The organism is Streptomyces monomycini (genome assembly GCF_022271435.1).
Classification (GTDB): domain Bacteria; phylum Actinomycetota; class Actinomycetes; order Streptomycetales; family Streptomycetaceae; genus Streptomyces; species Streptomyces monomycini.
In genome coordinates this window covers 1-115,343 of record NZ_JAFIQY010000023.1, presented here as the reverse complement: position 1 = coordinate 115,343, position 115,343 = coordinate 1, and the positions used below count along the sequence as shown (strand labels likewise).

The following is a 115,343-nucleotide window of genomic DNA, read 5'->3' as shown; positions in this document are numbered from 1 at the left end:
CACGCCCGCCCGCGCCCCCGTTCCCATCCGCATCACCCCCACCCCCACCCCCGGCTGCCGGTACGGGTACGGCCGCCACCGTCGACCCGGAGGGCAGCGATGACCGATGACCACCCGACCGGAAGCGCCGCCGCCGGTCTCTGCGCCGGCCGCGTGGTCGCCGTCACCGGCGCGGGCCGCGGCCTCGGACGCGCCCATGCCCTGGCCTTCGCCGCCGAAGGCGCCCGGGTCGTCGTCAACGACCTGGGGGTACGGCCGGACGGCACCCCGGACGAGGAGGCGGGCGGCCCCGCCGACGCGGTGGCCGCGGAGATCCGCGCGGCGGGCGGCGAGGCGGTCGCCCACGGCGGTGACGTCGCCACGCCCACCGGAGCCGCCTCGATCGTCGCCACCGCGCTGGGTACGTACGGACGTCTGGACACCCTGGTCAACAACGCGGGCTTCGTACGTGACCGGATGCTGGTGAACCTGGCGGAGGACGAGTGGGACACCGTCCTGCGCGTCCACCTCAAGGGTCACTTCCTGCCACTCCAGCACGCGGCGGCGCACTGGCGCGCGCAGGCCAAGGCGGGCCCTCCGCCGCAGGCCCGCGTCATCAACACCAGTTCGGGAGCGGGCCTGCTGGGCAGCATCGGCCAGGCCAACTACTCGGCCGCCAAGGCGGGCATCCTCGGCCTCACCCTCGTGGCCGCCGCCGAGCTGGGCCGGTACGGCGTACAGGTCAACGCCGTCGCCCCGGCCGCCCGTACCCGGATGACCGAACGGACCTTCGCCGAGACCATGGCGGCACCGGCGGACGGCACCTTCGACGCGATGGCCCCCGAGAACGTCTCTCCACTCGTCGTCTGGCTCGGCTCCACAGCCTCCGAGGGCGTCACCGGCCGGGTCTTCGCGGCCGAAGGCGGACGCATCACGGTCATGGAGGGCTGGCGCCCGGGCCCCACCACCGACCGTCAGACCCGCTTCACCCCGACCGAGGCGGGCGACACGGTACGCAGGCTGCTCGCCGAGGCGGTGGCACCGGAACCGGTGTACGGGGCGTCGGGGTAGGTTGGCGGCCGTGTCACCCGGTGATCGCTGGGTACGGTGGGTTGCCGGGCCGGCGGATTGCCGGACTGGCGGGTCGCCGAGCTGGCGGGGAGTCAGGCCAGGTGGGGCGTTGGGTCTGCGGGGTGTCGGGCTCGGCGGGGTGTGGGGTCGGGCGGGGTGTCAGGTCTGCGGGTTGTCAGGCCGGGCGGGGTGTCAGGTCCGGCGGGCGGTCGGGCCAGGTGGGTGTAGGGGCTGCGGGTTCTCAGGTCCGCGCGCCGTCGGGCTCGGCGAGTTGCCAGGCCAGACGGATCGTCACGTACGGCGGGGTGTCAGGTCCGGCGGGGCGTCACGTACGGCGCATCGTCAGGCTCGGCGATCGTCACGCTCACCGAACGGCGGTGCCTGCCGGGCGGCGTTGCCTGCCAGACGGGGCCTGTCGAACGGGGGCGCCCGCCGGACGGGGAGGCCCGCTGAACCACCGCGCCCGGCGAACCGCGATACTCGCGGCACGGCAATGTACGCCGAACCGCCGCCCCCACCGAACCACCGCTTCCCCACCGAACCACCACCCCGCCGAGGAGCGCTCCATGCCGTCACCGTCCCGTACCTGCCTCGTCACCGGAGCGGCCTCCGGCATAGGCCGGGCCACCGCCGCCCGGCTCCGCGCGCAGGGCTGCACCGTGATCGGGGCCGACCTCGACGGTGCCGACATCCAGGCGGACCTGGCCACCCCCGAGGGCCGTACGGAACTGGTGACGCGGGCCCGCGAACTGACCGGCGGCCGGCTCGACGCGGTGATCGCCTGTGCCGGTGTTGCCACCTTCGACCCGCTGACGGTGAAGGTGAACCACTTCGGGGCGGTGGCCACCCTGGAGGGCCTGCGTCCGCTGCTCGCCGCGGGCACCGACCCGCGTGCGGTCGTCGTCTCCTCGGTGGCGTCCGTGCACCCCTGCGACACCGCTGTCGTCGACGCCGCGCTGGCCGGTGACGAGCCGGCCGCGGTCGCCGCGGCGCAGGCGGCCGTCGACCGCGGCGAGGGGTACCTCCTGTACGGCTCCTCGAAGGCCGCCGTCGCGCGCTGGGTCCGCCGTAATGCCACGACCGCCGACTGGGCGGGCGCCGGAATCCCGCTCAACGCCGTCGCGCCGGGCACCGTCGTCACCCCCATGACCGCGCCCATGCTCGCCGACCCGGAGACGCGCCGGGTCGTGGACACGAGTGTGCCGATGCCGCTGCACGGCCACGCCCGCCCGGAACAGGCCGCCCCGCTTCTCACCTGGCTGACGTCGCCCGAGAACACGCACGTCACCGGGCAGGTCGTCTTCCTCGACGGCGGCGCCGACGCCGTACTGCGCGGCGACCGCACCTGGTGACGCCGCGTTGGCCCGCCGCCGGAGCAGCCGGGCCGGGAGCCGCTACGGCTCGGGGGACTCGGCGGGCTCCCACACCGAACCGTCGTGCGCGAACATCACCCGCCGTGGCTCGAACGCGCTGAGCCGCTCCAGCCACGGCGGATGACCTGGCAGCGGGGCGGCGACCCCTTCGAGGGCGGCGTGCCGGGCCAGCTGGTCCGACGCGAAGTCCGAGGCGAAGTCACGGGCCTGACCCGCGAGGACCACCGTGCCGTCCGGCTGCTCCACCACCAGGGACTGGTGCCCCGCGGTGTGCCCCGGTGTGGGGACGATGTGCACGCCGGGCCACACCTCGGCCTCGCCCCGCAGTTCCTCGTACACGACGCCGGGGAAGTCGACCAGGGCGTCCACGGTGTACCCGCCCGCGCGGGCCTCGGCCAGCTCTGTCTCCTGCACCATGACGGGCCGTCCGCCGAGCAGCGGATTGCCGCCGCAGTGGTCGAAGTGCAGATGGCAGTTGACGACCACGGACACGTCGTCGAGCCGGTGTCCCGCCGCGGCGAGCGCGGCCTCCAGGGACCGGCGCCGGGGACGGTAGTGTGCCTCGGTCTCCGGATCGGCGGCGCCGATCCCCGTGTCGAACAGCAGTAACCCGGCATCGTGGCGCACCAGATACGCGAGCACCGGTTCCACCCGCGGTTCCGGCCCGCCGGTCTCCGACGTGGGACGGACGAAGTAGCCGAGATTGACCCGGCGCACGCTCCGCACGGGGGAGTGGCGCGCCGTACGCCTGCGTACCGTCACTTTCTGATCCAGTGAATCCATCGGGCCATCGTGGCAGTGGCCGCCGGGCGCCGCCAGGTGCCGATCAAGCCGGGACGTGCGACGGCGCGCCGGACCAGGCGACACCACAGGGCGCGGAGCACCAAGATTCCCCCGAGCACCCGGAGCGCGTTCGCCCGGTTGTCTGCCTGCCGATCAGTCGTCGGTGGCGGTGCGGGCGGCCACCACGCGCAGGCCCCGTTCGCCGAATTCCCGCCGGACGGACTCCCCCGCGCCGCTGTCCGTGATGAGGGTGTCGAAGACGTCCGCGCCGCCGACCCGGGCGAAGCAGCGGGCGCCGATCTTCGAGGAGTCCGCGACGACCACGGCGCGCCGCGCCCGTTCGGCCATCAGGCGGTTGATCCGGGCCTCCGCCTCGTCGTGCACGGTCGCGCCCATCACCGGTTCTATGCCGTTGGCGCCGATGAAGGCGATGTCCACGGAGATCTGCTGGAGAACCAGCTCACTGAACGGACCGACCAGTTCGAACGACCTGGAGTGCGCCACACCCCCGGTCAGCACGATCTTGATCTGTGGCCGTACGGCGAGTTCGTTGGCGATGTTCAGCGAGTTGGTGACGATGGTCAGGTGCGGCTGCGGTCCCGCCTCGGCGAACTCCGGGCGGGTGGCCAGTACCCGGGCGATCTCCGTGGTCGTGGTGCCGCCGCTGAGGCCGACCACGTCACCGCGCTCGACCAGCTTCGCCGCGGCCTGGGCCACCGCCCCCTTCTCCGCGGCGCGGTGCGCCCGCTTGTAACGGATGGGCAGGTCGTACGCCACCGAGCTGAGCACCGCGCCGCCCCGGGTACGGGTCAGCAGCTGCTGGTCGGCCAGGGCGTCCATGTCGCGTCGCATGGTCGCGGCCGACACCTCCAGCTGGGACGCGGCCTCCTCGACCTCCACCCGGCCGCGTTCGCCGAGCAGCTCAAGGAGGGCGTTCATCCGTTCATGGCGGTTCATGGCGCGAGCCTAAGTCCTCTCCGGCGGCCTGCGTGATATCGGGAAGCCCGTCGGCCGACCGGGGGCGCGGGGTGGGCAGGCGCCACGTTCACCCCGTGGTGGGAGGGTACGCAAGCGTTTTCGCACCATCGGCCGGAGGGGTGCCCCGCTCACCGTCGCCCGCCCACCGTCGGCCGTCATCGTCCGCCGGCCCTCGATCCGCTCGTCCACCCGCCGTCGATCCGCTCGGCCGCCCGATCATCCGCCGCTCACCGGAACGCACGCCTCCGGAGGACACGCCCCGGAGGCCCCCGGAGGGCACGCTCCCGTAGGACACGCCCCCGTAGGACACCCCCCCGGACACACCCCCGGACACACCCCCCTCACTTCTGCACGGGCGCCTCCGCTGCGGCCGACTGGCCCGGTACCGCGGCCGGGGCGCCGAGCAGGGCCAGGAGCCGGGCTGCCTCCTGGGCCACGGCCTCGCGCGCCGGTTTCACGTACTTGCGCGAGTCGACGAGAGTCAGGTCCGCGTCCAGGGTGTCCCGGATGCTGCGGGTGAAGACGGAGACCAGATGGGTGGAGATGTTGATCTTCGTCATGCCGGCCGCGACGGCCCGGCGCAGCTCGTCGTCGGGCACGCCGGACGAACCGTGCAGCACCAACGGCACCGGCAGCTTCCCGGCCAGCGCCCCGATCAGCTCCTTGTCGAGCACGGCGGTCCGTTCGTGCATCGCGTGGGAGGAGCCGACGGCGACGGCCAGGGCGTCCACCCCGGTCGACCGGACGAACGCCAGCGCCTCGTCGGGGTCGGTACGGGCACCGGGGGCGTGCACCCCGTCCTTCCCACCGACCTCGCCCAGCTCGGCCTCGACATAGGCGCCGCGCTGATGACACCAGGCGGTCAGCTCCGCCGTGGCGGCGACGTTCTCCTCGTACGGGAGGGCCGAGGCGTCCACCATCACCGACCGCACCCCGGCCTCGACCCCCGCACGCACCAGGTCCGGCTCGGTGATGTGGTCCAGGTGCACGGCGACCCGGGCGGAGGACGCCTCGGCGAGCGCGAGGGTGGCGCGGACGATGGGCAACAGGCTGCCGTGGTAGCGGATGCAGTTCTCGCTGATGCCGAGGATGACCGGGAAGCCGCTGCGTTCGGCGGCCGTGACGAGTGCCTCGGCGGTCTCCAGGTGGATGACGTTGAACGCCGCGGCGCCGGCCCGCGCCTCACGGGCGGCGGTGACGATCGACGAGGTGGGGACGAGGGGCATGGGGTCCTGACTCCCTTGCGGAACACGGCCATCCCGGCCGGTTCGTGGACAGTGCTGGCGTGGAAGGTGCGGACGTGGACAGTGCGGGCGCGAACGGTGGGGACGGGGGACGGTGGGGGCGGGGGACGGTGCGAGTGGGCAGGGCGGGGGAGCGGGCCGACCCGTCCCCTCCTTTCCTTTCTGTCCCCTCCTTTCCTGTCCTCTCCCTTCCTGCCCCCTTCCCGCTACCTGGCCGTCGGCTCCGGTGCCGTGAGCAGCACCGACCGGGTCAGGCCGCGCGGGTTGTCGGGGTCCAGGCCGCGGGCGCGGGCCCGCTCCAGGGCGACTCGCTGCACCAGCACCAGGTCGGCCAGCGGGTCGCGCCCGTGCCGTACGAACCCGGCGCCGGTCCGGGCGACATCCGCCTCCAGGCCTTCCGGCACCGGGCCGAACACCCAGGTGACGCGGCCCGGTGCCGCTATGGAGATGGGGCCGTGGCGGTACTCCATCGCGGGGTAGGACTCCGTCCAGCTCTGCGACGCCTCGCGCATCTTCAGTGCCGCCTCGTTGGCCAGGCCGTACGTCCAGCCCGTGCCGAGGAAGGAGAACTGCTCGGCGTCCAGCCACTCCTTCTCCACGGGCGCGGTCAGCGCCTCCTCCGCGTCGCGCACCGCGCCGGACAGGTCCTCGCCGAGGTGGGCCCGCAGCAGCGCGAGCGCGGTCGTCGCGAACCTCGTCTGCACCACGGACTTCTCGTCGGCGAACGGCAGGGAGACCGTCGCGTCCGACAGCGCGGTCGCCGGGGTGTCGGGGTCACCGAGCACGGTCACCGTCGGGATACGCCCCTTCACCTGCTCCAGCAGGCGCAGTACCTCGGTCGTGGTCCCGGAACGGGTGATCGCCACGACGGCGTCATAGCCCCGGCCGGCGCCGAGGAACGCCTCCGAGGCCGGGAAGGCGTCCGTCACCCCCAGCCCGGCACCTTCGCGGAGGGCGGCGTACGCCTGCGCCATGAACCACGAGGTGCCGCAGCCCACCACCGCGACCCGCGAGCCGGCGCCGGGCAGCGGGGTGCCCGCGCCACCGATCCGCGCCGCTTCCCGCCAGGTGTCCGGCTGGCTGCGCAACTCCTGCTCCATGTGCGAGGTCCCGCTCACGGCACCCTCCAGTTGTCTGCGTGAACTTGCAACATCATGCTCGATTGCAAGCAACTCTACGCACGCCCTGCGGCGTAATCCATCCCTCGGAAGGGTGGAAGCGCCCGTAAGGCGGGAAGGGATGACCAGCGAATTGGCGCTCCGTTCAGGAGGTATGCGGCAGACCGGGGCACCCGAGGTGGCTGTTGACACATGAATGAAGGGAGTCGAATACTCGCAAGATCACTCATGCAGCCGCAGTGGAGCGGCGGCCGTCGGGCAGCGCTGTCGGCGTTGGCGCCGGGCGGTACGTCCGGACACCGGCCGTCCACCGGCAGCTGCCGCGGTGATCGTCACGCAGCAAGGCCGTTCCGCCGACAGTCGTCACAAAGGACTCCCCATGTCCGTTGCAACGCGCTCCACGCAGTCACCGTCATCGCCACCGGGCCCCGAGGGCCCGCCGCCCCGGCGCACCGGCCGGCTCTTCGCCCTCACCGGAGCCGTCGTCGGTGTGATCTACGGCTACGACACCGGCAGCATCTCCGGCGCCCTGGTGTTCCTGAGCAAGGACTTCCACCTCAGCGAGACCGAGAAGGGCCTGGTCAACAGCATCCTGGTACTGGGGTCGATCCTGGGCGCGCTGATCGGCGGCAAGCTGGCCGACGCGCTGGGACGCAAGGCCGCGATGCTGATCGTCGCCGGTTCGTACACGGTCTTCGTGGCGCTCTCCGCCCTCGCCCCGAACGTCGTCGTCCTGGACGCGGTGCGGTTCCTGCTCGGCGTCGCCATCGGCATCTCGATCGTGGCCGCGCCGCTGTACATCGCCGAGGCGTCACCGGCCCGCATCCGCGGCGCTTCGGTGGCCGCGTACCAGGTCGCCACGGTCGCCGGCATCGCCCTCACGTACTTCGTGAACTGGGGACTGTCCGACGGCGGTCACTGGCGGCTGATGCTGGGGCTGTCCGCGGTCCCCGCCGCCCTCGTGCTGATTCCGCTGTTCCGGCTCCCCGACACGCCCCGCTGGTACGTCCTCAAAGGCCGGACCGACAAGGCTGTCGAGGTCATGGCGCTGACCGACCCCGACGTCGACCCGCGCGCCGAGACCGAGGCGGTCCGGGCCGCCCTGGCCGAGGAGAGCGGCGGGTCGCTGCGCTCACTGCTGCGCAAGCCGTATGCCCGCGCCACGCTCTTCGTCCTCGGGCTCGGTTTCTTCTGCCAGATCACCGGCATCAACGCGGTGACGTACTACAGCCCGCAGATCTTCGAGGAGATGGGCTTCACCGGCGACGGCCAGAACTTCCTGCTGCCGTCCTTCGTGCAGCTGGCCTCTCTGGCCGCGACGGTCCTCGCCATCCTCATCATCGACCGGCTCGGCCGCCGCGTCGTCCTGCTCTCCGGCATCGCCACGATGACGGCCATGCTCGGCGTCCTGACCGCCGTGTTCGGCTTCGGGGACCTGAAGGGCTCCGGGACGTGGATCGGCTTCGGCGCCATCCTGCTCTTCACCGCCGCCTTCAACTTCGGCTTCGGTTCGCTGATCTGGGTGTACGCCAGTGAGGCGTTCCCCGCCCAGCTGCGCTCCACCGGCGCGTCGGCGATGCTGACCGCCGATCTCGTCGCGAACCTCCTCATCGCGCAGTTCTTCCCGTCCCTGATGTCCTGGGCGGGTGCCGCGACGACCTTCGCGGGCCTCGGGGTCCTCGCGCTCGGCGCGCTGGTCTTCGCCGCGTGCACCGCCCCCGAGACCAAGGGGCGGCAGTTGGAGGAGATTCAAGGTTTCTGGCTCAACGGGGGGCGCTGGCCCACCCCGGCCCCGTAGCGGCGCGGCCGGCCGCCGGTGCGTAGCGGGCCGTCCGGCTTCCGTCCGGCCGTCCCGCGCGCGGAAAATCGCTGGTCCCGCTCCGGCCACGGCCCGTACGATCGGCCCATGGGCATTTTCATCTGAGCAGACGGGCGTGAGTCCAGAGCCACCGGCCCGGCGAAGGCAGCCGAGCCGGTGGCGTCCGTCCGTATGTCCGTACACCTGCTCAGGAGACACCACCATGCCGCGCACCCCTGTCCCGTCCTGCCCCGCCCTCGACCGCCGCGTCGCGCGTCTGCGCGAGCTGGCCGAGGCCGAACCCCGGCTGGAGGGCGTCCTGCTCTACGGCTCGTGGACCCTCGGTGAGGCCGACGCCCACTCCGACATCGAGGCGTACCTGTACGTCCGCGACGCGCACGCCGACACCTTCGACGGCCGGGACTTCGTCAGCCGTATCGCCCCGCTGAAGCTGGCCTACACCAACATGTACGGCATCCTGGCCGTCGTCTTCGACGACCTGATGCGCGGCGAGTTCCACCTCGTGGCCGCCGGGCCGGGCATCGACGAGGTGCCCACCTGGCGCGGCATGGTCCATCTGCCGGACCCCGGCGCCGCCGTCCTGCTGGACCGCGGCGGACGGCTGACCGCCGCGGCCCGCCGTCTCGCCGACCCCTGCCCGCCCGAGCCGGGCCCGACCGCGCAGCAGCTCACCGACGAGCTCACCAACTGGACGCTGATGCTCGCCCACGTCCTGAAGCGCGGCGAGACGGCCCGCGCACACGCCCTGATGCACTCGGTCGTCGCCCCGCAGCAGCTCCAGCTGTGCCGCCTGCTGCGCGGCTCCACCACACACTGGCTCACCCCCAGCCGCGCTCTGGAACAGGACCTGCCGGCCGCCGACCGCGACCGTTACACGGCGGCCACTGCTCCCGCCGTGCTCCCGGCCGTACGGACGGCGGCGCGGGCCGGCTGGCAGTGGAGCCGGGAACTGGCCGGTGAGGCGGCCGCGCGCTGGGGGACCGAGGTGCCGACCGCGCTGCACGAGGAGATCGGCGTGCTGCTCGCTCAGGAGGTCGGCAGCTGTTCCTTGTAGGGCTCCAGCTCCGGCGCCGTCGTGGTCGCCACGAACTCGGTGATCCGGTAGTCACAGACGCCAGCGATCGTGAAGGGGTCCTCCGCCACGATCCGCTCGGCCGTCGCGCGGTCCGCGACGGAGGCGAGGATGACGCCGCCGTCGCGCGGCACCTTGCGTCCGGCGGCCAGGAAGTGCCCGGCCGCGTAGTGCTTCTTCAGCCATGCCACGTGGTCGGGCAGGGCGGCGTCGACGCGCTCCAGCGGCGCGGTGTAGGTCAGCTCAAGTACGAACATGAGTGCCATGGTAGGCAGTGACGATCACCATGCGGCCCGCGGCCCGGTACGGCCGCCGGATGCTTGAGCCGCTGTGCCCTGCCGGGCCGGGAGATGGGGACCCGGCACGGGCACAGCGGCCCGAAGCGCCGTGGAAACGCCGTGGAAACGCCGTGGAAGAAGAGGGCCGGGCCCTCAGGACTGGTTGCTCTGGCGGCGGCGCAGGAAGTAGGTGCCGCCGACCGCCGCGGTGGCCAGGACCGCGGCACCCGCGACGATCTCCGTGGTGTTGGAGTCCTTGCTGGTGCTGCCGACGCCCGTGTGCACCTTGCCGTGCGGCAGCCTGGCGTCCGTCTTGAAGGTGGTCATCCACTGCTTGCCGTCCGGGCAGTCGCCGTTCACGCCCCAGGACGTGTAGCGCCCCAGGTGATTCGGGCCGCCGGTCAGCTGGGACGCCACCCGGGCGGTACCGCGGTACGTCTTGCCGTGCTTGTGGGTGCGGTGGAGCCAGATCGTTCCGCTGCGGAAGCCCTGCGAGGAGGCGGCGATGCGCTGGGCCTTGCCCGTGTCGCAGGTGACGGTGACGGTGACGGAGCCGCCGGGGCCGACGAGCTTCGGGCTGGTGGTGGCCACCGGTTTGGCGAGCGCGGCGCCGGTCGACAGACCCAGAGCGGCGATGGTCAGGCCGGAAGCCGCGATGACGCGAGTGGGACGCATGGTTGATCCTCCGGCAGCGCGGAGGCGGCACGGGTGCGCCGCGGTGCATCGGATGGATCCGCGCTGACGCATTTGAGATAAGCCTCGGCGCGCCGTCCCCGCCCGGTGAGGCTTCGTCAGGTATGGTGCCGTCCTCCGGCGTGTCGGCCCGTACCGGTCGGCGTTGCGGCAGGTCATTGCGCCGACACGCGGTCGGCGATCTGCCCGCGCCGGGCGGGGACAGACGGGTGAGGGGCGGCCGGGCCGGCGTAGGCCGTTCGGGGCCGGTGGCGAACCACCCCGCCCGCGAACCGGCCCGCCGGCCGTGCCGCCCGTCCCGTCACGGCCGCGGCCCCACCACCGTGTCCCCGTCCCGGATCAGGATCGCCATGGCCGGACAGGAGTCGGCCGCGTCCAGCGCGTCCTCGTTCTCGGCGATCTCCTCCTTGAGTGGCCGGGCGTGCGTCCCGTCCAGGACGAAGACGTCGGGGGCGATGCCGGCGCACATGCCGGACGCCATGCACTGCGACCCGTCGATCGCGACTTTCCAGGTCATCCGGCTCACCACCCCACCGGCATCTCGCGCGGGCCGCGGACCAGCATCTGGTCCTTCCACACCACGTCCCCCGCGAGGCGCAGCCCGGGGAAGCGGGTGATCAGGGCGATCAGCGCCTCCTGGAGTTCCAGCCGGGCCAGCGGCGCGCCGAGGCAGTGGTGCACCCCGTGCCCGAAGCCGAGGTGCTGGTTGCCGTCGCGGGCGATGTTGAGGGTGCCCGGCTCGTCGAACCGCAGCGCGTCACGGTTGGCCGCGCCCACGGCGACCAGGACCGGTTCACCCGCACGGACGAGCGTGCCGCCTACTTCGATGTCCTCGGTGGGGTAGCGGGGGAAGGCCGCGCCGCTGCCCAGCGGCACGAAGCGCAGCAGTTCCTCGACGGCGCTCTTGACGAGCGCGGGTTCCGCGCGAAGCCGTGCCAGTTCGCCGGGGTGGTCCAGGAGCGACAGGACGAAGTTGGGGATCTGGGTGGCCGTGGTCTCGTGTCCGGCGACCAGGATGCCGACGCACAGGTCGATCAGCTCCAGCTCGGAGAGCCGGTCGCCGACGTCCCGGGCCTCGATCAGCCGCGTCATGATGTCGTCCCGCGGCGTGACGCGGTGATCGTCGATCAACCTCGCCATGTAGGCGCGCAGTTCCTCTCGGTTGGCCTCGAACTCCTCGGCCGTCAGGGAGCTGGTGGACAGCGCCGCGTCGCTCCACGTACGGAACTTGGGCCGGTCCTCCTCGGGCACGCCGAGCATCCGGCAGATGACCGCGACCGGGATGGGCAGGGCGTAGCGGTCCACGAGGTCGACGGGCGGACCCGCGGCCTCCAGTTCGTCGATCAGCTGGTGCGTCAGCTCCCGCACCCACGGCCGCAGCTTCTCCACCTGATGCACGGTGAACGCTTTGGCGACGAGGGTGCGCAGCCGGGTGTGGTCGGGCGGGTCCATGCTCAGGATCCCGCTGTTGCGCTGGCCTTCGGCCTGCCGCGGTTCGTCGTGGTCGAGCCCTTCCGCGCGGCTGAAGCGCCGGTCGCCGAGGACCAGCCGCGCGTCGGCGTAGCGGGTGGCGAGCCAGGCCGGTTCGCCGTACGCCATCTGTACCCGCAGCAGTCCCGGCTGGTCGCGGATCTGCTCGTAGGTGTCGGACAGGGTCAGTCCGTCGGGTTCGTTGAACGGGTAGGCAAGGGGCATCGTGTCGGCTGTGGTCACCGGGGGCCTCCCTCATGTAAGCAGCTGCTTACAAAGTAGAGGGGTGTTCTTGGTACGGTCAACGGCCTTGCGTGATCTCCGGCTTGGCGGGGCGTCGGGCCCCGCGGACGCGAAAAGGGACGAGAGGAGTACGCCGATGGACGGGAACGAGCCGATGGCCGGGCCGGTGGCCGGTACGGACCGCGCGCCGGACGTATTCGGTACGGACCACGCGCCGGACGTACCCGGTACGGAACCGGCGCCGGAAACGGGCGGCGCCACCCGGCGCCGTGGGGCCCAGGGCACCCGCCTGCTGCTCCTGGAGGCGGCGGCCGCGCTGTTCGCCGAGCGGGGCTACGAGCGGGCGACCGTACGCGACATCGCGGAGCGGGCCGGAGTCAACCAGGCCCTGCTCTTCCGCTACTTCGGGTCGAAGAAGGCCCTGTTCGGCGAGGTGGTGGCGCTCGGCGGCCAGGAGCAGCTGCACAGCACACCGCCCGGCGAACTGTTCGAGGCGGCGCTGCGCGGCATGCTCGGCCACCGCGGCACGGACCCGGGGGACCGTGCCCTGGAGACCTTCCTGCGCTCCATCGGTGACAGCGACGAGATCACCACCGCCGTACGGGAGATGGGGGACGACTACGCGCGGGTGCTCGCCACGCTCAGCACCGCCGACGACCGCGGGCTGCGCGCCGACCTCGCCCTGTCGTGGATGCTCGGCATCGGCCTGATGCGGGTGGTCGTCGGCAAGCAGCCGCTGGCCGACGCCGACCCGGACGCCGTCTGCGCGCTGGTCACCGGCGCGCTCGGCACCCTCCTGGAGAGCCTGCCGAGATCGGCGCCGCCGCCGGCCGCGTGACCGGTTCCGGTACGGCATGCCCGCCGGACCCGTCCAAGGTCACCGGCCGGCCGCCCGCGGCTCGCGCCATTCCGGTCCCAGGTCACCGGCCGGCCGCCCGCAGCTTGCGCCATTCCGGGGCCAGCACCGACCAGACCTCCATGTCGTGACGCACGCCGCGGAGCGGGTAGCTCTCCCGCAGGACCCCGTCACGCACCAGCCCGAGCCGCTCGGCCAGCTTGCTGCTCGCCGTGTTGCCGGCGGCCGCCCGCCACTCCACCCGGTGGATGCCGCGTTCCTCGACCGCCCAGTCGAGGATCACCCGCATCGCCCGTGTCACCAGCCCGCGCCCGACGGCCGTCTCCTCCAGCCAGCAGCCGACCTCGCAGTTCCCGGCGGCGGCGTCGAAGGAGCTGAACAGGACGCCGCCGACGAGCGTGCCGTCCGCCCAGATCCCGTACAGCCGCCCCCGGTCGGCGGCCGCCCGGTCCGCGTACGACTGCAGGAACGCCCGGGCCGAGGGGAGGTCGGTGCTCAGGTCGGGCAGGAGGATCCAGCGGCCGATGAACTCGCGGCCGCGGTCCATGTGCGCCAGGTACTCCTCGGCGTGGTACGGCTCCAGGGGCCGCAGCTCGGCACCGTCGTCACCCAGCGATCTCGCGAACATCCCCGCTCCCACAGCACTCGTGCTTCCCCGCCCTCGCGCGCCCGTACGGACGCGTGCGGACCCGTACGGACAAGGTTCCGTGGCGCGGGACACCGGCCCCGGCCGGACGCGCGCCGCGCGCATCATCACACACGGCCGCCGCGGCCCACAGCGACTTTCCCGCCCGCTCGTTCGATACCGTGGCCCCACCATGACGAACGACGCCGCGATCTCCCTCGATGACGAACTGGCTCACTGGCCCACCGACGAGGCCGGAGCGCTCGCGACCCAGGACCGGCTGCGCGCCCGGGTACGCAGCGCGCAGTCCGGGCCCGAGCCCGGCTTCGCCGGGACGGTCGTCGGGGTGGACGTCGCCTACGACGACGCACACGACCTGGTGGCCGCGGCGGCCGTCGCCCTGGACGGTGTCACCCTCGCGGTCGTGGAGGAGGCCACGGCGGTGGGCCGGGTCTCCTTCCCCTACGTGCCGGGGCTGCTGGCCTTCCGGGAGATCCCCACGGTGGTGGACGCCCTTCGCCGCCTCGGCCGCACGCCGGACCTGGTGGTCTGCGACGGGTACGGACTCGCCCACCCGCGCCGCTTCGGCCTCGCCAGTCACCTCGGCGTGCTCACCGGCCTGCCCACCATCGGGGTCGCCAAGAACCCCTTCACCTCGCGGTACGACCTGCCGGGCGAGGAACGCGGCGCCTCCTCACCCCTGGTCGACGGCACCGCCGACGGCTGCGACGAGGTGGTCGGGCGGGCGCTGCGTACGCAGAAGGGCGTCAAGCCGGTCTTCGTGTCCGTGGGCCACCGCATCGACCTCGACCGGGCCTGCGCGCACACCCTCCATCTGACGCCCCGCTACCGCATCCCCGAGACGACCCGGGCCGCCGACGCACTGTGCCGGCGCGCCCTGTCGGAGGCGCGCTCCGGCTGACGGCCACCGGCCAGGCACCTCGGCAGACCTCCTGCAAGGCGGCCCGCCGGCCCCCTGTCGGACTGCCCGTCAGCCCCCGTCAGTCCACCCGGCCCGCTCCCGACGTGGACTCGGCGATCACCCGGAACGTGATGCCCGCCCGCCGCAGCCGCCCGGTCAGCGCGTCACCCATCGCGACCGCCGTGGTCACCTGCCCGGACGTCGCGGGCAGGTCGTCGAAGGCCAGGCTCAGCGCCGCCTCCGCGAGGATCTTCGCCGTCTCGTCGTAGCCCGGGTCGCCGCCCGAGACCTCCGTCAGGACGCGCCGGCCGCCGCCCTCGCCGACGAACCGCACGGAGAACGTACTACGCGCCCGGCGCTCCTCGTCCGGCCCCGCGCCCGTGGCCAGCCGCCCCGACAGCCAGCGGCGCGCGGGCGGCACCTGTGCGACCGCGCACGCGGCGCCCGCGCCCAGCACGCCGCCCACGGCGACCGGCAGCCACTTGACGGCGGCGAAGTGACGGTAGGTGAAGTCGGGCCCGTACCGCTCCAGTCCGGCCGCCGAGCGCGTGACCACCTGGGAGTCGAGCGTCGGCAGCGGCACGGCCCACGCCCGTACGACGCCGTTGCGGTACGGCCGTCCGAGCGGCGCCCGTACGGTGCGGTCCGCGGGCCGCCCCTCCAGACGCTGCCGGTCGCGGGCGGCACGCACCATACCGAGCGGGCGCGAGGCCGCCGTCAGCGCGGAGGCCAGCGTGCCTCCGGAGATGGAGCCGTTGCTCCGTACGAAGCCGTCGACGCGCAGCGGGACACCGGACGGCAACTGGCCGACGGTGAAGTGCACGCCGAGGTCGGGCGGTACGCAGTCGAAGCCGCAGGCGTGCGCGAGGCGGGCGCCGGACGCCCGCGCCGCCGCGTCGTAGCGCACATAGGTCCGGTCGACGAACTCCGCCTCACCGGACAGGTCGGCGTAGTCCGTACCCGCCTCCGCGCACGCGGCGACCAGCGCGTCCCCGTAACTGAGGTACGGACCGACGGTCGTGGCGAGCACGCGGGTGCTCGCGGCGAGGGCGCGCAGCGAGCCGGGGTCCTCGATGTCGGCACACAGCAGGGGCAGATCGGCGCAGGCCGGATCGGTCCGCGCCAGGTCGTCCCGCAGCCGGTCGAGCTTCCCGCGGTCGCGGCCGGCCAGCGCCCAGCGGCAGCCCTCGGGAGCGTGCCGGGCCAGGTAGGCGGCGGTCAGCCGTCCCGCGAATCCGGTGGCGCCGAACAGCACCAGGTCGTGGGGGCGTGCCGCGGTGTCCTGCCGTGCGCTCACGCATGCCTCCGCATCGGTCCCCCGGCCGTGGCGCCGGCCGGTGCGGCGCCACGCTAGGCAGCGGCCGGTCTCCCGTCAACGAGGGGCCCTGCGCAGGCGGTCTTGACACGCCAGGGCGGCTGGTCCACATTCACCCGCACGTCCGCCAACATGGGACGTCCGATGTCTGGAATGTTCCTGGCCGGGCGGCCGGGCGGCCGGCCGTGACGGTCCCGATCGGCCGTGGCGGTCCCGATCGGCCGTCACGGTCCCGACCGGCCGCGACGGTCCCGACCGGCCGCGACGGTCTGACGGGTCGCGACGTGTGCCGGCCAGGCCGCGCCGACCCCCGCACGGCACGCGGCACGAGCAGAAAGCTGGTCACCGATGCTCCCTCCCGCGCAGCCCCCCGCGCCCCGTCCCGCGCAGCTCCGCGCACCGCTCACCGGCGTCGTCCCGCCGCTGTGCACCCCGCTGACCCCGGACGGCCGGGTCGACACCCGTTCGCTGGCCGCGCTCGCCACCCGGCTGGCCGGTGCCGGGGTGAGCGGGCTGTTCGTCCTCGGTTCCAGCGGCGAGGCCGCCTTCTTGACCGACGCGCAGCGCCGCACCGTCATCGAGACGGTGGCCGAGGCGGCCGGGGGACGGCTGCCCGTACTGGCCGGGGCCATCGACATGACGACCGCCCGGGTCCTGGAACACGCCCGCGCCGCCCGGAGCCTGGGCGCCGACGCGATCGTGGCCACCGCGCCGTTCTACACCCGCACCCACCCCGCCGAGATCGCCGACCACTTCACCCGGGTACGGGACGGCGCCGACCTGCCGTTGTTCGCGTACGACATCCCGATGGCCGTGCACACCAAACTGTCTGCCGACACCGTGGTCACGCTCGCCCGGGACGGCGTGCTGGCCGGTCTGAAGGACAGCAGCGGCGAGGACGGGGCGCTGCGACGCCTCCTGGTGCGCGTCCGCACCCAGGTGCCGGACTTCTCCGTACTCACCGGGTCCGAGCTGACCGTGGACGGCGCCCTGCTGGCGGGCGCCCACGGCGTCGTCCCCGGCCTCGGCAACGTCGATCCGCACGGCTACGTACGACTCCACGAGCACGCCGCGGCGGGCCGCTGGCGCGAGGCCGCCGCCGAACAGGACCGGCTCGCCGCCCTCTTCGCCCTCACCGACGCGGGCGACCCGGCGGCGATGGGCCGCAACTCCTCCGCCCTGGGCGCCTTCAAAGCGGCCCTGCACCTCCAGGGCGTGATCGACTGTCCGGCCACCGCGCCGCCCCAGCTCCCGCTGGACGAGGCCGCCGTCGGCAGGGTCCGGCGGTGCCTGGAAGAAGCCGGACTGCTGTGAGGGCGCGCCCCGCGAAGGGCCCCCGGCGCCGGGCGCGGCGCCCGCCCTGGTACCGGCAGGTGACGCCCCGCCAGTGGAAGGCGATGCTGGCGGCCTGGGTGGGCTACCTCCTGGACGGCTTCGATTTCGTCCTGATCACCCTGGTACTGACCGAGATCGCCGACACGTTCGGACTGAGCACGGCCGGTGCGGCCTCCCTGGTCTCCGGCGCGTTCATCACCCGCTGGCTCGGCGGGGCGCTCCTCGGCGCGGCGGGCGACCGGTACGGGCGCAAGGCCGCGATGATCGCCAGCATCCTCCTGTACTCCCTCGGAACCTTCGCCTGCGGCTTCGCCTGGGACTACACCAGCCTGTTCGCCGCCCGGCTGATCATCGGCATGGGCATGGCGGGGGAGTACAGCGCCAGTGCCACGTACGTCCTGGAGAGCTGGCCCGCGCCCTTGCGCAACCGGGCCTCCGGATTCCTCATATCCGGCTACGCGGGCGGCACGGTCCTGGCCGCCCAGCTGTACCAGTGGGTCGTGCCCCACTGGGGCTGGCGCTGGATGTTCTGGATCGGGGTGCTGCCCGTACTGGTGGCGCTCTGGGTCCGCAGATCGCTCCCGGAGGCGGACGACTGGAGCGCCGAGGTCGGAGCGGCCGGAGCGCGTCCCCGCCCCTTCGGTCCGCTGTTCGCCGGACGCGCCAGACGGCGGCTCAACGTCCTGCTCGCGGCGGTCGCGTCCGCCGCCCTCTTCTGCGTGTTCACCCCGGCCGGGAGGGGACACACCCCCTGGCTCGCGGCGCTCGCCGCGCTCTGCCTGACCGCCTTCGCCGGCCAGCTCGGCGGGCGGCGCGGCTGGGTGCTGTACGTATCCCTGACGTTCACCGTGTTCTGCGCGTTCCTCTACAGCTGGCCCGTCCAGGCCCTGCTGCCCACCTACCTCAAGACCGAACTGGGGTACGCGCCCGCCCAGGTCGCGGACGTGATGTTCTACGCCGGTTTCGGGACGATGGCGGGCTGCTGGCTGGCCGGTTTCACGGGGGACCGGTTCGGCACCCGCCGGGCGTACGCCGGGACGCTGCTGCTCTCCCTCGGGTTCGTCTTCCCCGTGTTCGCCGTTCAGGACAGCCTCGTCGGCCTGGGGGTTCTGCTCTTCGGGCTGCTCGCCCTGAGCCAGGGCATCTCGGGCATCCTGCCCAAGTACCTCGCCGGGCACTTCCCGACCGCGGTCCGCGCGGCGTCGCTCGGCTTCGTCTACAACGTCGGCGCGCTCGGCGGGGCGGTCGCCCCGGTGCTCGGCGCCCGGCTCGCCGAGGGAATGTCGCTGGGCCGGGCGCTGGCCGTCCTCACCTTCGGGCTGACGCTGGTGGTCATCGTCCTGGTGGGCGGTGACGTACCGGTGCGGCTCGCGCGCCTGCTGCACCGCGGCACGGTGGGGGACCATCTGGTGCCCGCCGGGGCCGGGGCCGGGGCGGGTGCGGGTGCGGGTGCGGATGTGGATGCGGCGGGTGGGTCCGGCCGTCAGCGCCCGAAGTGACGTACATAGCGCCGCTGCCAGGGTGTCTCGACGGCGCGGTGGTCGTAGGAGCCGCGGACGAAGTCCACCGCCTGCGCGGCCGGCACCCCGTCCAGTACGGCGATGCAGGCGAGGGCCGTGCCGGTACGGCCGCGGCCGCCTCCGCAGGCGACCTCGACGCGTTCCGTCTCCGCGCGTTCCCAGACCTCGCCGAAGAGTTCACGTGCCCGGGCACGGTCGCCCGGCAGCCGGAAATCGGGCCAGCGCAGCCAGCGCGCCTCCCAGGGAACCTCGGGCGGCTCCTTGCCGAGCAGGTACACGGCGAAGTCCGGTGTCGGGCCCGGCGGTACCGAGCGGCGCAGGCCGCGGCCCCGGACCGTGCGGCCGGAGGGCAGCCGAAGCACCCCCGGGTCGGTGTCCTGCCAGACCGTGCTCACCGTGCCGCCCCCTGTTGCTTGTCCACTTGTTCCCGATTGTCACTCCGTACGGTCCGACTCCCGCCCCAGGGAGACCCCGCGCACGCCGTCCAGCTCCGTCAGCTGTTCCACGAGCGGGTGCGCCGAGCCCGGGCCCTCCAGCCGGAGCAGCACCTCGGCCGGCACCTGGTCGTCCGAGCCCGTCTCCACCTGGACGTCGGTCACCTGGAAGCCGCTGCTGGTGCACATCTCCAGCATCCGGCCCAGCAGGCCGTGCTGGGCACGGTAGCTCAGGCGCAGTTCGACGCGCTCGATGAACGGCGCACGCCGCCGCCCCGAGAACAGCTTCGGGAACCCGCGGACGACGAGGAAGTGGACCAGGGTCGCGCCCAGGGCCAGCAGGGGCAGGCCGCCGCCGCAGGCCATGCCGATGGCGCAGGTCAGCCAGATCGTCGCGGCGGTCGTCAGGCCCCGTACCGCGTCCTTCTTGACGAAGATCAGGCCGCCGCCGATGAAGCCGATGCCCGAGACGATCTGCGCGGCCACCCGGGACGGGTCCAGCGTGACGCCGTCCGTGCCCAGCAGCGCGTAGAAGCCGTGGACCGACACCTCCATGAAGAGCGCGCTGCCCACGCCGACGAGGGTGTGGGTGCGCAGCCCCGCGCTCTTCTGCTGGACCTGCCGCTCCAGCCCGATGAGGGAGGACAGGACCAGCGCCAGCGCCAGTTCGGCGAACTGGCGGAGGCCCTGACCATGGCTGACGTCGAACAACGGGGATGCGAGGTGCGTGTGAGGCATTCGGCCATTGTCCCTCCGTGATCGGCTTACGGGCCGTTGTCAGTGGTCGCCGCTAGCGTGGTTCTCATGGCGAGCGGCGAGCGGCGACCGGTGACCGGTGACCGGTGACCGGCGGACGGTCGCACGGTGTCCGGCGGACGGCGGACGGCGGACGGCCGGTCCGGCGCGGGAAGGGGTGGTGGCGATGGTGCGGCGGTCCATATCCGTGTACGGGTCCATCGCCGGTCCCAATGGGGGAGCGCGCCGCTGGTGAGGTGACGCGTGAAGGCCTGTGGGGGCGTGCGTGCACGAGGACCAGGCCGCCGACGGTGAAAGCGCCGCTGCCCGCGACCGGGTGGCTGAGGGCTAAGGGCGGCCCGCTGCGCGCCAAACCCCCGGCACACCGCCTCAGGCACGCCACTGACCTGCGCATTCGACGAGCAGGAATCTCCCGGGCTGGCGGCTCGCACGGGCGTGCCCGGATGCCGGCCGGTGGTGGTGGAGTGGAGCGTCGATTACCGGTGAGGTGCTGGACTTCGGCAGGATGCTGCCATGATCGAGATTCGTACTCCCCGCCTTCTGCTCCGTCGGTGGCACGACGACGACCTCGCGCCCATGGCGGACATCAACGCGGACCCGCGGGTCATGCGCTGGATCGATGACGGCTCGGTGCGCGATCTGGACGACACGGCTGAGGCCATCGAGCGCTGGGAGGAGGAGTGGGACGAGGAGGGCTTCGGGCTCTTCGCCGTCGAGCTGCTGGCCTCGGGTGAGCTGGCCGGCTGTACGGGTCTGTCCGTGCCCGAGTTCCTGCCGCAGGTGCTGCCCGCCGTGGCGATCAGCTGGCGGCTCGGACCGCAGTTCTGGGGCCAGGGGTACGCGTCCGAAGCCGCCCACGCCACGCTGGAGTTCGCGCTCCAGGACCGTGGCCTCGACCGTGTCATCAGCATCAGCCAGGAGGGTGACCAGGCCTCCGAGAACATCGTGCGCAAGCTCGGCATGGAGCTGGAACGCGAAACGGCGCATCCGGTCCACGGCCGTCCGCTGCGCGTTCACACCATCGATCTGACCGAGTTCGCGGCATGAACCGGTGCACGGCCCACAGCTTGTTCCGCGGTGCCTGAGCTGAGAGCACGCCCTGCCGGACCTGGAAGCGGCTCACTGACCGGCTCTACCCGGCACGTAGTGGGGGAGAGGCTGCAAGGTGCGCGCCATCGTGGAGCGATGCCGCCCGTACCCAACGACCCTGGACAGCTCCCTGCCCCGTGGTGGGTGCCCGACGGTGGCCTCCATGGTCTGGAACGGGAACCGCACCACGGGAACCGTTGCCCCCAAGGGAAGAATCCCGTGGCCGCACGATGTGTTGGGGCTCCCGATGGGGACGCTGGTGGTGATCCAGACGACAGGCTCGGTGGCGGCGCGTGGATTGAGGTCGGCGCCGCGCACTGGTTGAGTGCGCTGCCGAGCGGCAGGACGGCGTGGTTTCCGTTGGCGGCGCCGGTGCCTTGTGTGGTGGCTCCACTCGGGCGGGCTCCGGTGTGGTGCTTGGTCCAGTTGGTGGCGAAGGCCGGGGAGAGGAAGTCTCCGATGCTTCCGGCCGAGGCCGGTGCTGCGGCGGCAAGACCTCCCCCAGGGCGAGAGAGAGGCGTCCAAGAGCGGCAGTGGTCCGATTCGTGATCATGACCGTTCAACGGCAACGATGCCTGGCCCGTCACCGTCCACACGCAGCAGGGGCTGATCAGGCAGAGCCACGTCGTACTGGTCATCGTCAGTGAGCAGGCACGCGACCGCGCGACGACCACCCCGGCCATCGCGGACCACGGCAACCCTGCCCCAAGTTCGAGATCCGTTCGAGGTCTGAGACGGCAGGCCATGGGGACGTGGTCGCTCTGCGTTACGCCCGAAGACACCCGAAGATAAAAGACAAGCTCAGTCACACCGGACCGCATTGGCCCAGGGCCCGCTCGTGCATCCGCGGGGGCCGGATGTTCAGGCACGCGATGCCGTGCCCAACGACAGGGCGGCGCCCAAGGCGCCTGCTCAGCTTGCAGAGCCGGGCAGGACGCCGCGAATGACCAGCTGTCGCCCGTATGGCCCGTATGGAGTGGGCAGGGCTCCACCTGGACGCCGGTGCGCAGCGGCTTCACGGAGTAGCGGAAGCCCTTGATCGGGTTGTGGCAGATGAAGTCGGCCGGTGTGGGGGGCGAAGCCGTCGGGGGGAGAGGGTGAAGCCGAGTCCGTTGTAAAAGGCTGTCATCTCCGGCTCAAGCGTGACGTCCAGGATGGCCGCGCCGGACTTCTCCTTCGCGTCGGCGTCGGGCCGCGCGCTCCACGTCGGCGACCAGAGCGTGGGCGAGGCCCTTGCCGCGCCACGCTTCGGCCACGGCGTGGCGCGGCAAGGGCGGTTATCCGTACCGGCCCGTTGCCGTGGGGGCTTGTGGAAAGTGGAACACGTTCTTAACATCGCGAGTGTTACATCAGAAGTGTCACAGTGCTGCGGAGCTCAGGGGGCCCGATGGCAGGGACAGGGAACGGCCCGCTGAGCGGGGTGCGCGTGGTGGAGCTGGCCGGCATCGGGCCGGGCCCGTTCGCCGCGATGCTCCTGGCCGACCTCGGTGCCGACGTGGTGCGCGTCGACCGGCCCGGCGGTTCCGGCCTCGGTATCGACCCGGCGTACGACCTCACCAACCGCAACAAACGCTCCGTGCTGGTGGATCTGAAGGCCGCCGCGGGCCCCGGCCAGGTGCTGGACCTCGTGGAGCGCGCCGACGTACTGATCGAGGGGTACCGCCCCGGCGTCGCCGAGCGCCTCGGCATCGGCCCGGACGCCTGCCTGGAGCGCAACCCCCGGCTGGTGTACGGCCGGATGACCGGCTGGGGCCAGCGGGGACCGCTGGCCGGGACCGCCGGACACGACATCGGCTACATCGCCGTCACCGGCGCGCTCGGCATGATCGGCCCGCCCGGAGGCCCGCCCGCCGTCCCCGCCAACCTGCTCGGCGACTACGCGGGCGGCTCCCTCTACCTGGTCGTCGGCGTCCTGGCCGCGCTCCGGCACGCCCAGACCGACGGCGGCCGCGGCCAGGTCGTGGACGCGGCCATCGTCGACGGCACCGCCCACCTCACCGCGATGATCCACGCCATGCTCGCCGCGGGCGGCTGGCAGGACCGCCGCGGCGCCAACCTCCTCGACGGCGCGGCGCCGTTCTACGGCACGTACGAGACCGCCGACGGCGGCCACATGGCGGTCGGCGCCCTGGAACAGCGCTTCTACGGCGAGTTCGTCCGGCTGCTCGGCATCGAGGACGAGGCGCCCGCCCGCGACGACCCGGCCGCCTGGGAGGACCTGCGGGCCGCCATCGCCGCCCGCTTCAAGACCCGTACCCGTGCGGAGTGGACGGCCGTCTTCGAGGCGTCCGACGCCTGCGTGGCGCCGGTCCTCTCGCTGCGCGAGGCCCCCAGCCATCCACACCTCGCCGCCCGTGGCACCTTCGCCGACCACGGCGGCATCACCCAGCCCGCACCGGCCCCGCGCTTCTCCGCCACCCCCGGCACGATCCGCCGGCCGCCGGCCCAGCCCGGCGCCGACACCGTCGAGGTGGCCCGCGACTGGGACGTCCCGGCGCTCACCGACCGCCGCGACCCGGCGTCCGGGCCAGGCCGCGGGACGGCCTGGCCGGACGGCACCCGGGCCGCCGACGCCGGTTCCGGCCCTACAAGGGCGGACGGCTGATGGACACACCCCTGACGCACCGCCGGCCCCGAGGAGGCACCCCGCGATGACCGCGCAGCTGGAACGCCGGATCTTCACCGAGGACCACGACGCATTCCGCCGCACCGTACGGACCTTCCTCGACCGGGAGGTCCTGCCGCACTACGACCAGTGGGAGCGGGACGGCATCGTCAGCCGCGACGCCTGGCGCGCGGCGGGCAAGCAGGGCCTGCTGGGCCTGGCCGTCCCCGAGGAGTACGGAGGCGGCGGCAATCCCGACTTCCGCTACGCCGCCGTACTGGCCGAGGAGTTCACCCGGGCCGGCGTCGCCGGGCTCGCGGTCGGCCTGCACAACGACATCGTCGGCCCGTACCTGACCCAGCTCGCCACCGAGGAGCAGAAGCGCCGCTGGCTGCCCGGTTTCTGCAGCGGCGAGACGATCACCGCCATCGCCATGACCGAACCGGGCGCCGGCTCCGACCTCCAGGGCATCCGCACCACGGCCGAGGACCGCGGCGACCACTGGCTGCTGAACGGCTCCAAGACGTTCATCTCCAACGGCATCCTCGCCGACCTGGTGATCGTCGTCGCCAAGACCACCCCCGAGGGCGGCGCGCACGGCCTGAGCCTCCTGGTCGTCGAGCGGGACACGCCGGGGTTCGAGCGCGGCCGCAACCTGGACAAGATCGGCCAGAAGGCGCAGGACACCGCCGAGCTGTTCTTCACCGGCGTACGGGTGCCCAAGGAGAACCTCCTCGGCGAGCTGAACGGGGCGTTCGTCCACCTGATGACCAATCTGGCGCAGGAGCGGATGGGCATCGCGGTCGCCGGGATCGCCGCCGCCGAGCACCTGCTGGAGATCACCACGCGGTACGTGAAGGAGCGCGAGGCGTTCGGCCGGCCGCTCGCCAAGCTCCAGCACATCCGCTTCGAGGTGGCGGAAATGGCCACCGAGTGCGCCGTCACCCGCGAGTTCCTGGACCGCTGCATCGTGGACCACTCCGACGGGAAACTGTCCGCCGTGCACGCCTCGATGGCCAAGTGGTGGGCCACCGAACTCCAGAAGCGCGTCGCCGACCGCTGTCTGCAACTGCACGGCGGGTACGGCTACATGAGCGAGTACCCGGTCGCCAGGGCCTTCACCGACGGCCGTATCCAGACCATCTACGGAGGCACCACCGAGATCATGAAGGAGATCATCGGCCGCTCGATCCTCGGCTGACCGGACCGCCCCCGGCCTCCGCAGCCCGCGCCCGCGCCACGAACCCGCCGCCCCCGAACCCGCCCCGGACCCCCACACCCCCGCCGCTCCCCCCGAAACGCCAGCTGGAAAGGCTGCTCACCGTGACTTCCGAAGCGTACGTGTACGACGCGATCCGCACCCCGCGCGGCCGCGGCAAGGCCAACGGCGCGCTGCACGGCACCAAGCCGATCGACCTCGTCGTCGGCCTCATCCACGAGGTGCGCAGCCGCTTCCCCGGCCTCGACCCGGCCGCCGTCGACGACATCGTGCTCGGTGTCGTCGGGCCGGTCGGCGACCAGGGCTCGGACATCGCCCGGATCGCGGCGATCGCCGCCGGGCTGCCCGACACCGTCGCGGGCGTCCAGGAGAACCGCTTCTGTGCCTCCGGCCTCGAAGCGGTCAACATGGCCGCCGCCAAGATCCGCTCCGGCTGGGAGGACCTGGTGCTCGCGGGCGGTGTCGAGTCGATGTCGCGGGTCCCGATGGCCTCCGACGGCGGCGCCTGGTTCGCCGACCCGATGACCAACTTCGACACCGGCTTCGTCCCGCAGGGCATCGGCGCCGACCTCATCGCCACCATCGAAGGCTACTCCCGCCGCGACGTCGACGAGTACGCCGCCCTCTCCCAGGAGCGCGCCGCCGCGGCCTGGAAGGACGGCCGCTTCGCCCGCTCCGTCGTGCCCGTCACCGACCGCAACGGCCTCGTCGTCCTCGACCACGACGAGCACCTGCGGCCCGGCACCACGGCCGACTCGCTGGCCGGCCTGAAGCCGTCCTTCGCCACCATCGGCGACATGGGCGGCTTCGACGCGGTGGCCCTGCAGAAGTACCACTGGATCGAGAAGATCGACCACGTCCACCACGCGGGCAACGCCTCCGGCATCGTGGACGGCGCGGCGCTGGTCGCCATCGGCTCCCGCGAGGTCGGCGAGCGCTACGGCCTCACCCCGCGCGCCCGCATCGTCTCCGCCGCGGTCTCCGGCTCCGAGCCCACGATCATGCTCACCGGCCCCGCCCCCGCCTCCCGCAAGGCGTTGGCCAAGGCCGGACTGACCATCGACGACATCGACCTGGTCGAGATCAACGAGGCGTTCGCCGCGGTCGTGCTGCGCTTCGTCAAGGACATGGGCCTGAGCCTGGACAAGGTCAACGTCAACGGCGGCGCCATCGCCCTGGGCCACCCCCTCGGCGCCACCGGCGCGATGATCCTGGGCACCCTCGTCGACGAACTGGAGCGCCAGGACAAGCGGTACGGCCTGGCCACCCTCTGTGTCGGCGGCGGCATGGGCATCGCCACCGTCGTCGAGCGCGTCTGACCCTCGTCCGCACCCACCACGGAGTACGCACCTCATGAGTGAATCCACCACCATCCGCTGGGAACAGGACGAGACCGGCGTCGTCACCCTCGTCCTCGACGACCCGGACCAGTCGGCCAACACGATGAACGAGGCCTTCAAGACGTCGCTGACCGCCGTCGCCGACCGCCTGGAGGCCGAGCGGGACACCGTACGCGGCGTCATCTTCACCTCCGCCAAGAAGACCTTCTTCGCCGGCGGCGACCTGCGCGACCTGATCGCCGTCACCCCCGAGCACGCCGAGCGGGCGTTCGAGACGGGCCAGGGCATCAAGCGCGACCTGCGCCGCATCGAGACCCTCGGCAAGCCCGTCGTCGCCGCCATCAACGGCGCCGCCCTCGGCGGCGGTTACGAGCTGGCGCTCGCCTGCCACCACCGCGTCGCCCTCGACACCCGCGCCACCAAGATCGGCCTGCCCGAGGTGACCCTCGGCCTGCTCCCGGCGGCCGGCGGCGTGGTCCGTACGGTCCGGCTGCTGGGCATCGCCGACGCGCTGCTGAAGGTGCTGCTCCAGGGCACCCAGTACAACGCCACGCGCGCCCTGGAGAACGGCCTGGTCAACGAGATCGCGGCCACGCCCGAGGAGCTGACCGAGAAGGCGCGCGCGTTCATCGACGCCAACCCCGAGGCCCGGCAGCCCTGGGACGTCAAGGGGTACAAGATCCCCGGCGGCACCCCGGCCCACCCGAAGTTCGCCGCCAACCTCCCCGCCTTCCCGGCCAACCTGAAGAAGCAGCTGAACGGCGCCCCGTACCCGGCCCCGCGCAACATCCTCGCGGCGGCCGTCGAGGGCTCCCAGGTCGACTTCGAGACCGCGCAGACCATCGAGGCGCGGTACTTCGTCGAGCTGGTCACCGGCCAGGTCTCCAAGAACATGATCCAGGCGTTCTTCTTCGACCTCCAGGCCGTCAACTCCGGCGCCAACCGCCCCAAGGACGTCGCGCCGCGCACGGTCGAGAAGGTCGCCGTCCTCGGCGCCGGCATGATGGGCGCCGGCATCGCGTACTCCTGCGCCAGGGCCGGGATCGAGGTCGTCCTCAAGGACGTCTCCCTGGAGGCGGCCGAGAAGGGCAAGGCGTATTCGGCGGGCCTGCTCGCCAAGGCGCTGAGCCGCGGCCGGACCACCGAGGCCCAGCGGGACGAGCTCCTCGCCCGTATCACCCCCACCGCCGACCCGCAGGACCTGGCCGGCTGTGACGCCGTCATCGAGGCGGTCTTCGAGGACACCGCCCTCAAGCACAAGGTGTTCCAGGAGATCCAGCACATCGTCGCCCCCGACGCGCTGCTGTGTTCCAACACCTCCACACTGCCCATCACCGGCCTCGCCGAAGGCGTCGAGCGGGCGGCCGACTTCATCGGCCTGCACTTCTTCTCGCCGGTCGACAAGATGCCGCTGGTGGAGATCATCAAGGGCGGGCGGACCGGCGACGAGGCGCTGGCCCGCGCCTTCGACCTGGTACGCCAGATCCGCAAGACCCCCATCGTCGTCAACGACTCGCGCGGCTTCTTCACCTCCCGCGTCATCGGCCACTTCATCAACGAGGGCGTGGCGATGGTCGGCGAGGGCGTCGAGCCGGCCTCCGTGGAGCAGGCCGCGGCCCAGGCGGGCTACCCGGCCAAGGTGCTCTCCCTGATGGACGAGCTGACCCTCACCCTCCCGCGCAAGATCCGCGACGAGACCCGGCGGGCCGTCGAGGCGGCCGGCGGCACCTGGCCGGAGCACCCGGCCGACACCGTCATCGACCGCATGGTGGACGAGTTCGGGCGGCCGGGCCGCAGCGGCGGCGGGGGCTTCTACGAGTACGGCGAGGACGGGAAGCGGGGCGGCCTGTGGCCGGGCCTGCGCGAGCACTTCACCCAGGCCGGCACCGAGATCCCCTTCCGCGACATGCAGGAGCGGATGCTGTTCGCCGAGGCGCTGGACACCGTGCGGTGCTTCGAGGAAGGCGTGCTCACCTCCGTCGCGGACGCCAACATCGGCTCCATCCTGGGCATCGGCTTCCCCGGCTGGACCGGCGGCGTCATCCAGTACATCAACGGCTACGAGGGCGGGCTGCCCGGGTTCGTCGCCCGCGCCCGCGAGCTCCAGGCGGCGTACGGGGAGCGGTTCGCGCCCTCCGCGCTGCTGCTGGAGAAGGCGGAGAAGGGGGAGAAGTTCAGCGACGCGTGAGACGCGTGGGACGTGAGACGCGTGGTGGTGCGGACGGGTCGGGGCCGGGTCCGCACCACCACGGACCCGGCCGGTCGGTCCCACCCGGCCGGTCGGACCTGCCCGGCTGTCGGCCCCGCCTGGCCGATCGGACCCGCCCGCCCGGCCGCTCAGTCCCGTCAGTCCCCTCTGAGGCGCCACGCCGCACGGGAACCGGCCCGGTCCGGCACCGGCTCGATCTGCCCGGCGTCCCGCAGCCGGTGGAAGACCCGCTTCATCCGGTTCTCGGAGGCGATGCCGGTGATCCGGCGCGCGATCCGATTGGGGATCTCCGGGTTGGACCGCAGGTACTGGAGCACCAGTTCCTCGGGCCGGGCCAGCGGCGTGTGCTCCAGCACCACGACGAACGCGTTGTCCTCCACGAAGAACCGCGGCTCCCTGAGCTTGGCCGCCTTCATCGTGCTCAGTACGGTGTCCAGTCCCTCGCCGATGTCCTTGTTCGGCGGATCCGGGTACTTGTTCAGCAGCCGCACGATCGTCGGGTTGCGCGCGAAGCGGTCCGTGAACAGGGTGTCCGGCGTCATGTGACCGGGCAGCCGGCCCGGACTGCGGACCTCCACCCGGTTGTCGAACACCGAGATCAGGATGTCGTCGGAGAGGTTGTAGTCCCGGTGGATCACCGCGTTGACGATGATCTCCTTCAGCGCCTCCGGCGGATAGGCCATCGGCGACAGGGCACCGTCCGGGCCCAGCACCGGCACCGACTGGATGATCCGGGTGACCGCCGCCAGCGTCCGGTCGATCAGCAGCCGGGCCGGCCCGTCCACCGTCGTCGGCGCCGACTTCAGGTGCCGGCGGTCCGGGACCTGCTCCCCGGTCTCGTACCGGGCGATCTTCACCGAGCACTTCTTCGGTACGACGACGGGCGGCTCGGCGGCGAACAGGACGGCGCCGGCCACGGTCGCCGGCGATCCGCCGCGGTCCACCAGGCGCTGCCGGCGCAGGAACCGTTCGGCGGAGGTGCTCGGGCTGTACCGGCCGAGGAAGACGTGCAGCTCGTCCTCGTCCCGCAGCTCCTCCAGGGTGTAGTCGCGCAGCAACTGGTCCTCGTAGGAACGGGCGCCCTTGGACAGCGACAGATCGGTGATCTGCGTCCCCTTCAGGCGCCGTGACTGCGCGCCCCGGCGCTGCGGCACCTCGCCGCGCGCCGTCCGGTGCACGTCCGGGCTCTTGTGGACCGTGACCAGGCAGGCCCACCCCAGCTCCGGGTGCCCGTCCACCCGCAGGAACTCGATGTCGTACGGAACCGGCGGCTCCACCTGGTCGACCATGGCCTGCTGGACGAAGTTGGCGTCCTCCAGCGAGGCGAAGCCGCGCCACCGCGCCAGCCCGCGCCCGCTGCGCGGATCCTCGATGCCGACGATGAACTCCCCGCCCTCGGCGTTGGCCAGGGCGGCCGCGATGACCTGCACGACCGCCCCGCCGCCGCGGCCGCTCTTGAACTCCCAGAAGTGGCTCTCCTGCCGGGCGAGGATGTCCGCCGCCTCGGCCCGGGAAATGCTGCGCCCCTCCACCCACGGCCTCGTCTCGCTCGTCGGGCTGTGCCGCACCGCCGGTCACCCCCGCCGGACCGGTACCCACGTCATGCCCGCCGGGCGCGGGATCACTCCTCGGCGTAGGTCGCCCGCAGCTCCTCGCGCATCGACCGCTGGAAGGCCGTGACCAGCGCCTGCACCACCATCGGCTGCATGTGCGCGGAGAGCGACTTCATGGACTCCACCTGCTCGGGGTCCGACTCGCGTGCGCGGTAGGGGTCCCAGACCTCGTCATGGAAGAGCCGGGTCAGCTCGCGCGCCGCCGAGCGCGTGTGCTCCTGCACGACGGTACGGGCGGCGAGCAGCGTCTCCAGCGCCACCGGTACGTCCAGCAGCCGGATGCCCAGGTGCAGGACGGCCGGGTCGACCCGGAACGCGTCGGGGTCCCCGGTGCGCTCCAGGACGTCCATCGCCGCCAGCCGGTCGATGTCGTCCTCGCTCAGCGCCCGGCCCGCGCGGCGCTCCAGGTGGGCCCGGGTCGCCTCCTCGGCGGAGTCCGGCGACCAGGAGGCCACCAGCGCGCGGTGGATGGCGAGGTCGTGGGCGCTGAGGTCGTCGGGCAGCCGGGCGAGGTAGCGCTCGATGGCGGCCAGCGTCATGCCGTGGTGCTGGAGTTCCTCGATGAGCGCGAGCCGGGAGAGGTGGGCGTCACCGTACCGGCCGACGCGGCGCGGGCCGATCGCGGGCGGGGGCAGCAGCCCCCGGGTGCTGTAGAAACGGACGGTGCGCACGGTCACGCCCGCGCGGGCGGCCAACTCGTCGACGGTGAGTGTCGGTTCTTCCCCGGCCCCGGTGGCCATGCCGCGCCTCACTTCCCTCACTTGCGTCCGCGCGGCTGCCCGCGCCCCCTGCGCCCGCCGCGTCCGTGCCGCGGCCGACCGTGTTCAACAGTATTGCTGTCTCACCAGCGTTGTGAAACCTTCCGGGGCCTGGCGGGAGCGAGGTGCGCGGGTGGGTGGCCGTGCGCGGTGGACCGCGGGTCCGCACGCTCGGGGGCGGCCCCGCGGCTCCACGGACCTGGGATCATGGGTGCATGCCCCGTCTGCCCATCGAGCGCCGTCCGCTGACCGTGTCCGAGCGAGCTGTGCTGGAGCACATCCTCGCGGCCGACTTCGCCGGTGCGTACGAGCTGCGCGGCCAGCTGGACCGGACGGATGTCGTGGCCCTCTGGGGGCCCGGGTCGGTGAGCGTCGACCTGCGGGTCCGGGAGCCGGTGCGGTACGCGGCCATGCCCTCCGAGCTGGTGCCCGTCGACGCGCACGTCCATGACCAGCACGGCGAGTACATCGGTGAACTGCTGGTGTGGACCGACAAGGGCGCCAGCCTGGCAGCGCTGGAGTACGCCTGGATCACGGACGGGATGCCGGAGTCTCTGCCGCCCACGGACCAGGTGCTCGTCTCGGTGCGCTGATCCGCCTGCTTCCCGACGGCGCCCTCCCGGCGACATCACCACGGCGACTGCGCCGCGCTCTCGGCTCAGCGGCGGTTTCCGGCCAGTGCAGACCGGAAGGCGACGGTGCGCATCACTCTCCTGAGTAAGGGGTGATGACCGGAGCGTGGCGGAATGCGGAATTCATCGGCATGGCCCCGACAAGTCATTCCGGTCATAACCGGACGGATTATTGATGGCTCATACATGCTGTGATCCAGCACACAGACGAGGGGGCGGCTCTGGGGGAAGGTGTGCCGTCGGCCGGACTCGCGTGACCCGTGGGACCGGTGACGGCTCCATCGCCTGCCCGAAAGCGAGATGAACCAGCTGTGAGCACGGAAACCGTCCAGGAAGACGCCCACAGGCCACCGGACGGGGGGAAGGCCTCGACCGCCCAGGACGCGGGAGACGCCGGATACAGCAAGGGCCTCAAGGGCCGGCACATCAACATGATCGCGATCGGCGGGGCGATCGGCACCGGCCTGTTCCTGGGCGCCGGCGGCCGGCTCGCCTCCGCCGGACCCGCGCTCGCCGTCGCGTACGCGGTCTGCGGCCTGTTCGCGTTCTTCGTCGTACGGGCCCTGGGCGAACTGGTGCTGCACCGCCCGTCCTCGGGCTCCTTCGTCTCGTACGCGCGGGAGTTCCTGGGGGAGAAGGGCGCCTACGTCGCGGGCTGGATGTACGTCGTCAACTGGTCCACGACCGGTATCGCCGACATCACCGCGATCGCCCTCTACACCCACTACTGGAGTCTGTTCACCGCCATACCCCAGTGGGCCATGGCGCTGATCGCGCTCGCGGTGGTGCTGGCCATCAACCTCATCTCGGTGAAGATCTTCGGCGAGATGGAGTTCTGGTTCGCGATCATCAAGGTCGCGGCCCTGGTCGTCTTCATGTTCATCGGGATCTTCCTGCTGACCACCCAGCACCCGGTGGGCGGCGAGACGCCCGGCCTGAACCTGATCACCGACCACGGCGGCTTCTTCCCGAGCGGCCTGCTGCCCGTGGTGGTCGTGCTCCAGGGCGTGGTCTTTGCCTACTCCGCCGTCGAACTGGTCGGCGTCACCGCGGGCGAGACCAGCGAGCCGGAGAAGGTCGTGCCCAAGGCCGTGAACTCGATCATGTGGCGGGTCGGTGTCTTCTACGTCGGCTCGGTCATCCTGCTCGCGCTGCTGCTGCCGTGGAACAAGTACACCGGCTCCGAGAGCCCCTTCGTGACCGTGCTGTCCAACGTGGGCGTACCGGCCGCGGGCGACGTGATGAACCTCGTGGTGCTCACCGCCGCGATGTCCAGTCTGAACTCCGGCCTGTACTCGACCGGCCGCATCCTGCGCTCGATGTCGATGGCGGGCTCGGCGCCGAAGTTCGCCGCCCTGATGAACCGCAACCAGGTGCCGTACGGCGGCATCATGCTCACCTCGGCGGTGTGCGTGCTGGGCGTCGGCCTCAACTACCTGGTGCCGGGCAAGGCGTTCGAGATCGTGCTGAACATCGCGGCGCTGGGCATCATCAGCACCTGGTGCACGATCATGCTCTGTCACATGGTCTTCGTCCGGCGCTCCCGCGCGGGCCTGGTCGACCGCCCCCGCTTCCAGCTGCCGGGCACGCCCGTCACCGACATCGTGACCATCGTCTTCCTGCTGGGCGTCGTCGTCCTGATGGCCTTCGACAGCGAGGGCGTGGGACAGCAGACCGTGATGCTGGTGCCGGTCATCGGCGCCGCGCTGTTCGGCGGCTGGTTCGCGGTCCGCGGCCGGGTGAGCCGGATCGCGGCCGAACGCGAGGCGGCGGCCGGCCGGGCGACGCTCGACAAGGGGTGACCGCGAGGCCGTAGGACACGGTGAAGGGCGGACGCGCGCAAGCCGTGCGACCGCCCTTCGCCGTGTCGACGATTCAGCCGCCTGTCCCTCTCACCGCTTCCGCGGCCTTGTCGAGTTCGGCCCGCGCGCTGCGGTCGGCCGCCCGCCGGATGACCGTCGTCAGCACCGTGACCACACAGGTCAGGGCGACCGAGACCACCGTGGTCCACATGGCGGCACGCGCGTACCCGGCGGCGGTCGGCGCGCTGCCGGCCACGGCGAAGAAGGCCGCGCCGATGACCGCGACACCGGCGGCCCCGCCGAACTGCTGGGCGGTGGTGAGCACCCCGGCGCCGATCCCGGCCCGCTGCGCGGGCACCCGCACCAGCGAGGCGCCGATCAGCTGCGGGAAGGTGAGCCCGTTGCCCACCCCGGCCACCGCCATTGTGACCACGACCCACGGCAGCGCCCCGCGGTCCGGCAGGAAGTGGAGCACGAGGGTGAGCGCCGTCAGACCGGCCACCGTGACGACGCTGCCCAGTTGCAGTATGCGCAGGCCGAAGCGCTGCACCAGCGGGCGGCTGAGCAGCGAGCTGGCCGCGAAGCAGACGCCGGTCGGCGCGAAGGCCAGCCCGGCCCCGAAGGGACCCAGTCCGAAACCGCCCTGGAGCAGCAGCGTCAGGGTGAACATCACGCTCGCCCAGTACGCCATGAAGGCCGCCCCCGTCACCACCCCGGCGAGGTAGGACCCCTCACGGAACAGTGTGAGGTCCAGGACGGGCGCACCGCCCCGGGCGGCCAGGGACCGCTGCCAGAACACCGTGGCCGCGCCCACCGGCAGGGAGGCCGCCAGACAGAGCCAGGTCCAGACCGGCCAGCCGGCGGTCCGGCCCATGGCGAGCGGTACGAGCACCAGGCCCAGCGTCAGCGCCACGCCGCCCGCGCCGGCCAGGTCCAGCCGGGCCCGGCGCCCGGAGCGCACCGAGGGCAGGAACCGCAGGGCCAGCAGGGCCGCGACCACGCCGATCGGCACATTGATCAGGAACAGCACCCGCCAGCCGAGTCCGAGGATGTCGGCGTCCAGCATCAGGCCGCCGAGCACCTGCCCGGCGACCGAGGCCGTGCCTCCGGCGACGCCGTACCAGGCCATCGCCCGGCCTCGGGCGTGCACCGGGAAGGTGGCGGTGATCGTGGCGAGGACCTGCGGCACCATCACGGCCCCGGCGAAGCCCTGGAGAAGGCGGGCGCCGACCAGTTGGGCCGGGTTCACCGCGATGCCGCAGAGCAGGGAGGTGACGGCGAAGGCGATCAGCCCGACGATGAATGTACGCCGGTGCCCGAAGAGGTCACCGAGCCGGCCGCCGGTGATCATGCCGCTGGCGTACGCGAAGGCGTAGCCGCCGACGATCAGTTCGAGGGCGGCGGGCCCGGCGTGCAGGTCCTTCTCGAACGAGGGGGCGGCGACGTTGACGACGAAGAAGTCGAACTGTGCCATGAACCACGCGGACAGCAGGACGGCGAGCAGCGGTCCCGGACGCGGGGCGGCGGCGGTTGTGGGGGAGGGCCGCGCGGAAGTGGCCCGTGGATCGGCTGATAACTCGGTCACGACAGCATCCTGGACTCTCGGTGTCCAGGAAAGCAAGTGGCGCCAAGGTTCTTTGCCCCTTACATAAGGTCCGCTTGCGCGAGGTCCGTTCGTACGAAGTCGGCACGCCGCCCCGCCATGAAGGACCGCCCCGCCCGGAGTCCTGGCCTACCTCGAACGCTGACCGGCCACCACGGGGTAGTGGTCCGAGAGGTTCGTGTACGTGTAGTCCTTGCCCCAGCTCGACACCGTCCAGGGGGCGGACCGCTCCGCGACGACCTCGTTGGACCAGCCGGCGGGCCGGGCGTGGCCGCGGCGGTGCAGGACGTGGTCCAGGTCCTCGCGCGGGTCGTCCGGGTAACGGTAGGCCGCGACGGAGTTCTCCCGGGTGTCGAAGGAGTACGGGTGTCCGGTGCGCGCGTCGGCCGCCACGAGTCCGGCGTCGGTGAGGAGGGAGGCGAATTCGGGGCCGCGGGTGTCCACGTTCAAGTCCCCGGCGACCATGACCTGTTCGTCCGCCGGAATGTCCTTCGCGTTCAGGAAGGCGTCGATCTCCTTGAACTGTTTCGCACGGACCGCTGCGGCTTCACCTGCCTTGCACCCCGGGTCGGTCGACTGGGCATGCGTGCCGACCACGTGCACCGTGGTGCCGCGGACATTCAGCGCGGCATAGGCGAAGCCTTTGTTGGACCAGTGGTCGGCACCGCAGGCGTCCTTGAACACGTACTGTTCCTTGCGGAGCACCGGCCATTTGCTCAGCACGGTGACCCCGCCGTCCTCGGGAGTGGCCGCGGAATAGGAGCCGCCCGTGGCGTCCCAGCCGCTCTTTCCGCGGCCGACCACCGGCGTCTGGTACGGATACCGCGCCGCGGCGGCCGCTTTGAGCGCGTCGGACGCCTCGTTGTCGAATGCTTCCTGGAGTACGACGACGTCCTGGCCCTGGAAGAAGCCCGCCGCGGGAATGGCCTTGGCCCGGAGCTGCTGACCCCAGTTCGGATACAGGTTCCGGCTCATGAGAAAGACGTTGTACGAGAGCACGTTCACCGCGGGCACAGCGGCGGGCGCCGGAGCGGCCGACGCCGCGGGCGCCGTGGTGAGCAGCGCCGACGCGGCCAGGACGGCGGCGGTCAGCGACGCGCCGGTCACGGCTGCGGAGGAGCGGCGGGGGCTGCGGTGCGGCATGAGATCTCCCGGTCGGGTGGGGTGGGGCAGGAGCCGCCGCACAGTCGAACCCGGCACGATTGCTTTCGCGTGGCCGCCGCGTGATACCTGGATGCACACGCCGTGACACGTGAGGCGCGGGGCGACCGCCGGTTCAAAGCGCCACCGGCATGAGTCTCGGACGCTTTTCGCCGGTCCGTTCCGGCCGTCCGAGCCGTGTGGAAGCCACCGGTCAGCCGGTTGGTTCCACACGGCACGGGAGAACACGGGCCGAAAGAAGCCGCCGTACGACAGCTGGTACCGACGGGGGCATGGACAGCGCTCCGTGACGGCCGTAAGCAGGAAAGCGGCCGGCCGAACCAAGGGAGCTGCCGCGCCCGTCGCGGCAGGGAAAGGGGGCCGCCATGGCGGTCGACATCTCCCCCGAGAGCCGCTACTACTTGATCATCAATGATGGCAGCGGCCGGGGAATCAGCCGGGAACCCTACATGAACTGGGACTACTGCTTGCTGGCGAACGATTACGGCAACAAGGGTTACCCGGTGGTCTTCCACACCAAGGGCTCGGGTTTCAGCATCGAGATGACGTCGAGCAACTGGGGTGGATACCGCTATCTGCAAGCCGTCACGACCGGCGTGAAGCTGGTCCAGGAAGGCGACGCGCACGTCTGGGAGCCGGAATCCCGTGAGAAGGGAGCCGTGTTCAAGACCTCCGGTGCTTACATGGTGTACGGCTCGGAGACCGGCAAGTCGTGGATCGCGGTCGCCGCCAGTATTCTCCCCAACCTGGGCAGGGATTTCGCCTTCTGGAAGCTGGAGAAGGCGTGACCGTCACATACGGAAGGAGGGGTCCGGCGCAGCCGCACCGGACCCCTCCTCATGTCACCGCCCTCTGGGTCAGTGACCGTGGCCGTGGCCGTGGTCGTGCACGGTGTTCGTGGCCTGGATCGACTTCCAGGACTTCGGCTGCGCCGGTGCCTTGGCCGGGGCGGCCGACCGGGCGCCGAACGCCTTCTTCGCCGCCGGGGCCGCGGGCTTGGACGGCTGGAAGAGCCAGGTGTCGAACAGCTCGGCGAGCGGCTTGCCGGTCTTGCGCTCGGCGTACGTCACGAAGTCCTGCACCGAGGCGTTGCCGTACTTCTTGTCGGTGGGCCAGGACTTCAGGAGCCCGAAGAACGCCCGGTCGCCGACCTCGTTGCGCAGGGCCTGCAAGGTGAGCGCGCCCCGGTCGTACACGGCGCCGTGGAACTGGTTGTCCGGGCCCGGGTCGCCCGGCTTGACCTTCCAGAACGGGTCGTCGGCCGGGTGCTGGGCGTACACGTAGTCGGCCAGCTCCTGACCGGTGCCCTCACCCTCCTTCTCCGACCACAGCCACTGGCTGTAGCGGGCGAAGCCCTCGTTGACCCAGATGTCCTTCCAGTCCTTGACCGAGACGCTGTCGCCGTACCACTGGTGCGCGATCTCGTGCACCACCACGGAGACGTTGGCTCCGTTGGCGAACGCCTCCTTGCCGTAGAACGGGCGGGTCTGCGTCTCCAGCGCGTACCCGGCCTTGACGTTCGGGACGTAACCGCCGACGGAGTTGAACGGGTACGGGCCGAAGACTGACTCCAGCCACTCCGTGACCTCGGTGGTGCGCTCGATGCTCGCGCGCGCCGAGCCCTCGTAGGAACCGAGGTCCTTGCTCACGGCGTTGATCACCGGCAGACCGCTGGCCGTGGTGTCCTTGGTGACGTCGAACTTGCCGACCGCCAGCGTGGTCAGGTACGGCGCCTGCGGCTTGTCCGAGCGCCAGTTGTAGCGCGTCCAGCCGAGCTTGGAGGTCTGCGACAGCAGGACGCCGTTGCTGAGCGCCTGGTTGCCGTCCGGCACCGAGACCGAGATGTCGTACGTCGCCTTGTCGGTCGGGTGGTCGTTGCTCGGGAACCACCACACGGCGGAGTCCGGCTCCTGCGCGATCACCCCGCCGTCCGGCGTGCGGTGCCAGGCGGAGTAGCCGTCGATCTTCAGCTCGGACGGCTTGCCCGCGTAGCGCACGACGACGCTGATGTCCTTGCCCTTGGGCAGCGGCGTGGCCGGCGTGATCTCCAGCTCGTGCTTGCCGGAGGTGGCGAAGGACGCCTTCTTGCCGTTGACGCGTATCTCGCTGACCTTCAGGCCGAAGTCGAGGTTGAAGCGGTTCAGGTCCTGGGTGGTCTTGGCGAGCAGCGTCGCCGTGCCCTCCAGCAGGTCCGTCTTCGGCTGGTACTTCAGCCGCAGGTCGTAGTGGGAGACGTCGTACCCGCCGTTGCCGCTCTCGGGGTAGTAGGAGTCGCCCGCGCCCGGAGCGCCGGGTGCGTAACTGGCCGCGGAAGCCGGGATCGCCAGCAGCAGGCTGAGGGCGGCCGCACCCGGAACGATGAGTCTGTGACGCACAAAATCCTCCAGCTTGTCAGGGGAGGTGGGCCTGGTGGGCCCAACAGATCCTCAGATGTTCCGACCTTATGTACCTGGCGCCCGCCCGTCATGTCCATGGCTGCATCTGACACATGACCGACATCAGGACGTCACAGGTCGCTCCTGCTCACCGTGCGGCACGCCACCCCGCGGACACCGCTCCGTTCCCGTCCGCCACCCCGCGCACTCTTACGCACAGGAGTTCCCCCGCGCTACCGTCCGCCCGTGACCCCTAGCGCGCGGTTCCCCCGCATCCCCTGGAAAGCGCTCGTGGCGGCGGTGGCCGTCGCCCTGTTGACCACGCTCACCGGACCGGCGTCCGCCGCCCAGGCATCCTCCGGTGGGTCCAGACCCGTGTACTCCTACGACCGCGCGATACGCGAATCGGTCTGGGTGGACACGAGAATCGACGGCGACTCGGACGGACGCACCGACCGGGTCGCCGTGGACATCGTGCGGCCGCGCGAACCCGCGCAGCAGGGCCGACGGGTACCCGTGATCATGGATGCCAGTCCCTACTACTCCTGCTGCGGCCGCGGAAACGAGAGTCAGAAGAAGACCTACGACAGCGCCGGACGGCCCGTGCAGTTCCCGCTGTTCTACGACAACTACTTCGTGCCGCGCGGCTATGCGGCGGTCCTGGTCGACCTGGCGGGCACCAACCGCTCGGACGGCTGCGTGGACGTCGGCGGACGCTCCGACATCCAGTCCGCGCGCGCCGTCGTCGACTGGCTCAACGGCCGGGGACGTGCCTACGACTCCCGTACCGGCGGCAAACGCGTCTCCGCCGGCTGGTCGAACGGCAACACCGGCATGATCGGCAAGAGCTGGGACGGCACCATCGCCAACGGCGTCGCCGCCACCGGCGTCGAGGGTCTGAAGACCATCGTGCCCATCGCCGCCATCTCCTCCTGGTACGACTACTACTTCGCCAAGGGCGCCCCCCTGTACGGCTCCGGCCCGGACCGGCTGGCCGACTACGTCAACAGCCCCGAAGCGCGCCTGCGCTGCGACGCCGTACAGAAGAAACTCGCCGAGGGCGCCCCGCGCACCGGCGACTGGACCCGGCTGTGGACCGAACGCGACTACGTCAAGGACGCGGAGAACGTCACCGCCAGCGTCTTCGCCGTCCACGGGATGCAGGACCTCAACGTCCGCACCAAGCACTTCGGCCAGTGGTGGGACGCGCTCGCCGACAACGGCGTCGAGCGCAAGGTCTGGCTCTCCCAGACCGGCCACGTCGACCCGTTCGACTTCCGCCGGTCCGCCTGGGTGCCCACCCTGCACCGCTGGTTCGACCACTACCTGATGGGCTACGACAACGGCATCGACGACGAGCCGATGGCCGACATCGAACGCGCCCCCGACCGGTGGACCACCGACCGCGTCTGGCCCGCCGCCGGCACCTCGGCCACCACCGTACGGCCGCGCAACGGCAGCGCCCCGGGCGTCGGCGAACTCGGCACCCGGCGCGCGCCGCACGGCGCCACCGAGACCTTCACCGACGACCCGCGCCTGAACGAGGAGGACTGGTCCGCGCAGATCGACACCTCCACCCCCGCCAAGGCCGGATTCACCACCAAGCCCCTCGCCAAGCCGCTGCGCCTGTCCGGCTCCGGCAAGGTGACCGTCACCGCCACCCCCAGCACCACCACCGCCCACCTCTCCGCCGTCCTGGTGGACCTCGGACCCGACACCATCCGCAACTACGGCGCGGCGGGCGAGGGCATCACCACCCTCGCCGACCGCACCTGCTGGGGCGCGAGCACCACCGGTGACAGTGCCTGCTTCAAGGAGACGAAGGCCGACACGGTGAACGTCGGCCACACCGTCTTCAGCCGCGGCTGGGCCGACCTGGGCAACTGGGCCGACCCGGGCAAGGGCCGCCCGCTGACGCCCGGCAAGCCTTACACGATCACCCTCGACCTGGCCGCGAGCGACCATGTCGTCCCCGCCGGGCACCGGCTCGCCCTGGTCATCGCCGGGACGGACGCCGGCCTGATCGACCCGCCGTCCACCACCCCGCGCCTGACCCTCGACCTCGCCCGCACCGCCGCCCGCCTGCCCGTCGTCGGCGGCGGCAAGGCGCTGGCCGCGGCCACGGCGGGGACCGGCGCGGCGCGGGTCGCACCGGCGCCGACGACCGGCGTGGAGCCCTCCGTTCCGAGCCGCATACCGCAAGCGCGCTGACACGACTGCGGGGCCGGGCCGTCATGGTCCGGCCCCTTCGTCTCCGTACGTGTGCGTCCGTACCCGGCAGTACCCCTCCACCGTTCGCCCCACCGTCCGACACCGGAGGCACCCTCTCGTGACACCCATCTCCCGCGGCCTCGCCTTCGGGGCGCTGGCCGCCGCGCTCACCGCGACCCTGCTGGCCGCACCGCCCGCCGGGGCGTCCGGTCCGGACCTGCCCCGCACCGGCTTCGAGACCAGCGAGGGCGCCCGCTGGACCACCCAGCCGGAGGAGCAGGACTTCCTGGCCGCCGTGGACCGGGCGAGCGACCGCGTCCGTACGGACCGGATCGGCACCACCGCACAGGGCCGCCCGCTCCAGCTCGTACGCATCGGCGCACCGGCCCCGAAGAGCGCGGCCGACGTGCGACGCGGCAACGCGGTGCTGCTGATCTGCTCGCAGCACGGCGACGAGCCGTCCGGGCGCGAGGCGTGCCTGTCCACCGTCCGCGACCTCGCCTTCGCCGGGGACCGGGCCACCCGGCGCCTCCTGGAACGGACGAGCGTGCTGGTCGTGCCGACCGCCAACCCGGACGGCCGGGCCGCCGACACCCGCGGCAACTCCGACGGTGTGGACATCAACCGCGACCACCTCGCCCTGAAGACGGCCGAGGCGCGGGCGCTGGCCGCCGTGCAGCGCGATCACCGCCCGGACATCGTCTACGACCTGCACGAATACGGGCCCACCGTGCCCTACTACATGAAGGACCTGCTCTCCCTGTGGCCCCGCAACCTCAACACCGCCCGCGCGGTGCACCGGGAGTCCACCGTCCTGTCCGAGAAGTACGTACGCCCCGAAGCCGCCGGCGCCGGTTTCAGCACCGGCGTCTACGGCATCTGGACCGACCCGGAGACCGGCGACCCGGTCAAGCAGGTGGCCGGTGACGGCCAGGAGCGCATCCTGCGCAACACCGCCGGGGTGAAGAACTCCGTCGGGCTGCTCGTGGAGACCCGGGTCGACGCGCTGACCGACGCGGAGAAGGCCGACCCGGCGCTGAACAACCGCCGCCGGGTCGCCTCCCAAAGCGCCGCGCTCGACGGGCTGTTCGATTCTATCGGTGAGCGTCGGAGCCGGATCGAGTCCGCCACGGCCCGCGCCCGGCTGGCCGGTTACGCCGACCGGGGGCCCGTCTACCTCGGCGGCGCGGACAACGAACCGCCCGCCGCCGGGAAGATCCTGGGCGACCCGCCGTGCGCGTACCGCCTCGACGCCCGGCAGTACGACCGGTTCAAGGACGAACTCGCCCTGCACGGCGTGTGGTCGTACCGGAACGGCACGGGCGGCGCCGTGGTCCCGCTGCGCCAGCCGCTGCGCGCCCTCGTTCCGCTGCTGCTGGACGGCCGGGCCGATCATCACCTTACGGCCGCGACTCCGCTCAAGGGCTGCTGAACGGGTTCCACCGTGTGGTAGGGGGTAACGGGTAGGAAAAAACTGGCCAATTGAAAGGTCGACACGTGTCGGAATCAGACCAGGACACGGGCGGCGGGGGAGGTGCGACGGTGGAGGCGGAACTCCCCGGCGCACCGCACCGCACCGGCCCTCCGCAGACCGACCGCGTGGTCTTCGGTGTCACGGCGCTGCTCACCCTCGCCTTCATCGTCTGGGGCGCCACCTCCACCGAGTCGCTCAAGAGTGCCTCGTCGACGATGCTGGACTGGGTCATCGAGAACGGCGGCTGGGCCTTCGTGCTCTCCGCCTCCGGTTTCGTGATCTTCGCCATCTGGCTCGCCGTGAGCAAGTACGGCCGGATCACGCTGGGGAAGGAGGGGGAGGAGCCGGAGTTCCGTACGGTGTCCTGGGTCGCGATGATGTTCAGCGCGGGCATGGGCATCGGCCTGATGTTCTACGGCGTCAGCGAGCCGCTGGGACACTTCGCGACCCCGCCCCCGGGCACCGACCCCAAGGACGCCGCGCAGGCCATGGACACCGCGCTGGCCACCACCCTGTTCCACTGGACCCTGCACCCGTGGGCGATCTACGCCGTCGTGGGGCTGGCCATCGCGTACAGCTGCTTCCGGCGGGGGAGAAGGCAGACCATAAGCGCGGTGTTCACCCCGTTGATCGGCAAGCGCCGGGCCAACGGCTGGGGCGGACAGGTCATCGACATCCTCGCCATCTTCGCCACCCTCTTCGGCTCCGCCGCGTCCCTGGGGCTCGGCGCGCTGCAGATCGGCAGCGGCATCAAGGTGCTCGGCTGGATGGACAAGGTCAGCACCACCCTGCTCGTCGCCGTCATCGCCGTGCTGACCGTCGCCTTCATCCTGTCGGCGGTCTCCGGCATCGCCCGGGGCGTCCAGATGCTGTCCAACATCAACATGGTGCTGGCGCTGATCCTCGCCGTCTTCGTCTTCGTCGTCGGGCCGACCATCCTCATCCTGAACATGCTGCCGACCTCCATCGGCACCTTCATCGGCGAACTGCCGCAGCTCGCCGGACGTACGGAGGCCAGCAGCGGGGACAAGGTCGGCGACTGGCTGCGCGGCTGGACGGTCTTCTACTGGGCGTGGTGGATCTCCTGGACGCCGTTCGTGGGCATGTTCATCGCCCGGATCAGCCGCGGGCGCACGATCCGGCAGTTCATCGGCGGGGTGATCCTCGTACCGAGCGTGGTGAGCCTGCTGTGGTTCGCGGTGTTCGGCAGCTCGGCGATGCACCTCCAGGACGGGAAGCGGCTCTCCGGTGAGACCACCCCCGAGGGACAGCTCTTCGACGTGCTGCACCAGTACCCGGCGGCCACCCTCACCAGCATCCTGGTCATGATCCTCGTCGGCATCTTCTTCGTCTCCGGCGCGGACGCCGCGTCCATCGTGATGGGCACCCTTTCCCAGAAGGGCTCCTTCGAACCGACCCGGCTCGTGGTGGTCTTCTGGGGCGTGGTCACCGGCGCGGTCGCCGCGATCATGCTGCTGATCGGCGGTGGTTCGGGCGACGCGCTCACCGGGCTGCAGAACCTGACGATCCTCGTCGCGGTGCCCTTCACCCTGGTGATGATCGCGATGTGCTGGGCGCTGATGAAGGACCTGCGCCACGACCCGCTGATCGTCCGCGGGCAGAAGGGCGAGGAAGTCGTCGAACTGGCCGTCATCGCGGGCCACGAGCGCTACGACGGCGACTTCGAGATCCGCATCGGGCCGGGCAACGGCAGCGGTGGCGACGCCGCGCCGCCCGGAACGGCCTCCGCGGCGGTCCCGGCCTCCGAGGAGGGCAAGCCGTAGCACCGGTCGTGCGCGAGTGAGCACAGGAGTGGGCACGGGAGTGCGCACGGGTACGGGGGAGGGCCGGCGGGAGACCGGCCCTCCCCTCACACCGTCCCGCCGCCCGCCAGCCGCACCACTTCCTCCGCGCACCCCCACGCCACCGTCACACCCGCCCCGCCGTGCCCGTAGTTGTGCACGCACAGCGCGCCGCCCGGCAGCCGCTCCGCCTCCAGCCGTACGGCGGTACGCCCCGGACGCAGGCCGACCCGGTGCGCCAGGACACGGGCGTGCGCCAGCTTCGGGTGGACGCGCGCGCAGCGCTCCACGATCGCGCGGGCGGTCGCCGGGTCCGGCTCCCGCGACCAGGCGCCCTCGCGCGCCGTGCCGCCGAGGACCACCCCGTACGGCTGCGGCAGGATGTACGTGGTGCTCTCGGCGTGCGCGTCGGCCGATCCGAACCACTCCTCGACGCCCGGGTTCTCCACGATCACCAGCTGCCCCTGCACGGGCTGCACCGCCACGTCCGGTACCAGCTCGCGGGCGCCCAGCCCGGAGCAGTTGACGACCGTGCCGGCCTCCCGCCCCGCCTCCGCGAGCGAGGTGAAGGGCCGCCGCTGCACCGTGCCGCCCGCCTGCGCCAACCGCTGTTCCAGGTACCGCAGATGGGACGGCATGTCCACCAGCGGCGTGGCCGCGCGCCAGCCCGCGCCCCAGCCCGGCGGCAGTTCGTCCGGCGTGGCCCGCCGCAGCCCCGGCACCGCCGCGTGCCAGCCGTCCGGCTCCGCGTCCCCGGCGTCGGCCATCGTGCCGGTCACCAGCCGGACGCCGGTCTCCGCCGGGCGCGCCGCCAGCTCGGTGAGCCGGTGGAAGGAGTGCAGCGACCAGGCCACCGCCCGCTCCTCGGGCCGTACCCGGTAGGGCCAGCACAGGCCGCCCGCGACCGCGGAGGTGGTGTCCGGGGCCGGGTCACGGCTGACGACCCGCACCGCGCGCCCGCGCTCCGCCAGCCTGACGGCGGCCGTCAGGCCGATCACCCCGCCGCCGATCACGATCACATCGCTCGTCGTCATGCCTGGACGCTATCCGCTGCGCCCGCCGGGGGCGACGGGTACGGCGGGGCGGCCGGGATGCGGAACGGCCGTCGCCGCCCGGCCGCCCGCCGGGACGCGGACGGTGGCCACCACCCGGAACGGTGGCCACCACCCGGAACGGTGGCCGTGGTATCCGGAACCGCGGCCGCGGTATCCGGAACGCTCCCCTCCCCGTCAATTGCCCGGCGCCGGGCTCTGATCGGCGGTTGCGTGGGGATACTCAGGACATGTCTGCGCACTACGCGACTTTCGGACTGGCGCCCGCGACGCGCGCCGGAGCGGTACTGTCCAACGGCGCGTACGAGGCCCACCGCGACTTCTGGGACTTCATCGTCGACGGCAGACCCCTCCTGCTGCGCCTGGCCGACCTCGACGCGGTCTCCCCGCTCGCCGCCGACCTCGGCCCGTCCCTGTTCACCGCGCACGTGCGGCGGCTGCTCCTGGAGGAGGACGCCCCGCTCGCCGACGGGCGCTACGTCCTCTACGGCTGCCCGGAGTGCGAGGGACTGGAGTGCGGCGCGGTCACCGCCGTCATCGAGCGGGACGGCCCGGACGTCGTCTGGCGCGACTTCGCCTGGCAGACGGGACGGACCGCGGACCTGCGGCGCGACGGCTACCCGGGCCTCGGCCCGTTCCGCTTCCACGGTGCGCAGTACCGGGCCGCGCTGGAACAGCTGCTGTCCGAGGCCGGTCCGGAGCGCGGCGCGGCGGCCTCCCGGCGGGTCCTGCTGGTCGGCCAGCGGGTCGCGTTGCCGGCCCGGCTGGCCGCGGCCCTGCGCGGCACCGGCATCGGCGCGGAGATCACCCGGGACGCGGCGGGCGCCTCGCCGGACGAGTTGCGCTCGTACGGGGCGGTGGCCTTCGGCAGCGCGGTGGGGGAGGCGGAGCGTGCCGCCGTGCGTGCCGCGTTCGCGGCGGCAGGCTCCTCGGCGGTCTTCGTGGACCTGCCGGTGCCGGTCGTCCCGCTGCTCGTCGCCCGCATCGAGCAGGCGCTGGACCGGTGCCCGCAGGACCAGCGGCGCCTGCTGCGGCTGGCCGCGGTCCGCGGCGAGGTCACGGTCGAGACCGCGGTGCCGTGCCGGATCGGCATCACCGCGTACCGGGTGGACCGCCTGTCGCGGACGCGGACGGCGGAGCTGTTCGCCGGACAGATCGAGGCGGGCACGCACCGGCTGGCGGTGGACGCGCGGGCGACGAGGGGGACGGCGTACGTCGTCGCCCGGACGAGCGGAAGTGTGCTGGTCGCGCCGGTGATGGGGGAGTAGGCGGGCGGGACGGCAGGGCAGGTGTCCGCTACGGCTGAATGTGATCTTGACATTCCCGTAACCCGCGCGTTCTGAGGCGTACAAACAGGACCTTAAGCTGGATGTCAGCACCGTCGGCCGATGACGCCCCTCGGACACCCCGCCCGCCCCCACCCGTCCCGGGTACTCCGCGTGCCCTTCCCTTGTGTCAGGCAGTACGTCCAGCTTGGTACGGGTACGTACCTCTATGTCCGCCGCTTACATCCTCGTCATCCGCCGTTCAAGGAGGCCCATGCCCCGCGCTCCGCGCGCCGTGCCCACCTGGCTCACCCACCCCCTGCGCTGGCAGCGGCTGCCCGTGCCCTGGGCCGCCGTGGTCCGCGGAGCCCTGTGCGCGGGCCCGCTGCTCGCCGCGGGGGTGGCCACCGGCCACCCGGCCGCCGGTGTGCTGGCCGGCCTCGGCTCCATGCTCGCGGGCGTCAACGACCGCCCCGGCACCCGCCGCCGCGGCGTCGTGCACATCGGCCTGCCCGCCCTCGCGTCGTCCTTCGGCATGCTGATGGGCGCCACACTCCAGACCGTCGGCGCGGGCTGGTGGGTGGTCCCCGCGCTGTTCGCCGTGGGCTTCGTCTCGGGCGCGGGCAGCGTCGCCGGGCCGGTGCGGTCCAACGCGGGCATGCAGATGCTGGCCAGCACCGTCCTCGGCGCGGGCATGCCGCTGTCCGGCGCCCCGTGGCTCAAGGCCCTCTACCTCCTGGCCGGCTGCCTGTGGCTGCTCCTGCTGCGCCTGGTCTTCCATCCGCCCCGCCCGGTCGGCGGGCCGCTCAGCGGTGAGCGGGCGGCCGTCGCCACCGTCTTCGACGCGCTCGCGGACGCGCTGGAAGCCGTCGGCGGGCCCGGCGCCGAAGCGGCCCGGCGCCGCCTCACCGCCGCCCTCGACCGGGCCGACGAGGCCCTGCGGCTGCGCCGCCTGCTGCGCCGCCGCCCCCGCGCGGACGAACGGCTGCTCGCCGAGCGGCTGGCCGCCGGCACCGCGCTGTGCGAAGCCAGCGTGGCGCTGCTGTGGGAGGCCCAGCCGCTGCCGGACCGGGTCGCCGAGGGCCCGCGCCGCTTCGCCGAAGCGCTGCGCACCGGCCGGCCGCCGGGCCGGCTCCCCGCGCCGGAGACCAGCTCCCCGGCGCGCGGCGCCTTCGACCGCGCCCTCCTGGACGCCGCGGTGGTCTTCGCCCGTACGGAACCGCTGGACGCCGCCGGGGCCGACGGCGGGCCCGCGGCGATCTCCGGAGCCGTACCCGTGCGGACGGGGACGGGGGCGGAGACGGACACGGATACGAGGACGGATGGGCAGGCCGAGTCGCAGCCGAGGGACGTCGAGCGCGGCACGCTCGCCGCGGAACGGCCCGCGCCCCGCCGCCCCTCCCCGCGCAACCGGGCGCGCACGCTCATCGCCCCCCGCGCCCGGCCCGGCCGGAGCCTCCTCGGGCCGGCCGGCCGGGACTACGGCCTGCGGGTCGGCCTGTGCATCGCCGTGAGTGCGGCGGCGGCCCTCGCGCTGCGCGCCGACCACTGGTACTGGCTGCCCGCCACCGTCACCTTCCTCGTCAAGCCCGATCTGGGCCCGCTCTTCTCCCGTACGGTCAACCGCTTCGCCGGGACCGTCGCGGGCGTGCTGGTCTTCGCGGCGGCGGGGGCGCTGCTGGACGGCTGGTGGTGGCCCGCGCTCATCGCCGGCGCGGGTGGCGCGCTGCTGCCGTTCGCCACCCGCCACTTCGCGCTGCAGACCGTCGCGATCACCCTGATGGTGCTGTCGTTCGTGCACGTCAGCGGCGACCCGCAGGCCGCACTGGAGCGGATCGTGGACACCTCGGCCGCCTGCGGCATCGTGCTCGTCGTCGGCCACCTGCCGCGGCTCGCCGACCCGCGCCGCCGCGTCGGCCACCGGGTCACCGCCGCGCTGCGCGCCACCGGCGCGTACCTGGGCGAGGTGCTCAGGACCGAACCGGGGCACGACCGGGGCGAGCGGCTGGTCCTGCGCCGGGAGGCCTACCGGGCGCTCGGCGAGGCCCGCGCGGCGGCCGAGACCGCGGCCGCCGAACTGGTCGCGGCGCGCGGCCGCAACCCCGACTGGCTCACGGTCGTCACCGCCGCCGAACGCATCGTCGACGCGGCGACCGCCTGCGCCGTACGGCTCGACCACGGCGCCCGCCGCCCGACCCGGCAGGAGGCGCACCGGCTCTCCGAGGCGCTCACCGCGATGGCGGACGCGCTGGAGGACCCGGGCCGCCCCGGCCCGCCCGCGCTCGCGGCGCAGATCCCGCCCGTACCGGGCTGCGCGACGCTGACGGACGTGGCCGCCGAGCTGGAACGGATGCGCGGCTTCGCGGGCGCGGCCTGAAACGGTACGGCCTGAGGCGGTACGGCCTGAGACGGCGCCCAGCGGGTAGGCGTGCCGCCGACGGGCGCCGGTACGGCCGCCGCCACCCGCTTGGCACGCCGGGCATGCCGACGTCGCCGGGCCGGTGCCCTACTGGAGGAGCCGGGCGCCACCGCCGCGGCGCCACCGAACCGTCGATTCCAGCGTGAGCCGGGAGCCAGCATGGGTGACATGTCGAAGAACCGCCCCGAACGGGAGCGCAGGGCACAGCGCGCGGCGCAGGAGAACGCCCCCTCCGCACCGGACCGCGGTGCCGGGGAGGCCGCCGGCATCGAAGAGAGCTACCTGTCGCAGGAGGACGGCCGCTGGGTCAGCCACGTCGGGAAGCCGGAGACCGGAAGGCCCCGCAAGGGCCCCGGCCCGGTACCGCGTACGGACACGCCCGAGTGACCTGGACCGAATGACCCGAGTGACCTGGAAGCCCGAGTGACCCGAGTGCCTGAGTGACCGTGCGGCCGGTACCGGTCTGAACCGGTACCGGCCGCACGCTGCTCAGCTTGCTCAGCGCCCGCCGCGCTCCTTGCCCAGGAGGCCGGCCCGGCGCAGGGCGTCGGCCATGGCACCGTTCGCCGGAGCCGCGTCGCGCGAGCCGCCGCGCCGCTCGTTGCCGCCCTGGCGCTGCCGCGGGGTGCCGCCGCGCCGCTGCTGGCCGTCCCGGTCGCCGCGGCCGTCCCGGTCGCCGCGCCGGCCGTCGCGCGGGGCGCCCGTACGCTGTCCGCCGTCGGCCGCGCCGCCGCCCTTGCCGGGCTCGTCGTCGAGGCGCAGCGTCAGCGAGATCCGCTTGCGCGGGATGTCCACGTCCAGCACCTTCACCCGCACGATGTCACCCGGCTTGACCACGTCGCGCGGGTCCTTGACGAAGGTCTTGGACATCGCGGAGACGTGCACCAGACCGTCCTGGTGGACACCGACGTCGACGAACGCCCCGAAGGCGGCCACGTTGGTGACCACGCCCTCCAGGAGCATCCCGGGCTGCAGGTCGCCGATCTTCTCCACGCCCTCCTTGAAGGTGGCCGTCTTGAAGACCGGGCGCGGGTCGCGGCCCGGCTTCTCCAGCTCCTGGAGGATGTCGGTGACGGTCGGCAGCCCGAAGGAGTCGTCCACGAAGTCGGCCGGCTTCAGCGAGCGCAGCACCGCCGTGTTGCCGATCAGCGACGCCACCTCGCCGCCCGCCGTCTTCACCATCCGGCGCACCACCGGGTACGCCTCCGGGTGCACGCTGGACGCGTCGAGCGGGTCCTCGCCGTCGCGGATGCGCAGGAAGCCCGCGCACTGCTCGTACGCCTTCGGGCCGAGCCGCGCCACGTCCTTGAGGGTCTTACGGGCGCGGAACGGGCCGTTGGCGTCGCGGTGCGCGACGATGTTCTCGGCCAGCCCGGAGCTGATGCCGGACACCCGCGACAGCAGCGGTGCCGAGGCGGTGTTGACGTCCACACCGACACCGTTCACACAGTCCTCGACCACCGCGTCCAGCGAACGCGACAGCTTCACCTCGGACAGATCGTGCTGGTACTGACCGACACCGATCGACTTTGGATCGATCTTGACCAGTTCGGCCAGCGGGTCCTGGAGGCGGCGCGCGATCGAGACCGCGCCGCGCAGCGACACGTCCAGCTCCGGCAGTTCCTGCGAGGCGAACGCGGAGGCGGAGTACACCGAAGCGCCCGCCTCGGAGACCATCACCTTGGTCAGCTTCAGCTCGGGCTGCGCCGCGATCAGGTCGGCGGCCAGCTTGTCCGTCTCGCGGGACGCGGTGCCGTTGCCGATGGCGATCAGCTCGACGTCGTGCTCCCGGGCCAGCCGCGCCAGCGTGGCCAGCGCCTGGTCCCACTTCTGCTGCGGGACGTGCGGGTAGATCGTCTCCGTCGCCGCGACCTTGCCCGTCGCGTCCACGACGGCGACCTTCACGCCCGTACGGAAGCCGGGGTCCAGGCCCATCGTGGCGCGGGTGCCGGCCGGCGCGGCCAGCAGCAGGTCGCGCAGGTTGGACGCGAAGACCCGTACCGCCTCGTCCTCGGCGGCCTGCCGCAGCCGCAGCCGCAGATCGATGCCGAGGTGCACGAGGACGCGAGTGCGCCAGGCCCAGCGCACGGTGTCCTTGAGCCACTTGTCGGCGGGACGGCCGCGGTCGGTGATGCCGAACTTGTGGGCGATGGACTGCTCGTACGCCGTGGTGCCCTCGACCGGCTCGGTCTCCGGCTCCAGCGCGAGGTCGAGGATCTCCTCCTTCTCGCCGCGCAGCATCGCCAGGATCCGGTGCGACGGCAGCGCGGTGAAGGGCTCCGCGAAGTCGAAGTAGTCGGCGAACTTCGCACCCGCCTCCTCCTTGCCCTCGCGGACCTTCGCGGCCACCTGACCGCGCGACCACATGCGTTCCCGCAGCTCGCCGATGAGGTCGGCGTCCTCGCTGAACCGCTCGGTGAGGATGGCCCGCGCGCCCTCCAGGGCGGCGGCCGGATCGGCGACGCCCTTGTCCGCGTCCACGAACGCCGCGGCGGCCGCGGCGGGCTCCACCGACGGGTCCTCCAGCAGGCCGTCCGCCAGCGGTTCGAGACCCGCCTCGCGCGCGATCTGCGCCTTGGTGCGCCGCTTGGGCTTGTACGGCAGGTAGATGTCCTCCAGGCGGGCCTTGGACTCCGCGCCGCGGATCTGCGCCTCCAGCGCGGCGTCCAGCTTGCCCTGCGACCGGACGGACTCCAGGATCGCGGTACGCCGCTCCTCCAGCTCCCGCAGGTAGCGCAGCCGTTCCTCCAACGCGCGCAGCTGCGCGTCGTCGAGCATTTCGGTCGCTTCCTTGCGGTACCGGGCGATGAAGGGCACGGTCGAGCCGCCGTCGAGCAGGTCGACCGCGGCCTTCACCTGCCGTTCCCTGACGCCGAGCTCGTCGGCGATCCTCGCTTCGATGGATCCGATGGTCCCGGACGCCCCGTTGGCCTCGGTGGATGCCGTCACGTTGTTTCCTGCCCCGCCTTCCAGCGTTTGCTTGAGCCTGCATTGTGCAGGTTGGCGGGCTTCACTGTCGCGCGACCCGGGCCGCCGCGGCGAGGTGTGAGAAGCCGCACGCACGGGCGAGCGGTCCGTACGGGACGTGTGGATACGTACGGGACGGGCGGGGCGGGACGTACTGCGCAGAGGGGGCCGGCGGGCGGCCGGGACGGGCTCGGTGTCCGGGCGTGTCAGCGCGTGCGGTGGCGGCCCGCAGCCGTCGGTCGGTCGTCGGTGCGGCGCAGCACCACAGTGACGAAGCCCCAGCTGTCCCGGTAGGCGCGCAGCCACTCCGTACGGTGGGCGTCGGCCGCCGCGAGCGCCTCGGCACGGTCGGGGCCGTCGGGCTGGTCCAGCGCCCACGAGGCCAGCGATCCGGTCCAGGACCACTCGTAGTCGTCCAGCTCCCGGCGGGTGCTGACGTGCCCGTGGACGGGGGTCCACCCGGCGGCGGTGACGCGTTCCAGGGTGGTCGGCAGGTCGGCGAAGTCCCCGAGCATCCCGACGGCCTCCGGGGACGGTGTACGTTCCCAGAACCCGTCACCGATCAGGACTTGGCCGCCGGGGGCCAGGTGCCGCCGCGCCGCGGCCAGGGTGGGCCGCAGGCCGCCGAAGGCGTGCGCGGCCCCGACGCTGAGCACCAGGCCGAACGGGTGCGGGGAGCAGAAGTCCGTGACGTCCTCGTGGTGCAGGACGAGCCGGTCCGCGACGCCCTGCCCGACGGCGGCCGCACGGGCGTGTGCCAGGGATTCCGTGGCGACGTCCACGCCCTCGGCCCGCAGCTCCGGCCACCGGGCCAGCGCGCGGAGCAGCCACTCCCCGCCCCCGCACCCGAGGTCGAGCACGCGCTCGTCGCCGTGCGGCAGGGCGTGTTCCAGCAACTGCCGCACCGAGTCGTCGTCGAGCGGCGCCGCGATCGGGTGACCGGTGTGGGCGATCCGGGAGATCCGTTGACGGTCCATCGGCGCAGCCTGGCAGCGGCGGCCCGTCCCGCGCACCTCGTTTTCCGTGGTTTCCGTGGTTTCCGTGTTTTCCGTGCGCGGGACGCCGTACGGGCCCACGGCGGTGGCGGAGCAACTGCCGTACGGTTCCCGTGCGTCGGGCCGGGCGGCTCAGCGCTTGCCGAGGAGCTCCTTGGGGAACGCGCCCGCCGCCACCGCGGCCTGCGTGAAGCCGGTGGCCAGCTCGGTGAGCCGGGCCACGTCCGCCGCGCCCAGGTGCTCGTACGGTGCCAGGTCCAGCCGGTCCGTGGTGTCCTCCAGGTCCGCGCGCAGCCTGGTGCCCGCCTCGGTCAGCGCGCCCGCCTTGTCCAGGATGCCGCGTTCGCGCAGCCCCTCCTCGGCCGCCTCCCACTGCTCCAGCGACCAGCCGCGGGTGGCCAGGAGCCACGAGCGGTCCGCGCCGCGGTCGGTGGCGGTGTGGGTGACCAGTGCTTCCAGGCCGTTCAGCTCGGCGTCCAGCAGCGCCACCAGGTGGCCGTCGCCACGGTGCTCGCGCAGCAGCGTCGCCGCGTGCCAGTAGGCGAGGTGCGGGGCCTCGGGGACCGGGAGGTCGGCGTGCGCGGCGTACAGCGGCCGGGCGTGCCGGGTGCAGCCCTCGGTGGCGCGCAGCGCCAGCCGGGCCGCCTCGGCCATCTCCGGCGACTCCACCACGGCGTCGCCGAGCAGCCGCCGCAGCGTGCTGTCGACCGCCCGCAGCCGCGCGGCCAGCACGTCGGTGGGCGAGACGACGGACCAGACCCGCGGTATGTGCTGGGCGACCAGGTCGTACGCGAAGTTGTAGAAGGTCGCGGTGACGGTGCCGGGGCCCACCGCGCCCATGGCCGCCGCGCGGCTGGCGAAGTAGGCGGTGGCGCGGTCCTCGACGCCGACGGCCGCGAGTTCGGCCGGCAGGTCCGGCGAGAAGTAGACGGTCGAGTGCAGCGGGTTGACGACGTGGTGACAGCGCCGGCCGGCGCGCTCGGGGAGCGAGGTCGTGGAGGTCATGCCCGCAGGTTACCGACCCGTTGGTATGGAGGGGAGGGCAGGCCCGACGGCGCGCCGGTCCGGCACCGCTTCCGGCGGCCGCCGGTGACCGTGAAGGTGGGTTGTTCGTCATTGCCGCCATCACCGTGCCCGCCCAGGATGGGGCCCATGGAACAGCGCGATGTGCTGGTCGTCCTCTTCGAGGGCGTGCAGAGCCTCGATGTCACCGGCCCCCTGGAGGTCTTCGTCCAGGCGGGGCTGCGGGTGCCCGGCGCGTACCCGGTCCGGACCGCCTCGCCCGACGGTGCCCCGGTCCGTACGTCGAGCGGACTGACCGTGCCCCCCGGCCTCCGGCTGTCCGACGCCGCACCGCCGCACACCCTCCTCGTGCCCGGTGGCCGGGGCACCCGGGCGCCCGACCCCGGCTCGTCGACCGGCTGCGCGCGAACGCCCCGCAGGCGCGGCGCAAGGTGGCGGTGTGCACCGGAGCGTTCCTGCTCGCCGCCGCCGGGCTGCTCGATGGGCGCCGGGCGACCACCCACTGGACCCGCTGCGACGCCCTTGCCACGGGCTTCCCGGCCGTACGGGGCGACCCGGAGCCGATCTACTTACGGGACGGCGACGTGGCGACCTCGGCAGGCGTCACCGCCGGCATCGACCTCGCGCCGGCGCTGGTGGAGGAGGACCTGGGGCGTGACCTCGCCCTGGACGTCGCCCGCCACCTGGTCGTCTTCCTGCGCAGACCCGGCAACCAGACGCAGTTCAGCACCCAGCTCGCCGCCCAGACGGCGGACCGGCGCCCGCTGCGCGACGTCCAGCAGTGGATCACCGAGAACCCGGCGGCCGACCTGTCCGTCGAGACGGTCGCCGACCGCGCGGGCCTGTCGCCCCGCCACCGTTCGGCTGACCGGTCCGGCTGCTGTCCGCCGAAGCTCCCCCGCAACGCATGCGTCCCATGCGTCCCATGCACCGAATGTGTCGAAAGGCCCCCATGCAGATCGCAATCCTCCTCTACGACCGCTTCACCGCCCTCGACGCCGTCGGCCCGTACGAAACCCTCAGCCGCATCCCGGACGCCGAGACCGTCCTCGTCGCCGGGCGCACCGGAGAGCACCGCAACGACACCGGCACCCTCGCCCTGACCGCCGACGCGGTCCTGTCCGACGTCACCGCCCCGGACGTGCTCGTCGTGCCCGGCGGCCCCGGCCAGGCCGCGCTGATGGACGACGGTCCGCTGCACGACTGGATCCGCGCCGTGGACACCCGCACCACCTGGACCACCTCCGTCTGCACCGGCTCGCTGATCCTCGCCGCCACCGGGCTCCTCAAGGGCCGCCGCGCCACCTCCCACTGGCTCGCGCTGGACCAGCTGCCGCCCCACGGCGTCGAACCGACCGGCGAACGCGTCGTCTTCGACGGCAAGTACGTGACCGCCGCGGGTGTCTCCTCCGGCATCGACATGGGCCTCGCGCTGGCGGGCCGGATCGCCGGTGACACCCGCGCGCAGGCCATCCAGCTCGGCATCGAGTACGACCCGCGGCCGCCGTACGACGCGGGCTCGCCGGAGAAGGCGCCGGCCGGGGTCACGGCGGCGATGCGGGCCCGGAGCCGGTTCGTCCCGGAGGGCTGACGGCCGGGGCGCAGGCCTCAAGGGCGTCTCAACGGACGGCTCAAGGCGCCTCTGGACCGCCACCCTCCAGCTCCTCCTGCCACAGCAGTTCCGTCAGCCGGCCGATCCCGGCCGCCAGATGCCGCCGGTACGTCGTCATCGGCAGCCGCAGCAATTCCGCGGCGCGCGTCTGGGTGCCGGCCGGGCGCAGATACGTGTGGTGCAGCGCCCGGAACGCCCGGCGGTCCGGCGGCGACTCCTCCAACGCTGTCGCCGCCGCGCGGATCGCCTCCCGCAGAGCCGCCACCCGCTCCCGCGCGCCCGTCCCGTCCACCGCGTCCGCCGCGCACCGCCCGGCCACCAGCCGCGTCTCCAGCAGCGGTGAGTCCCGCAGCCCGTCCGGCCGTGCGAACTCGCGCAGCGCGTCCCGTACGGCCGCCGCGAACGCCTCCCGGTCCAGCACCCGCAAGGGGCCGGACGGCACGGGCGGGGCCACGGCGAACGGGTCCTCGGACCGCTCCCGCTCGGTCAGCATCGCCAGCCACGCCAGCCCCGGCACCCGCCGCCAGTCGTGCACGAACATCCCGAACCGGCGCCCACCGGACGTGAAGTCCGCCGCGGGCAGCCGGGCGAAGTCCACGTACGCGCAGCCCGGCTCCCAGAATTCCGGGTCGGCGAAGGGCAACAGCGTCACGGCGGGCCGGCGGCCGGTGAGGTAGTGGTGCGTCAGCCGCAGCGTGATCAGGGTCTGCACGGGGGAGACGTCCTGGTACTCGTCGCGGCTCATCCAGAACCGGACCAGCAACGCCGTCTCGTCGTCGCGCAGTTCACCGTACGCGTCCAGCCAGCGGCAGGCGGCCCGTACCGCCGGGTCGTCCGGCGCGCCAGGCGGGGGAGCGCCGCCCAGCTCGATCAGCGTGTAGAAGCCCGCCGCCACCCCGTCCGGGCCGCGCACGGTGTACGTCTCGGCCTCCGGGCGCCGCGACCACTCGTGCACCAGCCGCGCCGCCTCGATCCCCTCGTGGATCGCGGCGACCGTGCACGCCTCCACCAGCTCGCCCCCGGTGACCGGCCCCGGCGAGACGGTCAGCCGGTCCAGCCGGGCCGCGCCCGCCGCACCGCGCGCCACCGGCTCCAGCAGCGGACCGACGACGGGGCTGTCCCGGTGCAGGTACGCGAAGTCCGCGAGCACCGCCCGCTGCCGCCCCCGCTCGTCCTCCCGCGTGAACAGCCGCTGGTAGTACGTGCTGGCCCGGTGGTGCAGCGTCGCCCTGCGCTCCGGGTCGCGCCAGCGCAGCTCCGCGTCCAGAGCGTCCCGCACCAGGTCGTGCGGATGCACCCCGCGGGCCCCGCTCTCCACGGCGGACAGCCCGCACAGCCAGTCGAAGTACGGCCGGGCGTCGGGCACGTCCAGCAGCGCGGCCAGCAACGGCTCGGTCGTCGAGAGCACCTGCGAGGACGCTTCCAGTGCCGTACGGTGCAGCGGCGTGGGCACCACTTCCAGCAGGCTGGCCAGCAGCGCCCGTACGACCTGCGGCGACGGCTCGGGCCCGGCCGCCTCGCCGCCGAGCGCGGCGACGTCCGCCACCAGCGCGAGCGCCAGCGGGTGCCCGCGGGTGAAGGCCAGCCCCTGCTCCTGCACGGCGGGCGGGACACCGCGCCGGGTCAGCAGCTCCCGGCTGTCCGCCTCGTCCAGCGCGTCGAGCGGCAGCAGACGCAGCAGCCCCTGCCAGGCCGGGTCCAGACGCCAGGACATCGGCGGCGCCGTCCGGCAGGCCAGCGCGACCAGCGCGTCGGCGGGCAGCCGGGGCAGCAGCTCACGGTGCACGGTCTCGCGCGCGGTCCGCGCGTCGTCCAGGCCGTCGATCAGCAGCACCAGATCCGGCCGGTCCGGAATGCGCTCCGCCAGCTCCTCCTCGTAGGAGCGCACCCCGGACGCCTCCAGCTGGACGACGGCCCGCCCGGCGCGCCCGGCGAGCTGCGCGAAGTGGTGCAGCAGCGTGGTCTTCCCGATGCCGCCGGGGCCGTGCACGTACACCACCGCGCCGCGCCCGGCCGCCAGCAGCTCGCGGAAGGCCGCGGTCTCGGCACGGCGGCCGACGAAGCCCTCTTCGCGCGCCGTCGCGAGCCGGTCGCTCAACCGGTCGGTCACCCGTCAAGTATGTCGCCGAGGTGGCCGGAACGGACCCGCATCGGACAGGAAACGGACATCGGACGGGCTGCCGTCCGGTCGGTTCCCGCCCGTAGCTTCCTGGTGTCGGTCCATCCGGCGACTCAGGGGGCGAAGGCAGATGAACCGCAGGATCACCGCTGTCGTGGGAACGGTGTGCGCCGGGGCCGCGACCGCCGGGCTGGCCCTGTCGGCCGGCGGGCCGGCCGCGGCCGCGCAGTTCCACGGCGGCACGCTGCACCCGGGGGAGCAGCGGTGCGTGCGGCAGTCCGCCCAGCACACGGTACGGGCGGACGGCAAGGCCACCGGCCAGGGCGCGAAGTTCACGCTCCAGTACCAGGGCGCGACCGTACCGGGCACCGGCTCGCCCGGCCCGGTCACCGCGTACGGCGCTGAACTGCGCGACACCTGGGCCGGCCGGCCGGGCGCGGGCGACTACACCGCCTGCGTCACCAACAACGGCACGGCCGACACCGACGTGCGTCTGACGCTCACGACGGACGGCGAGGTGGGATGACCCGTCTCCCCGTGGCCCGTATCACCGCGCCGTCCAGGTGAAACGCGGCGTCCGGCGTTCGAGGAAAGCGGCGACACCCTCCGCGGTGTCGCCGCTTTCACCTGCCTGCGCCTCCCAGTGGGCCACCCGCTCGGCGTCGGCGGGGCCGTCCGCGAACTCCTTCGCCGCGGCCTGCGTCAGCTGCGACCGGCTCGCCAGTACGGCGGTGAAGTCCGCCACCCGCTTGTCCAGCTCCCCCTCGGGCAGCACCTCGTCCAGCAGCCCGGTCCGCAGCGCCCGCGCACAGTCGATCAACTCAGCCGAGAACAACAGGTACTTGGCGGCCGACGGGCCCACCAGGCGCACCAGCCGCCGGGTCGCGGAGGCCGGGTAGACGATCCCCAGCTTCGCGGGCGTCACCCCGAACAGGGCGCCCTCCTCCGCGAACCGCAGGTCGCACGCGGCCGCCAGCTGACAGCCGCCGCCCACGCAGTACCCGCGTATCGCCGCCAGCGTCGGCTTCGGGAACGCCGCGAGCGCCTCCTCCGCGGCCGTCGCCAGCCCCTTCTCCGCCCCCGCCGACCCGCGCAGCGACCCGATGTCCGCACCGGCGCAGAACGTGCCGCCCGCCCCGGTCAGCACCAGCACCCGTACGGCACGGTCCGCCGCCAGCCGCTCCAGCAGCGGCGGCAGCTCCCGCCACATCCCCGTCGTCATGGCGTTGCGCTTGGCGGGGTGGCTGAGGGTGACGGTCGCTGTGCCGCCGCTGACGTTGGTGACGATGCCCGGTTCCATGCCCCGGATATTAGAGCGACGCCCCGGTGGCGGGCCCGATACGATCAGCGGCCTGATGTCTGCAACCGCCGCCACCCTCGTCGCCAAGTCCCTCGCCGCCGGCCACGGCGAGCGCGTCCTGTTCTCCGGCCTCGACCTGGTCGTCGCCCCCGGGGACGTGATCGGCCTGGTCGGCGCCAACGGCGCCGGCAAGTCCACCCTGCTGCGCCTGCTGGCCGGGCTCGACACCCCGGAGGAGGGCCGGCTGACCCTCAGCCCGCCCACCGCCACCGTCGGCCACCTCCCGCAGGAGCCGGACCGCCGCCCGGGGGAGTCCGTACGCGCCTTCCTCGGCCGCCGCACCGGCGTCACGGCCGCCCAGGCCGCCCTGGACGCCGCCACCGAGGCCCTGGTCGAGGAACGGCCGGGTGCCGACGACGCGTACGCCACCGCCCTGGAGCGCTGGCTCTCGCTCGGCGCCGCCGACCTCGACGAACGCGCCGCGGAGACCGCCGGACAGCTCGGCCTGGCCGTCGGCCTCGACCAGCCGATGACCTCCCTGTCCGGCGGCCAGGCCGCCCGCGCCTCCCTCGCCTCGCTGCTGCTCTCCCGCTACGACGTCTTCCTGCTGGACGAGCCCACCAACGACCTCGACCTGGACGGCCTGGCCCGGCTGGAGGAATTCGTCACGGGCCTGCGCGCCGGCACGGTCCTGGTCAGCCACGACCGCGAGTTCCTGACCCGCACGGTCAGCCGCGTCGTCGAACTGGATCACGCGCAGCAGCAGGTCAACACCTACGGCGGCGGCTACGCCGCGTACCTGGAGGAGCGCGAGCGGGCCCGCCGCCACGCCCGCGAGGAGTACGAGGAGTACGCGGACACCAGGGCGGGCCTCGAAGCACGCGCCCACACCCAGCGCAGCTGGATGGAGAAGGGCGTCAAGAACGCCCGGCGCAAGGCCACCGACAACGACAAGATCGGCCGCAAGTTCCGCGCCGAGTCCACCGAGAAGCAGGCCGCCAAGGCCAAGCAGACCCAGCGCATGATCGACCGCCTGGAGGTGGTCGAGGAGCCGCGCAAGGAGTGGGAACTGCGCATGGAGATCGCCGCCGCGCCCCGCGCGGGCGCGGTCGTGGCCACCCTGCGCGGCGCCGAGGTGCGGCGCGGGGACTTCCGCTTCGGCCCGGTGGACCTCCAGATCGACTGGGCCGACCGGGTCGCCGTCACCGGCCCCAACGGCTCCGGCAAGTCCACCCTCCTCGCCGCCCTGCTGGGCCGCCTGCCGCTGGACGCCGGACACGCCACGCTGGGCCCCGGCGTCGTCGTCGGCGAGGTCGACCAGGCCCGCGGCGCCTTCCTCGGCGACGAGCCGCTGGCGGAGGCCTTCCGTACGGCCGTACCGGAGATGTCCCCGGCCGACGTACGGACCCTGCTCGCCAAGTTCGGGCTCAAGGCGGCCCACGTCCTGCGGCCCGCCTCGACGCTCTCCCCGGGCGAGCGGACCCGCGCCGCCCTCGCCCTCCTCCAGGGCCGCGGCGTCAACCTGCTGGTCCTGGACGAGCCGACCAACCACCTCGACCTGCCGGCGATCGAACAGCTGGAGTCCGCGCTCGCCTCCTACCGGGGCACGCTGCTGCTGGTCACCCACGACCGCCGGATGCTGGAGGCGGTGGACACCGGCCGGCGCATCGAGGTCGAGGGCGGGCGGATCGCGGAGCGCGTCGGGTAGGGGCGGCGCCCGGCGATTTGGCGTACGGCCCGGCGCCCCGTAGTGTGGGCATCACCGACGCGGGGTGGAGCAGCTCGGTAGCTCGCTGGGCTCATAACCCAGAGGTCGCAGGTTCAAATCCTGTCCCCGCTACTTCCGCAGCAGGCCCGGTGCTTTCCGTAAGCACCGGGCCTGCTGTCGTGTGTGCGCTGTCTTCCGGCCTCATGTCGCGTGTGCGCTGCCGTCCGGTCCCGAAAGAGGTATACCGGGACAAAGGCGTCAGTGAGGAGGGCCGTGATGCTCGGCAGAAGCAGATCCTCGAAGTCCTCGAAGACCTCGGCGGCCGCGCCGCCGCCGGGGACGCGGGCGGCAGGGGAGCTGAAGCGCAGCTTCGGGCTGCTGGCGGTGCTCGGTGCGATCCTGGTGGTCGCCGGTCTGGTGGGCCTCGTGTACGTCGGTTTCGCGACGCTCACCTCGATGCTGCTCTTCGGGTGGCTGCTGCTGATCGGCGGCCTGGTCGGGCTGCTGCACGCGATCCAGTCGCGGGGCACCAGCTTCTTCTGGCTCGCGGTGATCGTGGCGGCATTGAACATCGCCGCGGGGGTGGTCGTCATCCGGCAGCCGGAGGCGGCCGCGGCCGGCCTGACGATGTTCGCGGCGCTGCTGTTCCTCACCGGCGGTGTCTTCCGGCTCGCCGGCGGCGCGGTCGTGCGGGGGCCGCAGTTCGGCTGGACGCTGGTGCAGGGGGCCTTCGGCGTCCTGCTGGGTGTACTGGTGCTCGGCGACTGGCCGCACAGCAGCCGGTACGTGATCGGCTGCTTCTTCTCCCTCGCCCTGCTCTTCGACGGGCTGGGGCTGATCGCGATGGGCGTCGGGGGGCGGCGGATCGTCGGTATGGTGGCGGGCGGGCGCGGCCCGGGGACGGGTGCACCGGACGCCACCGGGCGCCCACCGGCCTCTTCCGGCAATCCTTGAACAGGAAACAAAAGGTCAGGATCGGTCGCAGGTCTGATCGCCGATTACGGATTCGGTCAGAAGGCGTCGATAGGGGCTGACTTGTGTTCAGCGGGCCGGTCCTGACCGGCTCACGACCAACACTCGGAGGGTGAGGACGCCTTCCGGCCCCCCGGCCGAACCCCCCGAGGAGCTGACCGCCGCGCGCGCGTACGAAGGTGTCTGGCGCTTCACCGCACCGACACTGGAGTCGTCGGTGCCCCAGGCACGCCACGCGGTACGGGACCTGCTCGCCCGGCAGGGCGCGCCCGCGGCCGGCGAGATCCTGGACGCCCTGCTGCTGATCGTCTCCGAACTGGCCACCAACGCCGTGCAGCACGCCGCGCTGCTCTCCCCCGAGATCACCGTCGAGGTCACGGTCGGCGCCGACTGGGTCCGGGTCGCCGTGGAGGACGACCACCCGTACCGCCCCAAGGCCGTCGAGGCGGACGAGAGCGACATCGGCGGGCGCGGCCTGTGGCTGGTCAAGATGCTCACGGCCGAGGCGGGCGGCAAGTGCGACGTCGAGCACACGGCGAGCGGCGGCAAGGCGGTCTGGGCCGAACTGCCGCTCGCCCTGCCGGCGGGCGGGCCTACCAGCCCGCCGCCGGTCCGGTGAGTTCCCGTACGGCGGGCCGGGCCGCGTCCAGCACGGTCATGAACCACGCCGAGAACGGCACCCGCTCATGCCGCTCGGCCAGCTCCTGAGGCGTCACGAACGCGATCTCGCCGACCTCCTCGGGGTCCGGCTCCGGCACGGCCTGCACCAGTCCCACGAACAGGTGGTTGTACTCCTGCTCGACCAGACCGGACTCCGGGTCCGGATGGTTGTAGCGGACCGTACCGGCCTCGCCGAGCAGCGCCGGGGCGACGCCCAGCTCCTCGGCGGTACGCCGGGCCGCCGCGGCGAACGGCGTCTCGCCGGGGTACGGGTGGCCGCAGCAGGTGTTGGACCAGACGCCGGGGGAGTGGTACTTGCCCAGGGCCCGGCGCTGGAGCAGCAGCCGCCCCCGGTCGTCGAAGAGGAAGACCGAGAACGCCCGGTGCAGCAGGCCGGGCGGCTGGTGGGCGGCGAGCTTCTCCTCGGTGCCGATCGTCGTGCCGTCCTCGTCGACAAGCTCCAGCAAGATCGGTTCGGCGGTGCCCTCCGGTGGGTTCACCGCCGTGGTCCCGGCGGTCTGTCCGTTGGCAGGTGTGATCGGCATGCCCATCCTTGTCGTCGGTCTCCTCGCTGCTCAAGTCTGCCCTAGCCGCGCCCGCATCATGGGCACGGTCGCGCCTCGTGCACCGCGAGACCGCCCGGCTCCAGCTGGAAGGTGCAGTGCGCGACGTCGAAGTGCTCGCCCAGGCAGCCGCGCAGGGCGTGCAGCATCCTCTCCTGGCCCGCGGTGTCCAGCACGTCCGGTGCGACGACCACGTGGGCCGAGAGCACCGGCATCCCGGACGTGATCGTCCAGGCGTGCAGATCGTGGACGTCCTCGACGCCCGGCAGCGCCAGCAGATGCGCCCGTACCTCTGTCATGTCCACTCCCTTGGGGGCGGACTCCAGCAGCACGTCCAGGGACTCGCGGAAGAGCTTCCAGGTACGCGGGACGATCATCAGTCCGATCGCGACGGACGCGATCGGGTCGGCCGCCGCCCAGCCCGTGACCGTGACCAGCAGGGCCGCCACGACGACCGCCACCGACCCCAGCGCGTCCGCCGCCACCTCCAGGAACGCGCCACGCACATTGAGGCTGTCGCGCTGCCCGCGCATCAGCAGGGACAGCGACACCAGGTTCGCCACCAGGCCGACGGCGCCGAAGACCATGGTCGTACCGCCCTCGATCCCGACCGGCTCGAAGAACCGCGGCACGGCCGTGACCAGCACATACCCGCCGACGCCGAACAGCAGCAGGGCGTTGGCCACCGCCGCGAGGATCTCGGCGCGGGCGAGGCCGAAGGTGCGCTGCGGCGACGGCGGCCGGTTCGCGCAGCGGATCGCGATCAGCGCCATCGTCAGGCCCACCACGTCCGTGGCCATGTGGCCCGCGTCGGCGAGCAGTGCCAGCGAGCCGGTGACCGCACTGCCGATGATCTCGGCGATCATCACGGTCGAGGTCAGCGCCAGCGCCCCGCGCAGCCGGCCGCGGTACGCCGCGGCCGCCGTGCCGGCTCCCGCACCGCCCGCCGCCGGCCGGCCGGTTCCGTGATCGTGTCCTGCGCCCATGCCGTACGCCTCCCGTCCGAGATGCCGCCTGCACACCGCCCGGCCGAAGCCGTCGGCTCTAGCAGTGAACTACGGGTGGGGGGTATGTGGCAACGCGAAGCTGAACACCGTTATCACTGCTCTGACCTGCGAGTTCGTCCCTGCTGTGGTGCTGGAAGTACACCCTTGCCGGTTCGGTTTCCGCGCGGTCTTCCGCACGCCCGGCATTGCCGCATTCACCGTGCGCCGTCACTCGCTATCTATTACGGCCGGATGAGGGTTTGGCGTGCCGCGTGAGGAGTGTTTCTGCCGACGCAAGCACAGTGCCGTCAGAAACCGGACGCACACCGTTCCCGCGTGCTAGTGTCGATCTCAGTTGCAGTTGTGGTTCCCAAAAACTTCACCGCTTGCGCCGTTGTTCAGCTACGGTAAGCGTTTCGATTTCCGGATGCTTTCCGGGCGGGGCATCATCGCGGCGACCCGGTGTCCGTGGATCGCGGGTGCCGGCGTACTGCCCCACGAGGAGGCATGACATGGCGTCCGGCACTGTGAAGTGGTTCAACGCGGCCAAGGGGTTCGGTTTCATCGAGCAGGACGGGGGAGGCGCCGACGTGTTCGCCCACTTCTCGAACATCGCCGCCGAGGGCTTCCGTGAGCTGCTCGAAGGCCAGCGGGTCACGTTCGACATCGCACCGAGCCAGAAGGGTCCGACGGCCGAGAACATCGTTCCCGCCTGACGCCGACGCACATCGGAGCCGGGGCCCGCATCCATCGGGGTGCGGGCCTCAGTCGCAGACATTCTCCTCAGTGATGCCACCTGTGGGACGAATCGCCCCCAGCCCTTCTCCAGAAGGTGTACGCCTTTTCCGGGCCGCACCTGTCGACGTCCGGGATCTCGCGCCCATATGACGTCACCGATTCATTTTCTGCACCTGTATCGAATTCATTGCATGACAGCTTCGCTGTTGCATTACATTTCGGCCCGTTCTTGCGATTCCCTGCGCTGTACTTCCGCTGCGGGAATTCCTTGATACGTGCCGTATCAAGGAAGGTTCCCCGATGAACCCCACGCGTACGAACGACCGCACCTCCCGCCCCCGCCGCACCGGCGGCCACGGTCGGCGGACCGCCGCGCCCTCGGGCGAGTTCGCCCTGCCGAAGACGGTCACTCCCGCACTGCCCGCGGTCGAGGCGTTCGCCGACCTCGACATGCCCGCCCAGCTGCTGGCCGCGCTGACCGCGCAGGGCGTGAGCGTCCCGTTCCCGATCCAGGGGGCGACCCTGCCCGACACTCTCGCGGGCCGTGACGCCCTGGGGCGCGGACGCACCGGATCCGGCAAGACCCTCGCCTTCGGCCTGGCCCTGCTGGCCCGCACCGCCGGCCGGCGCGCCGAGCCCCGCCGGCCGCTGGCCCTGGTCCTCGTCCCGACGCGTGAGCTGGCCCAGCAGGTGACCGACGCGCTCGCCCCCTACGCCCGCTCGGTGCAGCTGCGCCTGGCCACCGTCGTCGGCGGAGTGTCGATCGGCAGGCAGGCCAACGCGCTGCGGGGCGGCGCCGAAGTCGTCGTCGCCACGCCGGGCCGGCTCAAGGACCTCATCGACCGCGGTGACTGCCGGCTCGACCAGGTCGCGACCACCGTCCTGGACGAGGCCGACCAGATGGCCGACATGGGCTTCATGCCCCAGGTCACCGCACTCCTGGACCAGGTCCGCCCCGAAGGCCAGCGGATGCTGTTCTCCGCCACCCTCGACCGCAACGTCGACCTTCTGGTCCGCCGCTACCTCACCGACCCGGTCGTCCACTCCGTCGACCCGTCCGCCGGTGCGGTCACCACGATGGAGCACCACGTACTGCACGTGCAGGGCGCGGACAAGAACCGTACGACCACCGAGATCGCGGCCCGCGACGGCCGGGTGATCATGTTCCTGGACACCAAGCACGCCGTCGACAAGCTCACCACGCACCTGCTGAACAGTGGGGTACGGGCAGCCGCACTGCACGGCGGCAAGACCCAGCCCCAGCGCACCCGGACCCTGACGCAGTTCAAGACCGGGCACGTCACCGTGCTCGTCGCCACGAACGTCGCCGCCCGCGGCATCCACGTCGACAACCTCGATCTGGTCGTCAACATCGACCCGCCGACCGACCACAAGGACTACCTCCACCGCGGCGGCCGCACCGCGCGGGCCGGCGAGTCGGGCAGGGTCGTCACCCTCGTCACCCCCGGCCAGCGCCGCGGCATGAACCGTCTCCTGACCGCCGCCGGGATCGTGCCCCGGACCACTCAGATCCGTATCGGCGAAGAGGCGCTGAGCCGGATCACCGGTGCCCGGACGCCCTCCGGCGTCCCCGTCACGATCACCGCGCCGGTGCCCGGGCGACGCAAGCGCAGCGCCTCCTCACGGGGCCGGCGCAGCCCGGCCTCGGCTGCCCTGCGCGGGTCGGCGCGGCAGACCTCCTTCGACGCGGCGGCGGCCTAGGAACCTCATGATCAGGAAACTGACCCACCACTGCAGGAGGCACCTTTTGACGCTGGTCCAGATGCAGCCCCGCTCGACGAACGTCACCACCGCACACCAGACCGCGGCGGACGCCATGGACGCAGGCGCATTGCAGGTCTGCGACGACATGACCATCGAAGTCGCTCTGTCCGTCATGGCCGGCGCCCGCACCGGGCACCTGGTCGTCTGCGACATCGACGGCCCGTGCACCCAACTGGTCACCCAGGCCCAGCTCACCGCGGTCCGCGACAGTCCCGCGTACACCGACCGGGTCCGGCTGCGCGACATCTTCGGCGGCAGCGGGCCGCTCACCTCGCCCGTGGTCACGGGCGCCGTGGCCGAGCACGCAGGGCCGGGCCGTCGGCTCGCCGCGGTGCGGGTCGCCGAAGACCAGGGCAGCGTCCGGGGCGTCCTCGCTCTTGCCCACTGAACCGCCTCACCGGCGGTGGAACCCCATCCCCTTCTTCTCCCTGTGAGGCATCATGCGCTGTGTCATCGCCCGCTTCCCGTTCGACCTCACCAAGAGCGGCGTCCTGGAATCCATGAAGGGCGTCAAGCCCGAACAGGTCGACGGTGAGTCCGTGATCATCGGCCGCCGCACCTACCCGGTCAAGCAGGTCGGTCAGGTCATCACGCGCCAGGACCGCCGCGATTTCAGCGCCGGTGAGGTTGTCCGGGCCATGACTCGGCTCGGCTTCACCTGCTCCGGCCTCCCCCAGACCGCCGAGCCCGAGGGCGCCCTCACCCCGTTGCAGCGGGCTTCCGCGGAGCTCGGCGCCCCTGCCGCCGTCTGACCGACGGGCAGACGCGAGCCGCCACCGGAACATGAGTGAGGGTCCGGCCGGCAGGTGCCGGCCGGACCCTCGCCGCGTGCCGTGCGGTCCGTCAGCGCGCGGCGTTGTTCGTCACTGGTCGGAATAGCTGAAGTCGCCCACGGTCCACGCGCTGACGTCATCGATCGCCACGCGGTACATCCCGCCCGTCTCCGGGATCCCCACCGTGCCCTGCAGAATCCGTGCCACATGGAAGTGCAGATGTGTGGGCGCCTTCTCCTCACACGTCGTGGCGGTGAAGGCGGCAGAGAACTCGTGGAGGCGGGCCGAGTCCGTCAGGACCTCGGACACCCGTTGCCTCCAGACTGCTTCGGGAGCCAGCCGTCCCGTGATGACAGCACCACCGGCTACCACAGTCAGAATCATCTGGTTGCTCTGCCCGGACTCCACCAAGGCCGCGACATCGACAAGCAGCTCATCAGGCTTCGACATGAGGAGCGATTCTAATCAACGCCGCTCGGTCCGCCTGAGCGGCGGGGCTGGTGCGACGTACAAGATCGAGCTCGCGGACGAGGACGGCGCGGACCGTCGCCCGCCCCCGCGCCGCTGTCCACCCCCGGCAATCCCCTCACACCGGACCAGCCCTGCCATATCCGGCACGGCATCCGGGCGTCAGTTGTTCCCGGGTGCGTTGATCCACCATGATGATCGCGGCAGGCGCAGCCCGCGGTCACTCGATCGTGCGGTGAATGCGCGGTGAACGGCCGCATCCGGCGATCCGATAGCCTCTGCCGACGTGCCCACCCGCCCCCTGGGGGCCCAGGTGTGCCACGCCTGCTGCCCGGGTAGTCCGTATCGAATGCGGACCGACCGGCGCGGCCTCGCCAGCTTTCAAGGAGTGAGTTCGTCTGTCGACCGCCATCCTCACCGGTCCGCCGGTCGCCGGGTCGCCGCTCGAAGCCGCCCTGCGCTCGCTGGGTTTCGACGTCCGTACGGCGGACGGTGCCGCGGCCGTGGCCGACGCGCTCGCCGCGGTCCCGGCCGATGAACGCGTCGCCGTGGTCGACCCCCGTTTCGTGGGTCACCTGCACAGCCTCCGGCTGGCGCTGACCGACCCGCGCTTCCCGGCCGCCGCGGTGCCGGGCGCCGTCACCGCGCAGCCCGAGGCGCGCGCCGCGCTCCAGCGCGCCGCCACCGCGGTCCCCGCGGGGCCCGGCACCCGCTACCGCGTGGACGTCCTGCCGGACGCGCTCGCCGAGACCCTGGAGGCCGGGGACGCCGCGTTGCAGCGCGTCGAACTGGGCAGCCTGGTCGCCACCGTCCCGCTGACGCCCGCCGAGCGCGCCACGGCCGAGGAGGCCGTCGCCGCCGTCGACGACGAGGCCGTACGGCTGCGTACCGCGGTCAAGGCCCGTGACGGGTTCTTCACCACCTTCTGCATCAGCCCGTACTCCCGCTACATCGCCCGCTGGTGCGCGCGCCGCGGCCTGACCCCCAACCAGGTCACCACGGCGTCGCTGCTCACCGCGGTGATCGCGGCGGGCTGCGCGGCCACCGGCAGCCGCGGCGGCTTCATCGCCGCCGGGCTGCTCCTGATCTTCTCCTTCGTCCTGGACTGCGCCGACGGGCAGCTCGCCCGCTACTCGCTCCAGTACTCGACGATGGGTGCCTGGCTCGACGCCACCTTCGACCGCGCGAAGGAGTACGCGTACTACGCGGGCCTCGCGCTCGGCGCGGCGCGCGGCGGCGACGATGTGTGGGCCCTGGCTCTGGGGGCGATGGTCCTCCAGACCTGCCGGCATGTCGTCGATTTCTCCTTCAACGAGGCGAACCACGATGCCACCGGCAACACCAGCCCCACCGCGGCCCTGTCCGACCGGCTCGACAGCGTCGGCTGGACGGTCTGGGTCCGCCGGATGATCGTGCTCCCCATCGGCGAACGCTGGGCGATGATCGCCGTACTGACCGCGTTCACCACCCCGCGCATCGTCTTCTACGCGCTGCTCGTCGGCTGCGCCCTGGCCGCCTGCTACACCACGGCGGGCCGGGTGCTGCGCTCGCTGACGCGGCGCGCGCGGCGGACCGACCGGGCGGCGGCCGCACTCGCCGACCTCGCGGACTCCGGGCCGCTCGCCGGGCTGTTCGCCCGGGGCGGCACCGGCGGTGCCTTCACCGCCCCCGTCCTGGCCTTCCTCGGCGCCGCCTGCCTGCTGACCTGGGTGATCTTCCAGGACGAGCCGGTGACCTGGACGACCGTGGTCGTCGCGGTCGGCTACGCCCTCTTCTCCGGCCAGGCCGTCGCCCGCCCCCTCAAGGGCCCGCTCGACTGGCTCGTGCCGCCGCTGTTCCGCGTGGGCGAATACGTCGCCATCCTGGTGGTGGCGGCCCGCTCCGACGCCGACCAGGCGCTGCCCGCGGCGTTCGGCCTGGTGGCGGCGGTCGCCTACCATCACTACGACACCGTCTACCGCATCCGCGTCGGCACGGGGGCCCCGCCGCGTTGGCTGGTGCGGGCGGCCGGCGGGCACGAGGGGCGCACGCTGCTCGTCGTCCTCCTGGCGGCTCTGCTGCACGGCTCAGGTTTCACAATCGCGCTGACGGTCCTGGCACTGGTTTTGGCGCTGCTGGTGCTCGTGGAGAGCATCCGCTTCTGGGTGTCCTCCGGAGCACCCGCCGTACACGATGAAGGAGAACCCGCATGATCGGCCTCGTGCTGGCCGCCGGCGCCGGACGGCGTCTGCGTCCCTACACCGACACCCTGCCCAAGGCGCTGGTGCCGGTCGATGGTGAGACCACCATCCTGGACCTGACGCTCGGCAACTTCGCCGAGATCGGCCTGACCGAGGTCGCGATCATCGTCGGCTACCGCAAGGAGGCCGTGTACGAGCGCAAGGCGGCGCTGGAGGCGAAGTACGGCCTCAAGCTCACGCTGATCGACAACGACAAGGCCGAGGAGTGGAACAACGCCTACTCCCTGTGGTGCGGCCGGGACGCGATCAAGCACGACGTGATCCTCGCCAACGGTGACACCGTGCACCCGGTCTCCGTCGAGCGGACGCTGCTCGCCGCCCGTGGCGAAGGCCGGAAGATCATCATGGCGCTGGACACGGTCAAGCAGCTCGCCGACGAGGAGATGAAGGTCGTCGTCGACCCCGACAAGGGCGCCCGGAAGATCACGAAGCTGATGGACCCCGCCGAGGCCACCGGTGAGTACATCGGCGTGACCCTCATCGAGGGCTCGGCCGCCGAGGAGCTCGCGGACGCGCTGAAGACCACCTTCGAGCGCGACCCCGACCTGTACTACGAGGACGGCTACCAGGAGCTGGTCAACCGCGGCTTCAAGATCGACGTGGCACCGATCGGCGAGGTCGCGTGGGTCGAGATCGACAACCACGACGACCTCGCGAAGGGCCGTGAGATCGCATGCCGGTACTGACCCGCCTCATTCCGTCCCCGGTCGTCGTCGACATCAGCGCCGGCGCACTGGACGACCTGGCGGGCCTGCTGGCCGATCAGCGCATCTCCGCGTCCGGGAAGCTCGCCGTCGCCATCAGCGGCGGCTCGGGCGCCCGGCTGCGGGAGCGGCTGGCCCCCGCGCTGCCCGGCGCCGACTGGTACGAGGTCGGCGGCGGCACGCTGGACGAAGCGATCAAGCTCGGCGACGCCATGAAGAAGGGCCACTACGACGCGGTCGTGGGCCTCGGCGGCGGCAAGATCATCGACTGTGCGAAGTACGCGGCGGCCCGGATCGGCCTGCCGCTGGTCGCCGTCGCGACGAACCTGTCGCACGACGGCCTGTGCTCGCCGGTGGCCACCCTCGACAACGACGCGGGCCGCGGCTCCTACGGCGTGCCCAACCCGATCGCCGTGGTGATCGACCTCGACGTCATCCGCGAGGCCCCGGTCCGCTTCGTCCGGTCCGGCATCGGCGACGCCATCTCCAACATCTCCGCCGTCGCGGACTGGGAGCTGTCGCACCGCGAGACCGGCGAGGACATCGACGGACTGGCCGCCGCCATGGCACGCCAGGCCGGCGAGGCCGTGCTGCGCCACCCCGGCGGCGTCGGCGACGACGGCTTCCTCCAGGTGCTGGCCGAGGGCCTGGTCCTCACCGGTATCTCGATGTCCGTGGCCGGCGACAGCCGCCCGGCCTCCGGCGCCTGCCACGAGATCAACCACGCCTTCGACCTCCTCTTCCCCAAGCGGGCGGCGAGCCACGGCGAGCAGTGCGGCCTGGGCGCCGCCTTCGCCACGCACCTGCGCGGGGACAAGGAGACCTGCGGGCTGATGATCGAGGTGCTGCGGCGGCACGGCCTGCCGGTGACGCCCGGCGAGATCGGCTTCAGCGACGAAGAGTTCGTCGAGGCCGTCGCCTACGCGCCGCGGACCCGCCCCGGCCGCTACACGATCCTCGAACACCTCGACCTGTCCACCGACCAGATCAGGGACGCATACGCCGACTATGCACAAGCCGTCCGTAGCTGAACTCCGCCCGGTCGTGCACCCCGCGGGTGTCAAGGACCGGCGCAGCGGTGAGCACTGGGCCGGTCGCCTGTACATGCGGGAGATCTCGCTGCGCTGCGACCGGTACCTGGTGAACACCAGGATCACGCCGAACCAGCTGACCTATGTGATGACCCTCTTCGGCGTCCTCGCGGCCCCGGCCCTGCTGGTGCCCGGGATCTGGGGGGCCGTCCTCGGGGTGCTGATGGTCCAGCTCTACCTGCTGCTCGACTGTGTCGACGGCGAGGTGGCCCGCTGGAAGAAGCAGTTCTCGCTCGGCGGGGTGTACCTGGACCGGGTCGGGGCCTATCTGACCGACGCCGCCGTACTCGTCGGCTTCGGACTGCGCGCCGCCGACCTGTGGGGCTCCGGACGGATCGACTGGCTGTGGGCCTTCCTGGGCACCCTGGCCGCCCTCGGCGCGATCCTGATCAAGGCCGAGACCGACCTGGTCGGTGTCGCCCGCCATCAGGGCGGGCTGCCGCCGGTCAAGGAGGCGGCGTCCGAGCCGCGCTCGTCCGGCATGGCGCTGGCCCGCAAGGCCGCCGCCGCGCTCAAGTTCCACCGGCTGATCCTCGGCATCGAGGCGTCGCTGGTGATCCTGGTCCTGGCGATCGTGGACGCGGCCCGGGGCGACCTGTTCTTCTCGCGGCTCGGCGTCGCGGTGATGGCCGGTATCGCGCTCCTCCAGACGCTGCTCCACCTGGTGTCCATCCTCGCCTCCAGCAGGCTCAAGTGACGGGGGCGCGAGCGATGAAGGTCGGCGCTGTCGTCCTGACCATGGGCAACCGCCCCGAGGAGCTGCGCGCCCTGCTCGACTCGGTCGCCAAGCAGCACGGCGACCCGGTCGAGGTGGTGGTCGTCGGCAACGGTTCGCCGCTGCCGGCCCTGCCCGAGGGCGTACGGACCGTGGAGCTGCCGGAGAACGTCGGCATCCCCGCCGGGCGCAACGTCGGCATCGAGGCGTTCGGACCGGGCGGCAGCGAGGTGGACGTGCTGCTGTTCCTGGACGACGACGGGCTGCTGGAACGGGCGGACACCGCCGAACAGTGCCGCGAGGCGTTCGCCCGGGACCAGAAGCTCGGCATCATCAGCTTCCGCATCGCGGACCCGGAGACGGGGGAGACGCAGCGTCGGCACGTGCCGCGGCTGCGCGCCTCCGACCCGCTGCGGTCCTCCCGGGTCACCACCTTCCTGGGCGGCGCCAACGCGGTCCGTACGAAGGTCTTCGAAGAGGTCGGCGGGCTGCCCGACGACTTCTTCTACGCCCATGAGGAGACCGACCTGGCCTGGCGGGCCCTGGACGCGGGCTGGATGATCGACTACCGCGCCGACATGGTGCTGCTGCACCCCACGCACGCCCCCAGCCGGCACGCGGTCTACCACCGTATGGTGGCCCGCAACCGGGTCTGGCTGGCCCGCCGAAACCTTCCGGCCCCGCTGGTCCCGGTCTATCTCGGTGTCTGGTTCCTGCTCACCCTGGCCCGGCGGCCCTCGCGGCCCGCGCTGCGTGCCTGGCTGGGCGGCTTCAAGGAGGGCTGGGCCACGTCCGGTGGTCCCCGGCGCCCCATGAAGTGGCGTACCGTGTGGCGCCTGACCCGGCTGGGCCGCCCTCCCGTCATCTGACAAGCTCGGATCTGAGAGCATCAGGCGCGAACCCGGGGCACGGCCCCGGCAGCGCACCTTGAGGACGAAAGTGTCAACAGTGAGCGAGACTACGCACGACAGTGCGGTCGCCATGAGTGCCCCGCCATCATCCGACGACGGGCTGTCCCGTGCCGAGCTGGCCCGCAAGTACGGGCTCACGCAGAGCGGGGCGCGGCCCAGCCTGCCGGAGTACGTGCGGCAGCTGTGGGACCGGCGGCACTTCATCCGCGCCTTCTCCAGCGCGAAGCTGACCGCGCAATACAGCCAGGCGAAGCTGGGCCAGGTGTGGCAGGTGGTGACGCCCCTGCTGAACGCGCTCGTCTACTACCTCATCTTCGGCCTGCTGATCGGCACCAGCCGCGGTGTCGAGGACTACGTGCCCTTCCTGGTCACCGGCGTCTTCATCTTCACCTTCACGCAGAGCTCGGTGATGGCCGGCACCCGCGCGGTCTCCGGCAACCTGGGACTGGTGCGCGCCCTGCACTTCCCGCGCGCCTGCCTGCCCATCTCGTTCTGCCTGATGCAGCTCCAGCAGCTGCTGTTCTCGATGGGTGTGCTGGTCCTCATCCTGCTGGGGTACGGGCAGGTGCCCACCTGGTCCTGGCTGCTGGCGATCCCGGCGCTGGTGCTCCAGTTCGTCTTCAACACCGGACTGGCCATGGTCATGGCCCGCCTCGGCAGCAAGACGCCCGACCTGGCGCAGCTGATGCCGTTCATCATGCGGACGTGGATGTACGCGTCCGGCGTGATGTTCAGCATCGACGTGATCCTCAAGGAGAAGGCGGTCCCGGCCTTCGTGCACGTCCTGCTGGACTGCAACCCGGCCGTGGTCTTCATCGACCTGATGCGTTTCGCGCTGATCGACAGCTTCACGTCGGACAAGCTGCCCCCGCACGTGTGGCCGCTGGCCGTCGGCTGGGCGCTGGTGATGGGCGTCGTCGGCTTCGTGTACTTCTGGAAGGCTGAGGAGCGGTACGGCCGTGGCTGAGCAAGAGGACGCCGTACAGACGGCGGACGGGAACCGCGTCCCCACCGTGATCGCGGACGACCTGCACATCGTGTACCGGGTGTACGGCACCGGAGCGGGCAAGGGCAGCGCCACCGCGGCCCTGAACCGCATCATCCGCCGCAAGCCCTCCGGCGGGGTGCGTGAGGTGCACGCGGTCAAGGGCGTCAGCTTCACCGCCTACCGCGGCGAGTCGATCGGCCTGATCGGCTCGAACGGCTCCGGCAAGTCGACGCTGCTCAAGGCCGTCGCCGGCCTGCTGCCCGCGGAGCGCGGCCGGGTCTACTCGCACGGCCAGCCGTCGCTGCTGGGCGTGAACGCGGCCCTGATGAACGACCTGACCGGCGAGAAGAACGTCGTGCTCGGCGGGCTGGCGATGGGCATGTCCCGCGAGCAGGTGCGCGAGCGCTACCAGGGGATCGTCGACTTCTCGGGCATCAACGAGAAGGGCGACTTCATCTCGCTGCCGATGCGGACGTACTCGTCCGGCATGGCGGCCCGGCTGCGCTTCTCCATCGCGGCGGCCAAGGACCACGACGTGCTGATGATCGACGAGGCGCTGGCGACGGGTGACCGGGCGTTCCAGAAGCGCTCCGAGGCCCGCATCCGCGAGCTGCGCAAGGAGGCCGGTACGGTCTTCCTGGTCAGCCACAACAACAAGTCGATCAGGGACACCTGCGACCGGGTGCTGTGGCTGGAGCGGGGCGAGCTGCTGATGGACGGCCCGACCGACGAAGTGATCAAGGCGTACGAGAAGGAGTCGGGCAAGTAGCCCGCAGCGCGCCGTACGGCCCCCGCGAGTCCGGCTCGCGGGGGCCGTTGCTCGTCTCGGACCGGCCGCGGAAGGCCGTGCGCCGGTCCTGAGATCGTCAACAGCTGGTCAACTCGGCCGGATACAGGAACAGTTCACGGCGTATGGATGTTGACCGGATCGTTGCTTCGAGGTTCGGTACCCCCTCGGACGCCGGAGAGATGTACGGCGTAAGCTGTACGGGTACTGAACAGCACAAGTGGCACAAGTCGGGCAGAGCGTACCCGTCCTGGCGACCAGGAGTCGGATCGGGCGGGTCGCGTCATGCGGCGTGTCCGAAATGGGATGTTTTGGCTTGGCGGTGTAGAACGGGAGGCGTGACGGCAATGGCTACTGGAACTCTCCGGCTCCGAAACGCGCCGGGCAGCCTCCGGTGAGCCGAGGGATGGCACGGGCACGCGACGTCCTGGCCCGGCCCCGGACGCCGGGCGGCGGCCGGGACGACGCGCAGTCGCGCACCGTCACGGACCAGGCCGCGCACGAGAACTTCCCGGTGGCGCCGTTCTTCCTGCCGCGCGCCTGGCGCCGGGACCTGATGGCCGTCTACGGCTTCGCCCGCCTCGTGGACGACATCGGCGACGGCGACCTGGCGCCCGGCGGCGGTGACGCGGCCCGGCTCGGGCTGGACCCCGAGCGGGACGCGGAGGACACGCTCGCGCTGCTCGACGCGCTGGAGGCGGACCTGTACCGCGTCTTCAGCGACCGCGCCCCCGGACCGCTGCACCCCCTGATGCGCCGCCTCGGCCCCACCGTGCGCCGCTGCGGCCTGACCCCCGAGCCCTTCCTCGGCCTGATCGAGGCCAACCGGCAGGACCAGCGGGTCGGCCGCTACGCGACCTACGGCGACCTGCTCGCCTACTGCGAGCTGTCCGCCAATCCCGTCGGCCGGCTCGTCCTGGGCATCACCGGCACCGCCAGTCCGGAGCGCGTCCGGCGCTCGGACGCGGTCTGCACCGCGCTGCAGATCGTCGAGCACCTCCAGGACGTCGCCGAGGACCTGGGCCGGGACCGGGTCTACCTCCCCGGCGAGGACATGAAACACTTCGGCGTCACCGAGGCGGATCTGGCCGCTTCGACAGGGAGCGCACCGGTGCGCTCGCTGATCGCGTACGAGGCGGAACGCGCTCGTGAACTGCTGAATGAAGGCACCCCGCTGGTGGGTAGCGTCCACGGCAGGCTCAAGCTGCTGCTCGCCGGCTTCGTCGGCGGCGGACGCGCCGCACTCCGGGCGGTCGCGGCCGCCGACCACGACGTACTCCCTGGACCGCCCAAGCCGACCAAGCTCAGCCTGCTGCGCGAGGTGGGGGCGACATTGCGAAGAGAGGGGTGAGTCGGACCGTGGAGGACTTCGCACACGCGTCCGCGCCGGTGCTCGCTGCATACCGCTACTGCGAGGCCGTGACCGGGCAGCAGGCACGTAACTTCGCCTACGGCATCCGGCTGTTGCCGGCCGACAAGCGGCAGGCCATGTCGGCGCTCTACGCCTTCTCGCGCCGCGTCGACGACATCGGCGACGGCCCGCTGGCGGACGGCGCCAAGCAGCAGCGGCTGGAGGAGACCCGGGCCCTGCTCGCCCGTATCAAGGACGGCGCGGTCGACGAGGACGACACGGACCCGGTGGCGGTCGCGCTGTCCGACGCCGCCCGGCGCTTCCCGATCCCGCTCGGCGGGCTCGACGAGCTGATCGACGGCGTTCTGATGGACGTACGCGGTGAGACGTACGAGACCTGGGACGACCTGAAGGTCTACTGCCGCTGTGTCGCGGGGGCGATCGGACGGCTCTCCCTGGGAGTGTTCGGCACCGTACCCGGCGCACCGGACACCGCACGCGCCGCCGAGTACGCCGATACGCTCGGGCTGGCGCTGCAACTGACCAATATCCTGAGAGACGTTCGCGAGGACGCCGGAAACGGCCGTACGTATCTTCCTTCCGACGACCTCGCCAAGTTCGGCTGCTCGGTGGGCTTCCACAGTCCGGTACCACCGCCCGGCGCGGACTTCACCGGACTGGTCCACTTCGAAGTCAGGCGTGCCCGTGCCCTGTTCGACCAGGGATTCCGGCTGCTGCCGATGCTCGACCGGCGCAGCGGGGCCTGCGTCGCCGCCATGGCCGGCATCTACCACCGCCTCCTGTCGCGGATCGCGGCGGACCCGGAGGCCGTGCTGCGCGGCCGGGTCTCGCTGCCCGGCCGGGAGAAGGCGTTCGTGGCGGTGCGCGGCCTGTCGGGTTTCGACGCGCGGACGATCGGCCGCCGGCAGGCGGCCCGGGCGGCGGGACGGCCGCCCGTGAGGAGGCGCGGATGACGGTCCGGGAGACCGGCCGGGCCGGCGGGCCCTGCTCAGGGCCCGTACGGCGGGCGAAGCGGCGGGCAACCCTCCGCCGGGCCGCTGCGTCCCTGACGACAGTATTCAGGGAGGGCGCATGACATCGGGACCGATGGGGCCCGACCGGCACGATGCACAGGAAGCAGGCCGTCCCGATGGGGCGGCTGCGGTGGTCATTGGGGGCGGTCTGGCCGGCATCACGGCGGCGCTGGCGCTGGCCGACGCCGGACTGCGGGTCACCCTCGTCGAGGGCCGGCCCAGGCTGGGCGGCCTGGTCTTCTCCTTCCGCCGCGAGTCCGCGGCGGGGGAGCTGACCGTCGACAACGGGCAGCACGTCTATCTGCGCTGCTGCACCGCGTACGACTGGTTCCTCGACCGGGTGGGGGGCCGCGCCCTGGTGCCCCTCCAGGACCGGATGGACGTCCCGGTGCTGGACGCCGACGGCCTGCGGCTGGGGCGGCTGCGGCGTACGGCCCTGCCCGTGCCGCTGCACCTGGCGAAGAGCCTGGCCATGTACCCGCACCTGTCGCTCGCCGAGCGGGCGAACGTGGGCCGCGCGGCGCTGGCCCTGAAGAAGCTCGACCCCGAGGATCCCGCGCTGGACGGCGTCGACTTCGCCTCCTGGCTGGCCCGGCACGGCCAGTCGCCGCGCGCGGTCGAGGCGCTGTGGGACCTGGTCGGCGTCGCGACGCTCAACGCGCGGGCCGGTGACGCGTCGCTGGGTCTGGCCGCCAAGGTCTTCAAGACGGGACTGCTCTCCGACAACGGCGCCGCCGACATCGGCTGGTCACGGGTGCCGCTGGGCGAGGTGCACGACACGCTGGCGCGCGAGGCCCTGGAGAAGGCGGGCGTCCGCGTCGAGCTGCGTACCCGCGCGAGCGCCCTGGCCCGTGCCGAGGACGGCACCTGGCAGGTGACGGTGGAGAACGGCCCGCACGGCCGCGAGCAGCTGACTGCCAAAACGGTCGTGCTGGCCCTGCCGCAGCGCGAGACGCACGGCCTGCTGCCCGAAGGCACCCTCGACGGCCAGGACCGGCTGCTGGACATCGGCACGGCGCCGATCCTGAACCTGCACGTCATCTACGACCGGCCGGTGCTCCGGCAGCCCTTTTTCGCGGGGCTCGGCTCGCCCGTGCAGTGGGTCTTCGACCGTACGGAGGCCTCCGGCCTCGCCGCGCTGCCCGGCGGCGCCCGCAGCCAGTACCTGGCCGTGTCGCAGTCCGCCGCGCAGGACGACATCGACCGGCCGGTGGCCGAGCTGCGCGCGCGTTACCTGCCGGAGCTGGAGCGGCTGCTGCCCGCCGCGCGCGGCGCCGGTGTCCGCGACTTCTTCGTCACCCGCGAACGCACCGCGACGTTCGCCCCCACCCCGGGCGTCGGCCGGCTGCGGCCCGGCGCCCGTACCCAGACCCCCGGCCTGTACCTGGCCGGTGCGTGGACCGCCACCGGGTGGCCCGCGACCATGGAAAGCGCTGTTCGCAGCGGCCTCGGCGCCGTTCGCGAGGCACTCACCGAACTCGGCTTCCCCCAGGGCCAGTTGCCCCAGGAGGTGGCATGACCACGAGTACGAGCGCTCGCACGAGCACGAGCACCGGAAACAGAGGAGAAACCGTGAATCCGGCTTCCCCAGCTATCGACACCGAGAGCGTCACCGCGCTGCTGGAGCGCGGGCGGCAGCTCGCCACTCCCGTGCTGCGTGCCGCCGTGGACCGGCTCGCGCCTCCCATGGACACCGTCGCCGCGTACCACTTCGGCTGGATCGACGCCGCGGGCCGGCCCGCGACCGGGGACGGCGGCAAGGCCGTACGCCCCGCGCTCGCGCTGCTGTCGGCCCAGGCCGCCGGACAGCCGCCGGAGGTCGGTGTGCCCGGCGCCGTCGCCGTGGAACTGGTCCACAACTTCTCGCTGCTGCACGACGACCTGATGGACGGCGACGAGCAGCGCCGCCACCGCGACACGGTGTGGAAGGTGCACGGCCCGGCGCAGGCGATCCTCGTCGGCGACGCGCTGTTCGCCCTGGCCAACGAAATACTGCTGGAACTGGGCACCGTCGAGGCCGGCCGCGCCACCCGCCGCCTCACGGCCGCCACCCGCAAGCTCATCGACGGCCAGGCCCAGGACATCTCCTACGAGCACCGCGAACGGGTCACCGTCGAGGAGTGCCTGGAGATGGAGGGCAACAAGACGGGCGCGCTGCTCGCCTGCGCCGTCTCCATCGGCGCCGTCCTCGGCGGCGCCGACGACCGTACCGCCGACATCCTGGAGCGGTACGGCTACCACCTCGGCCTCGCCTTCCAGGCCGTCGACGACCTGCTGGGCATCTGGGGCGACCCGGAGGCCACCGGCAAGCAGACCTGGAGCGACCTGCGGCAGCGCAAGAAGTCGCTGCCGGTCGTCGCCGCCCTGGCGGCCGACAACCCGGCCGCCGAGCGGCTCGCCGGGATCCTCGCGGCGGACGCGAAGAAGAGCGAGGACGAGATCGCCGACTTCACCGAGGAGGAGTTCGCCTCCCGCGCGGCCCTCATCGAGGAGGCCGGCGGCCGCGAGTGGACCTCCCAGGAGGCCCGCCGCCAGCACGCCACCGCCATCGCCGCACTGGACGAGGTGGACATGCCCGCACCGGTCCGCGCGCAGTTCGTCGCGCTCGCGGACTTCGTCGTCGTACGAGAGAGATGATCACTATCGAACCGATCTAGTTCGCAGTCGCCGGCCGGTGCCTTCCCCGCTCCGAAGCGGGCCCAGGCGCCGGCTGACGGAATCCCTGAGCACGCTTCACAGAGTTCACTGCCGAAGGGGAAACCATGACAGCGACGACCGACGGAAGCACCGGGGCGCTGCCGCCCCGTGCCCCCTCGGCCGGCGAGACCACCGCCGAGAACACCGAGAACGGCCCGGCCGCCACCACGGACACGGCCGCCACCGCCCGCCGCGCCGCGGCCCGCGCCACCGAGTACCTGCTGTCCGTGCAGGACGACGCGGGCTGGTGGAAGGGCGACCTGGAAACCAATGTGACCATGGACGCCGAGGACCTGCTGCTGCGGCAGTTCCTGGGCATCGGCGACCGGCACACCACCGAGGCCGCCGCCCGCCACCTCCGCGCCGAGCAGCGCGCGGACGGCACCTGGGCCACCTTCTACCAAGGGCCCGGCGAACTGTCCGCCACCATCGAGGCGTACGTCGCCCTGCGGCTGGCCGGCGACGCGCCGGACGCCGCCCACATGGCCCGGGCCGCCACCTGGATCCGCGAGCACGGCGGTATCGCCGCCTCCCGCGTCTTCACCCGCATCTGGCTGGCGCTGTTCGGCTGGTGGAAGTGGTCGGACCTGCCCGAACTGCCGCCCGAGCTCATCTACTTCCCGAAGTGGTTCCCGCTCAACATCTACGACTTCGCGTGCTGGGCGCGGCAGACGATCGTGGCACTGACGATCGTCTCGGCCCTGCGTCCGGTACGGCCCGCGCCGTTCGCCCTGGACGAGCTGCACACCGACCCGGCCCGCCCGAACCCGCCGCGGCCGCTCGCCCCCGTCGCGAGCTGGGACGGGATCTTCCAGCGACTGGACAAGGGCCTGCACGGGTACCGCAAGGTGGCGGTCCGGCGGCTCCGCCGCTCGGCGATGAAGGCCGCGGCGAGCTGGATCGTCGAACGCCAGGAGAACGACGGCTGCTGGGGCGGCATCCAGCCGCCGGCCGTCTACTCGATCATCGCGCTGCATCTGCTCGGGTACGACCTGGAGCACCCGGTGCTCCGTGAGGGCCTGAAGTCGCTGGACCGCTTCGCCGTGTGGCGCGAGGACGCGGACGGCGCGCCCGTCCGCATGATCGAGGCGTGCCAGTCCCCGGTCTGGGACACCTGCCTCGCCGCCATCGCGCTCGCCGACGCCGGCCTGCCCGCCGACCACCCGCAGCTGGTCAAGGCCGCCGAATGGATGCTCGCCGAGCAGATCCGCCGGCCGGGCGACTGGAGCGTCCGCAGACCGCAACTCCCCTCCGGGGGCTGGGCGTTCGAGTTCGAGAACGACAACTACCCGGACATCGACGACACCGCCGAAGTCGTCCTCGCGCTGCGCCGCATCCAGTACCCGGACCCGGAGCGGGCCGACGCCGCCGTGCGGCGGGCCGTGCGCTGGAGCCTGGGCATGCAGTCCAAGAACGGGGCCTGGGGCGCCTTCGACGCCGACAACACCAGCCCGTTCCCCAACCGGCTGCCGTTCTGCGACTTCGGCGAGGTGATCGACCCGCCGTCGGCCGATGTCACCGCACATGTCGTGGAGATGGCCGCCGACCTCGGCATGACGCACGACGACCGGGTGCGGCGCGGCATCCGCTGGCTGCTGGCCGAACAGGAGCCGGACGGCTCGTGGTTCGGCCGCTGGGGCACCAACTACGTCTACGGCACCGGCTCGGTGCTCCCCGCGCTGGCCGCCGCCGGCATTCCCGCCTCGCACCCCGCGGTCCGCCGCGCCGTGCGCTGGCTGGAACGCGTCCAGAACGAGGACGGCGGCTGGGGCGAGGACCAGCGCTCCTACCAGGACAAGGCGTGGGCGGGCCGCGGCGAGTCGACCGCCTCGCAGACCGCGTGGGCGCTGATGGCGCTGCTCGCGGCGGGCGAGCGGGAGAGCGCGGCGGTCGAGCGCGGGGTGGCCTGGCTGGCCGCGGCGCAGCGCGCCGACGGGTCCTGGGACGAGCCGTACTTCACCGGTACGGGCTTCCCCTGGGACTTCTCGATCAACTACCACCTGTACCGGCAGGTCTTCCCGCTGACGGCCCTCGGCCGTTACGTCAACGGCGGACCGGCCGGCGCGTCCCAGGGGGTCTGATGCACACGTCGCGCAGCGCGGCCGCCGCCCGCGGCGGCCAGCGGGCCCGGCCGCAGGGGCCGCCGCCGCTGCTGGTCGCCTGTGCGCTCGGCATCGAGCGGTTCGCGCTGCGCGGCGGCGACCGCAGTGGCGCGAGCGCGCCCGCCGTCGTGCTCCGTACGGGCATGGGGCCGCGGGCGGCGTCGGACGCCGTCACCCACGCGCTGCGCGACGGCTCCGTCACGGCACGGGCGCCGGTCGTCGCCACCGGCTTCTGCGCCGGTCTCGTCCCCGGGATGCTGCCGGGGGACGTGGTGGTCGCGGAGTCGGCCCGCGGCCATCTGCCCGGCGCGCCGGACGTCGCCTGCGCCGACAACGGTCCGCTGCTGCGGGCCCTGAAGGAGCGCGGCGTGACGGTGCACACCGGCCTGCTGCGCGGCTCCGACCACGTCGTACGCGGCGCGGAGCGGGCCGGGCTGCGGGCCGCGGGCGCCGTCGCGGTGGACATGGAGTCCGCCGCGACGCTGGCGGCCGCGACGCGGGACGGCGGCCGTCCGGTTGCGGCCGTCCGGGTGATCGTGGACGCTCCAGAACATGAACTTGTCCGAATCGGCACTTTACGCGGTGGAATGTCGGCCTTTCGTGTGCTGCGCTCCATCCTTCCTGTGTTCTTCGAATGGCACCGTTCTTTGCAGCTCCCCAGGAGGTGAGCCAGATGGCCATGCCGCTCCGTCAGTCCATCAGGGTCGGTACGTATCTCTTTGAACAGAAAGTCCGCAAGCGGGAGAAATTCCCGCTCATCGTGGAGCTGGAGCCCCTCTTCGCCTGCAACCTCAAGTGCGAGGGCTGCGGAAAGATCCAGCACCCGGCCGGTGTGCTCAAGCAGCGGATGCCGGTCGCGCAGGCGGTCGGCGCGGTGCTGGAGTCCGGCGCGCCGATGGTCTCCATCGCGGGCGGCGAGCCCCTGATGCACCCGCAGATCGACGAGATCGTGCGGCAGTTGGTGGCCAAGCGGAAGTACGTCTTCCTGTGCACCAACGCCATGCTGCTGCGCAAGAAGATGGATCAGTTCACCCCCTCCCGGTACTTCGCGTTCGCGGTGCACATCGACGGGATGCGCGAGCGGCACGACGAGTCGGTGGCCAAGGAGGGCGTCTTCGACGAGGCGGTGGAGGCGATCAAGGAAGCCAAGCGGCGCGGCTTCCGGGTCACCACCAACTCCACCTTCTTCAACACCGACACCCCGCAGACCATCATCGAGGTGCTCGACTTCCTCAACGACGACCTCCAGGTCGACGAGATGATGCTCTCGCCCGCCTACGCCTACGAGAAGGCCCCCGACCAGGAGCACTTCCTCGGCGTCGAGCAGACCAGGGAACTGTTCAAGAAGGCCTTCGCGGGCGGCAACCGGCGCCGCTGGCGGCTCAACCACAGCCCGCTGTTCCTGGACTTCCTGGAGGGCAAGGCGGACTTCCCCTGCACGGCCTGGGCGATCCCCAACTACTCGCTCTTCGGCTGGCAGCGCCCCTGCTACCTGATGAGCGACGGATACGTCCCCACGTACCGGCAGCTGATCGAGGAGACCGACTGGGACAAGTACGGCCGCGGCAAGGACCCGCGCTGCGCCAACTGCATGGCGCACTGCGGCTACGAGCCCACCGCCGTCCTCGCGACGATGGGCTCCCTCAAGGAGTCCCTGCGCGCCGCCCGTGAGACCGTCGCGGGAAACCGCGGGTGACGTGATGGGTACCGGAGAGCCTCCCGGAGGCAGCGCCTCCGGGACCGCCGTCGCCCTGGGCCTCCCCGAGGTGCCGGCCCGGCCACTGGCGCAGCGGCGCGTCTCGCGCCGTATCCAGGTCGGGCCGGTGCCGGTGGGCGGCGGCGCCCCCGTGTCGGTGCAGTCGATGACCACGACGAACACCGCCGACATCGGCGCGACGCTCCAGCAGATCGCCGAGCTGACCGCGTCCGGCTGCCAGATCGTCCGGGTCGCCTGCCCGACCCAGGACGACGCCGACGCGCTGCCCGTCATCGCGAAGAAGTCGCAGATCCCGGTGATCGCGGACATCCACTTCCAGCCGAAGTACGTGTTCGCCGCGATCGACGCGGGCTGCGCCGCGGTCCGGGTCAATCCGGGCAACATCCGGCAGTTCGACAACCGGGTGAAGGAGATCGCCAAGGCGGCCTCCGACGCCGGGGTGCCGATCCGGATCGGCGTCAACGCCGGGTCGCTGGACAAGCGGCTGCTGGAGAAGTACGGCAAGGCGACGCCCGAGGCGCTGGTGGAGTCGGCGCTGTGGGAGTGCTCGCTGTTCGAGGAGCACGGTTTCCGGGACATCAAGATCTCGGTCAAGCACAACGACCCGGTGGTCATGGTCAACGCGTACCGGCAGCTGGCCGCGCAGTGCGACTATCCGCTGCACCTGGGGGTGACGGAGGCCGGTCCGGCGTTCCAGGGCACGATCAAGTCGGCGGTGGCCTTCGGGGCGCTGCTGAGCGAGGGCATCGGCGACACGATCCGGGTCTCCCTGTCGGCGCCGCCGGCCGAGGAGGTCAAGGTCGGCCTGCAGATCCTGGAGTCGCTGAACCTGCGCCCGCGCCGCCTGGAGATCGTCTCCTGCCCGTCCTGCGGCCGTGCCCAGGTGGACGTCTACAAGCTCGCCGACGAGGTGACCGCGGGCCTGGAGGGCATGGAGGTGCCGCTGCGCGTCGCGGTCATGGGCTGCGTCGTCAACGGCCCGGGCGAGGCCCGCGAGGCCGACCTGGGGGTCGCCTCCGGCAACGGCAAGGGCCAGATCTTCGTCAAGGGCGAAGTGATCGTCACCGTACCCGAGTCGAAGATCGTCGAGACCCTGATCGAAGAGGCCATGAAGATCGCCGCAGGTATGGCGGCCGAAGGAGTGGTGCCCGGCACCCCCGACGTCACCGTCAGCTGAACCCGCAGAGCTGTACCCATGGAGGGGGACCGAGCATGTCGATGCTGGAACAGATCCGCGACCCGCACGACCTCAAGGAGATTCCCGGGGAAGCCCTCGGCGCACTCGCCGAGGAGATCAGGCAGTTCCTCGTGCACGCGGTGGCGCGGACCGGCGGCCACCTCGGGCCCAACCTGGGCGTGGTGGAACTGACCATCGCCCTGCACCGGGTCTTCGACTCGCCCGCCGACCGCATCCTGTGGGACACCGGACACCAGTCGTACGTGCACAAGCTCCTGACCGGCCGCCAGGACTTCTCCAAGCTGCGCGGCAAGGGCGGACTGTCCGGCTACCCGTCCCGCGAGGAGTCCGACCACGACGTCATCGAGAACTCGCACGCCTCCACCGTCCTGGGCTGGGCCGACGGCCTGGCCAAGGCCAACCAGGTGCGCGGCCGGGCCCACCACGTCGTGGCCGTCATCGGCGACGGCGCGCTGACCGGCGGCATGGCCTGGGAAGCGCTCAACAACGTCGCCGCCGCCAGGGACCGCCCCCTCATCATCGTCGTCAACGACAACGAGCGCTCCTACGCGCCCACCATCGGCGGCTTGGCCGACCACCTCGCCACCCTGCGCACCACCGACGGCTACGAGCGCTTCCTCGCCTGGGGCAAGGAGATCGTGCAGCGGGCCCCCGTGGTGGGCCGCCCGCTGTACGAATCGCTGCACGGCGCCAAGAAGGGCTTCAAGGACGCCTTCGCGCCGCAGGGCATGTTCGAGGACCTGGGCCTGAAGTACGTCGGCCCGATCGACGGCCACGACATCGCCGCCGTCGAGTCCGCGCTGCGCCGCGCCGCCCGCTTCCACGGGCCCGTCCTGGTGCACTGCCGTACCGAGAAGGGCCGCGGCTACCGGCCCGCGCTGGAGGACGAGGCGGACCGCTTCCACACCGTCGGCGCGATGGACCCGCTGACCTGCGCCCCCGTCGCGCCGCCCGGCCCACCGTCGTGGACGTCGGTCTTCGGCGACGAGATGGTCAGGATCGGCGAGGAGCGCCCGGACGTCGTCGCGATCACCGCGGCGATGCTCCAACCCGTCGGCCTCGGCAAGTTCGCGGCCGCCTTCCCCGACCGTACGTGGGACGTGGGCATCGCCGAGCAGCACGCGGCGACCTCGGCGGCGGGCCTGGCCACCGGCGGCCTGCACCCGGTCTTCGCGGTGTACGCGACCTTCCTCAACCGCGCCTTCGACCAGGTCCTCATGGATGTCGCGCTGCACAAGTGCGGCGTCACCTTCGTCCTGGACCGGGCCGGGGTGACCGGCACCGACGGGCCGAGCCACAACGGCATGTGGGACATGTCCGTCCTCGGCGTCGTCCCGGGCCTGCGGATCGCCGCGCCGCGCGACGCCGACCAGCTCCGCGCCCAGCTGCGGGAAGCGATCGACGTGGACGACGCGCCGACCGTGCTGCGCTTCCCGAAGGAGTCGGTGGGCGAGCCCGTACCGGCGCTGGAGCGGATCGGTGGCGTGGACGTGCTGCGCCGTGGCGAGCGGGAGGACGTCCTGCTCGTCTCGGTCGGCGTGCTGGCCCCGGTCTGCCTGGAGGCGGCGGACCTGCTGGCGGAGCGCGGCATCGGCGTCACGGTCGTCGATCCGCGCTGGGTCAAGCCCGTGGACCCCGCGCTCGTCCGGCTGGCCGCGACGCACACCGCGGTGGCCGTCGTGGAGGACAACAGCCGCAACGGGGGAGTGGGGTCGGCGGTCGGCCAGGCGCTGCGCGACGCGGACGTGGACGTACCGCTGCGGACCTTCGGCATCCCCGAGCAGTTCCTGGCGCACGCCAAGCGCGGCGAGGTGCTCGCCGACATCGGGCTCACCCCGGCCGAGATCGCCGGCCGGATCAGCGCCTCCCTGGCCCGTAAGGAGAACGACGCGTGACGGAGAACGGCTCGTGACCGGATTCGACCTGACCAAGCTGCTCGCCGAACGCGGCGCCGAGCGCTACGACCTGCACGCCAGGTACGTCAACCACCAACTGCCGCGGATGCTGCACACCATCGGTTTCGACAAGGTCTACGAACGGGCCGAAGGCGCCTACTTCTGGGACGCGGACGGCCAGGAATACCTCGACATGCTGGCCGGGTTCGGCGTGATGGGCCTGGGCCGGCACCACCCGGTCGTCCGGCAGGCCCTGCACGACGTCCTCGACGCCCAGCTCGCCGACCTCACCCGCTTCGACTGCCAGCCGCTGCCCGGCCTGCTCGCCGAGAAACTGCTGTCCCACACACCCCACCTGGACCGCGCCTTCTTCGGCAACAGCGGTACGGAAGCCGTCGAGACCGCCCTGAAGTTCGCCCGCTACGCCACCGGGAAACCCCGCGTCCTGTACTGCGCCCACGCCTTCCACGGCCTGACCACCGGCTCCCTGTCGGTCAACGGCGAGGACGGCTTCCGCGACGGCTTCGCGCCGCTGCTGCCGGACACCGGCATCGAGATGGGCGACCTGGACGCGCTGGAACGGGAGCTGCGGCGCGGCGACGTGGCGGCCTTCATCGTCGAGCCGATCCAGGGCAAGGGCGTCCACCCCACACCTCCAGGCTTCCTGCGGGCCGCCCAGGAACTGCTGCACCGGCACAAGGCGCTGCTCATCGCCGACGAGGTGCAGACCGGCCTGGGCCGCACCGGCGACTTCTTCGCCTACCAGCACGAGGACGGCGTGGAACCGGACCTGGTGTGCGTGGCCAAGGCGCTCTCCGGCGGCTACGTCCCGGTCGGCGCGACCCTCGGCAAGGACTGGATCTTCAAGAAGGTCTACTCCTCCATGGACCGCGTCCTCGTCCACTCCGCCAGCTTCGGCGCCAACGCCCAGGCGATGGCCGCCGGCCTGGCGGTCCTGACGGTCATGGAGGACGAGCAGACCGTCGCCAACGCCCGCCACACCGGCGACCTGCTCCGTACGAAGCTGGCCGCCCTCGTCGACCGGTACGAGCTGCTGCACGGCGTCCGCGGCCGCGGCCTGATGATCGGCATCGAGTTCGGCCGCCCGAAGTCCCTGAAACTGCGCGGCCACTGGACCATGCTCCAGGCCGCCCGCAAGGGCCTGTTCGCCCAGATGGTCGTGGTGCCGCTGCTCCAGCGCCACCGCATCCTCACCCAGGTCTCCGGCGATCACCTGGAGGTCATCAAGCTGATCCCGCCCCTGATCATCGGGGAGCGGGAGGTGGACCGGTTCGTGACGGCGTTCACGGAGGTGATGGACGACGCGCACCAGGGTGGCGGCCTGATGTGGGACTTCGGCCGGACGCTGATGAAGCAGGCCCTTCAGGCGCGTTAACGCGGACGCTTCGCGGGGGCCTCGGTCAGCAGGGGGAACAGCCTGGTGACCGCGGCCACCGCGGCCGTACCCGCCGGGCGGGCGGCGGGCTCCCGGTTCCGTTCGCGGTACGGGGCCAGCAGGGCGCGGACGGCGGCGGCGAGTTCGGCCGTCTCCGCCGGGGTCAGGTGGACCACTTCGCTGAACGACGCGTCGTGCCGCCACTCGGGCGGTGCCTGGTCCCGGTGGGCCAGCCAGTGCTGGTAACTCTCGTCCTCCAGGTTGCGGGCGAGGACGTCGAAGCGCTCCGGCGCGGCTTGCCCGGCCGGGCCGGTCTGCTGGGACTGTCCGGCCTGTCCGAGCCCTTCGGGCTCCCGGGCCTTTCCGGGCCGCTCGTTCCGTCCCGCCGGTCCGGACGGGGCGTCCCACCGGAGCCGCCACGGCCGGGCCCGTCCGCCGGTGTGCGGCACCTCCTCGATGAGGCCGTGCCGGGCGAGCTGGCGCAGGTGGAAGGAGCAGAGGCCGGAGCTGTGACCCAGGCGGGCGGCGGCCTGCGTGGACGTGACGGTGCCGGCCTCGGCGAGCAGGTCCAGCAGGGCGATGCGTACGGGATGGTCCGGGAGTGACCGCCGGGCGCGGTGCGCCGGCGGTCCGGGGGATGCCGCTCGGGGTTCTTCGTCGCTCACTTTGCAAAGGGTGCTACTTTGCAAAGCGTTCGGTCAAGCTGATCTGCCGACGGCCGGGGATTCGCCCCGGCCGTCGGCAGGCATGCGCGGAAGGCGTTGATACTTCATGACTGTCGGTTTCGGTGACACCCCGCAGGACCGCCGGGTACGGGTGCAGGGCGAGCCCGTGGACGCGTACCCGCGGCTCGCGCCGGAGGTGGAGCGGGGAGCGGTGCGCCGCATCACCGTGGTCGGCGAGGAGGTGCTGCACCGCCCGTGCCGGGAGGTCACCCGCTTCGGCACACCGGAGCTCGCCCGCCTGATCGACGACATGTTCGCCACCAACCAGGTGGCGGAGGGGGCGGGACTCGCCGCCAACCAGGTCGGCGTGGATCTCCGGCTGTTCGTGTGGGACATGACGGACGACTGGGGCGTGCGCCACGTCGGGCACATCGCCAACCCGGTGCTGGACGAGGTGCCGGCCGAGCACCGCAGGCTGGTCGAGGAGCCCGAAGGGTGTCTGTCCGTGCCCGGCCCCTACCGGGTGGTGCCCCGCCTGGACCGCGCCGTCGTACGCGGCCACGACAAGGACGGCAATCCCCTGGTGATCGAGGGCAGGGGGTACTTCGCCCGGTGTCTGCAACACGAGACGGACCACCTGCGCGGCCACCTCTACCTGGACCGGCTCGCCGCCCGGGAGCGCAAGACGGCGCTGCGGGAGATGGCGGAGGCCAAGGAGGAGAGGTTCGCCCGGCGCGCCGAGATGGCGGCGCGCCTGGGCAAGTGACCTCGGGGGGCGGCCGGCCGCGGGAGGCGCGCGGCCGGCCGTGGGCGGCTCAGTCCTCCAGAAGCTGGAAGCGCAGCCGCTCGCGGGTCTCGGGGGACAGTCCCAGGCCCTCGCTGAAGTACGCCTCCGTCGAGCCCCAGGTCGTCCCGATGGCGTCGAGGGCCGCGGACAGGTACTCGGCGCGGGCGTCGAAGAGCGGCGCCAGCAGCTCCATGACCTCGGGGGACATGCCCACCGCCGAGGTGTCGGAGCGGCGCACCTTGTACCGGCGGTGCGCGGCGTTGGACTCCAGGTAGTCGGCCTCGACGGCCTCCGGCTCGACGCCGACCGCGAGCAGCGTGACGGCGACGGACAGGCCCGCCCGGTCCTTGCCGGCGGCGCAGTGCATGAGCGCGGGGACGCTGCCCTCGGCGAGCGCGTGCAGGACGCGGCTGTGGTCGGCGGTGCGGGTGGTGATGATGTGGCGGTAGGTCTGTGCCATCCGGCCCGCCGCCTTGCCGTCGCCCAGCGCCGTACGCAGGTGGCCCAGCTCGCCGTCGCGCACCATCGCCCAGAACTCGGCGCCGTCGGCCGGGTCGGTCAGCGGGATGTTGACGTTCCGTACGCCGGGCAGCGCGACGTCGGGGCCCTCCAGCTTGATGTCGGCGGCGTTGCGGAAGTCGAAGACCGTGTGCAGCCCGAGACCGGCGAGGAAGGCGGCGTCCGCCTCGGTGGCCGCCGCCAGGTGCCCGCTGCGGAACAGCCGGCCCGTGCGCACCCGGCGCCCGTCCACGGTCGGCAACCCGCCCACGTCACGGAAGTTGCGTACCTCCGCGAGTTCGGCGTCGGTCGACGGGACCTCCGGGGTCTGCTGCGTCACGGGCGCTCCTCGGGATCGGCCGCCGACGCTGCTCGTCGACGAGGCGGGCCACTTTGACGATACGACATCGGTGCAGCCCGCAATCAGGCCGGTGACGGCCGGTTCCGCGGCGGTGCCGGAGGGGTGCCGGAGCGGTGCGCGCGACGTGGTCGCCGAACCGTCGGCCGCCGCCCGTTCGACGTCGCCCAGCCACGTCCACACCCAGACAAACGACCGAAAAAAGCCGTTTATCCTCCTCATTTTCTATTCCGACTTGATCAGAATTTGACCGGGTGGCATTAATCACCCCACGTCAACCCCTGGTTACGGTGGCGTAAGTCACTTCCCGGGGTGAAGTATGTCCTGACGTGGCAGACGATTCGAAGAAGATGAGCAGTGGCGCACGTGGCGCCATCGGGTCGTACGCAGCCGTCGGCGACAGCTTCACCGAAGGAGTCGGGGATCCCGGCCGTGACGGGGCGTACATCGGCTGGGCGGACCGGCTGGCGGTCCTGCTGTCGGACCGGCGCGCGGAGGGCGAGTTCCGCTACGCCAACCTCGCGGTCCGCGGACGCCTGCTGGACCAGATCGTGGAGGAGCAGGTGCCGCGGGCCAAGGAGCTGGCCCCCGACCTGGTGACGTTCTGCGCCGGCGGCAACGACATCCTGCGGCCGGGCTCGGACCCGGACGCGGTGGCCGAGCGGTACGAGGCGGCCGTCGCCGACCTGCGGGAAGAGGTCGGGACCGTGCTGCTGTGCACCGGGTTCGACACCCGTGGCATGCCGGTGCTGCGGCATCTGCGCGGCAAGATCGCGACGTACACCGCGCACGTCCGGGCGATCGCCGACCGGCACGACTGCCCGGTCCTGGACCTGTGGTCGCTGAAGTCCGTGCAGGACCGGCGGGCCTGGGGTGACGACCGGCTGCACCTGTCGCCCGACGGGCACACCCGGGTGGCGCTGCGCGCCGCGCAGGTGCTGGGCCTCGACGTCCCGGCCGACCCGGACCAGGCCTGGCCGCCGGAGGCCGAGCGCACCGCGGCCGAGGCGCGCCGCGACAACATCCACTGGGCGCGGGAGCATCTGGTGCCGTGGATCGGCCGCCGGCTGCGCGGCGAGTCCTCCGGTGACCATGTGGAGCCGAAGCGGCCGGACCTGCTCCCGCTGTAGCGGCGGCGAAAGCCGTGGAAGGGGGAGCGGCAGCCGCCGCATCGGCGGCGCGGGCCGCGGGAAGAGAAGCGGCCGTGCCACACCGCCGCCCGCCGTTCAGGCGCGGGCGGCGGTTTCAGTGTGCGGTGGCGGGTCCGTAGGGAAGGTCGGCCCAGACGGTGCGGCCGCGGCCGGACGGGTCGGGGCGCACACCCCAGCTCTCGGAGAGGGCGCCCACCAGGAACAGGCCCCGGCCGCACTCCTTGTCCACGCTGCCGGGCTGGACGTGCGGCGCCGAGTCGCCCCGGCCCTGATCGGTGATCTCCAGGCGCAGGAAGGCGCCGACGACCATCAGTTCGCAGTCGACCTTTTCGCTGTCGGTGTGCCGTACGGCGTTGGTGAACAGCTCCGACACCACCAACTCGGCGTCGTCACAGACCTGTTCTGCCGCGCCCCACTCGTGCAGCACGGCGATCACGCGTCTGCGCGCCTCCGGTACGGAGGTGCGGCGGGCCGGCAAGTGGAACGCGTCCCGGAGACGCTCGGCGACGAAGCCGCCACAGCGCCCTAACGAAGGAGCGTTGTTGGAGGAAGCCACTCCGCAACTATGTGCGATGTTGGTCACCGATGGCAAGGATCAATGTGTAATTTGCAGAATCGCAAGCGCAGTCTGTTCGCTCTGCTGACGGCATGACACACTGCTGATCACTCATGTTGGTGGTGGGAGGGGATCAGAAGTGGCGGAAGCACGGTCGGGTGGCGCACCGACCGTCCTGCGGGTGGTGCTCGGCAAGAGGCTGCAGGACCTGCGCGAGAAGGCGGGGCTGTCCTACGAGCAGGCGGCCGCCGCGCTCGATGTCACGCACGCCACCGTACGGCGCATGGAGAAGGCCGAGGTCGGCCTCAAGATCCCGTACGTGGAGAAGCTGCTGGCGACCTACGGCGTCACCGGCAAGGAAGAGATCGACGGCTTCCTCAAGCTCGCGCGCGAGGCCAACCGGCCCGGCTGGTGGCACAACTACCGCGACGTGCTGCCCGAGTGGTTCAGCGCCTACGTGAGCCTGGAGAGCGAGGCGAACCTCATCCGCGGCTACCAGCCCCACTACGTGCCGGGGCTGCTGCAGACCGAGGAGTACGCCCACGCCGTACTGCGCGCCGGTATGCCGCACGCGGCGCGGGAGGAGATCGACCGCGCGGTCGCGCTGCGCCTGGAACGGCAGTCGCTGCTCACCCGTCCCGACGCCCCCATGCTCTGGGTGGTCATGGACGAGACGGTCTTCCGGCGTCCGATCGGCGGCCCGCGGGTGATGCGCGAACAGATCGCCCGCCTCGCCGAGGCCACCACCCTGCCCAACGTCCGGCTGCAGATCATCCCGTTCGCCGCCGGACCGCACCCCTCGATGTACGGGCCGTTCCACATCTTCCGCTTCCCGATCCCGGAACTGCCCGACATCGCGTACGCGGAGAACCTGGTGGGCGCCGTCTATTTCGACCAGCGCGACGACGTCTCGCAGTTCCTGGAGGCACTGGACCGGATGTGCGCGCAAGCCGCGCCGGCCCAGACCACCGAGGCCCTTCTGGGCGGCTTTCGCAAGGAGATCTGAACCATGGATCGCATACGCATCTACAACGGCATGCCCGCCACCGAGCTGGGCAGCGACGGCTGGCACAAGCCGTGGAGCGGCGGCAACGGCGGCGAGTGCGTCGAGGCGCTGCGCCTGGGCGACGGGCGGGTGGCGCTGCGCCAGTCCACCGACCCGGGCGGCCCGGCCCTGATCTACACCCACCGTGAGATCAAGAGCTTCATCGAGGGCGCGAAGGCCGGCGCCGCCGACTTCCTGCTCACCGCCGCGCCGTGCGGCTGCGGCTGCGGAACCGACCGGAGGACGGCGTGACGGACACGGAATTCTCCCGGGCCGTGATGGGCTCGTGGGACGAGGACGGCTCGCAGGGGCTGCAGGACGCGGCGGCCTTCAAGGCCGAGGAGATCGACACCAGCAAGCCGCACCCCGCCCGGATGTACGACTACTACCTGGACGGCCGGGACAACTACGAGGTCGACCGGGAAGCCGCGCAGCGCGTCATCGAGGTGCACCCGCAGGTGCGGCTGAGCGCCCGCGCCAACCGGGCGTTCCTGCACCGCGCGGTGCGCGAGGTGGTCGCCGGCGGCATCCGGCAGATCATCGACATCGGTACGGGCATCCCCACCTCGCCCAACACCCACGAGGTGGCCCGGGAGACGGCGCCCGGCGTACGGGTCGTCTACGTGGACAACGACCCGATCGTCGCCACGCACGCGGGCGCGCGGCTGGCCACCAGCGAGGACTTGGGTTTCGTCCTGGCCGACGTGCGCGACCCGCAGGCGGTCCTCGACCACCCGACCGTGCGCGAACTGATCGACTTCGACCAGCCGGTGGCCCTGCTGCTGGTGGCCGTCCTGCACTTCGTCCGCGACGACGAGGACCCGGCGGGGATCGTCGCCACCCTGGCCCGCGCGCTGCCCGCCGGCAGCGTGCTCGTCCTGTCGCACGCCACGGGCGAGCCGTACGAGGCGTACGAACAGGGTCGTACGGACGAACGGGCGCGGGACGGCGTGCTGGACGTCTACAAGAACGCGACCGCCACCCTGAACCTGCGGACCAGGAGCGAGATCGAGCCGCTCTTCGGGCCGTTCGAGCTGTTGGAGCCGGGCGTGGTGCGGGTGCCGCTGTGGCGCCCGGACGGTCCGGCCCCGGGACCGGCGGAGCTGAACAACATCATCTTCTACGGCGGGGTGGGCCGGAAGTAGGGACGCGCTCCGCCGCTGCCGTCGCGCGTCCAAGTGCGCAGGGTGGTGATTGACAGCGCCGCCCGGCGGTCCGAGGGTGAGAGTCCGTGCGAGACCGGTGGTGCGAGAGCCGCCCACCACACCTGAAGGGCCGCCTTGGCGGCAGGACGGGGGCAGCGGTGGAAGAGACCACCGGAACGGCTGGGGAGCGGCACGCGGTCGTCATCGGCGGCGGGCTCGCCGGAATGCTCGTGGTCACCGCCCTGCTCGGGCACGTGGACACCGTCACCGTTGTCGAACGCGACCGGTATCCCGAGGGACACGCCTTCCGTAAGGGCGTACCACAGGCCCGTCATCTGCACGTCTTCCTCAGCGGCGGCCTGCGGGCCCTGGAGGAGCTGCTGCCCGGCACGGGCCAGGCGTTCACCGACGCCGGGGCCCGCACCCTCTACCCGCCGAGCGACCTGGTCACCCGTACCGCCGTGGGCTGGCAGCACCGCTTCGAAGAACGCCGCCACGGGTGCCTGTCGGTCACCCGCCCGGTGATCGACGGCGTCGTACGGGCCCGCGTGCTGCGGGCGGCAGCCGCGTCGGCGACCCGCCTGGAGGTGCTGGAGGCGACCGAGGCGGTCGGCCTGACCGGCGACGCGGGGCGGGTCACGGGCGTACGGGTACGGGCCCGGTCGGGCGGCGACCGCACCGGCACAGCGGACCCGGCGGAGCGGACTGTTCCCGCCGCGCTCGTCGTCGACGCCTCCGGGCGCAGTTCCAAGGCCCCGCAGTGGTTCGCCGAACTGGGCCGCCCCGCCCCGCGCCAGGAGACCGTGGACGCCGGCATCGCCTACGCGACCCGGATGTTCCGCCCCACCGGCCCGGCCGGCGCCCCGGACATGGGCATCAACATCCCCGGCTGGCCCGGGAGTCCACGCGGCGCGGTGTACGTACCGGTCGAGGACGGCACCTGGCTGCTGACCGCCGCGGGAGTGCGCGGCCACCACCCACCGACCGACGACCAGGGCTTCGCCGACTTCACCGCCACGATCGGCGACCCGTACATCCACGGCCTGCTGCCGCACACCGAACCGGTCTCGCCCGTCTACGGCTTCCGTGACACCGCCAACCGCCGCCGGCACTACGAACGGCCCGGCGCCGTCCCCGAAGGCTTCGTCGTCGTCGGCGACGCCAACTGCACCTTCAACCCGATCTACGGGCAGGGCATGTCGATCGCCGCGCTGGACGCCCTGGCGCTGCGCCGCACCCTGGAATCCGGGGGCGGCCTGCGGCCGGGGCTCGCGCGGCGGGCGCAGCGCGCGGTGGCCCGCGCCACCGAGCCCGCCTGGATGATCGCCATCGGCGCCGACCGTCCGTACGCGAGCGGCGCGGACGCCCGCTCGGGCCTGGGCGAGCGGCTGATGTCCTGGTACGTGCAGCGGCTCATCCTCCGCTCCGTCGTCGACCCCGTCCTCGGCGCCGCGTTCCGCGACGTCTCCTGCCTGACCGCGCCGCCGTCCCGTCTGATGGCCCCGCGCACGGTGCTGCGGACCGTACTGCTGCCGCTCCGGCCCGGCGCCAGCGCCCCGCCGACGGGCGTCGTACCGCTGCAACGGGCGGCCTGACGGCGCGCCCGACGGCGTGTCACCTGCCACCGCCCGGCAGGAACAGGCTGACCACGCCGGTGGCCAGGGGCGCGAGGATGCCGAACGCCGGGGCCAGCACCTTCGGCAGCGAGACGTCCAGGCGCAGGAAGGCCACCAGCCGCGCCCGGCGCTCGATCCAGTCCTCGGTCAGCTCGTCGGCCTCCGGGATACGGACCGTCGCCTCGACCAGCCGCCCGGCGACCGACCGCCACAACACCACGACCGGCAGGAAGACCAGCGCGAACATCACGCTGAAGAAGGCGCCGTAGAGCAGCACGGAGGACGCCGGGAAGCTCTTCGCGGGCACGCCGTACGCCAGCAGGGCGTTGCGCAGCGCGCCCGCGTCGACGACCGCGGTCGAGATGATCAGGCTGCCGCCGGTCAGGAAGCGCACCGCGTCCCGCCAGCCGCGGTGCAGTTCCCGCAGCGCCCCCACCGGCGCCAGGACGTCCGGTTCGGTGGGCAGCCGACGGCTCAGCCGCAGCAGCCGTACCTGGACGTCCCACAGCCCCACCGCGCCCGGCGCGGCCGCCAGCATCCCCAGGACGAGCAGCAGCGGAATGCGCCACGCCAGTCCGTCGAGCGGTACGGGGACGCTGCCGGGCGGCGTGAAGAAACGCAGGATGCCGAAGACGGCGCCCAGCAGTACGACGGCCCCCGCCACCAGCACCGCCACGGCCCGGGGCGCCGGCCGGTCGACGGGATGGCGCCAGCGCCGGTGCAGCGCGTACGCCATCGCGTACGCCACCGCCGCGTACAGCGCGATCGAGGCACCGACCAGGGCGCTCCACAGGTCGAACTCCAAAAGCGAGGTGAAAGCGCGTGCCTCCGGCGACTCGGCGGCACCGAACCGCCCGACGAGCCCGGTGCCGAGCGCGGCGACGGCCAGCAGGCCGAGCGTGACGGTCAGGGGTACGGCCACCAGGCGCACCCCCGGCCGGGACAGGTGCGGGGCGGCGCGCGCGACGGGCGGGGGGAGGTCGGCCGGGGACAGTCCGGGCGGAGGCGGGCCGGTGGCCGGCAGGTCGTCCGCAGGCAGGATGGCCGGCGCCGGGGCTTGGCCCTTCGCATCCGTATCCGTACCGGGGCAAGCCGCGGCCCCCGGCTGTCCCGCCGCCCCCTGCGGCGGTAACGGTGCCGTGCCGTCCGACGGTGCTGTCCCGCCGCCGAGGGGCGTACCGCCCGGGGCGTCTTCGCGGTCCGGTGGCTGCCCAGGCGGCAGCGTCTGGCTCATGCCACGACGGTAAGGGCCGCACGGCCCGCCATGGAATGCCGGGAGCGGCCGAGTGGTTCGGTGTGCGTGGGGCACACGTGTCGTGTCCGGGTGCCGTGGTGTCCGCGGCGGATGCCAGGAGCCCGGACGCCGGCGTGCCGGAACCCGTCAGCCCGGCGGTCCGTTCACCGCACGGCGACTCGTTGACAGCGCTACCGCTCCGATCCATGGAGGTGCCGTGCCCGGCTCTCGACCCCGCAGTGAGTCCTCGTCCGTCCCGCGTCCCGCAGAGCGGTTCGGGCTGCGCCGCCCCGCCGTCTTCGGCGCATGGCCCACGGGGGAGCGGCTGGCACGGATACAGAGATCACCGCAGTTCGCCGACGGCCAGTTCCGCAACCCCGTACCGACCCGGCAGATGGCGCGGGGCAGCGGGCTGGCCATGGCCCGCCGGCAACTGAGCCGCGAGGGCCGGCTGCGCCGTGCGCCGGTCGGCCGCATCCCCGTGCACCGGCCCACCGCGGCGGACTGGGGCGAGCCGCCCGCCTCCGGGCTGCGGCTGACGTGGTTCGGGCATTCGAGTGTGCTCGCCGAGATCGACGGGCACCGGGTGCTGTTCGACCCGGTCTGGGGCGAGCGCTGCTCGCCGTTCACCTGGGCGGGCCCCCGCCGCCTGCACCCCGTACCGCTCCCGCTGCGGGACCTGGACCCGGTCGACGCCGTGGTGATCTCGCACGACCACTACGACCACCTGGACATGCCGACGGTCAAGGCCCTGATCCGTACCGGCACCCGCTTCGTCGTACCGCTCGGCATCGGCGCCGACCTCGAACTGTGGGGCGTGCCCGAGGAGCGCATCACCGAACTGGACTGGCACGAGTCGGCGGCCGTCGGCGGCCTGACGCTCACCGCGACGCCCGCGCAGCACTTCTGCGGCCGCGGGCTGCGCGGCCCGCAGCACACCCTGTGGGCGTCCTGGGTGGTGGCCGGTCCCGCGAACCGCGTCTTCCACAGCGGCGACACCGGCTACTTCCCCGGCTTCGCGGAGATCGGTGCCGAGCACGGTCCGTTCGACGCGACGATGATCCAGATAGGCGCGTACAGCGAGTTCTGGCCGGATGTGCACATGACACCGGAGGAGGGGCTGCGCGCCCACGCCGACCTGTCCGGGGGCACCCCGTCGGGCACCCTGCTGCCGATCCACTGGGGCACGTTCAACCTCGCCCCGCACCCGTGGTCCGAGCCGGTGGAACGGACGGTCGCGGCAGCGCGCGCGGCCGACGCGAAGGTGGCGGCGCCCCTGCCCGGCAAGCCCTTCGAACCGGCCGACGAGCAGATCGTGGACCCGTGGTGGCGGGCGGTGGCCCTGCCGCCGGTGTACGGGTGGCCGTCGTGGCCTGCCGGGGCGTCGTCGGCGGACGCTTTCGAGGTGGCACGGTAAGGCGGGCGGAGAGCGTCGGGCGGCACCTGGCACCTCGACGGCACCCACGTCACGGACGTGGTGAGGAAGCATGGCAATGGCGTGGCCCCGCCGGCTCGGTGAGCCGGCGGGGCCACGCTGATGTTCAGGAGGACAGCGCCTTCCGCGCTACGGCGTTGTCCTCGTCCGGGAGCAGTCTCGACAACGCGTCGAAGAATGCCAGCCCGGCCTGACGGACAGCGGTCAGAAACTCCTCCGACGCGGCGCTCGCCTTCCTGATGTCCTTGCCGATGGTGGCCGTGACCAGAATCCGGGAGCCTTCCTTCCGGAAAGAGAGCTTGATCGGCTGGTCCGGGAAATATGTTTCCGCGTAACCCGTCGACTGCACCTTCGGCACCATGTCGGAGAGGTAGCACCAGAGGTCGTCGATGTAGTCCCACTCGTCCTTGCCGATGAGTTCTTGCCCGTAGACGGACAGCTCAAGGGCGCCCTCGACGTAGTCGGGGTCGGGCGGCACCACGTCACAGTCACTCGCCCGTACGAAGGTGCCGTCCGGGAGCCTGAAGAACGAATCGATTTCCACCACTGGTCTGCACTCCTGTTTCTACTCGTAGACCGGGTAGAGCTGGCCCACCCGGCCGCCCTTCTTCATGCCGAGCGTGTACTTGACACCGTTGACCGTCCCCGTCACCTGGTACTTGTGCTTGATGCCATTCTCAAGCAGAGTGTTCCGATTCTGATTCATGACCTCGCCGACCACGTGCTTGAGGTCGTCGACGGACAGCTTCGGGTCCAGGAACGACTGCTCCTTCTTGACGGAACCGTCCCAGTACTTGGGGTGGTGGCGCTTGAGGATGTGCTCCATGCCCTTCTTGTCGAGCTGGAACTCGTTGTCGCCGTAACGGAACCGCTTGGTGGTCCAGTCCCGCAGCGGGACGGGGCACCCGCCCTTGTTGTGCACCAGGACCGCGGTCGAGCCGGCCCGGACGTGGAAGGTGTGGATACCGCCGACCGTGAGGTTGAAGACACGCTGGGAAGCAGTCCAGGTGCGCGTATTCGTGACCGTTACGTTCGAGCCGTCCTCGGTACGCAGCAGCGCGCCCTTGCGGATGTCCCCGGCCTTGACCCAGGTGCCCAGGTTCTCGACCCAGAGAGGGTGCCCGTCGGTCGCGTTGACGGTGCCGGTGGCGTTGCCCTGCGGCCCGTCGGTGTCGATCGTCAGCTCGACCAGGTGCTTGGTGCCGTCGCCGACGATGACCTGTTCGACCGGCCGCGCTCCGCGCGCGCCCGTCTCGGGGTCTGCGGCGAGGACCTTGTCACCCTTGGCGATGTCCTTGATGGCCTTGGCGGAGCCGTCGGCCATCACGACCGGTGTCTCGGGGGTGAAACTGTTGACCGGGCAGAATTTCGGGAGCCTGCCCTTCTTGCTGAAGGCGGCGTTCCAGAACTTCTTGCCCCACTTGGACAGCTTCGAGCCGGACTTGGCCGTGCCGACGCCGGGGATCATGCCGGCGCAGGACGCCGCGGCGTCGGCGACCTGGCCGTCCTTGGCGTACCAGCCGCAGTTGACGCCATTGGAAATGGTGCCCACCGGACCGGGAATGGCGCCGCCGAGGTCGGCGGCGAAGTGGCCGAGGTCGGACCAGTTCAGGTCCTCTTCGTTGTCCGTCTCGGCCCGCTGCCGGAGGATCTCGTTGATCCTCTCCTGCCGTTCCCGGGCCTCCTTGTCCCGGCGCTTGGCCTCCTCCTCGGCCTTCTTCTTCTGCTCGGCGATCTCCTTGGCCCCGTCAGCGGCCTCCTGGGCCGCCTCGGAGTCCTTGCCCGCCTGGAGGGCGGACGCGCGCGCGTCGTTGGCAGCCGTCCAGGCCGAGTCGGCCGAGCCCCGGGCCATCACGGCCGACGCCTCGGCACGGGCAGCGGAGTTGGACGCGTCCAACGCGGCGCGCTTGGCGTCGGCCTCGGCGGCACGCGCCTTCCTGGCGGACTCGGCGGCCTGCCGGGCCGATGCCTCGGCCCGCTCGGCCGACTTCTTGGCGTCGTCCGCGTACTGCCGGGCCTGGCCTGCCGCCTTCTTGGCCTCAGCCGCGGCCTTGTCGGCTTCCGCGGCCGCGTGCTTCGCCCGCAGCGCGTACTCGTTGGCCTTGTGGGCGTTTTCCCGCGCCGTGGCGGCCACCCCGTCCGCCTCAGCGATGAGCCGTTCGATCTGCGCGTTGTGCGTGGCGGCCAGGCTGTCCTTGCGCTGGGCCATGTACTGCCCCGCCTCGATGAAGGTGTGCAGCAGCTGCGGCGGCCCCTCCAAGGCGATCTGGGCGGCGGCCTTGACCTCCGGACCACCGTTGCTCAGCAGCTGCAGGGCCCGGACCCGCTCGTCCGCCGCCTGGGCGGTGTACTGGCCCTGGTGCAGGAAGGCCAGCAGCTTTTCGGGGGAACCGTCGTTGAGTGCGGCCTTGGCGGCCTCCTTCACCTGCGTGGCGCCGGTGCTGTTCAGCCGCAGTGCCTGGATGCGGTACTCGGCCGACGCCACCTGGTGCTGCCCGGTGCTCAGGAAGTCGCTGACCGCCTTGGCGTCGCCCTGGAGCGCCTTCTCGGCCCCCTGCTTGACGGCCTCGGACACGCCCTCGTCCGCCAGGCGTTCCGTGCGGAAGCGTTCGTCCTGCTCGACGGCCTTCTTGTGGCCCGACCGTACGTACTTGCGCACCTCGTCGTCCGAGCCGGCCAGGGCGACCTCGGCGGCTGCCTGGCTCCAGGGACCACCGGTCTCCATGACACGCAGCGCGACCTTGCGGCCCTTGACGGCCGTGTCCTTGACCGAGCTGCCGGGCTCGGCGGCCTCGGTGGCCAGGCGGTCGGCCTCGGCGTTGAGGTCCTTGAACTCCTTCAGCGTGGCCGCTTCGACGGCCTTGCGCTGATCGTCCTCGTCCTTGAGGTCCTTGGCCTTCGCAATCGCGGCGGCCGTACGGGACGTGAGTTCTTCCTCCTCGGTCTGCCGCACCAGCGCGTGGGTCTTGCGCGCCTGTGCCACGGCGTTGGTGGCCTCGGTGGCGGAGTCCTTGGCGGCCTTGGCGTGGTTCGCCGCCTTCTCGGCCTGCTTGTTGGCTTCCCCCGCGTGCTTGGCCGCGTCCTCGGCGGCGTCCGCGGCATTGTTGGCATGCTGGGCAGCCGACCTGGCCGCGTTGCGTGACGCATACGCCTCACTCGCCGCCTGCTTCGCCAGGGCCGAGGAGCGGTTGGCCGCCCGGGTGGCCTCGGCTGCGTGGCGGCGCGCCTGCGCCGCGGCGGCACGGGCCTCACCGGAATGGGCTCCGGCCGCGTCCGCGAAACCGCTCGCCTCGCCCGCGGCGGATGCCGCGGCGTCCGCGTTACGGCCGGCGCTCAGCGCCGCACCGGCGGCCTTGCTCGCTTCGTCCGAGGCGATGCCTGCCTGATCGGCGGCGTCAGCCGCCTTCTCGGCGCCCTTGGCGGCGTCGCGGGCCTGCTCAGCGGCCTTACGCGCGGTGGAGGCCTGGGAGGCGTCCGACGCCGCGGCCGCGGCGGCGTTCTGGGCCCGGGAAGCGGCATTGGCCGCACCGGCCGCGGCGGCCGCGGCCTGGGAGGCGGCGTGTGCCGCGACACGAGCCGCGTTGTTGGCGGCGCGCGCGGCGCTGATCGCCTGCTGCGCCGCCAACGCCGCGGACTTGGCCGCCTTCGCGGCGCGGCCGGCGGCGCTGGCCGCCTTCAACGAGTCCTTGCGTGCGGCCTCGGTCTCCCGCTTGGCCTCTTCCGCGGCCTCCTTGGCCAGCTTCGACGCCTCGATCGCGCGCTCGGAGGCCACCTTGGCGGCGTCCGTCTCGCGCTTGGCCCGAGCGCCCGCTTCCTTGGCCTGCTGTGCCAGTTGCTCGATGGTCGCGCGTTCCTGGTCCCGGTCACGGGCGACGTACTGGCCGACCTCCAGGAACTCCTTGTAATCCTCGGCGGAACCCTCAAGGGCAGCCTTCGCGGCTTCCTTGGCCGCTGGGCCGCCGGTGCTCACAATCTGCAGGATCCGGACCCGGTTGTCCGCCTTTTCCGCGGAGTGACGGGTGGTGTCCAGGAACTCGCGTACGTCGTCGGGCGTGCCGTTCAGTGCCGCCTTGGCGGCCTCCTGGATGTACCGCCCGCCCGTGCTGATCGCTTGCTGGGCCTCAATGCGCTGGTCCGCCTGAAGCGGCTTCTCCCAGCCGTCCTTCAGGAAGTTCCGCAGCGTTTCCGGATTGTCGGCCGACAAAGCCTGGGTGGCCGCGCCCCGCACATTGACGCCGCCCAAGGAGACGATCTGCAAGGCTTCGATGCGGTCGTCCTTGGCTTCAAGGAGAACCTGTTCCTTGTCCAGGAAACGCTGGACGTCCTCGTCGGTACCCAGCAGGGCGGCTTCCGCAGCCGCCTTGACGCCCGGCCCGCCCTCCTGCCAGAACTTGACGATACGGCCGCGTGGGGTGTCCGGGACGGGATCGAGATTCTGATCCTCCGGCCATACATCTGATTCTTCCGTCGCGAACGCGGGACTCGTCCCCACTGCCCCCGCGACGATCGTCAGCGACAGCGCGGTCGCGCATACAGCGCGTATACCGAGCCGCCACTTTCCTCTCGCTCTCACTACACAACCCTTCAGGCTGTTCACGCCTTGCCGGCTTTCGGCGCGGTGAGCGTAACGGCGTCGGAACTGTCGGATCTCCCTCTCGGGCAGTTGACGGGGGCGCCTCGGCGGTGTCGTCCCGGCCGCTGGTCAGGCCTGGTGGGCCGCGATGACATGGGGCGCGAAGTCGGATTTGTGATCACTTTGTTACCCGTGGGTCGTAAATGGTTGGTCGGGATGTTCAGGTGATAAGTTCACCGCTGCTCTTTAATGGAATTCTCATGTGGCCGCCGTGCGGCGCCGCACACCCCTCGGAAGGAAACCCTGGTGATACTTAGCGCCCGCAAGAGGCTGGTTGTCGGCGTCGTCGGTGCCGTCGCGAGCATCGCGGCGGTCTCCGCACTCGCCACGGCCCAGGCCGCCCCGCGCACCGCGGGCGCCGGCGTGCAGCAGGCAGCGGCAGACGAAATGCCTTCCGCCGTCGAGGACTTCGGCTACCCGGGCGCGGACAAGATCCTCGCCGAGAAGGGCCTCAAGCTGCTCAAGGGGGACGGTCACATCCTTCTGACCGAGTGCTCCGGTGACTGGAAGATCAAGGTCGAGGCCAACAAGGGGTTCGACACCGTCTTCTACTGCTTCAAGGTGACCGGCAAGAAGGGGAACCTCACCATGGAGGTGCCCGACGTGAGCGGCATCTGGACCGAGAAGCAGGTCGTCAAGGCCACCCTCACCTCCGACGGCAAGAAGCAGACCGTCGTCACCAATGACGGCCCGAACCAGGTGAAGACGGTCGGCGTCGCCGACGTCCCCTCGGGCGGCAAGAAGGCCGACCTGCTGGAGCTTCGCGTCGGCTGATCGAGCGTTCTCGGGCTGCCGCTGATCACCAGCGGCAGCCGGCCATGACCACGGGGTTTGAGAAAGAGATATGTACAGCACACGTGCCCGAGCCGGATGGCTCGCTGGAATCCTCACCACCACTCTCGCGGCCGGCGTGCTGACCAGCGCCACCGCCCACGCCGTCGCGAATGCTCCGGTCGCCTCCGGTGACTACGCGTTCACCGCCAAGCTCGACATCGGTGACGGCAAGCGCAGCTGCTCCGGCGCGCTGGTCGACAAGCAGTGGCTGCTCACCGCGGCGAGCTGCTTCGCCGCCGACCCGGCCAAGGCGCCGCAGGTCTCCGAGGGGAAGCCCGCGTGGCCGACGACGGCCACCATCGGCCGTACCGACCTGGCCGGGACGGGCGGCAGCGAGGTCCAGATCGATGAACTGGTGCCCTACCAGGGCCGTGACCTGGTCATGGCCAAGCTCGCCAAGCCGGTCGCCGGCGTCACCCCGGTGACCGTCGGTACCGCCGCTCCCGTCGAGGGCGAGCAGCTCAAGGTCGCGGGCTTCGGGCGGACGAAGACCGAGTGGGTGCCGGACAAGCTGCACGCCGCCGCGTTCACGGTGGACTCCGTACGCGACGGGGCGCTCGGCCTCACCGGCAAGGACGCCTCGGTGTGCAAGGGCGACACCGGCGGGCCGGCGCTGCGGGAGAAGGACGGCCAGGTCGAGCTGGTCGCGGTCAACAACACGTCCTGGCAGGGCGGGTGCCTGGGCACCGACCCGGCCGAGACCCGCACCGGCGCCGTGGACGCGCGGGTGGACGACCTGAACGACTGGGTCAGCAAGGTCCGTTACCGCAGCGTCTTCCCCAACGCGCCGTGGGGCAAGGCCACGCACGTCGCGTCGGGCTACTTCACCGGCGGTTCGGCCGGCGGCACCCGGCACATGGACCTGATCGTGCGCTGGACCGACGCCGAGATGACCCTCTACCAGGGCGGTGACGACAAGGACGCCAAGCACCCCTTCGTCGCCGAGTACCGTCTGGCGGCCCCGAACACCCCCAAGAAGAAGAGCACCTGGGACTACGCCCGGCAGATCACCGGCGCCAGCTTCGGCAACGGCTCGGACGGTCTGGTGGTGCGCTGGGTCGACGGCGAGGTGACGCAGTACACCCACGTGGACAAGACCGGTTTCCACGGCGAGAAGATGCTGGCCAAGAGCGCCGACTGGACCAAGGCCACGCAGATCACCGCGGGTCGCTACACCGCCAACGCGCAGCGCGACGACCTGGTGGTCGTCTGGAACGACGGCCACGTCACGCTCCACCCCGACCTGGACACCAACGGTGTCAAGCCGGCCTCCCAGAAGGTCCTGGTCAAGGCGAACACCACGTGGCCGCACGCCACGCAGATCACCTCGGGCGAGTTCACCGGCAAGAAGACCGCGGACCTGCTGGTGCGCTGGTCCGACGGTGAAGCCACCATCTACCCGGGCATCACCACCGCCGGCCTGCACGGCGAGATCAAGATTCGCCCGGCCAAGTCGCCGTGGACCGGCGCGACCGTGGTCGGGGCGGGTGCCTTCGTGGCCAACGACCGGCCCAACGACGTCCTCGTGCGCTGGGCCGACCAGTCGCTCGGCCTCTACCCGGGCGTGGACGCCCAGGGGACGCACGGCGAGGTCAAGCTCGTCGGCTGAAGCACGCACAGCACCGCAGTCCGGCCGGCCGTCGTCTCCGAGGGCCGGCCGGACCGCTGCCAGGGCCACGGCCGAACGGCCGGTCTCCGGCCCTGAACCCGGCACCGGTCGGGGCGTCCCGCTCCCACCGGTGCTCTTCCATGAGCCGGTGTCCACGACACCGTGCCCCTTGTTCTTTTCCGCACGCCAAGGACCTGCCCGCCCGTGAACCCGTTCCCCACCCTGCCCACTCTGGTCGCGCGCCGGGTGCGTCAGAGCCTGTGTGCCTGCGCCCTGGCCGCCAGCCTGAGCGCCGCGGCAACCCTCAGCCCTCTGGAGGCCGCCGGCCCGTCGCGCGCCGATGCCCGCCAGGCCGACGCCGGCCTGGACAGCCCGCAGTCGCGGCACCGCGGCGACCCTGCCCTTGACCTGCCCAACCTTCTGCGGGACGGCCAGGGCAAGGAGCCCGGCGCGGGAGACACCGGTACGGCGTCGCCGGGCACCGCGGGCATTCCTGCGACGGCGTTGGCTGCGTATCGCAAGGCGGAGGGGGTGTTGCGGGGGAGCCAGCCGTCGTGCCGTCTGCCGTGGCAGTTGGTGGCGGGGATCGGACGGGTGGAGTCCGTGCATGCTTCTGGTTACGGGTTGCGTGGTGACGGCTCGACGGCACGGCCGATCCGGGGACCGCGGCTGGACGGGGCGCAGTTCGCGCTGATCCGGGACACCGATGGGGGGCGGTGGGACGGGGACGCTGTGTTCGACCGTGCGGTGGGGCCGATGCAGTTCATTCCGTCGACGTGGGGGAGCTGGGGTGCGGACGGTAATGGTGACGGGGTCAAGGACCCGAACAACATGTTTGATGCCGCGTTGGGTACGGCTCGTTACCTGTGTGCGGGGGACCGGGATCTGAGCCGGGGTGCTGATCTGGACCGGGCGATTCTGAGTTACAACAATTCGCGTGCGTACGTGAATGCCGTACGGAAGTGGATGGACACCTATCGCGGTTCCGAGGTCGCTCAGACGCCGGACGACGCTCCCGCCACGCCGCACCGGCCCGACCCCGCGGAGAGGGCGGCCGACGTACGCCGGGCGCACCAGCCCACCCGTACCGGCCGGCCGGCCCAACCGGACCGGGACCGGACGCTGCCCCAGGAATCCGGCGGCTCCAGCGGCTCCAGCGGCTCCAGCGGCTCCGGCGGCTCCGGCGGCTCCGGTGCGTCGAAGCCTGTTCCGGCGGGGCAGGGGACCGGCACCGGGAGCCGTCCGGTGGCACCCCACCGCCCGCCGGTCGAGCCCGACCCGGTGCCCGAGCCGGTCGCGGACCATCACACCGTCGTACGGCTGGAGAGCCTCGGCGACCGGCACCTGGAGGCCGAAGCCGGTACGGCCTTCGGCCGGCAGCCGCAGGTCCGGGCCCTCGACGCGCACGGCCACCCCGTGCCCGGCGCCCGGGTCACGTTCCGCGGCACCGGCCTGCGGCCGGCGGGGGAGGCCGGCACCGTGACGGTGACGGCGGACCGGGGCGGCATCGCCACCGCCCCCGCCCTTCGGCCCGGCGACCGCCCCGGACGTTTCACGCTCACCGCGACGGCGCCCGGCGGCAGCGGCGTGGCTGTCGACTTCACCGTCACCGTCCGGCCGCCCTCCTACCGTCTGGAGCTGTGGGACCAGGACCACCAGGACCCGCGGCATCCGCCGCTGTCGCTGCCGCTCCAGGCAGGTCCGGACAGCCTCCTCGCCGAGCTGCCGTCCGTGCGGGTCACCCGGAACGGCCGCCCCGCCGCCGGCGTGCGCATCGCCGTGACCGTGCTGACCGCCGTCAAGGGCGAGCAGCCGGCGCCCGCTCTCGACGGGCCGTCCCTCCGGGACGAGCACGACCGGCCGGTGCGTTCGCTGCTCCTGCCTCCTGCGGACGCCGACGGCCGTACCGCCCTGCCGCCTGTGCACACCGGGCCGCGCTCAGGGGCCTACATCCTGCGCCTGGCCATTCCGTCCGAAGACGCTCCGTCCGAAGGCGCCCCGTCCGAAGGCGCCCCGGCCGCTCCGTCCGGCAACGTCCTGGACATTCCGCTGACGGTCGCACCGTCACCGTCCACCGGGCCGCGCGTTCCCTGACAGCCCTGCTGAATTCCCTGTCCGCATGCTGCTCGGCCGGGTCGCCGGCCGAGCCCGCTTCTTCGCAAAAAGAGCACTTCATGAGACGCACATTCTGGCTGCGCGCCACCACCCTCGGCGTGGCTTCCCTGACCCTGGCCGGCCCCGGAATCTCTGTCGCGGCCGCCGCCACCCCACCATCCGCGGACCACTCGCCCGCCTTTTCCGCGGCGGTGCCGGACGCTGCGCAGCCGACCGCGGGCGTGCCGGCCCCGTCCTCCCCTGAACAGGTGCGCAAGGCGAAGGAGACCGAGCGCTACTGGACGCCGGAGCGCATTCGCAGTGCGGTGCCGGTGGAGAGCGCCGGGGCCGGGGCCAAGAGCGAGGGCGGTCAGCCCGCGCCCGGCGTGCGGCGCAAGCGGTCGGCGGAGCCGACCCATCAGGTGGCCGAGGGCATCGCCACGGTCGGGGTGTTCCTGCTGCGCGGCAGTGACGGCAGCGCGACGCACAATCAGTTCTGTACGGCCAGTACTGTCGCCTCCGGCTCCAAGAGCCTGGTGGTCACGGCCGCGCACTGTCTCAAGGGCAACACCTCGCTGCGTAACGCCGCCTTCGTGCCCGGCTACCGTGCCGGGGGCACCAAGGCGGGCCAGGCCGGCGAGATGCCGTACGGGATCTTCCCCGTGCTGGAGGGGAAGGTGTGGATCGACCACCGTTACCAGGCGAGCCCGGCCGACGACGATGTGGACTTCGCCTTCCTGCGGGTGGGGGCCAATACGCAGGGGCAGCTGCTGGAGGATGCCGCGGGCCCGGGCAACACTCTCACCTCTGTCGATTCCGCGCACCTGGCGCGAGCGGGGGTGACGGTCGTCGGCTATCCGGGGGGTCAGAAGACGCCGCTGTCGTGCACGAATGACACCCGGGCGTTCCAGGGCCGGTTCATGGAGATCCAGTGTGACGGTTACCGGTCGGGTGTCAGCGGTGGTCCGTTCATCGAGGATTTCGACGGGCGGCGCGGCAAGCTGGTCGGTGTCATCGGCGGTTACAAGACCGGCGGGCAGTACGACCACACCTCGTACACCTCGCAGTTCGACGACGATGCGGCCTGGCTGTACCGGCAGGCCGCGGCCGATCTCCCCCTGGACGGGAAGTACACGATGGGCGGGGCCGGGACCTGGCAGCACGCGCGCGCGATGACCGCCGGCAGTTTCCACAGTGCCTCGGTGCGGCGGGGGACCAGTGATCTGATCGTGCGCTGGTCGGACGGTGAGGTGTCTCTTTACCCGGGCAATGGCGCTTACGGTTTCGGCAACGACGTGCAGCTGGCCAAGGACCCGGAGTGGAAGAACGCTGCGGTGATGACGGCGGGGGACTTCACCGGGGACGGCACCAGCGATCTTCTGGTGCGCTGGACGAACGGCAAGGTCACCCTCTACAGGGACGTCAACGAGACCAACAAGCTCAAGAACGCCATTCAGCTCAAGGCGCCGAACGGTACCTGGACGCAGGCGGTGGGCATGGCCGCCGGCCGCTTCGGCGGCGGTAACACGCGCAGCGACGACGTCGTGGTGCAGTGGGCCAACGGCCGTGTCACCTTCTTCACCAACGTCGACGCCGACGGCTTCCACGCCGAGTCCCGGCTGGCCGCCCCCAACGGCACCTGGCCGCACGCCCGTGACCTGGCAGCCGGCGACTTCCGCCCGGCCACCGGCGACCAGGACCTCTTCGTACGCTGGTCCGACGGCGAAGTCACCGCCTACGAGAACATCGGCGCCCACCAGCTCAAGACCGAACACCGGTTGAGCCCCGCCAAGTCGGGTTTCCGCTCCAGCGCCCTGGCCACGGTCGGTGCCTTCGGCGGTGACACCGCCCGCAACGACGTCGTCGTCGCGTGGCCGAACGGCCGCCTCACCCTGAACGGTGACACCACCACGTCGCTGGCCCGCGAACGCACCCTGGTGCCCGCCGCCTGACCAGCGCGCAACCGTACTGTCGTACCGCAGAGCCGGGCACCGCAAGGCGCCCGGCTCTTGTGTCTGGACCGGGCGCCGGCTGCCGCTGCCGCCGAGCTCCCTCAGGATGCCGCTGGCGGGAGCGCACCTACGTGTACGTAGAATCCGCTTTTCTGCGTCCGAATCTCCATCGGCGCAGACCGAACCAGGAAGAGGAGGCCGTGTGCGTCGGCTCATATCGTCGCTGGCCGCGCTGTGCGGGCTGCTCGCCGTCGCGGCAGCCTTGCCCGCGACAGCGGCGCAGGCCGCCGGGAGCGCGGACACCGACAGGGCCGCAGGGCAGCGGTGGGCCCTGAAGTCCCAGGCGAACGGCAGGTACGTCACCGTCGAGACCGGCGGCAGCGGGAATCAGCAGGGCAAGCTGCGGGCCCACGCCGACCAGGCCGGACCCTGGCAGCAGTTCACGCTGCACACCGGCGACAAGGGCGGCACCGTGAGCCTGCGCTCCGATGCGACCGGTCTGTTCGTCAGCGCCGAGGTCAAGGACGCGGGAAGCCACAGCGGGATGCTGCGCAACCGCGGGACGAAGATCGGCGCGTGGGAGAAGTTCCAGCCGGTCCCGCAGTCTGACGGAACGTTCGCGTTGAAGTCGCAGGCGAACGGCAAGTACGTCAGTACGGAGGTCAACGGGACCGGCGCCGACCAGGATCTGCTGCGCGCCCGGTCCGACCGGGTCGGTGCCTGGGAGCGCTTCGCCTTCGAGCGGGTGGACCGGGACAGCCCGATCCCGGCCCCCGCCGCTCCGCGCGCGGACCAGGTCAACGTCATGACCTGGAACGTCTGCGGCAACAACAACACCCAGTGCGGCAACGCGCACACAGGCGCCGACAAGCTGGCGGCCGAGATCGCGTCGCGGCTGCGCCCCTCCGCCGATGGCCCGCTGCCGGACGCGGTGTTCTTGCAGGAGTTCTGCGAGAAGCACGCCAAGCCGGTGGAGGAGAAGCTTGAGCAGGCGACCGGCCACGGCTGGAACGTGTTCTTCGCGCCCATCCACTACAACGCGGGTGCGCTGAAGGCCCAGAAGCAGTGCGACACCGCTGGGGACGTGGACCGTGGCTCCTACGGCATCGGGCTCGCCGTGCCGGACGGGAGCTCCTGGTTCCAGCGGTACGACCTGACCTCCCCGGACACCAACATCCGGGGCGGCAGGACGGAGCAGCGTACCGCCCTGTGCGCCGCGCTGCCGAACCGCGCGCTGCTGCTGTGCACCACCCACTTCAGCGCGGGCGGACCCGCCTACGACGACGCGGACGGCAGCTTCCGCCGCGCTCAGGCGGGCGAACTGCTGCGCATCGTCGGCCAGCCCGGGTACCGCACCGTGTTCGGCGGCGACTTCAACGTGGTGCCGCCGGACGCCGCCAAGGGGGAGTCCCGCGACGTGCTGGAGCCCGTGTACGCGCGGTACCGGGAATGTGCCCAGCTCGGGAATCCCGGTGCGCCGCGCGACGGCCGGCCGACCATCCGCGACATGAAGATCGACTACATCTTCGCTCCGAAGAACGCCCCCTTCACCTCCTGCGCCCTGTCCCCGCAGGCCAGCCCCTCCGACCACCGCACGCTGTACGGCACCATCGCCCTGCCCGCAGCCTGACAACGAAACGAGAGACGAACCGTGCACCGCAGAATCTCGCGCCCGGCGTGGCTGACCACCGTCACCGCCACCGTGGTCGCCGCCGGCGCGCTCACCGTCGCCCCGGCCCAGGCCGTCGTCGGCGACCCCGCCGCGGACAAGGCCTTTCCCTTCACCGCGAAGCTCGACATCGGCGACGGCGAGCGCGGCTGCTCCGGCGCCCTGGTCGACGCTCACTGGATCCTCACCGCGGCCAGCTGCTTCGCGGACGACCCCGCCCAGGCCGCCGAGGTCCCCGCGGGCAAGCCCGCCCGTAAGACCACCGCCACCCTCGGCCGCACCGACCTGACCACCCCGACAGGGCAGGTTCGGGAGATCGTCGAACTCGTCCCGCGCGCCGACCGTGACCTGGTCCTCGCCCGGCTCGACAAGCCGGTCACCGACATCACCCCGGTCGCCCTCGGCACCTCGGCGCCCGCCGCGGGCGAGGAACTGCGGGCCGTCGGCTACGGCCGCACCAAGACCGCGTGGGTGCCCGACCGGCTGCACAGCGGCGCCTTCGGCGTCGACTCGGTCGGTGACGGCCGGATGAGCATCGCCGGCAAGGAGGGCGCCGCCGTCTGCAAGGGCGACACCGGCGGCCCCGTCGTCCGCGAACAGGGCGGCCAGTACCGGCTCGTCGCCGTCAGCAGCCTGTCCTGGCAGGGCGGGTGCCTCGGCACCGACGCGGCCGAGACCCGCACCGGCGCCGTCGCGACCCGGGTCGATGACGTCAACGCGTGGGCCAGTACCGTCGTCCGCAGGCTGGTGCTGAAGTCCGTCGCGAACGGCAAGTACGTCACCGCCGAGATCAACGAGACCGGCAACCAGCAAGGCAAGCTGCGGGCCCGCGCCGACAAGATCGGATCCTGGCAGCGGTTCACGCTGACCGACAACACGGCGGACGGCACGGTGAGCCTGCGGTCCGAGCCGAACGACCTGTTCGTCAGCGCCGAGATCAAGGACGCGGGCAACCACAGCGGCATGCTGCGCACCCGCGGCACCACCATCGGCTCCTGGGAGAAGTTCGTGCTGGTGCCGCAGCCCGACGGCACCTTCGCGCTGAAGTCGAAGGCGAACGACAAGTTCGTCAGCACCGAGGTCAACGGCACCGACGGTGACTACGGCCTGCTGCGCGCCCGTTCCGTCCGCGCCGGCGGCTGGGAGCGCTTCACCGTCGAGCGGGTGGACGCGATGCGGACGGCGCCGACCGCCCCGTAGTCCCGCTTCGGGTGGTCCCGCTCCGGACAGCCCGCCCGGTCGGCCGCACCGGCCGTGGCGGGCTGCCCGCGGAGACCGGCGAGCCGGTCGAGGAGCTGGTCGCGGACGGCCACGAGGTCGTCGATGCGTTCCGGGAGCAGGGAGAGGCGCAGTTCGAACCGCCGTTGGACGCGAAGACGGCCAGCCGGTCCTCGCCGCCCGGCAGGTGGACGGCCGGGTTGGTACGCGGCAGACCCGACCTCGCCCCGGTGGTCGTCAGCAGGAGCAGCGGCTGCCCTGCGAACACCCCGCCCACCCGGCCCTGGCTGGCGTGGAACTCTTCGATGACGCGCTGGTTGGCGGCGTTCACGCGGCCACCTCGCCGGGCGTGGCGTGGCCCGCCGGTACGGTCCGGGCAGCCGTACGCCGCCGTTCGCCGAGGTGTTCGACGAGGGCGATCGCCAGGGCGGCCAGCGCCACCAGCCCGCCCGTCACGGGGAGCCGGCGCAGGCCCGCGCCGGTCGCGATCACGCGGCCGCCCAGCCAGCCGCCCCCGGTGATGCCCAGGTTGAACGCCGAGCTCCGCACGGTGAGCGCCAGGAGTACGGCCAGCAGTCGTCGGCGCCGTACGGCCGTGGTGGTCAGGGCCAGGACGGGGCCGCCCACGACGACCGTCAGGGCGAAGACGCCGACCAGCAGGCCGGCGGTCGGCAACGGCACACCGGCGGCCGTGGCGATCTCCGGCAGCGGCCCGGCGGCCATCATCTCGCCGGTGCCGAGGACGAACGCGCACCAGGTCAGCAGGGCGAGCGCCCACCGGGGGGCGGCCGATGGCGGTGTCCGGGGCGGTGTCCGAGGTTTCCATGGCGACACCCTCGACCCTGCCGTCGGCGTGAAGGTCAAGCCGGGCCGTGCTCTGGAGGCCTTGGCACCGCGCACCCTCGGAGGCGGATCTTCCACTTTTCGGTGGTGTGGTTGTCGCGCCGGACCGCATCCACACCCGCGAAGTTGGGCAGCCTCTCCCCGGAGGCGGCGCGGACGGCTTCGGCGGTCGCGCCCGCCACCCGGCCGCGTGTCGCGGGCGCCCCTCAACTGTGTGCGTGTGAACGGGAGTTCGTAAAGAAGCGTACAGGTGTGCGGGCGTCCCCCTCGGGGGGAGGTGGCGCGGGGTGGCGAAACGCCGAAGTGGGTCGGTACCCCACCCCCGTAACAACTAGCGTGCGTGCTCCGCGAACTGCCGACGGCCGATCCGGAGAACGCCGATGCCTGCTGCATTTCCCCAGGGGCCCCCTGCCACCCAGGAGACCTCGGGATCTCTGGGGCCCCCGGACCCGCACGGCCCCCAGGGGGCGGGCCCCGTCCCGGCGGCCGCCCGGCCCCGGGAGCGGGAGGGCGGGCGGCACGGCCGGGCCGCGTTCCCGGAGACGGCCGCCGATTCGGCCGTACGGACCCGCCTGGTACGGCTCGCCGCCGTGCCCTGCCTCCTCGTCGCCGCCGTCTGCTCGGCCACCACCGCCTTCGTCGTACGGGTCGGCGGCACCGGGCTGACCGGCCGCGAGTGGGCCGTACTCCTCGGCGCCTGCGTCCTGGTCTGCGTCATCGTGACGGCCGCCGGCGCCGCGGCCAACAACGAGGCACGCGCCGCCGTCGCCCGCCACGCCCGGCTGCGCGAGGTGTGCGCCCGCGGCCGGCACGACCTCGACGACCTGCTGGACCGGGTCCGTCAGGGCGAGTGGCTCCAGCCGCGGGAGGGCGAACCGGCCGCGCCGCCCGCCGGGGACACCCTCGACCTGCTCGCCCACGAGGTGGCCGCGGTGGGCCGGGCGGCCGAGACGGCCGTCGTGGACGCGGTGGCCATCGCCCGCAGCCACGCCAGCGGCAACGAGCAGAAGGTCGAGGTGTTCGTCAACCTCGCCCGGCGCCTGCAGTCCCTGGTGCACCGCGAGATCGAGCTGCTGGACGAGCTGGAGAACCAGGTCGAGGACCCCGACCTGCTCAAGGGCCTCTTCCACGTCGACCACCTGGCCACCCGCATCCGCCGGCACGCCGAGAACCTCGCCGTCCTCGGCGGCGCCATCTCCCGCCGCCAGTGGAGCCGCCCGGTCACCATGACCGAGGTACTGCGCTCCTCCATCGCGGAGGTCGAGCAGTACCCGCGCATCAAGCTGGTGCCGCCCATCGAGGGCACCCTGCGCGGCCACGCCGTCGCCGACGTCATCCACCTGCTCGCCGAACTCGTCGAGAACGCCTCCGTCTACTCCGCCCCGCACACCCATGTCCTGCTCCGCGCCCAGCTGGTCACGGCCGGCCTCGCCGTCGAGGTGGAGGACCGGGGCCTGGGCATGTCCACGGCCGAGCAGACCCGGATGAACGGACTGCTCGCCGACCCCGACCACGTCGACGTGGCCGAGCTGCTGAGCGACGGGCGCATCGGGCTCTTCGTGGTCTCCTCGCTCGCCCGGCGGCACGGCATCGTGGTCCGGCTCCAGGGCAACATCTACGGCGGCGTGCAGGCCGTACTCGTCGTACCGAAGGGCCTGCTGGGACCGGAGTCCGAACAGCCGCAGGAGGGTGAGCAGTACGTGGACTCCGGAGAGATCACCCTGACGGTGTCCGAGCCGCCCTCCCTCCCCGCCGCCGACACCGCGGCCGGCCACCGGAGCCCGTACGACGACTCCGCACCCGCCGGGCCCGCCTCGCCGCACGGGCCGCGCCGCAGGCTCGTGCACGCCGCGCACGGCGCGCCGGTCGCCGGGGCGGCCGCCGGAGCGTACCCGGACGTCGCGTACGGCGAAGGGGTGTGGCCGAGCGCGGCCGGGACACCGCCCGCCGGCACACGCGCCGTGGGCGCCTCCACCGCACCGGCCGGCGGCCC

At 72.2% G+C, this 115,343-nt stretch carries 97 protein-coding genes, 1 tRNA gene and 1 pseudogene (1 of these 99 running past the window's edge); 65 read left to right on the top strand and 34 right to left on the bottom strand.

Features of this window, described 5'->3' with window-relative positions; genetic code table 11:
• The 3 genes from JXZ78_RS24525 to JXZ78_RS24515 form a co-directional block, all read left to right on the top strand.
• Positions 1-110: the 3' end of an SDR family oxidoreductase gene (locus JXZ78_RS24525; RefSeq protein ID WP_238783345.1), read on the top strand. 844 nt of this gene lie to the left of the window's left edge; the window shows 110 of its 954 coding nt (coding positions 845-954); the start codon falls outside the window, past its left edge; the stop codon is at positions 108-110.
• Entirely contained in the window at positions 100-1,050 is a 951-nt protein-coding gene (locus tag JXZ78_RS24520) for an SDR family oxidoreductase (RefSeq protein WP_030023994.1), read from the top strand. The genes JXZ78_RS24525 and JXZ78_RS24520 overlap by 11 nt, the downstream gene beginning before the upstream one ends.
• 566 nt (positions 1,051-1,616) lie before the next feature.
• Positions 1,617-2,402, top strand: coding sequence for an SDR family oxidoreductase (locus tag JXZ78_RS24515; RefSeq protein WP_030023995.1), 786 nt, complete (start codon positions 1,617-1,619; stop codon positions 2,400-2,402).
• A gap of 42 nt (positions 2,403-2,444) precedes the next feature.
• Here the strand turns inward: JXZ78_RS24515 and JXZ78_RS24510 are convergent, their stop codons facing one another.
• The 4 genes from JXZ78_RS24510 to JXZ78_RS24495 form a co-directional block, all read right to left on the bottom strand.
• Positions 2,445-3,206, bottom strand: a complete 762-nt coding sequence (locus tag JXZ78_RS24510; RefSeq protein WP_078624614.1) for an N-acyl homoserine lactonase family protein — start codon at positions 3,204-3,206, stop codon at positions 2,445-2,447.
• A 153-nt stretch (positions 3,207-3,359) separates the two neighbouring features.
• Positions 3,360-4,163: a DeoR/GlpR family DNA-binding transcription regulator gene (locus JXZ78_RS24505; protein ID WP_030023998.1), complete on the bottom strand. Its 804-nt coding sequence runs from the start codon at positions 4,161-4,163 to the stop codon at positions 3,360-3,362.
• A 362-nt stretch (positions 4,164-4,525) separates the two neighbouring features.
• Entirely contained in the window at positions 4,526-5,410 is an 885-nt protein-coding gene (locus tag JXZ78_RS24500) for a class II fructose-bisphosphate aldolase (protein WP_030023999.1), read from the bottom strand.
• Positions 5,411-5,634: 224 nt separating this feature from the next.
• Positions 5,635-6,546 (bottom strand): SIS domain-containing protein, encoded by a 912-nt coding sequence (locus JXZ78_RS24495; protein ID WP_030024000.1) that lies wholly within the window; start codon positions 6,544-6,546, stop codon positions 5,635-5,637.
• A gap of 379 nt (positions 6,547-6,925) precedes the next feature.
• On the opposite strand from JXZ78_RS24495, the gene JXZ78_RS24490 reads away from it, so the two are divergent.
• A complete protein-coding gene (locus JXZ78_RS24490; protein ID WP_030024002.1) occupies positions 6,926-8,344 on the top strand; it encodes a sugar porter family MFS transporter in 1,419 nt (472 codons plus the stop codon).
• Positions 8,345-8,567: 223 nt separating this feature from the next.
• Entirely contained in the window at positions 8,568-9,419 is an 852-nt protein-coding gene (locus JXZ78_RS24485; protein WP_030024003.1) for a nucleotidyltransferase domain-containing protein, read from the top strand.
• On the opposite strand, the gene JXZ78_RS24480 is transcribed toward JXZ78_RS24485, so the two are convergent.
• The 4 genes from JXZ78_RS24480 to JXZ78_RS24465 form a co-directional block, all read right to left on the bottom strand.
• Entirely contained in the window at positions 9,392-9,694 is a 303-nt protein-coding gene (locus tag JXZ78_RS24480; RefSeq protein WP_030024004.1) for a YciI family protein, read from the bottom strand. The genes JXZ78_RS24485 and JXZ78_RS24480 overlap by 28 nt on opposite strands.
• A 174-nt stretch (positions 9,695-9,868) precedes the next feature.
• Positions 9,869-10,390: a GVDTG sorting domain-containing protein gene (locus tag JXZ78_RS24475; protein ID WP_030024005.1), complete on the bottom strand. Its 522-nt coding sequence runs from the start codon at positions 10,388-10,390 to the stop codon at positions 9,869-9,871.
• 319 nt (positions 10,391-10,709) lie between these two features.
• The gene (locus tag JXZ78_RS24470) at positions 10,710-10,925 is read right to left on the bottom strand and encodes a ferredoxin (RefSeq protein WP_030024006.1); all 216 of its coding nucleotides are present in this window, start codon (positions 10,923-10,925) and stop codon (positions 10,710-10,712) included.
• A gap of 5 nt (positions 10,926-10,930) precedes the next feature.
• A complete protein-coding gene (locus tag JXZ78_RS24465; RefSeq protein ID WP_030024008.1) occupies positions 10,931-12,121 on the bottom strand; it encodes a cytochrome P450 in 1,191 nt (396 codons plus the stop codon).
• A 136-nt stretch (positions 12,122-12,257) separates the two neighbouring features.
• Here JXZ78_RS24465 and JXZ78_RS24460 point away from each other — a divergent pair, with 136 nt between their 5' ends.
• Positions 12,258-12,959, top strand: a complete 702-nt coding sequence (locus JXZ78_RS24460) for a TetR/AcrR family transcriptional regulator (RefSeq protein ID WP_030024010.1) — start codon at positions 12,258-12,260, stop codon at positions 12,957-12,959.
• Between the two features lie 82 nt (positions 12,960-13,041).
• Here the strand turns inward: JXZ78_RS24460 and JXZ78_RS24455 are convergent, their stop codons facing one another.
• Positions 13,042-13,605, bottom strand: coding sequence for a GNAT family N-acetyltransferase (locus JXZ78_RS24455; RefSeq protein WP_238783344.1), 564 nt, complete (start codon positions 13,603-13,605; stop codon positions 13,042-13,044).
• Positions 13,606-13,795: 190 nt separating this feature from the next.
• Between JXZ78_RS24455 and JXZ78_RS24450 the strand changes: the two genes are divergently transcribed.
• Positions 13,796-14,524 (top strand): endonuclease V, encoded by a 729-nt coding sequence (locus JXZ78_RS24450; RefSeq protein ID WP_030024013.1) that lies wholly within the window; start codon positions 13,796-13,798, stop codon positions 14,522-14,524.
• Positions 14,525-14,603: 79 nt separating this feature from the next.
• On the opposite strand, the gene JXZ78_RS24445 is transcribed toward JXZ78_RS24450, so the two are convergent.
• Positions 14,604-15,821: a saccharopine dehydrogenase family protein gene (locus JXZ78_RS24445; protein WP_030024014.1), complete on the bottom strand. Its 1,218-nt coding sequence runs from the start codon at positions 15,819-15,821 to the stop codon at positions 14,604-14,606.
• A 366-nt stretch (positions 15,822-16,187) separates the two neighbouring features.
• Here JXZ78_RS24445 and JXZ78_RS24440 point away from each other — a divergent pair, with 366 nt between their 5' ends.
• Positions 16,188-17,153, top strand: a complete 966-nt coding sequence (locus JXZ78_RS24440) for a dihydrodipicolinate synthase family protein (protein WP_050502954.1) — start codon at positions 16,188-16,190, stop codon at positions 17,151-17,153.
• Positions 17,150-18,673 (top strand): sialate:H+ symport family MFS transporter, encoded by a 1,524-nt coding sequence (locus JXZ78_RS24435; protein ID WP_078624615.1) that lies wholly within the window; start codon positions 17,150-17,152, stop codon positions 18,671-18,673. Before JXZ78_RS24440 ends, JXZ78_RS24435 begins: the two co-directional genes overlap by 4 nt.
• Here JXZ78_RS24435 and JXZ78_RS24430 read toward each other — a convergent pair.
• Together JXZ78_RS24430 and JXZ78_RS24425 are read right to left on the bottom strand one after the other, a co-directional pair.
• A complete protein-coding gene (locus JXZ78_RS24430) occupies positions 18,658-19,089 on the bottom strand; it encodes a phosphatase domain-containing protein (RefSeq protein WP_030024017.1) in 432 nt (143 codons plus the stop codon). The genes JXZ78_RS24435 and JXZ78_RS24430 overlap by 16 nt on opposite strands.
• A 39-nt stretch (positions 19,090-19,128) precedes the next feature.
• Positions 19,129-19,866 carry an MgtC/SapB family protein gene (locus tag JXZ78_RS24425; RefSeq protein WP_030024018.1) on the bottom strand — a complete coding sequence of 246 codons (738 nt, stop codon included), beginning with the start codon at positions 19,864-19,866 and terminating at the stop codon, positions 19,129-19,131.
• Positions 19,867-20,397: 531 nt separating this feature from the next.
• Between JXZ78_RS24425 and JXZ78_RS24420 the strand changes: the two genes are divergently transcribed.
• The 5 genes from JXZ78_RS24420 to JXZ78_RS24400 all read left to right on the top strand — a co-directional run bounded on the left by JXZ78_RS24420 (position 20,398) and on the right by JXZ78_RS24400 (position 28,325).
• On the top strand, positions 20,398-20,931 hold the full coding sequence (locus tag JXZ78_RS24420; protein ID WP_030024019.1) for a GNAT family N-acetyltransferase: 534 nt from the start codon (positions 20,398-20,400) through the stop codon (positions 20,929-20,931).
• Positions 20,932-22,360: 1,429 nt separating this feature from the next.
• On the top strand, positions 22,361-23,578 hold the full coding sequence (locus JXZ78_RS24415; RefSeq protein ID WP_238783343.1) for a CaiB/BaiF CoA transferase family protein: 1,218 nt from the start codon (positions 22,361-22,363) through the stop codon (positions 23,576-23,578).
• A gap of 58 nt (positions 23,579-23,636) precedes the next feature.
• On the top strand, positions 23,637-24,779 hold the full coding sequence (locus tag JXZ78_RS24410; RefSeq protein ID WP_030024022.1) for an acyl-CoA dehydrogenase family protein: 1,143 nt from the start codon (positions 23,637-23,639) through the stop codon (positions 24,777-24,779).
• A 122-nt stretch (positions 24,780-24,901) separates the two neighbouring features.
• Positions 24,902-26,116, top strand: a complete 1,215-nt coding sequence (locus tag JXZ78_RS24405) for an acetyl-CoA C-acetyltransferase (protein ID WP_030024023.1) — start codon at positions 24,902-24,904, stop codon at positions 26,114-26,116.
• 34 nt (positions 26,117-26,150) lie between these two features.
• The gene (locus JXZ78_RS24400) at positions 26,151-28,325 is read left to right on the top strand and encodes a 3-hydroxyacyl-CoA dehydrogenase NAD-binding domain-containing protein (protein WP_030024024.1); all 2,175 of its coding nucleotides are present in this window, start codon (positions 26,151-26,153) and stop codon (positions 28,323-28,325) included.
• Positions 28,326-28,483: 158 nt separating this feature from the next.
• Here JXZ78_RS24400 and JXZ78_RS40845 read toward each other — a convergent pair whose 3' ends face one another.
• Together JXZ78_RS40845 and JXZ78_RS24390 are read right to left on the bottom strand one after the other, a co-directional pair.
• Positions 28,484-29,878 (bottom strand): ATP-binding protein, encoded by a 1,395-nt coding sequence (locus JXZ78_RS40845; RefSeq protein ID WP_030024025.1) that lies wholly within the window; start codon positions 29,876-29,878, stop codon positions 28,484-28,486.
• 89 nt (positions 29,879-29,967) lie between these two features.
• Positions 29,968-30,699, bottom strand: a complete 732-nt coding sequence (locus JXZ78_RS24390; RefSeq protein ID WP_030024026.1) for a MerR family transcriptional regulator — start codon at positions 30,697-30,699, stop codon at positions 29,968-29,970.
• A gap of 233 nt (positions 30,700-30,932) precedes the next feature.
• Here JXZ78_RS24390 and JXZ78_RS24385 point away from each other — a divergent pair, with 233 nt between their 5' ends.
• Both JXZ78_RS24385 and JXZ78_RS24380 read left to right on the top strand, forming a co-directional pair.
• Positions 30,933-31,310, top strand: coding sequence for a hypothetical protein (locus JXZ78_RS24385; protein WP_050502955.1), 378 nt, complete (start codon positions 30,933-30,935; stop codon positions 31,308-31,310).
• 350 nt (positions 31,311-31,660) lie between these two features.
• The gene (locus tag JXZ78_RS24380; protein ID WP_030024029.1) at positions 31,661-33,151 is read left to right on the top strand and encodes an amino acid permease; all 1,491 of its coding nucleotides are present in this window, start codon (positions 31,661-31,663) and stop codon (positions 33,149-33,151) included.
• Positions 33,152-33,224: 73 nt separating this feature from the next.
• On the opposite strand, the gene JXZ78_RS24375 is transcribed toward JXZ78_RS24380, so the two are convergent.
• On the bottom strand, positions 33,225-34,736 hold the full coding sequence (locus JXZ78_RS24375; protein ID WP_238783342.1) for an MFS transporter: 1,512 nt from the start codon (positions 34,734-34,736) through the stop codon (positions 33,225-33,227).
• Positions 34,737-34,883: 147 nt separating this feature from the next.
• Entirely contained in the window at positions 34,884-35,897 is a 1,014-nt protein-coding gene (gene sph, locus JXZ78_RS24370) for a sphingomyelin phosphodiesterase (RefSeq protein ID WP_030024031.1), read from the bottom strand.
• A gap of 383 nt (positions 35,898-36,280) precedes the next feature.
• Between sph and JXZ78_RS24365 the strand changes: the two genes are divergently transcribed.
• Positions 36,281-36,703 carry a hypothetical protein gene (locus JXZ78_RS24365; protein WP_030024032.1) on the top strand — a complete coding sequence of 141 codons (423 nt, stop codon included), beginning with the start codon at positions 36,281-36,283 and terminating at the stop codon, positions 36,701-36,703.
• A gap of 69 nt (positions 36,704-36,772) precedes the next feature.
• Here JXZ78_RS24365 and JXZ78_RS24360 read toward each other — a convergent pair whose 3' ends face one another.
• Complete coding sequence (locus JXZ78_RS24360) at positions 36,773-38,290, bottom strand: M1 family metallopeptidase (protein WP_030024033.1); 1,518 nt, start codon at positions 38,288-38,290, stop codon at positions 36,773-36,775.
• Between the two features lie 246 nt (positions 38,291-38,536).
• Here JXZ78_RS24360 and JXZ78_RS24355 point away from each other — a divergent pair, with 246 nt between their 5' ends.
• From JXZ78_RS24355 to JXZ78_RS24345, 3 genes are all read left to right on the top strand, one after another.
• Positions 38,537-40,501, top strand: coding sequence for a Xaa-Pro dipeptidyl-peptidase (locus JXZ78_RS24355; protein ID WP_078624618.1), 1,965 nt, complete (start codon positions 38,537-38,539; stop codon positions 40,499-40,501).
• Between the two features lie 118 nt (positions 40,502-40,619).
• Positions 40,620-41,933 carry a M14 family metallopeptidase gene (locus JXZ78_RS24350; RefSeq protein ID WP_030024036.1) on the top strand — a complete coding sequence of 438 codons (1,314 nt, stop codon included), beginning with the start codon at positions 40,620-40,622 and terminating at the stop codon, positions 41,931-41,933.
• Positions 41,934-42,043: 110 nt separating this feature from the next.
• A complete protein-coding gene (locus tag JXZ78_RS24345; RefSeq protein WP_238783347.1) occupies positions 42,044-43,759 on the top strand; it encodes a BCCT family transporter in 1,716 nt (571 codons plus the stop codon).
• An 86-nt stretch (positions 43,760-43,845) separates the two neighbouring features.
• Here the strand turns inward: JXZ78_RS24345 and JXZ78_RS24340 are convergent, their stop codons facing one another.
• Positions 43,846-44,811 carry an FAD-dependent oxidoreductase gene (locus JXZ78_RS24340; protein ID WP_030024040.1) on the bottom strand — a complete coding sequence of 322 codons (966 nt, stop codon included), beginning with the start codon at positions 44,809-44,811 and terminating at the stop codon, positions 43,846-43,848.
• A gap of 248 nt (positions 44,812-45,059) precedes the next feature.
• Here JXZ78_RS24340 and JXZ78_RS24335 point away from each other — a divergent pair, with 248 nt between their 5' ends.
• The 3 genes from JXZ78_RS24335 (at position 45,060) to JXZ78_RS24325 (ending at position 48,900) form a co-directional block, all read left to right on the top strand.
• Positions 45,060-46,097, top strand: coding sequence for an oxidoreductase (locus JXZ78_RS24335; RefSeq protein WP_238783341.1), 1,038 nt, complete (start codon positions 45,060-45,062; stop codon positions 46,095-46,097).
• Between the two features lie 271 nt (positions 46,098-46,368).
• The gene (locus JXZ78_RS24330) at positions 46,369-48,471 is read left to right on the top strand and encodes an FUSC family protein (RefSeq protein ID WP_033039623.1); all 2,103 of its coding nucleotides are present in this window, start codon (positions 46,369-46,371) and stop codon (positions 48,469-48,471) included.
• Between the two features lie 210 nt (positions 48,472-48,681).
• Positions 48,682-48,900: a hypothetical protein gene (locus JXZ78_RS24325; RefSeq protein ID WP_157851727.1), complete on the top strand. Its 219-nt coding sequence runs from the start codon at positions 48,682-48,684 to the stop codon at positions 48,898-48,900.
• 111 nt (positions 48,901-49,011) lie between these two features.
• Here the strand turns inward: JXZ78_RS24325 and JXZ78_RS24320 are convergent, their stop codons facing one another.
• The 3 genes from JXZ78_RS24320 to JXZ78_RS24310 all read right to left on the bottom strand — a co-directional run bounded on the left by JXZ78_RS24320 (position 49,012) and on the right by JXZ78_RS24310 (position 53,480).
• A complete protein-coding gene (locus JXZ78_RS24320) occupies positions 49,012-51,462 on the bottom strand; it encodes a Tex family protein (protein WP_030023822.1) in 2,451 nt (816 codons plus the stop codon).
• Positions 51,463-51,686: 224 nt separating this feature from the next.
• Positions 51,687-52,457, bottom strand: a complete 771-nt coding sequence (locus tag JXZ78_RS24315) for an SAM-dependent methyltransferase (protein WP_030023823.1) — start codon at positions 52,455-52,457, stop codon at positions 51,687-51,689.
• A gap of 150 nt (positions 52,458-52,607) precedes the next feature.
• The gene (locus JXZ78_RS24310; RefSeq protein WP_030023824.1) at positions 52,608-53,480 is read right to left on the bottom strand and encodes an SCO6745 family protein; all 873 of its coding nucleotides are present in this window, start codon (positions 53,478-53,480) and stop codon (positions 52,608-52,610) included.
• Positions 53,481-53,627: 147 nt separating this feature from the next.
• Between JXZ78_RS24310 and JXZ78_RS24305 the strand changes: the two are divergent.
• Together JXZ78_RS24305 and JXZ78_RS24300 are read left to right on the top strand one after the other, a co-directional pair.
• Positions 53,628-54,355, top strand: a pseudogene (locus JXZ78_RS24305) (GlxA family transcriptional regulator); the annotation flags it as partial.
• 95 nt (positions 54,356-54,450) lie between these two features.
• On the top strand, positions 54,451-55,089 hold the full coding sequence (locus tag JXZ78_RS24300; RefSeq protein WP_030023826.1) for a DJ-1/PfpI family protein: 639 nt from the start codon (positions 54,451-54,453) through the stop codon (positions 55,087-55,089).
• Between the two features lie 40 nt (positions 55,090-55,129).
• Here the strand turns inward: JXZ78_RS24300 and JXZ78_RS24295 are convergent, their stop codons facing one another.
• Positions 55,130-57,220 (bottom strand): ATP-binding protein, encoded by a 2,091-nt coding sequence (locus JXZ78_RS24295; protein ID WP_030023828.1) that lies wholly within the window; start codon positions 57,218-57,220, stop codon positions 55,130-55,132.
• Positions 57,221-57,359: 139 nt separating this feature from the next.
• Between JXZ78_RS24295 and JXZ78_RS24290 the strand changes: the two genes are divergently transcribed.
• The gene (locus JXZ78_RS24290; protein WP_030023829.1) at positions 57,360-57,755 is read left to right on the top strand and encodes a hypothetical protein; all 396 of its coding nucleotides are present in this window, start codon (positions 57,360-57,362) and stop codon (positions 57,753-57,755) included.
• 21 nt (positions 57,756-57,776) lie between these two features.
• Here JXZ78_RS24290 and JXZ78_RS24285 read toward each other — a convergent pair whose 3' ends face one another.
• The gene (locus JXZ78_RS24285; protein WP_030023830.1) at positions 57,777-58,529 is read right to left on the bottom strand and encodes an enoyl-CoA hydratase/isomerase family protein; all 753 of its coding nucleotides are present in this window, start codon (positions 58,527-58,529) and stop codon (positions 57,777-57,779) included.
• Positions 58,530-58,584: 55 nt separating this feature from the next.
• Between JXZ78_RS24285 and JXZ78_RS24280 the strand changes: the two genes are divergently transcribed.
• From JXZ78_RS24280 to JXZ78_RS24265, 4 genes are all read left to right on the top strand, one after another.
• A complete protein-coding gene (locus JXZ78_RS24280) occupies positions 58,585-60,237 on the top strand; it encodes an ABC-F family ATP-binding cassette domain-containing protein (protein WP_030023831.1) in 1,653 nt (550 codons plus the stop codon).
• A gap of 58 nt (positions 60,238-60,295) precedes the next feature.
• Positions 60,296-60,369, top strand: a tRNA-Met gene (locus tag JXZ78_RS24275).
• Positions 60,370-60,513: 144 nt separating this feature from the next.
• Positions 60,514-61,191 carry an HdeD family acid-resistance protein gene (locus JXZ78_RS24270; RefSeq protein ID WP_078624603.1) on the top strand — a complete coding sequence of 226 codons (678 nt, stop codon included), beginning with the start codon at positions 60,514-60,516 and terminating at the stop codon, positions 61,189-61,191.
• 130 nt (positions 61,192-61,321) lie between these two features.
• The gene (locus tag JXZ78_RS24265) at positions 61,322-61,828 is read left to right on the top strand and encodes an ATP-binding protein (RefSeq protein ID WP_030023833.1); all 507 of its coding nucleotides are present in this window, start codon (positions 61,322-61,324) and stop codon (positions 61,826-61,828) included.
• Here JXZ78_RS24265 and idi read toward each other — a convergent pair.
• Positions 61,803-62,414 (bottom strand): isopentenyl-diphosphate Delta-isomerase, encoded by a 612-nt coding sequence (gene idi / locus JXZ78_RS24260; RefSeq protein WP_030023834.1) that lies wholly within the window; start codon positions 62,412-62,414, stop codon positions 61,803-61,805. The two genes, JXZ78_RS24265 and idi, sit on opposite strands and share 26 nt — an antisense overlap.
• A 56-nt stretch (positions 62,415-62,470) precedes the next feature.
• Positions 62,471-63,418 (bottom strand): cation diffusion facilitator family transporter, encoded by a 948-nt coding sequence (locus tag JXZ78_RS24255; RefSeq protein ID WP_030023836.1) that lies wholly within the window; start codon positions 63,416-63,418, stop codon positions 62,471-62,473.
• A 512-nt stretch (positions 63,419-63,930) separates the two neighbouring features.
• On the opposite strand from JXZ78_RS24255, the gene JXZ78_RS24250 reads away from it, so the two are divergent.
• The 4 genes from JXZ78_RS24250 to JXZ78_RS24235 all read left to right on the top strand — a co-directional run bounded on the left by JXZ78_RS24250 (position 63,931) and on the right by JXZ78_RS24235 (position 66,693).
• Positions 63,931-64,134: a cold-shock protein gene (locus JXZ78_RS24250; protein WP_030023837.1), complete on the top strand. Its 204-nt coding sequence runs from the start codon at positions 63,931-63,933 to the stop codon at positions 64,132-64,134.
• Between the two features lie 322 nt (positions 64,135-64,456).
• Positions 64,457-65,878 (top strand): DEAD/DEAH box helicase, encoded by a 1,422-nt coding sequence (locus JXZ78_RS24245; RefSeq protein ID WP_030023838.1) that lies wholly within the window; start codon positions 64,457-64,459, stop codon positions 65,876-65,878.
• Between the two features lie 46 nt (positions 65,879-65,924).
• Positions 65,925-66,329 (top strand): hypothetical protein, encoded by a 405-nt coding sequence (locus tag JXZ78_RS24240; RefSeq protein WP_030023839.1) that lies wholly within the window; start codon positions 65,925-65,927, stop codon positions 66,327-66,329.
• 52 nt (positions 66,330-66,381) lie between these two features.
• Complete coding sequence (locus JXZ78_RS24235; RefSeq protein WP_030023840.1) at positions 66,382-66,693, top strand: SCO5918 family protein; 312 nt, start codon at positions 66,382-66,384, stop codon at positions 66,691-66,693.
• A 111-nt stretch (positions 66,694-66,804) separates the two neighbouring features.
• Here the strand turns inward: JXZ78_RS24235 and JXZ78_RS24230 are convergent, their stop codons facing one another.
• Positions 66,805-67,164: a hypothetical protein gene (locus JXZ78_RS24230; RefSeq protein WP_030023841.1), complete on the bottom strand. Its 360-nt coding sequence runs from the start codon at positions 67,162-67,164 to the stop codon at positions 66,805-66,807.
• Positions 67,165-67,580: 416 nt separating this feature from the next.
• Between JXZ78_RS24230 and JXZ78_RS24225 the strand changes: the two genes are divergently transcribed.
• The 17 genes from JXZ78_RS24225 (at position 67,581) to JXZ78_RS24145 (ending at position 88,008) form a co-directional block, all read left to right on the top strand.
• The gene (locus JXZ78_RS24225) at positions 67,581-69,374 is read left to right on the top strand and encodes a DUF5941 domain-containing protein (protein WP_078624604.1); all 1,794 of its coding nucleotides are present in this window, start codon (positions 67,581-67,583) and stop codon (positions 69,372-69,374) included.
• Positions 69,371-70,108, top strand: coding sequence for a phosphocholine cytidylyltransferase family protein (locus JXZ78_RS24220; RefSeq protein WP_030023843.1), 738 nt, complete (start codon positions 69,371-69,373; stop codon positions 70,106-70,108). Before JXZ78_RS24225 ends, JXZ78_RS24220 begins: the two co-directional genes overlap by 4 nt.
• Entirely contained in the window at positions 70,096-71,157 is a 1,062-nt protein-coding gene (locus JXZ78_RS24215) for an iron-containing alcohol dehydrogenase family protein (protein WP_030023844.1), read from the top strand. The genes JXZ78_RS24220 and JXZ78_RS24215 overlap by 13 nt, the downstream gene beginning before the upstream one ends.
• Positions 71,135-71,914 (top strand): CDP-alcohol phosphatidyltransferase family protein, encoded by a 780-nt coding sequence (locus JXZ78_RS24210; protein WP_078624611.1) that lies wholly within the window; start codon positions 71,135-71,137, stop codon positions 71,912-71,914. Before JXZ78_RS24215 ends, JXZ78_RS24210 begins: the two co-directional genes overlap by 23 nt.
• A 14-nt stretch (positions 71,915-71,928) precedes the next feature.
• Positions 71,929-72,801, top strand: coding sequence for a glycosyltransferase family 2 protein (locus tag JXZ78_RS24205; RefSeq protein ID WP_030023847.1), 873 nt, complete (start codon positions 71,929-71,931; stop codon positions 72,799-72,801).
• A gap of 79 nt (positions 72,802-72,880) precedes the next feature.
• Positions 72,881-73,810 (top strand): ABC transporter permease, encoded by a 930-nt coding sequence (locus JXZ78_RS24200; RefSeq protein WP_030023849.1) that lies wholly within the window; start codon positions 72,881-72,883, stop codon positions 73,808-73,810.
• Positions 73,803-74,600 (top strand): ABC transporter ATP-binding protein, encoded by a 798-nt coding sequence (locus JXZ78_RS24195; RefSeq protein WP_030023851.1) that lies wholly within the window; start codon positions 73,803-73,805, stop codon positions 74,598-74,600. The genes JXZ78_RS24200 and JXZ78_RS24195 overlap by 8 nt, the downstream gene beginning before the upstream one ends.
• A gap of 424 nt (positions 74,601-75,024) precedes the next feature.
• On the top strand, positions 75,025-75,969 hold the full coding sequence (hpnC, locus tag JXZ78_RS24190) for a squalene synthase HpnC (RefSeq protein WP_078624605.1): 945 nt from the start codon (positions 75,025-75,027) through the stop codon (positions 75,967-75,969).
• 8 nt (positions 75,970-75,977) lie between these two features.
• On the top strand, positions 75,978-76,943 hold the full coding sequence (gene hpnD, locus JXZ78_RS24185) for a presqualene diphosphate synthase HpnD (protein ID WP_033039625.1): 966 nt from the start codon (positions 75,978-75,980) through the stop codon (positions 76,941-76,943).
• Between the two features lie 118 nt (positions 76,944-77,061).
• Positions 77,062-78,522, top strand: coding sequence for a hydroxysqualene dehydroxylase HpnE (gene hpnE / locus JXZ78_RS24180; RefSeq protein WP_030023857.1), 1,461 nt, complete (start codon positions 77,062-77,064; stop codon positions 78,520-78,522).
• The gene (locus JXZ78_RS24175) at positions 78,519-79,640 is read left to right on the top strand and encodes a polyprenyl synthetase family protein (RefSeq protein ID WP_078624606.1); all 1,122 of its coding nucleotides are present in this window, start codon (positions 78,519-78,521) and stop codon (positions 79,638-79,640) included. The genes hpnE and JXZ78_RS24175 overlap by 4 nt, the downstream gene beginning before the upstream one ends.
• Positions 79,641-79,765: 125 nt before the next feature.
• Positions 79,766-81,781: a squalene--hopene cyclase gene (gene shc / locus JXZ78_RS24170; RefSeq protein ID WP_030023860.1), complete on the top strand. Its 2,016-nt coding sequence runs from the start codon at positions 79,766-79,768 to the stop codon at positions 81,779-81,781.
• Positions 81,781-82,470, top strand: a complete 690-nt coding sequence (locus JXZ78_RS24165; protein WP_050502934.1) for a 5'-methylthioadenosine/S-adenosylhomocysteine nucleosidase family protein — start codon at positions 81,781-81,783, stop codon at positions 82,468-82,470. Before shc ends, JXZ78_RS24165 begins: the two co-directional genes overlap by 1 nt.
• Before the next feature lie 5 nt (positions 82,471-82,475).
• The gene (hpnH, locus tag JXZ78_RS24160; RefSeq protein ID WP_030023864.1) at positions 82,476-83,498 is read left to right on the top strand and encodes an adenosyl-hopene transferase HpnH; all 1,023 of its coding nucleotides are present in this window, start codon (positions 82,476-82,478) and stop codon (positions 83,496-83,498) included.
• 4 nt (positions 83,499-83,502) lie between these two features.
• Positions 83,503-84,696 (top strand): flavodoxin-dependent (E)-4-hydroxy-3-methylbut-2-enyl-diphosphate synthase, encoded by a 1,194-nt coding sequence (ispG, locus tag JXZ78_RS24155; protein WP_238783340.1) that lies wholly within the window; start codon positions 83,503-83,505, stop codon positions 84,694-84,696.
• 35 nt (positions 84,697-84,731) lie between these two features.
• Complete coding sequence (gene dxs / locus JXZ78_RS24150; RefSeq protein ID WP_238783339.1) at positions 84,732-86,612, top strand: 1-deoxy-D-xylulose-5-phosphate synthase; 1,881 nt, start codon at positions 84,732-84,734, stop codon at positions 86,610-86,612.
• A gap of 13 nt (positions 86,613-86,625) precedes the next feature.
• Positions 86,626-88,008, top strand: coding sequence for an aspartate aminotransferase family protein (locus JXZ78_RS24145; protein WP_030023875.1), 1,383 nt, complete (start codon positions 86,626-86,628; stop codon positions 88,006-88,008).
• Here the strand turns inward: JXZ78_RS24145 and JXZ78_RS24140 are convergent.
• Positions 88,005-88,673 carry a winged helix-turn-helix domain-containing protein gene (locus JXZ78_RS24140; RefSeq protein ID WP_030023876.1) on the bottom strand — a complete coding sequence of 223 codons (669 nt, stop codon included), beginning with the start codon at positions 88,671-88,673 and terminating at the stop codon, positions 88,005-88,007. The genes JXZ78_RS24145 and JXZ78_RS24140 overlap by 4 nt on opposite strands.
• A gap of 106 nt (positions 88,674-88,779) precedes the next feature.
• Between JXZ78_RS24140 and def the strand changes: the two genes are divergently transcribed.
• A complete protein-coding gene (gene def, locus JXZ78_RS24135; RefSeq protein WP_030023877.1) occupies positions 88,780-89,439 on the top strand; it encodes a peptide deformylase in 660 nt (219 codons plus the stop codon).
• Between the two features lie 49 nt (positions 89,440-89,488).
• Here the strand turns inward: def and JXZ78_RS24130 are convergent, their stop codons facing one another.
• Positions 89,489-90,298, bottom strand: coding sequence for a tyrosine-protein phosphatase (locus JXZ78_RS24130; RefSeq protein ID WP_030023878.1), 810 nt, complete (start codon positions 90,296-90,298; stop codon positions 89,489-89,491).
• A 347-nt stretch (positions 90,299-90,645) separates the two neighbouring features.
• Between JXZ78_RS24130 and JXZ78_RS24125 the strand changes: the two genes are divergently transcribed.
• Complete coding sequence (locus tag JXZ78_RS24125) at positions 90,646-91,446, top strand: SGNH/GDSL hydrolase family protein (protein WP_030023879.1); 801 nt, start codon at positions 90,646-90,648, stop codon at positions 91,444-91,446.
• Positions 91,447-91,561: 115 nt separating this feature from the next.
• Here the strand turns inward: JXZ78_RS24125 and JXZ78_RS24120 are convergent, their stop codons facing one another.
• Positions 91,562-92,050, bottom strand: coding sequence for an ATP-binding protein (locus JXZ78_RS24120; protein ID WP_238783338.1), 489 nt, complete (start codon positions 92,048-92,050; stop codon positions 91,562-91,564).
• A gap of 112 nt (positions 92,051-92,162) precedes the next feature.
• Between JXZ78_RS24120 and JXZ78_RS24115 the strand changes: the two genes are divergently transcribed.
• From JXZ78_RS24115 to JXZ78_RS24100, 4 genes are all read left to right on the top strand, one after another.
• Positions 92,163-93,029 (top strand): Sco1979 family transcriptional regulator, encoded by an 867-nt coding sequence (locus tag JXZ78_RS24115; protein ID WP_030023882.1) that lies wholly within the window; start codon positions 92,163-92,165, stop codon positions 93,027-93,029.
• Positions 93,030-93,032: 3 nt separating this feature from the next.
• Positions 93,033-93,320, top strand: a complete 288-nt coding sequence (locus tag JXZ78_RS24110) for a DUF397 domain-containing protein (protein ID WP_030023883.1) — start codon at positions 93,033-93,035, stop codon at positions 93,318-93,320.
• 26 nt (positions 93,321-93,346) lie between these two features.
• Entirely contained in the window at positions 93,347-94,213 is an 867-nt protein-coding gene (locus tag JXZ78_RS24105; protein ID WP_106968909.1) for an SAM-dependent methyltransferase, read from the top strand.
• Between the two features lie 224 nt (positions 94,214-94,437).
• A complete protein-coding gene (locus tag JXZ78_RS24100) occupies positions 94,438-95,808 on the top strand; it encodes an NAD(P)/FAD-dependent oxidoreductase (RefSeq protein WP_050502947.1) in 1,371 nt (456 codons plus the stop codon).
• A 19-nt stretch (positions 95,809-95,827) separates the two neighbouring features.
• On the opposite strand, the gene JXZ78_RS24095 is transcribed toward JXZ78_RS24100, so the two are convergent.
• A complete protein-coding gene (locus JXZ78_RS24095; RefSeq protein ID WP_157851728.1) occupies positions 95,828-97,063 on the bottom strand; it encodes a hypothetical protein in 1,236 nt (411 codons plus the stop codon).
• Between the two features lie 217 nt (positions 97,064-97,280).
• Here JXZ78_RS24095 and JXZ78_RS24090 point away from each other — a divergent pair, with 217 nt between their 5' ends.
• A complete protein-coding gene (locus JXZ78_RS24090) occupies positions 97,281-98,480 on the top strand; it encodes an MBL fold metallo-hydrolase (protein WP_030023887.1) in 1,200 nt (399 codons plus the stop codon).
• Positions 98,481-98,604: 124 nt separating this feature from the next.
• On the opposite strand, the gene JXZ78_RS24085 is transcribed toward JXZ78_RS24090, so the two are convergent.
• Both JXZ78_RS24085 and JXZ78_RS24080 read right to left on the bottom strand, forming a co-directional pair.
• Positions 98,605-99,042 carry a hypothetical protein gene (locus JXZ78_RS24085; RefSeq protein WP_157851729.1) on the bottom strand — a complete coding sequence of 146 codons (438 nt, stop codon included), beginning with the start codon at positions 99,040-99,042 and terminating at the stop codon, positions 98,605-98,607.
• 21 nt (positions 99,043-99,063) lie between these two features.
• Positions 99,064-102,990, bottom strand: coding sequence for a polymorphic toxin-type HINT domain-containing protein (locus JXZ78_RS24080; protein WP_050502935.1), 3,927 nt, complete (start codon positions 102,988-102,990; stop codon positions 99,064-99,066).
• A gap of 387 nt (positions 102,991-103,377) precedes the next feature.
• Between JXZ78_RS24080 and JXZ78_RS24075 the strand changes: the two genes are divergently transcribed.
• The 6 genes from JXZ78_RS24075 (at position 103,378) to JXZ78_RS24050 (ending at position 112,489) form a co-directional block, all read left to right on the top strand.
• Complete coding sequence (locus JXZ78_RS24075; protein WP_030023890.1) at positions 103,378-103,905, top strand: hypothetical protein; 528 nt, start codon at positions 103,378-103,380, stop codon at positions 103,903-103,905.
• A gap of 70 nt (positions 103,906-103,975) precedes the next feature.
• Positions 103,976-105,574 carry a S1 family peptidase gene (locus JXZ78_RS24070; protein ID WP_238783337.1) on the top strand — a complete coding sequence of 533 codons (1,599 nt, stop codon included), beginning with the start codon at positions 103,976-103,978 and terminating at the stop codon, positions 105,572-105,574.
• Between the two features lie 204 nt (positions 105,575-105,778).
• Positions 105,779-107,668, top strand: coding sequence for a lytic transglycosylase domain-containing protein (locus tag JXZ78_RS24065; protein WP_238783336.1), 1,890 nt, complete (start codon positions 105,779-105,781; stop codon positions 107,666-107,668).
• 80 nt (positions 107,669-107,748) lie between these two features.
• Positions 107,749-109,620, top strand: coding sequence for a trypsin-like peptidase domain-containing protein (locus tag JXZ78_RS24060; RefSeq protein WP_238783335.1), 1,872 nt, complete (start codon positions 107,749-107,751; stop codon positions 109,618-109,620).
• Positions 109,621-109,822: 202 nt separating this feature from the next.
• Positions 109,823-111,250 (top strand): endonuclease/exonuclease/phosphatase family protein, encoded by a 1,428-nt coding sequence (locus JXZ78_RS40840; protein WP_050502938.1) that lies wholly within the window; start codon positions 109,823-109,825, stop codon positions 111,248-111,250.
• 21 nt (positions 111,251-111,271) lie between these two features.
• Positions 111,272-112,489 carry a trypsin-like serine protease gene (locus JXZ78_RS24050; RefSeq protein ID WP_050502939.1) on the top strand — a complete coding sequence of 406 codons (1,218 nt, stop codon included), beginning with the start codon at positions 111,272-111,274 and terminating at the stop codon, positions 112,487-112,489.
• Here JXZ78_RS24050 and JXZ78_RS41140 read toward each other — a convergent pair.
• Positions 112,440-112,775 carry a nitroreductase/quinone reductase family protein gene (locus tag JXZ78_RS41140; RefSeq protein WP_372498441.1) on the bottom strand — a complete coding sequence of 112 codons (336 nt, stop codon included), beginning with the start codon at positions 112,773-112,775 and terminating at the stop codon, positions 112,440-112,442. The two genes, JXZ78_RS24050 and JXZ78_RS41140, sit on opposite strands and share 50 nt — an antisense overlap.
• Positions 112,776-112,834: 59 nt before the next feature.
• The gene (locus JXZ78_RS24040) at positions 112,835-113,341 is read right to left on the bottom strand and encodes an MFS transporter (protein WP_208870231.1); all 507 of its coding nucleotides are present in this window, start codon (positions 113,339-113,341) and stop codon (positions 112,835-112,837) included.
• 389 nt (positions 113,342-113,730) lie between these two features.
• On the opposite strand from JXZ78_RS24040, the gene JXZ78_RS24035 reads away from it, so the two are divergent.
• Positions 113,731-115,343 (top strand): ATP-binding protein (locus tag JXZ78_RS24035; protein WP_238783334.1); only part of this gene is annotated, 1,613 nt, incomplete at its 3' end.

Coding starts and splice junctions, on each gene's coding strand:
- JXZ78_RS24520 (WP_030023994.1), top strand. CDS start 100: ATGACCGATGACCACCCGACCGGAAGCGCCGCCGCCGGTCTCTGCGCC.
- JXZ78_RS24515 (WP_030023995.1), top strand. CDS start 1,617: ATGCCGTCACCGTCCCGTACCTGCCTCGTCACCGGAGCGGCCTCCGGC.
- JXZ78_RS24510 (WP_078624614.1), bottom strand. CDS start 3,206: ATGGATTCACTGGATCAGAAAGTGACGGTACGCAGGCGTACGGCGCGC.
- JXZ78_RS24505 (WP_030023998.1), bottom strand. CDS start 4,163: ATGAACCGCCATGAACGGATGAACGCCCTCCTTGAGCTGCTCGGCGAA.
- JXZ78_RS24500 (WP_030023999.1), bottom strand. CDS start 5,410: ATGCCCCTCGTCCCCACCTCGTCGATCGTCACCGCCGCCCGTGAGGCG.
- JXZ78_RS24490 (WP_030024002.1), top strand. CDS start 6,926: ATGTCCGTTGCAACGCGCTCCACGCAGTCACCGTCATCGCCACCGGGC.
- JXZ78_RS24485 (WP_030024003.1), top strand. CDS start 8,568: ATGCCGCGCACCCCTGTCCCGTCCTGCCCCGCCCTCGACCGCCGCGTC.
- JXZ78_RS24480 (WP_030024004.1), bottom strand. CDS start 9,694: ATGTTCGTACTTGAGCTGACCTACACCGCGCCGCTGGAGCGCGTCGAC.
- JXZ78_RS24475 (WP_030024005.1), bottom strand. CDS start 10,390: ATGCGTCCCACTCGCGTCATCGCGGCTTCCGGCCTGACCATCGCCGCT.
- JXZ78_RS24470 (WP_030024006.1), bottom strand. CDS start 10,925: ATGACCTGGAAAGTCGCGATCGACGGGTCGCAGTGCATGGCGTCCGGC.
- JXZ78_RS24460 (WP_030024010.1), top strand. CDS start 12,258: ATGGACGGGAACGAGCCGATGGCCGGGCCGGTGGCCGGTACGGACCGC.
- JXZ78_RS24455 (WP_238783344.1), bottom strand. CDS start 13,605: ATGTTCGCGAGATCGCTGGGTGACGACGGTGCCGAGCTGCGGCCCCTG.
- JXZ78_RS24450 (WP_030024013.1), top strand. CDS start 13,796: ATGACGAACGACGCCGCGATCTCCCTCGATGACGAACTGGCTCACTGG.
- JXZ78_RS24440 (WP_050502954.1), top strand. CDS start 16,188: ATGCTCCCTCCCGCGCAGCCCCCCGCGCCCCGTCCCGCGCAGCTCCGC.
- JXZ78_RS24425 (WP_030024018.1), bottom strand. CDS start 19,866: ATGCCTCACACGCACCTCGCATCCCCGTTGTTCGACGTCAGCCATGGT.
- JXZ78_RS24420 (WP_030024019.1), top strand. CDS start 20,398: ATGATCGAGATTCGTACTCCCCGCCTTCTGCTCCGTCGGTGGCACGAC.
- JXZ78_RS24415 (WP_238783343.1), top strand. CDS start 22,361: ATGGCAGGGACAGGGAACGGCCCGCTGAGCGGGGTGCGCGTGGTGGAG.
- JXZ78_RS24400 (WP_030024024.1), top strand. CDS start 26,151: ATGAGTGAATCCACCACCATCCGCTGGGAACAGGACGAGACCGGCGTC.
- JXZ78_RS24390 (WP_030024026.1), bottom strand. CDS start 30,699: ATGGCCACCGGGGCCGGGGAAGAACCGACACTCACCGTCGACGAGTTG.
- JXZ78_RS24385 (WP_050502955.1), top strand. CDS start 30,933: ATGCCCCGTCTGCCCATCGAGCGCCGTCCGCTGACCGTGTCCGAGCGA.
- sph (WP_030024031.1), bottom strand. CDS start 35,897: ATGCCGCACCGCAGCCCCCGCCGCTCCTCCGCAGCCGTGACCGGCGCG.
- JXZ78_RS24365 (WP_030024032.1), top strand. CDS start 36,281: ATGGCGGTCGACATCTCCCCCGAGAGCCGCTACTACTTGATCATCAAT.
- JXZ78_RS24340 (WP_030024040.1), bottom strand. CDS start 44,811: ATGACGACGAGCGATGTGATCGTGATCGGCGGCGGGGTGATCGGCCTG.
- JXZ78_RS24335 (WP_238783341.1), top strand. CDS start 45,060: ATGTCTGCGCACTACGCGACTTTCGGACTGGCGCCCGCGACGCGCGCC.
- JXZ78_RS24330 (WP_033039623.1), top strand. CDS start 46,369: ATGCCCCGCGCTCCGCGCGCCGTGCCCACCTGGCTCACCCACCCCCTG.
- JXZ78_RS24325 (WP_157851727.1), top strand. CDS start 48,682: ATGTCGAAGAACCGCCCCGAACGGGAGCGCAGGGCACAGCGCGCGGCG.
- JXZ78_RS24315 (WP_030023823.1), bottom strand. CDS start 52,457: ATGGACCGTCAACGGATCTCCCGGATCGCCCACACCGGTCACCCGATC.
- JXZ78_RS24310 (WP_030023824.1), bottom strand. CDS start 53,480: ATGACCTCCACGACCTCGCTCCCCGAGCGCGCCGGCCGGCGCTGTCAC.
- JXZ78_RS24300 (WP_030023826.1), top strand. CDS start 54,451: ATGCAGATCGCAATCCTCCTCTACGACCGCTTCACCGCCCTCGACGCC.
- JXZ78_RS24290 (WP_030023829.1), top strand. CDS start 57,360: ATGAACCGCAGGATCACCGCTGTCGTGGGAACGGTGTGCGCCGGGGCC.
- JXZ78_RS24285 (WP_030023830.1), bottom strand. CDS start 58,529: ATGGAACCGGGCATCGTCACCAACGTCAGCGGCGGCACAGCGACCGTC.
- JXZ78_RS24280 (WP_030023831.1), top strand. CDS start 58,585: ATGTCTGCAACCGCCGCCACCCTCGTCGCCAAGTCCCTCGCCGCCGGC.
- JXZ78_RS24270 (WP_078624603.1), top strand. CDS start 60,514: ATGCTCGGCAGAAGCAGATCCTCGAAGTCCTCGAAGACCTCGGCGGCC.
- idi (WP_030023834.1), bottom strand. CDS start 62,414: ATGCCGATCACACCTGCCAACGGACAGACCGCCGGGACCACGGCGGTG.
- JXZ78_RS24255 (WP_030023836.1), bottom strand. CDS start 63,418: ATGGGCGCAGGACACGATCACGGAACCGGCCGGCCGGCGGCGGGCGGT.
- JXZ78_RS24250 (WP_030023837.1), top strand. CDS start 63,931: ATGGCGTCCGGCACTGTGAAGTGGTTCAACGCGGCCAAGGGGTTCGGT.
- JXZ78_RS24245 (WP_030023838.1), top strand. CDS start 64,457: ATGAACCCCACGCGTACGAACGACCGCACCTCCCGCCCCCGCCGCACC.
- JXZ78_RS24235 (WP_030023840.1), top strand. CDS start 66,382: ATGCGCTGTGTCATCGCCCGCTTCCCGTTCGACCTCACCAAGAGCGGC.
- JXZ78_RS24230 (WP_030023841.1), bottom strand. CDS start 67,164: ATGTCGAAGCCTGATGAGCTGCTTGTCGATGTCGCGGCCTTGGTGGAG.
- JXZ78_RS24220 (WP_030023843.1), top strand. CDS start 69,371: ATGATCGGCCTCGTGCTGGCCGCCGGCGCCGGACGGCGTCTGCGTCCC.
- JXZ78_RS24215 (WP_030023844.1), top strand. CDS start 70,096: ATGCCGGTACTGACCCGCCTCATTCCGTCCCCGGTCGTCGTCGACATC.
- JXZ78_RS24210 (WP_078624611.1), top strand. CDS start 71,135: ATGCACAAGCCGTCCGTAGCTGAACTCCGCCCGGTCGTGCACCCCGCG.
- JXZ78_RS24205 (WP_030023847.1), top strand. CDS start 71,929: ATGAAGGTCGGCGCTGTCGTCCTGACCATGGGCAACCGCCCCGAGGAG.
- hpnC (WP_078624605.1), top strand. CDS start 75,025: ATGGCACGGGCACGCGACGTCCTGGCCCGGCCCCGGACGCCGGGCGGC.
- hpnE (WP_030023857.1), top strand. CDS start 77,062: ATGACATCGGGACCGATGGGGCCCGACCGGCACGATGCACAGGAAGCA.
- JXZ78_RS24175 (WP_078624606.1), top strand. CDS start 78,519: ATGACCACGAGTACGAGCGCTCGCACGAGCACGAGCACCGGAAACAGA.
- shc (WP_030023860.1), top strand. CDS start 79,766: ATGACAGCGACGACCGACGGAAGCACCGGGGCGCTGCCGCCCCGTGCC.
- JXZ78_RS24165 (WP_050502934.1), top strand. CDS start 81,781: ATGCACACGTCGCGCAGCGCGGCCGCCGCCCGCGGCGGCCAGCGGGCC.
- hpnH (WP_030023864.1), top strand. CDS start 82,476: ATGGCCATGCCGCTCCGTCAGTCCATCAGGGTCGGTACGTATCTCTTT.
- ispG (WP_238783340.1), top strand. CDS start 83,503: ATGGGTACCGGAGAGCCTCCCGGAGGCAGCGCCTCCGGGACCGCCGTC.
- dxs (WP_238783339.1), top strand. CDS start 84,732: ATGTCGATGCTGGAACAGATCCGCGACCCGCACGACCTCAAGGAGATT.
- def (WP_030023877.1), top strand. CDS start 88,780: ATGACTGTCGGTTTCGGTGACACCCCGCAGGACCGCCGGGTACGGGTG.
- JXZ78_RS24110 (WP_030023883.1), top strand. CDS start 93,033: ATGGATCGCATACGCATCTACAACGGCATGCCCGCCACCGAGCTGGGC.
- JXZ78_RS24105 (WP_106968909.1), top strand. CDS start 93,347: ATGGGCTCGTGGGACGAGGACGGCTCGCAGGGGCTGCAGGACGCGGCG.
- JXZ78_RS24100 (WP_050502947.1), top strand. CDS start 94,438: ATGCTCGTGGTCACCGCCCTGCTCGGGCACGTGGACACCGTCACCGTT.
- JXZ78_RS24095 (WP_157851728.1), bottom strand. CDS start 97,063: ATGAGCCAGACGCTGCCGCCTGGGCAGCCACCGGACCGCGAAGACGCC.
- JXZ78_RS24070 (WP_238783337.1), top strand. CDS start 103,976: ATGTACAGCACACGTGCCCGAGCCGGATGGCTCGCTGGAATCCTCACC.
- JXZ78_RS24060 (WP_238783335.1), top strand. CDS start 107,749: ATGAGACGCACATTCTGGCTGCGCGCCACCACCCTCGGCGTGGCTTCC.